General features: G+C 38.1%; 85 protein-coding genes and 1 tRNA gene (2 of these 86 only partly in view). 27 read left to right on the forward strand and 59 right to left on the reverse strand.

The annotated features are described in order from the left end of the window. The 13 genes from HND50_06995 to HND50_07055 form a co-directional block, all read left to right on the forward strand. On the forward strand, positions 1 to 545 hold the 3' portion of the coding sequence (locus tag HND50_06995; protein ID NOG44959.1) for a glycosyltransferase. The gene continues 499 nt to the left of window position 1, outside the view; 545 of the gene's 1,044 nt are visible here — the last part of the coding sequence; its start codon lies beyond the left edge, outside the window; the stop codon is at positions 543 to 545. 99 nt (positions 546 to 644) lie between these two features. Further along, the gene (locus tag HND50_07000; GenBank protein ID NOG44960.1) at positions 645 to 3,149 is read left to right on the forward strand and encodes a hypothetical protein; all 2,505 of its coding nucleotides are present in this window, start codon (positions 645 to 647) and stop codon (positions 3,147 to 3,149) included. A 14-nt stretch (positions 3,150 to 3,163) separates the two neighbouring features. Beyond that, on the forward strand, positions 3,164 to 4,474 hold the full coding sequence (locus tag HND50_07005) for a glycosyltransferase (GenBank protein NOG44961.1): 1,311 nt from the start codon (positions 3,164 to 3,166) through the stop codon (positions 4,472 to 4,474). A gap of 20 nt (positions 4,475 to 4,494) precedes the next feature. Next, positions 4,495 to 5,466: a hypothetical protein gene (locus tag HND50_07010; protein NOG44962.1), complete on the forward strand. Its 972-nt coding sequence runs from the start codon at positions 4,495 to 4,497 to the stop codon at positions 5,464 to 5,466. Continuing rightward, the gene (locus HND50_07015) at positions 5,466 to 7,328 is read left to right on the forward strand and encodes a hypothetical protein (GenBank protein ID NOG44963.1); all 1,863 of its coding nucleotides are present in this window, start codon (positions 5,466 to 5,468) and stop codon (positions 7,326 to 7,328) included. The genes HND50_07010 and HND50_07015 overlap by 1 nt, the downstream gene beginning before the upstream one ends. A gap of 70 nt (positions 7,329 to 7,398) precedes the next feature. After that, a complete protein-coding gene (locus tag HND50_07020; protein NOG44964.1) occupies positions 7,399 to 8,784 on the forward strand; it encodes a hypothetical protein in 1,386 nt (461 codons plus the stop codon). A 2-nt stretch (positions 8,785 to 8,786) separates the two neighbouring features. Continuing rightward, positions 8,787 to 10,049: a diaminopimelate decarboxylase gene (locus tag HND50_07025; GenBank protein NOG44965.1), complete on the forward strand. Its 1,263-nt coding sequence runs from the start codon at positions 8,787 to 8,789 to the stop codon at positions 10,047 to 10,049. A gap of 17 nt (positions 10,050 to 10,066) precedes the next feature. After that, the gene (locus HND50_07030) at positions 10,067 to 10,600 is read left to right on the forward strand and encodes a phosphopantothenoylcysteine decarboxylase (GenBank protein ID NOG44966.1); all 534 of its coding nucleotides are present in this window, start codon (positions 10,067 to 10,069) and stop codon (positions 10,598 to 10,600) included. Positions 10,601 to 10,741: 141 nt separating this feature from the next. After that, complete coding sequence (locus HND50_07035; GenBank protein NOG44967.1) at positions 10,742 to 12,295, forward strand: 2,3-bisphosphoglycerate-independent phosphoglycerate mutase; 1,554 nt, start codon at positions 10,742 to 10,744, stop codon at positions 12,293 to 12,295. A 314-nt stretch (positions 12,296 to 12,609) separates the two neighbouring features. Then, positions 12,610 to 13,188, forward strand: coding sequence for a pyruvate ferredoxin oxidoreductase (locus tag HND50_07040; protein ID NOG44968.1), 579 nt, complete (start codon positions 12,610 to 12,612; stop codon positions 13,186 to 13,188). Beyond that, positions 13,185 to 14,870, forward strand: coding sequence for an FAD-dependent oxidoreductase (locus tag HND50_07045; GenBank protein NOG44969.1), 1,686 nt, complete (start codon positions 13,185 to 13,187; stop codon positions 14,868 to 14,870). The genes HND50_07040 and HND50_07045 overlap by 4 nt, the downstream gene beginning before the upstream one ends. Then, entirely contained in the window at positions 14,855 to 16,084 is a 1,230-nt protein-coding gene (gene porA / locus HND50_07050) for a pyruvate ferredoxin oxidoreductase (protein ID NOG44970.1), read from the forward strand. Before HND50_07045 ends, porA begins: the two co-directional genes overlap by 16 nt. After that, positions 16,074 to 16,970, forward strand: coding sequence for a 3-methyl-2-oxobutanoate dehydrogenase subunit beta (locus HND50_07055; GenBank protein NOG44971.1), 897 nt, complete (start codon positions 16,074 to 16,076; stop codon positions 16,968 to 16,970). The genes porA and HND50_07055 overlap by 11 nt, the downstream gene beginning before the upstream one ends. A 72-nt stretch (positions 16,971 to 17,042) precedes the next feature. On the opposite strand, the gene HND50_07060 is transcribed toward HND50_07055, so the two are convergent. The 8 genes from HND50_07060 to HND50_07095 all read right to left on the reverse strand — a co-directional run bounded on the left by HND50_07060 (position 17,043) and on the right by HND50_07095 (position 28,689). Next, positions 17,043 to 17,714 carry a hemerythrin domain-containing protein gene (locus HND50_07060; protein ID NOG44972.1) on the reverse strand — a complete coding sequence of 224 codons (672 nt, stop codon included), beginning with the start codon at positions 17,712 to 17,714 and terminating at the stop codon, positions 17,043 to 17,045. Positions 17,715 to 17,840: 126 nt separating this feature from the next. Continuing rightward, on the reverse strand, positions 17,841 to 19,469 hold the full coding sequence (locus tag HND50_07065; GenBank protein ID NOG44973.1) for an antiporter: 1,629 nt from the start codon (positions 19,467 to 19,469) through the stop codon (positions 17,841 to 17,843). Positions 19,470 to 19,560: 91 nt separating this feature from the next. Then, positions 19,561 to 21,060 (reverse strand): NarK/NasA family nitrate transporter, encoded by a 1,500-nt coding sequence (locus HND50_07070; protein NOG44974.1) that lies wholly within the window; start codon positions 21,058 to 21,060, stop codon positions 19,561 to 19,563. A gap of 109 nt (positions 21,061 to 21,169) precedes the next feature. Beyond that, on the reverse strand, positions 21,170 to 21,898 hold the full coding sequence (gene narI, locus HND50_07075; GenBank protein NOG44975.1) for a respiratory nitrate reductase subunit gamma: 729 nt from the start codon (positions 21,896 to 21,898) through the stop codon (positions 21,170 to 21,172). A 24-nt stretch (positions 21,899 to 21,922) separates the two neighbouring features. Then, positions 21,923 to 22,588 (reverse strand): hypothetical protein, encoded by a 666-nt coding sequence (locus tag HND50_07080; protein NOG44976.1) that lies wholly within the window; start codon positions 22,586 to 22,588, stop codon positions 21,923 to 21,925. 7 nt (positions 22,589 to 22,595) lie between these two features. After that, positions 22,596 to 24,152 (reverse strand): nitrate reductase subunit beta, encoded by a 1,557-nt coding sequence (gene narH, locus HND50_07085; GenBank protein NOG44977.1) that lies wholly within the window; start codon positions 24,150 to 24,152, stop codon positions 22,596 to 22,598. Between the two features lie 46 nt (positions 24,153 to 24,198). Continuing rightward, on the reverse strand, positions 24,199 to 27,819 hold the full coding sequence (locus tag HND50_07090) for a nitrate reductase subunit alpha (protein ID NOG44978.1): 3,621 nt from the start codon (positions 27,817 to 27,819) through the stop codon (positions 24,199 to 24,201). Positions 27,820 to 27,846: 27 nt separating this feature from the next. Beyond that, positions 27,847 to 28,689: a cytochrome c gene (locus HND50_07095; GenBank protein NOG44979.1), complete on the reverse strand. Its 843-nt coding sequence runs from the start codon at positions 28,687 to 28,689 to the stop codon at positions 27,847 to 27,849. 340 nt (positions 28,690 to 29,029) lie between these two features. On the opposite strand from HND50_07095, the gene HND50_07100 reads away from it, so the two are divergent. From HND50_07100 to HND50_07110, 3 genes are read left to right on the forward strand one after another with little or no spacing between them, the layout of a single operon-like run. Then, positions 29,030 to 29,725 carry a CPBP family intramembrane metalloprotease gene (locus tag HND50_07100; GenBank protein NOG44980.1) on the forward strand — a complete coding sequence of 232 codons (696 nt, stop codon included), beginning with the start codon at positions 29,030 to 29,032 and terminating at the stop codon, positions 29,723 to 29,725. Between the two features lie 20 nt (positions 29,726 to 29,745). Further along, entirely contained in the window at positions 29,746 to 30,171 is a 426-nt protein-coding gene (locus tag HND50_07105; protein ID NOG44981.1) for a DUF2752 domain-containing protein, read from the forward strand. A gap of 9 nt (positions 30,172 to 30,180) precedes the next feature. Further along, positions 30,181 to 30,639, forward strand: a complete 459-nt coding sequence (locus HND50_07110; protein ID NOG44982.1) for an RDD family protein — start codon at positions 30,181 to 30,183, stop codon at positions 30,637 to 30,639. Positions 30,640 to 30,698: 59 nt separating this feature from the next. Here the strand turns inward: HND50_07110 and rmuC are convergent, their stop codons facing one another. The 15 genes from rmuC to HND50_07185 form a co-directional block, all read right to left on the reverse strand. Further along, complete coding sequence (gene rmuC / locus HND50_07115) at positions 30,699 to 31,892, reverse strand: DNA recombination protein RmuC (protein ID NOG44983.1); 1,194 nt, start codon at positions 31,890 to 31,892, stop codon at positions 30,699 to 30,701. Between the two features lie 113 nt (positions 31,893 to 32,005). Beyond that, on the reverse strand, positions 32,006 to 32,326 hold the full coding sequence (locus HND50_07120; protein ID NOG44984.1) for a hypothetical protein: 321 nt from the start codon (positions 32,324 to 32,326) through the stop codon (positions 32,006 to 32,008). A gap of 61 nt (positions 32,327 to 32,387) precedes the next feature. Next, positions 32,388 to 33,515 (reverse strand): sodium ion-translocating decarboxylase subunit beta, encoded by a 1,128-nt coding sequence (locus HND50_07125; protein ID NOG44985.1) that lies wholly within the window; start codon positions 33,513 to 33,515, stop codon positions 32,388 to 32,390. A gap of 12 nt (positions 33,516 to 33,527) precedes the next feature. Then, complete coding sequence (locus tag HND50_07130) at positions 33,528 to 35,375, reverse strand: biotin attachment protein (protein NOG44986.1); 1,848 nt, start codon at positions 35,373 to 35,375, stop codon at positions 33,528 to 33,530. Continuing rightward, positions 35,372 to 35,584, reverse strand: coding sequence for a hypothetical protein (locus HND50_07135; GenBank protein NOG44987.1), 213 nt, complete (start codon positions 35,582 to 35,584; stop codon positions 35,372 to 35,374). Before HND50_07135 ends, HND50_07130 begins: the two co-directional genes overlap by 4 nt. A 260-nt stretch (positions 35,585 to 35,844) precedes the next feature. Further along, complete coding sequence (locus tag HND50_07140; protein NOG44988.1) at positions 35,845 to 37,020, reverse strand: response regulator; 1,176 nt, start codon at positions 37,018 to 37,020, stop codon at positions 35,845 to 35,847. A 138-nt stretch (positions 37,021 to 37,158) separates the two neighbouring features. Then, entirely contained in the window at positions 37,159 to 37,968 is an 810-nt protein-coding gene (locus tag HND50_07145; protein ID NOG44989.1) for a response regulator, read from the reverse strand. 24 nt (positions 37,969 to 37,992) lie between these two features. Beyond that, positions 37,993 to 39,543, reverse strand: coding sequence for a HAMP domain-containing protein (locus tag HND50_07150; protein NOG44990.1), 1,551 nt, complete (start codon positions 39,541 to 39,543; stop codon positions 37,993 to 37,995). Between the two features lie 312 nt (positions 39,544 to 39,855). After that, positions 39,856 to 40,953 carry a hypothetical protein gene (locus HND50_07155; protein NOG44991.1) on the reverse strand — a complete coding sequence of 366 codons (1,098 nt, stop codon included), beginning with the start codon at positions 40,951 to 40,953 and terminating at the stop codon, positions 39,856 to 39,858. After that, the gene (gene hybB / locus HND50_07160; protein NOG44992.1) at positions 40,950 to 42,194 is read right to left on the reverse strand and encodes a Ni/Fe-hydrogenase cytochrome b subunit; all 1,245 of its coding nucleotides are present in this window, start codon (positions 42,192 to 42,194) and stop codon (positions 40,950 to 40,952) included. The genes HND50_07155 and hybB overlap by 4 nt, the downstream gene beginning before the upstream one ends. 1 nt (position 42,195) lies before the next feature. Next, complete coding sequence (locus tag HND50_07165) at positions 42,196 to 43,095, reverse strand: 4Fe-4S dicluster domain-containing protein (GenBank protein ID NOG44993.1); 900 nt, start codon at positions 43,093 to 43,095, stop codon at positions 42,196 to 42,198. Further along, entirely contained in the window at positions 43,096 to 43,443 is a 348-nt protein-coding gene (locus HND50_07170) for a hypothetical protein (GenBank protein ID NOG44994.1), read from the reverse strand. A 193-nt stretch (positions 43,444 to 43,636) separates the two neighbouring features. After that, a complete protein-coding gene (locus tag HND50_07175; protein NOG44995.1) occupies positions 43,637 to 45,007 on the reverse strand; it encodes a sigma 54-interacting transcriptional regulator in 1,371 nt (456 codons plus the stop codon). Between the two features lie 160 nt (positions 45,008 to 45,167). Beyond that, on the reverse strand, positions 45,168 to 46,403 hold the full coding sequence (locus HND50_07180; GenBank protein NOG44996.1) for an HD domain-containing protein: 1,236 nt from the start codon (positions 46,401 to 46,403) through the stop codon (positions 45,168 to 45,170). A gap of 141 nt (positions 46,404 to 46,544) precedes the next feature. Next, the gene (locus HND50_07185) at positions 46,545 to 49,385 is read right to left on the reverse strand and encodes a S9 family peptidase (protein ID NOG44997.1); all 2,841 of its coding nucleotides are present in this window, start codon (positions 49,383 to 49,385) and stop codon (positions 46,545 to 46,547) included. 314 nt (positions 49,386 to 49,699) lie between these two features. Between HND50_07185 and HND50_07190 the strand changes: the two genes are divergently transcribed. The 8 genes from HND50_07190 (at position 49,700) to HND50_07225 (ending at position 56,932) form a co-directional block, all read left to right on the forward strand. After that, a complete protein-coding gene (locus HND50_07190; protein NOG44998.1) occupies positions 49,700 to 50,272 on the forward strand; it encodes a methyltransferase domain-containing protein in 573 nt (190 codons plus the stop codon). 2 nt (positions 50,273 to 50,274) lie between these two features. Then, entirely contained in the window at positions 50,275 to 50,595 is a 321-nt protein-coding gene (locus HND50_07195) for a hypothetical protein (GenBank protein ID NOG44999.1), read from the forward strand. Positions 50,596 to 50,757: 162 nt separating this feature from the next. Continuing rightward, positions 50,758 to 52,032 carry a hypothetical protein gene (locus tag HND50_07200; protein NOG45000.1) on the forward strand — a complete coding sequence of 425 codons (1,275 nt, stop codon included), beginning with the start codon at positions 50,758 to 50,760 and terminating at the stop codon, positions 52,030 to 52,032. A gap of 5 nt (positions 52,033 to 52,037) precedes the next feature. Next, the gene (locus HND50_07205; GenBank protein NOG45001.1) at positions 52,038 to 52,298 is read left to right on the forward strand and encodes a TfoX/Sxy family protein; all 261 of its coding nucleotides are present in this window, start codon (positions 52,038 to 52,040) and stop codon (positions 52,296 to 52,298) included. A 312-nt stretch (positions 52,299 to 52,610) separates the two neighbouring features. After that, positions 52,611 to 53,528: an ATP-binding cassette domain-containing protein gene (locus HND50_07210; protein ID NOG45002.1), complete on the forward strand. Its 918-nt coding sequence runs from the start codon at positions 52,611 to 52,613 to the stop codon at positions 53,526 to 53,528. Positions 53,529 to 53,542: 14 nt separating this feature from the next. Further along, positions 53,543 to 54,262 (forward strand): ABC transporter permease subunit, encoded by a 720-nt coding sequence (locus tag HND50_07215; protein NOG45003.1) that lies wholly within the window; start codon positions 53,543 to 53,545, stop codon positions 54,260 to 54,262. A gap of 10 nt (positions 54,263 to 54,272) precedes the next feature. Beyond that, a complete protein-coding gene (locus HND50_07220) occupies positions 54,273 to 55,901 on the forward strand; it encodes a hypothetical protein (GenBank protein NOG45004.1) in 1,629 nt (542 codons plus the stop codon). Positions 55,902 to 56,059: 158 nt separating this feature from the next. Beyond that, the gene (locus tag HND50_07225) at positions 56,060 to 56,932 is read left to right on the forward strand and encodes a DUF4340 domain-containing protein (protein ID NOG45005.1); all 873 of its coding nucleotides are present in this window, start codon (positions 56,060 to 56,062) and stop codon (positions 56,930 to 56,932) included. Positions 56,933 to 57,034: 102 nt separating this feature from the next. Here HND50_07225 and HND50_07230 read toward each other — a convergent pair whose 3' ends face one another. From HND50_07230 to HND50_07240, 3 genes are all read right to left on the reverse strand, one after another. Then, a complete protein-coding gene (locus tag HND50_07230) occupies positions 57,035 to 57,568 on the reverse strand; it encodes a redoxin domain-containing protein (protein NOG45006.1) in 534 nt (177 codons plus the stop codon). Positions 57,569 to 57,589: 21 nt separating this feature from the next. After that, positions 57,590 to 58,183 (reverse strand): YiiX family permuted papain-like enzyme, encoded by a 594-nt coding sequence (locus tag HND50_07235; protein NOG45007.1) that lies wholly within the window; start codon positions 58,181 to 58,183, stop codon positions 57,590 to 57,592. Positions 58,184 to 58,251: 68 nt separating this feature from the next. After that, a tRNA-Leu gene (locus HND50_07240) sits at positions 58,252 to 58,335 on the reverse strand. Positions 58,336 to 58,559: 224 nt separating this feature from the next. On the opposite strand from HND50_07240, the gene HND50_07245 reads away from it, so the two are divergent. After that, positions 58,560 to 59,021, forward strand: a complete 462-nt coding sequence (locus HND50_07245) for an 8-oxo-dGTP diphosphatase (protein ID NOG45008.1) — start codon at positions 58,560 to 58,562, stop codon at positions 59,019 to 59,021. A 164-nt stretch (positions 59,022 to 59,185) separates the two neighbouring features. Here HND50_07245 and HND50_07250 read toward each other — a convergent pair whose 3' ends face one another. From HND50_07250 to HND50_07340, 19 genes are all read right to left on the reverse strand, one after another. Then, positions 59,186 to 60,172 (reverse strand): glycoside hydrolase family 5 protein, encoded by a 987-nt coding sequence (locus HND50_07250; GenBank protein ID NOG45009.1) that lies wholly within the window; start codon positions 60,170 to 60,172, stop codon positions 59,186 to 59,188. Positions 60,173 to 60,230: 58 nt separating this feature from the next. After that, positions 60,231 to 61,922 carry a T9SS type A sorting domain-containing protein gene (locus HND50_07255; protein NOG45010.1) on the reverse strand — a complete coding sequence of 564 codons (1,692 nt, stop codon included), beginning with the start codon at positions 61,920 to 61,922 and terminating at the stop codon, positions 60,231 to 60,233. A gap of 78 nt (positions 61,923 to 62,000) precedes the next feature. After that, a complete protein-coding gene (locus HND50_07260; protein ID NOG45011.1) occupies positions 62,001 to 63,638 on the reverse strand; it encodes a sodium/solute symporter in 1,638 nt (545 codons plus the stop codon). 59 nt (positions 63,639 to 63,697) lie between these two features. After that, positions 63,698 to 67,219 (reverse strand): T9SS type A sorting domain-containing protein, encoded by a 3,522-nt coding sequence (locus tag HND50_07265; protein NOG45012.1) that lies wholly within the window; start codon positions 67,217 to 67,219, stop codon positions 63,698 to 63,700. Beyond that, complete coding sequence (locus HND50_07270; protein NOG45013.1) at positions 67,219 to 69,453, reverse strand: beta-glucosidase; 2,235 nt, start codon at positions 69,451 to 69,453, stop codon at positions 67,219 to 67,221. The genes HND50_07265 and HND50_07270 overlap by 1 nt, the downstream gene beginning before the upstream one ends. 17 nt (positions 69,454 to 69,470) lie before the next feature. After that, positions 69,471 to 71,279 carry a family 16 glycosylhydrolase gene (locus tag HND50_07275; GenBank protein ID NOG45014.1) on the reverse strand — a complete coding sequence of 603 codons (1,809 nt, stop codon included), beginning with the start codon at positions 71,277 to 71,279 and terminating at the stop codon, positions 69,471 to 69,473. An 8-nt stretch (positions 71,280 to 71,287) separates the two neighbouring features. Then, the gene (locus tag HND50_07280; protein ID NOG45015.1) at positions 71,288 to 72,769 is read right to left on the reverse strand and encodes a hypothetical protein; all 1,482 of its coding nucleotides are present in this window, start codon (positions 72,767 to 72,769) and stop codon (positions 71,288 to 71,290) included. 14 nt (positions 72,770 to 72,783) lie between these two features. Further along, positions 72,784 to 73,839 carry a PorV/PorQ family protein gene (locus tag HND50_07285; GenBank protein ID NOG45016.1) on the reverse strand — a complete coding sequence of 352 codons (1,056 nt, stop codon included), beginning with the start codon at positions 73,837 to 73,839 and terminating at the stop codon, positions 72,784 to 72,786. Between the two features lie 19 nt (positions 73,840 to 73,858). Beyond that, complete coding sequence (locus HND50_07290; GenBank protein NOG45017.1) at positions 73,859 to 77,395, reverse strand: hypothetical protein; 3,537 nt, start codon at positions 77,393 to 77,395, stop codon at positions 73,859 to 73,861. 17 nt (positions 77,396 to 77,412) lie between these two features. Then, a complete protein-coding gene (locus HND50_07295; GenBank protein ID NOG45018.1) occupies positions 77,413 to 80,130 on the reverse strand; it encodes a TonB-dependent receptor in 2,718 nt (905 codons plus the stop codon). Between the two features lie 82 nt (positions 80,131 to 80,212). After that, positions 80,213 to 82,678, reverse strand: coding sequence for a T9SS type A sorting domain-containing protein (locus HND50_07300; protein ID NOG45019.1), 2,466 nt, complete (start codon positions 82,676 to 82,678; stop codon positions 80,213 to 80,215). A gap of 28 nt (positions 82,679 to 82,706) precedes the next feature. After that, positions 82,707 to 84,326: a sodium/solute symporter gene (locus tag HND50_07305; protein NOG45020.1), complete on the reverse strand. Its 1,620-nt coding sequence runs from the start codon at positions 84,324 to 84,326 to the stop codon at positions 82,707 to 82,709. Between the two features lie 193 nt (positions 84,327 to 84,519). Then, entirely contained in the window at positions 84,520 to 86,523 is a 2,004-nt protein-coding gene (locus tag HND50_07310) for a cellulase family glycosylhydrolase (GenBank protein NOG45021.1), read from the reverse strand. Positions 86,524 to 86,530: 7 nt separating this feature from the next. Then, positions 86,531 to 87,373 carry a glycoside hydrolase family 16 protein gene (locus HND50_07315; GenBank protein ID NOG45022.1) on the reverse strand — a complete coding sequence of 281 codons (843 nt, stop codon included), beginning with the start codon at positions 87,371 to 87,373 and terminating at the stop codon, positions 86,531 to 86,533. A 66-nt stretch (positions 87,374 to 87,439) separates the two neighbouring features. Continuing rightward, on the reverse strand, positions 87,440 to 88,312 hold the full coding sequence (locus HND50_07320) for an endonuclease/exonuclease/phosphatase family protein (protein ID NOG45023.1): 873 nt from the start codon (positions 88,310 to 88,312) through the stop codon (positions 87,440 to 87,442). Next, positions 88,313 to 89,770: a sigma-54-dependent Fis family transcriptional regulator gene (locus HND50_07325; GenBank protein ID NOG45024.1), complete on the reverse strand. Its 1,458-nt coding sequence runs from the start codon at positions 89,768 to 89,770 to the stop codon at positions 88,313 to 88,315. It abuts the gene before it with no gap. A gap of 8 nt (positions 89,771 to 89,778) precedes the next feature. After that, positions 89,779 to 91,263 (reverse strand): ATP-binding protein, encoded by a 1,485-nt coding sequence (locus tag HND50_07330; GenBank protein ID NOG45025.1) that lies wholly within the window; start codon positions 91,261 to 91,263, stop codon positions 89,779 to 89,781. Continuing rightward, positions 91,260 to 92,552, reverse strand: a complete 1,293-nt coding sequence (locus HND50_07335; protein ID NOG45026.1) for an extracellular solute-binding protein — start codon at positions 92,550 to 92,552, stop codon at positions 91,260 to 91,262. Before HND50_07335 ends, HND50_07330 begins: the two co-directional genes overlap by 4 nt. A gap of 207 nt (positions 92,553 to 92,759) precedes the next feature. Beyond that, positions 92,760 to 94,352 (reverse strand): peptidase C69, encoded by a 1,593-nt coding sequence (locus tag HND50_07340; GenBank protein ID NOG45027.1) that lies wholly within the window; start codon positions 94,350 to 94,352, stop codon positions 92,760 to 92,762. A gap of 188 nt (positions 94,353 to 94,540) precedes the next feature. Here HND50_07340 and HND50_07345 point away from each other — a divergent pair, with 188 nt between their 5' ends. Continuing rightward, the gene (locus HND50_07345) at positions 94,541 to 95,251 is read left to right on the forward strand and encodes a glycosyltransferase (protein NOG45028.1); all 711 of its coding nucleotides are present in this window, start codon (positions 94,541 to 94,543) and stop codon (positions 95,249 to 95,251) included. Here the strand turns inward: HND50_07345 and HND50_07350 are convergent. The 14 genes from HND50_07350 to HND50_07415 form a co-directional block, all read right to left on the reverse strand. Further along, entirely contained in the window at positions 95,246 to 96,178 is a 933-nt protein-coding gene (locus tag HND50_07350) for an FAD:protein FMN transferase (GenBank protein ID NOG45029.1), read from the reverse strand. The two genes, HND50_07345 and HND50_07350, sit on opposite strands and share 6 nt — an antisense overlap. Further along, positions 96,175 to 97,773 (reverse strand): TIGR03663 family protein, encoded by a 1,599-nt coding sequence (locus tag HND50_07355; GenBank protein NOG45030.1) that lies wholly within the window; start codon positions 97,771 to 97,773, stop codon positions 96,175 to 96,177. The genes HND50_07350 and HND50_07355 overlap by 4 nt, the downstream gene beginning before the upstream one ends. Before the next feature lie 77 nt (positions 97,774 to 97,850). Beyond that, complete coding sequence (locus HND50_07360; GenBank protein ID NOG45031.1) at positions 97,851 to 98,408, reverse strand: hypothetical protein; 558 nt, start codon at positions 98,406 to 98,408, stop codon at positions 97,851 to 97,853. Positions 98,409 to 98,530: 122 nt separating this feature from the next. Then, positions 98,531 to 99,124 (reverse strand): hypothetical protein, encoded by a 594-nt coding sequence (locus HND50_07365; GenBank protein NOG45032.1) that lies wholly within the window; start codon positions 99,122 to 99,124, stop codon positions 98,531 to 98,533. Further along, entirely contained in the window at positions 99,121 to 100,980 is a 1,860-nt protein-coding gene (locus HND50_07370) for a hypothetical protein (protein ID NOG45033.1), read from the reverse strand. The genes HND50_07365 and HND50_07370 overlap by 4 nt, the downstream gene beginning before the upstream one ends. A 62-nt stretch (positions 100,981 to 101,042) precedes the next feature. Further along, entirely contained in the window at positions 101,043 to 102,404 is a 1,362-nt protein-coding gene (locus HND50_07375; GenBank protein NOG45034.1) for a Gfo/Idh/MocA family oxidoreductase, read from the reverse strand. A 17-nt stretch (positions 102,405 to 102,421) separates the two neighbouring features. After that, on the reverse strand, positions 102,422 to 103,867 hold the full coding sequence (locus HND50_07380; protein NOG45035.1) for a DUF1080 domain-containing protein: 1,446 nt from the start codon (positions 103,865 to 103,867) through the stop codon (positions 102,422 to 102,424). A 20-nt stretch (positions 103,868 to 103,887) separates the two neighbouring features. Continuing rightward, a complete protein-coding gene (locus HND50_07385) occupies positions 103,888 to 107,208 on the reverse strand; it encodes a DUF1080 domain-containing protein (GenBank protein NOG45036.1) in 3,321 nt (1,106 codons plus the stop codon). Positions 107,209 to 107,226: 18 nt separating this feature from the next. After that, positions 107,227 to 108,477 (reverse strand): Gfo/Idh/MocA family oxidoreductase, encoded by a 1,251-nt coding sequence (locus HND50_07390; GenBank protein NOG45037.1) that lies wholly within the window; start codon positions 108,475 to 108,477, stop codon positions 107,227 to 107,229. A gap of 42 nt (positions 108,478 to 108,519) precedes the next feature. After that, complete coding sequence (locus HND50_07395) at positions 108,520 to 109,749, reverse strand: nucleoside permease (protein NOG45038.1); 1,230 nt, start codon at positions 109,747 to 109,749, stop codon at positions 108,520 to 108,522. 61 nt (positions 109,750 to 109,810) lie between these two features. After that, entirely contained in the window at positions 109,811 to 110,884 is a 1,074-nt protein-coding gene (locus HND50_07400; protein NOG45039.1) for a Gfo/Idh/MocA family oxidoreductase, read from the reverse strand. Between the two features lie 5 nt (positions 110,885 to 110,889). Next, on the reverse strand, positions 110,890 to 112,266 hold the full coding sequence (locus tag HND50_07405; protein NOG45040.1) for a Gfo/Idh/MocA family oxidoreductase: 1,377 nt from the start codon (positions 112,264 to 112,266) through the stop codon (positions 110,890 to 110,892). A 57-nt stretch (positions 112,267 to 112,323) separates the two neighbouring features. After that, positions 112,324 to 112,977: a DUF1080 domain-containing protein gene (locus tag HND50_07410; GenBank protein ID NOG45041.1), complete on the reverse strand. Its 654-nt coding sequence runs from the start codon at positions 112,975 to 112,977 to the stop codon at positions 112,324 to 112,326. Between the two features lie 934 nt (positions 112,978 to 113,911). After that, on the reverse strand, positions 113,912 to 114,919 hold the full coding sequence (locus HND50_07415) for a LacI family DNA-binding transcriptional regulator (protein NOG45042.1): 1,008 nt from the start codon (positions 114,917 to 114,919) through the stop codon (positions 113,912 to 113,914). 119 nt (positions 114,920 to 115,038) lie between these two features. Here HND50_07415 and HND50_07420 point away from each other — a divergent pair, with 119 nt between their 5' ends. After that, positions 115,039 to 115,343, forward strand: the beginning of a protein-coding gene (locus tag HND50_07420) for a Gfo/Idh/MocA family oxidoreductase (GenBank protein ID NOG45043.1). It continues 952 nt past the right edge of the window; 305 of the gene's 1,257 nt are visible here — the first part of the coding sequence; it begins with the start codon at positions 115,039 to 115,041; its stop codon lies off the right edge, out of view.

The raw sequence follows: 115,343 nt of genomic DNA on the forward strand, positions 1-115,343 counted from the left end.
CCTTTAATATGGGATTAAGCCGGAAACTATGGCAAAAAATCGGTGGTTTTGGATCGTTGCGCCATGGGCAGGATATTGAGTTTAGCCACCGAATTATTCAAAGCGGTGCTAAAGTTGTTTTTGTGGAAGATGCTCCCGTTTATCATAAAAGGCGTACAAATCTCCGCAGATTTTATAAGCAGGTATTCAATTGGGGCGTGGCGCGCATAAATCTTTATAAACTTGATAAGGGAATGCTGGAAGTTTTACATGCTGCCCCGGCCTTTGCGACCCTTTTTGTTTTTCTTTTTCTCATTTTACCATTTATTTTTAATGGGTTAATGTCATTATTTACATGGGGCATTATCCTTGGTTTCTTTGTTTTACTATTTTCTATGATTGATTCTGTCCGATTATACAAATCGCTAAAACCGGCGCTTTGGTTGCCTTTTGTTATGCCTGCCCAAATCTTTGGTTATGGCCTGGGTTTTATTTATAATTTTGTTCGTCGGGTAATTTTAAGCAAAGAGGAAAAAACCGGTTTTAAGAAAAACTACTATAAATAATCGTACAAAAATCCTCTGTTTTGTAAATAGATAAAAAACTGTACATTAAGCGCTACAATCCAATAATTATTGTAATAATTAAATCCAAGGAATTCCACCGTGGCAAAAAAATCAAAAAAGACAAAACAAATAGAATCCACAAAAAAAACGGTTGAAACTAAATCCATTAATCTTAGCGATAGAAAACAGGATTATATCTTCCTTGTAATATTAACCGCTATTCTTGTTTTTATTTTAAAACCGATGGTTATAGATGGCCTTTCACCTCAGGGTGTTGACGTATTGGCCTCTATCGGGACAAATCACAAAGTGTTAGACTGGACAAAAGAAAGTGGTGATAAAGCTCTTTGGAACCCGAATGTTTTTGCGGGAATGCCTCGCTACCAGAGAATTCCACCGGTGACATTTTCCATTGATACAATCCTTAATTGGCTTGGACGTTTTTTTAATAATATTTTTATTTACTACCTTTTTGGCGGGATAGGCGCGTACCTTTTTCTACGATACTTAAAAATGTCGCCTGTTATCAGTTTTGCAGGTGCCATAACCTTTGTATTAATGCCACACTACAAATCACTTTTTCTCGAAGGTCACAATACAAAATTAAGAGCCCTACTCTTGCTTCCCTGGATCAGTCTAACTTTTAAATATTTTCTGGATAAACGAAGCCTGCTTGGTGCAGTCTTTTTTGCACTCGCTTTTGGGACCCAAATACGCACCCAACATTATCAGATTGTTTTTTACACCGGCTTATTAGTTTTTGCAATTGGCATTTATCCAATTTTGCAGGATCTAATCAAAAAAAATTACACGCGTTTTACAAAATCCAGCTTTTTGATTATTGCTGCGGTTACATTAGCAATTATGACCGCCTCCCAACCTCTCTTTCTTGCAAAGGAATATTTGCCGTGGTCAAAAAGAGGTAAAACAACCATTAACCTGGCTGACCCGGCCAAAACAAAAAGCTTAGACAAATCTGATGGGGTATCCATTGAGTATGCCACACAATGGTCAACTGCACCAAGTGAATTACTTACATGGGCAATCCCGCGTTATTATGGCGGAATGAGCCGGGAAAAATATACCGGTGATGCAATCCCACAATTGAAAGGGCAGGAAATTCCCGGCTATTGGGGCGAAATGCCTTTTACACAAAGCTATGAGTATATGGGCGCAATTACACTCTTACTTGCAATGATCGGACTTTATTACAATCGTAAAAATAAGCTTTTGATTAGCCTGGCCATATTTGCCGGATTTTTAACATTGCTTTCATTTGGGCGTCATGCGGATTGGTTTTATTCCATTTTTTATAATTATATCCCTTTCTTTAATAAGTTCCGCGCCCCGATGATGAGTGTTACAGTTACCTTTTTTATCATGACTGTTTTTGCAGGATTTGGTTTAAATAGTTTAAAAAATATCAAAAGAAATTTAAGCTTTAAAGAACATAAACCATTGTTAATTATCCTTGGCTCCTTTTTGGGGATAGGAATTATAGTTTGGTTGGTTGGGCAGGGTTTTTCATTTACAAAATCAACCGGTGAGCCATACAATGCCCAAACTTTGGCTGCAATTAAAACTATCCGCCAGGAAATGTTTAATGGAGACATGCTGCGTTATATAGCTTTGATTTTAGCTTCAGCCGTTGCCATAATCGCCTATCTAAAACAAAAAATTCCTTTTACAGCCCTGGCAATTCTTTTGGTTTCAGTAGCAATAATTGATTTGGGAAATATTCAAACACGTGTTAATAAAAAATATATAAATGTTAAAAAGCTTGAAAAAAGCTATTTCGGAATAACGGAAACGGACCAAACAATACTCACAGACAAATCCGTCTACCGTGTTTATCCTCTGGGTGAGCAGTTTGGCAACAACCGCTGGGCGTACTATCATCAATCCATAAGCGGCTATACGCCAATCAAAATGTTTACAATTGAAGAGTTTGTTCAAAACAATCTGCAGGGAGGCCGTTTCGCCAATCGAAATATTATGCAGATTTTAAATGTAAAATACCTGGTTAGCCAATCAGATTTACGAGCGGCTGATTTACAGCTTGTAAATAAAAACCAGCGCCATGGACTTAATACTTATTTGTATATAGATCACCTCAAACGTGGTTTCTTTGTTGGAGAATACACAAAAATTGAAGATGAATTTGCCCGTTTAAAAGAATTGAACAAGCCAACATTTAAAGTGGACAGCGTGGCCATTTTAGAGGTGGATTTACCTGAGAAGATTAGCACGCCGGACAGTAGTGTTGTGTCCGTTTTATCCTCAACCCCAAATCTGACAGAATTTAAAGTCTTTACAGATAAACAGGCGCTATTTGTTATTTCTGAAATCTATTATCCTCCGGGTTGGAAAGTTTTACTGGATGGACAAGAAGTTGAAAATATTTACAAAACGGACCATGCTATTCAGTCTATCGTAGTACCGGCCGGAGAGCATACTGTTGAGCTTAAATTTGAACCTGAGTCGTACGAAAACAATGTATTATATGCAGCAGGCTCCTTAGGTTTATTATATCTGGTGATTGTTTCTTCGGCAATTTCTATGTTTTTAAAAAACAAAAATGAAAAAGTTGAGAAGGCCGGTTAAACAATAAAACATCAATGAAAAAAGTCCTGATTATCACTTATTACTGGCCACCAGCTGGCGGACCAGGTGTTCAGCGTGTATTAAAGTTTGCCAAATATCTGCCTCAATTTGGATGGCAGCCAATTATTTTAACCGTTACAAAAGGCGTTTACCCTGCGCTGGATAATTCCCTTCTTAAAGAAATTCCTGATGGTTTAAAAGTCTTCCATTCAACATGTCCCGAGCCAGATTCATTATATAAAATATTCTCAGGCTCGGGTAAAAATAATTCAACACCCGTAGGCGTTTTAGCTGGAAAAAATGTTAGTTGGAAAAAAAGACTCGCCCATAATATCAGGTTAAATTATTTTATCCCGGATGCTAAAAAATTTTGGCGCAGATTTGCTGTTAATGCCGGTAAAAATATTATCGGGCAAGAAAAACCCGACCTGATCTTTAGTTCATCTCCTCCACCGACAACACATTTAATAGCCAATGATTTGGCAGTAAAAAGTGGGCTTCCCTGGATTGCTGATTTTCGCGATCCCTGGACAAAAATTCATTACTATGGTGAAAACAGAAGCAAACGTGCCCAGAAAAAAGATATCGCTTTAGAACGCAAAGTTTTAGCCAATTGTAGCAAGGCCGTTTGTGTCAGTGATCATTTTGCCAAGCTGCTGGAATGCAATGATCCCACAAAAATTGAGATTGTGCAAAACGGATTTGATTCTCAGGATTTTTCAGCGCAACAGCAAAGGCCAGATAAATTTAAAATAACATATATTGGCGGACTAAACCCCAATCGATATTATAAATCGTTTTTTCAACATATTCACTCATTGCTGGAAAATAAAAAAATCCCTGCAAAGGAAATTGAACTTGGGTTTGCCGGGCAAATTGACAACACTATAAAAAATGAATTAATTACACTTTTTAGTAAATTTGATATCTTGAAATTTCATGGCTATTTGGAGCATCAACAAGCCATACAATTGATGCAAAAAAGCAGTCTGCTACTTCTGTTTATGGAAAACAAAGGCAACTACCAGGGCCATTTACCCGGGAAACTTTTTGAATATCTGGCCTCCGGTACGCAGGTTTTAGGTGTTGGACTTTCAGAAGGAGAAGCATCTAAAATTCTGGAGCAAACAAAATCAGGAAAAATTATTGATAACCAATCAGATCCATCAAAATTGGTTTTGCAGCATTATGCAGATTGGCTTGGCGGAAACAAACCAGAACCCAATCAAAAATTAATTAACAAATTTGAACGTAGACAACTAACAGAAAAACTTGCACATATTTTCGATAATATTATAACCGATAAAGAGGAACCTATTTCATGAGCTTGAAAAAGAAACTCTTCATGCTCGATAAATTTGTAACTGATTTAAAAAGCTTAAAAGAACGCTATAAAATTCCGGAAAATTTGAATAGCCGGCAGCTTGGATATTACTATTTCATTTTTGAAGAAAACCGGTTGGCTGTAGGAAAAGACCAGGCATTGATTAAAAAATTTGATAAGAACGGCATTCCTATTAATAAAACTTATATTGATGTGACTGACAAAGATTACGTCTATTTTCCAATTTCCATCGGTCAAATGGGGCTTTCCATTTTTCACACATATTTGAAAACTAAAAGTGCTGTCGACAAAAACCGTTTTCTAAAATTTGCTGATTGGTTTTATGACAATGCTGAAGTTGATGAAAAACTTGGTGCGCGCTGGATGACTGATGTTTCTTTGCCACAATATAAAAATCCCGGGCCGTGGCAATCAGCTTTTTCTCAAAGCCGTGGTATTTCCATTTTATTGCGCGGCTACCAATTGACGGATAACCAAAAGTTTGCTGATGTGGCCGAAAAAGCGCTAATCCCATTTACAATTCCTGTTTCGGATGGCGGCGTTACCTCTTTTACAAAATGGGGGCCATATTACGAAGAATACACATCAACCGAGCCAACAATGGTTTTAAACGGCAACATTTTTGCCCTTTGTGGTTTGCATGAATTTACACGTGTGTTACCGGAAAATAAGCTCGCACAAAAACTATTCGATGAGGGTCTGCAAACCCTGGAAAAGGTTTTACCGGAATACAACCTGGGATTTTGGTCACGCTATAATTTATGTGAAGCCGATTGGCATCCTGATATTGATCCCGCAACAATCGCTTATCAGCGTTTGCATGTAAACCAAATGAACATGCTTTTCCGGTTAACGGGCAATGAAATTTTTAATTCCTATGCTCAAATCTTTGCCAAACAAGACACTTATTTTAATGCACTAAAAATGTACATAATTAAGTTCAAAGCCCTAAAAAAAATCGGGAGATTGTAATGGCCGGGGTTTTACTTTTACAAAATAAGGCGCATCAAAAGCAGGAAGTTTTCAATGAAAAATGCGCACAGCTAAAAAACCAAGCCCTTAAAAAGTTTGGCCAGTCTTTTAAAAACATTGTTTTCAAACAACCGTCTCAAGATACATTTATTATCCTGTTTCAAAAAAATGAGCAGCAAAAATATTTTAGTGATGATAATGGAAACTGGCTTGCGTTTGAAGGTACCGTTTATGCTTTGCATGAAACTAAAAGTTACAATGCCAACGAACTTTGGGAGCTGTATAAAAACAATCCTGATAATTTTGCAAATATATTGGATGGCCATTTTGTTATAAAACTACATGATGCACAAAAAAAACAAACTGTCATTATAAATGATTTTATAAAGAATAAAACAAATTTTTGGCTGGAAACTGAAAACGAGTTTATGTTTACGCCTTTTTTGCTTTTGAGCGCGGTAATTAAAAAACCGGAACTCGACCACCAGGCTTTTAATGAATATTTGTGGCGCTATTACATTATGTCCGAACGCTCCATGCTGAAAGGTGTTAAACGCTTACAAGCAGCTTCCGTTTTCACAATTACCGATGGCAGTTTGCAGCAAAAACGGTATTGGGATTTCCCGAAAAAATTTACAAAACTATCTTACAAGGAGTCGCTGGCTAAACTATTGAAAAGCTTTAAAGATACTGCCCGGCTTATCAACACAGATGGGCGAAAACCTTTGATTGAATTTACTATGGGTCAGGATTCGCGTACAATTCTTTCTGCATTTCAAAACGAGGAAATACCTTTTACCACAACTATTTACGGCAAAGAAGATTTCCATGAAGTTGTTGGTGTAAAAAAAATGGCCGGTCGCCACGGCTTTAAAACACAACACGTACAGTTACTGGACAGTTTTCTAAACACTCCCTGGCAAGATGTAAAAAATTCAATTTTATTGGGCAGCGCGGAAGAGCCTGCTTACCTGATGGGCCGTATCCTGCACATGCGAAAACAATATCCCGGTTTTTCGGAAAGCCTTGCAATTAACGGCGTGCATGGGCGCTTTTACAAAGATGGTATTTGGAATGAAATGTATGTAATGAATTTTTTCATGGAACCAAAATCATTTAAAAGTGATGTTTTTATAAAGTATCGAGCACTAAACAAAAACTATCGTGATGACATTTTTACAGATGAATATAAGCGTGTAAAAAACAACTCTCACAAAGCTGTAAAAAAACTAATTTCTGATTCTATCTCCGGATTTGAAGAATCCCCTATGGCAATTCAGGCTGATAAGTTTGACCTTGAACATTATTGTATTTTTGGCACCGTAGGAAATAATTTATGTAACATGGTCATTGATCTTCATTCACCTCTTCTTTTCCGGCGTAACCTGGAATTTGCACTCACCCTTCCTGTAAAATGGCGCAACAAACTTTCAAAAATTCAGCGTGGAATTGTTCATGGCTTGTCCCCAAATCTTGCCAAAGAAAAAACTGATTTTGGTGGCATAAATATGATTCCAAAAAATGCTTTTACAATGATTCCTTTTTTATGGAAGTATTGGTTTTCACAATCCAAAAAATTTCGTGACAAGCTAAAAAGCCTTATGGGGATTTCAGTTAAAACACAGTTGCAAAAAGCCTGGGATTATCTTTCCATTTACCGTAATTTTCTTGCCGATGAGGAAGTTCAAAAACTACTGAACTATGAAGATATGATTTTAGCTGACATCATAAAAAAAGATGAATGGCAGGTTATGATGAAGGAATATCAAAATTCCGAGTATCACACACTTGACAGGCTGGAGTATTTATTAAAAATTGTTACTGTAGAATATTTTCTAAAAAATTGCAGGGAAATCAGCTAAATAATATGTAAGTTTGGTTTTAAATAAACCATTTAATTATGCTTTCATAAAGCACAAATCTAAAGACAAAATGATAAACGAATTAAAAAGACTCTTAACCGGCGGCGGCGATGAACGCATTACAATAACTGAAAAAGGTACAAATAAATATCACCTTAATCCTGTAGAATATTCTGATTTGTTAAACCGTGGCTCTTGCACCAGCGGTAGTTTAAACCAGGAAACCTTCAATCTAATTGAAAAAGTTAATCCCCAACAATATGAAGCAAATTTTGAACAGGAAGTAAACAATCATGCACAAGATTTAAAAGACCTTTTTAACCTTAATGGCGACCCTTGTTTTGAAGTGTTTTTTGCACCTTCCGGGAGCGATCTTGTCTATTATCCACTTCTTTTTAACCGCCTTTTATATCCGGATAAAGACCCTGTTAATATTTTAACTTGCCCGGAAGAATTAGGGTCGGGCTCTCAAGTTGCTGCACACGGGAGATATTATTCGCAATTTAACCAGTTTGGCAAGCAGCTCGAGATGGATTCGCTAATCAGTAAAAATATAAATCCTGATGTAAAATTACTTCCGGCACGAAACAAGCTTGGATACATCAGCGATAATCATTCCAATCTGGTTGATTTAATAAAAACAAATTCCCCACTGCCAAAAATTGTTAACCTGGTTTATGGCAGTAAATCGGGCATTGAAGAAAGTTTGCACACTATTGATGAGTTTATCCGGCCGGATATTATGTGGACGGTCGATCTGTGCCAGTTCCGAAATAAAAAAGTTTTAATCAATGATCTGTTATCCAAAGGTGTGATTCTATTAATTACCGGCTCAAAGTTTTATCAGTCACCGCCATTTTGCGGCGCTTTGCTTGTTCCAAAAGATTGGTGTAACAGACTGGCTGATTGTGATCCTGGCCCTGCAGATGATTTTACTAATATTTTTACAAAATATGATTTTCCTGAATGCTTGCCAAACATTCGCAACCGGTTCCACGATTTTAAAAATGTTGGTCTGCACTTACGCTGGAAATGTGCTTTGTACGAGATGAAAGAATTGGATAAAATTGGCGAAGAAGGGACTTATTCTACTATTTTGAATTGGAACAAAGAAATGATGAAGGCCATTGACAAAAGCGACTACCTTGAGCCAATGCCGGACATGGATTTAACAAACAAATCAATTATTTCATTTCGAGTAAAAAATGGTGAACACTATTTTGACAATACTGAATTGAAATCATTGTTTATTAATGTTGTAACTGCAAAACATGGCAAAATAAAGGGGCATGATAAAATATTTATTGGCCAGCCCGTAAAATATGATTCCGGTTCATTTATTCGCCTAGCGATAGGTTCTTACACGGTTAGGCAGTACATAAAAACTCAAAATAATGATTATAAAGACGATTTAGAGATTATCCGCATTATTGAAAACGAGGCAAAAAAAAGATAAAAATGAAGATCCGTTTATCCGCATCAGAGATAAGTTTAGTCCTGAAAAAAGCCATTCAAAGTGGTCAGTTTTCAAATGAAGACTCAGCTGTCATTTTTCAGGATCTTGGGTTTCTTGAAAATCGTATAAAACACCTCAAACAGCTTTTTCCAGAAAACACGCTTCATGCCATCGCAGCAAAAGCAAACCCGCTTCCGGCAATTTTGGAACATATCCGTCCTATAGATGTCGGTGTAGAGTGCGCCACTTTAAGCGAAGTTTACCTGGCACAAAAAAGCGGTTATGATCCTAAAAAAATTGTTTTTGATTCACCTGCCAAAACAATTGAAGAGATAAAGTATGCCTTAAAAGCGGGCATCCATATAAATGCAGATTCTTTTGAAGAACTCGAAAGAATCAACAATTTGCTTAAGTCCAATCCAACAAAAAGTATCATTGGTCTTCGGATTAATCCACAAGTTGGCAGTGGAAAGATCAGCATTACTAGTGTTGCCGGAACTTATTCAAAATTTGCAATTCCCATTACTGAGTTTGAAAATGAGTTGATAGAATCTTATCAAAAATATGATTGGTTATCCGGCATTCATATGCACATCGGATCGCAGGGTTGCTCATTGGATCAGTTACTTGAAGCGGCCGAAAAACTTTCATTGTTGTTGGGAAAAATTGGAGATTTTATAAAATGGGTAGATATTGGCGGTGGACTACCTGTTATTTATGAAGAAGGAAAAACAGCTCCATCGATGGAAACCTATGCAACCGAATTACAAAAACGTTTTCCTGAATTATTTGATGGCAGATATAAAATAATCACAGAATTTGGGCGCTATATTCATGCCAATGCCGGGTGGACAGCTTCAAAAGTAGAATATGTAAAAAAGTCTTCCGGAGTAAACACAGCGGTTATCCATGTTGGAGCAGACCAATTAATGCGCCGGGCGTACCAGCCTGAGTTTTGGTATCATGATATTTCTGTTGCGGATAAAAATGGGAATTTAAAACCGACTACAAGAACTGAAAACTATACAGTCGCCGGGCCGCTTTGTTTTGGTGGTGATATTATCGCCAGAGATATTGAACTGCCCGTTATTAATGAAGATGATTATATTATTATTCATGATACGGGAGCTTACACGCTTAGCATGTGGTGTCGGCATACAAGCAGGCAAATCCCAAAAGTTGTTGGTTATCAAAATGATGGCGGTAAATTCCAGACCTTAAAAAAAAGGGAATCGTTGGAAGATGTTTACAATTTTTGGAAGTAAATTAGAAGGAATAAAATATGAAAATATTGATTGCCGTAACCTCATCAATTTCAGCCTACAGGATTCCAAATCTTGTATCCCAATTAATAAAACAAGGTCATGAAATTATTACAATGATCTCAGAGCCTGCGAAAGCTTTTGCATCGCCCCAGGCACTTGCCGTAATGAGCCAGCACAAATGTTACGAAGACAGCGACGAATGGAGCAACAATGATGATGTTCTGCATATAAAATTGGCTAAATGGTGCGATGTTTGTCTCATTGCCCCACTCACGGCCAACACACTGGCAAAAACCGCCAATGGCATTTGCGATAATCTTATAACATCAACTATTCGTGCCCTTGGTGATACAAAACTTATTTTAGCACCGGCAATGAACACACGCATGTGGGATAACAAACTTACCAAACATCATCTGGATTTAATGGCAGAATATTATAATGTTGCGGTAATCGATCCTGTTGAAAAAATCTTAGCTGATGGTGATGAGGGCATTGGCGGGTTGGCTGAGGATGAGACAATTATAAAAGAAGTGGAAAGTAAGAAGTAGGAAGGAATATAGAACATAGTTCGTTTAGTGATGACCAGTAATTCATTATTCCATCACTCCAATAATTCATTATTTCTTCAAGTTACTATTAAAAAAAAATACAGTTTAAAAATATTAATTTTAGAAAATGGAGTTTTAAAGATGAGACCGGTTTGCATAATTGTGCGTGATGGTTGGGGACACAACACAAATTCAAAAGGAAATGCTGTTTTGGCGGCAGATACGCCCAATGTTGATTCATATAAAGAAAAATATCCCTGGACTTTGATCCACACTTCCGGTGAACCCGTTGGATTACCCGATGGATTTATGGGCTCAAGCGAAGTTGGACATTTAAACCTCGGTGCCGGACGAATTGTTGTACAGGAGCTAAAGCGTATTGATGAAGGTTTTAAAGATGCCTCCATTTTTAACTCTGATAAATGGCGGGACCTGATTTCAAACTGGAAAGAAAATAATTCAAATCTCCATTTAATGGGGCTGTTGCAAGATGAAGGTGTCCACGCGCACCAGGATCATCTTTTTAAAATTATGAAGCAAGCCCGTCTGGAAAATCCTGATGGTCGGATGATTATTCACCCCTTTTTGGATGGCCGGGATTCTGCACCTAAGAGTGCGCCGATGTATTTGGCTACTTTAAATAAGGTTATGCAGGAAACCGGAAACTGCACAATTGGAACGATGATGGGCCGCTATTATTCCATGGACCGCGCCAAAGATTGGGATACTACAGATAAAGCATATCATGCATTGATTTTAGCACAAGGCCGTGAAATGAATGATGCCATTTCTGCCGTTGAAGAATCCTATCAGAAAGACAAAACCCCGGATAACGTGGCCATGTTCGATGAATATATCCCAATCCATATTATGCAGGGTTATCAGGGAATTAAAGATGGTGATTCAGTCTTTCATTTCAACTACAGGCAGGACCGTGCAACCCAGCTAACAAAAGCTTTTGTGGATGACAACTACCCCGGAAAACGCACATCACGTTCTGTGGTGACTTATCTTGGTTTTACACGCTATTATGACGAGCTTGAGCAATACCTGATGGGTGCAATGGGTGGCGGTGGTGCCATGGATAATCTTTTAGGTGAGGTCATTTCGAACGCCGGATTGAAACAACTACGAATTTCCGAAACTCAAAAATTCCCACATGTAACCAGTTTTTTTAATGGCAAAAGTACAACACCATCAGCAAATGAAGACCAGGTAGAATTAAAAAGTGAAATTGATCCTGCTGCTTTTGCTAGTTTTCCACAGATGGAAGCTGCTGCAATTAATGAAGAATTATTGAAGCGCCTGCAGGACAATCCATACGCATTTATAGTTTTAAATTACCCCAATGCCGATATGGTTGGACATACCGGTGATTTTGATGCAGCAAAAAAAGCCGTAGAATTTGTTGACCAGAGCCTTGGCCCTGTTATTGAACGACTTTTGGAATTGGATGCCCATATTTTGTTAACTGCCGATCATGGCAACTCTGAACAGATGATCGATTATGAAACCGGTATGACTAAAACCAGCCACACCACTTTTGATGTTGAGATGATTTACATCGCCAATGATGCGCCCGGCAAAAAACTTATTGAAGGTGGCAAGCTTTCTGATTTAGCCCCAACAACCTTAAAACTGTTAGGTCTGGAAATACCAAAAGAAATGACGGCCAATGTGTTGATTGAAGGATAGTTTAGAAGATTTAATTTTCTCTGAATATTATAACGAGGCTGCTCATCAGGGCAGCCTTTTATTTTTCTATATAAATCCATTATTTGCATTCACCAAATAAAAAAACAGCTATTATCAAGTCGTAACCAAATCCTCAGGCTTATCATAAAAAACAACTGAAATTATTTCTAAAAAATCCCCGATAAAAACCTTTTAACTTTTTGTTATCCCTGTTTTAATTTAGTATATTTGTAGTGGATTTTCCTCACTGTATGATGGAAATATCCCTGATTAGTGAATGAATCGCTAATCACTACTTTAATACAGAGGTAATTATGATCGAAATTAGAATGCATGGACGCGGTGGACAGGGCGCCGTGATCGCATGCAAAATTTTAGCCAACGCCCTGTTTAGAGAAGGTAAATTTGCACAATCTTTTCCCGCTTTTGGTGTAGAACGCCGTGGTGCCCCGGTTATGGCTTTTACACGTATTGATAACAAACCCATTCATCTCCGCACAGAAATTTATGAACCCGATCACCTGATCATTTTAGATGCCAGTCTTTTACAAACAATTGATGTAACGATCGGTTTAAAACCGGCTGGAAAGATTTTGATTAATAGTGGGCTGGAACCTTCGTCCTTTAAACTGCCGCAAAAATTTGATGTGATGACCATTGATGCAAATTCGATTGCAGTAAAACACGGCCTGGGAACACGGTCAACACCAATTGTAAATACAGCTATTTTAGGCGCTTTCTCAAAATTTACTAAAATTATTGGCGTCGAAGCGATAGAAGTGGCCATTCATGAATCCGTCCCGATAAAAAAGAAAGCAAATGTGCTGGCCACACATGAAGCGTATGAAACATTAAAAATCGATCCTATCATTCATTTGATGGAGCACTCATGAAAAATGCATTAAATCCTAAAAATGGAAAACCGGTTTTTGCCATGTCGGTTACCGATATGAGCAAAAATAAGACCGGCAGCTGGCGTTATATGCGCCCCTATTATGAAAATAAAACAGCGCCTTGTATAAAGGGCTGTCCGGCCGGTGAGAAAATCCCCCTTTATTTTGAACTTGTAAAAAAAGAACAATTTGAAGAGGCCTGGCATGTTATCCTCGATGATAATCCTTTACCCGGTGTTTGTGGTCGTGTTTGTTACCATCCTTGTGAAGGAGTTTGTAACAGAAAAGAATATGACAGCCCGATTGCCATCAACAATATGGAGCGATTTGTTGCTGACCAAAACATGGATAAAGGATACCCCAAGCATTTTCATGCTGAAAAAACAGGATTAAAGGTTGCAATTATTGGTTCCGGTCCTGCAGGATTATCAGCAGCCTATCAGTTAGCCCGGCTTGGACATTCTGCAACTATTTACGAGGCTTTGCCAGAACCTGGCGGAATGCTTCAAATGGGTATTCCCAAATACCGTCTTCCCCGTGAAGTTTTGGAAAAAGAAATAAAAGATATCCAGTCGCTTGGTGTAAAAATTAAAACAAATTGCAAGATTGGCAAAGATATCGATTGGCAAAATCTACAGATGGAACACGACTCTGTATTAATCGCAACCGGTGCTACCAAAAGCCGGCCTCTAAATGTTCCCGGTGAAGACAAAGAAGGCATATCATCCGGGTTACATTTTTTAAAAGAGTTTAATATTGAAAATAAAAAGGAAGTAAAGAAGAAGCTGGTTGTCGTCGGTGGTGGTAATACTGCCATCGATTGTGCTCGCAGTGCTATCCGCCTTGGTGCAGATGTGACCATCGTTTACCGCCGTTCACGCCATGAAATGCCGGCTGTACCTGAGGAAATTGAAGAAGCCGAAGCCGAAGGCGTTAAGATAAATTATCTGACAAATCCTGTTGAATTTATTGGCGATGAAAAGGTTGAAAAGATTCGCTTAATAAAAATGGAATTAGGAGAACCGGATGAAGATGGACGCAGAAGACCTGTTGAAAAGGCTGGATCTGAATTTGAGATTGAAGCTGACCAAGTGATGCTGGCCATTGGTGAAACACCAGATCTGGATTTTTTACCTGATTCCATAAATGAGCAATGGGGTCGCGTCAATATTGATTCGTACCAAATGACAAATTACAAAGGTGTTTTTGCTTGCGGTGACTCAGCAAACGGGCCAATAGGTACAGTGGTAGATGCTATCGCCACGGGAAAGAATTCCGCTTTTACAATTGATGCTTTTTTGAATGATAGAAACTATCATTTTATAAACCAAACCAAGCTGGTTCCGTTTGAAAGTATAAATCTTGATTATTTTAAAAAGGAAAAAAGACCAGTTCAAAAACGGAGCGATCAGGCTGAGTTGGTGGATAACTTTTTTGAGGTAAACCTTGGTATTGACCAGGCAAATGCAATCAACGAAGCAGAACGTTGCTTTAGCTGTGGTTACTGTACTACCTGTGATACGTGTCTTGTATTTTGCCCGGATGTGGCCATTAAACATTCTGAAAACGGAAAAGCATACGATATAAATTATGATTTTTGCAAAGGCTGCGGCATCTGTGTGCATGAATGCCCGCGCGATGCCATGTCTTTTGATGAGGAGATAAAATGGAAAACGGAATAATAGCCAAAGGGCTTGAAAAATATTTTAATCCTGAAACCACCGCGGAAATAAGAGTTACAGAAGGAACACACGCAGCATCTTATGCTGTTGGCCTGGCACGGGTAAAAGTAATATCGGCATACCCGATTACTCCGCAAACTTCTATTGTGGAAAAACTATCGGAAATGTGTGCCTCCGGCGATATAGATGCTGAATTTATAAAAGTAGAATCGGAACATTCTGCCATGGCTTGTGTGATCGGTTCCCAGGCAACAGGCGCAAGATCTTTCACAGCAACTTCCAGCCAGGGTTTGGCCCTCATGCATGAAGAACTACATTGGGCAGCAGGAGCGCGCTTGCCTGTGGTGATGGTTAATGTAAATCGCGCTTTAGGAGCTCCATGGAATATTTGGGCCGATCAAGGTGACAGCCTTGCCCAACGCGATACGGGCTGGGTTCAACTTTATGCTGAAAGTAACCAGGAAGTTTTGGATATGGTTTTACAAGCTTATCGCCTTGCAGAACAAATTATGCTTCCGGTAATGGTTAACATGGATGCCTTTTTTCTTTCTCATACAACAGAACCTGTGGCTCTGCCAAAGCAGGAACTTGTAGATCAGTTTCTGCCTGAGTACAATCCTAAATTTAAGTTGGATATTAATGATCCTCATGCTTTTGGAGGATTGGCTAAGCCAGATGCCTATATGGAGTTACGCTATAATATTCAAAAATCCATGGAAGATGCCCTTCATCTTATCCCAACAATTGCTGATGAATTCGATACAATTATCAAAAGGCATCACGGAGGATTGGTTGAAGAGTACCTAACAGAAGATGCAGAATTTTTACTTGTAACTTCCGGCACAATAACCGGAACAAGCCGCATTGTAATTGACCAGTTCCGAGCAAAAGGTGTTAAAATTGGTTTACTAAAAATGCGCGTATTCAGACCATTTCCTGTAGATATTGTAAGGTCCATAGTTAAAAATGTCAGCAAGATTGGTGTACTCGACCGCAACATTTCTTTTGGTCATGGAGGCATATTTTTTAGTGAATTAAAATCTGCATTATATAACTCGGATAACCATCCACTTATGAACGGTTATGTTGCCGGGCTTGGTGGAAGGGATGTTACACCAAAAACAATTGAAAAAGTTATCACTCATTTAATCGCCAGCACACAAGGCGAAGACTTAGTTTGGATGGAGCTGAATTATGAGCCAGATGAAATTTGAAATACCCAACCTTGAGTTAATGAAATCGGGACATGTTGCCTGCCCGGGATGTGGCGGCAGTATGGCCATGCGCTATGCCTTAAAAGCACTAGGGCCAAAAACCATGATTGTAATTCCGGCATGCTGTTGGGCAATTATTGACGGACCAAGTCCATGTTCTGTAAATGGTGTTCCTGTTTTGCATGTTGCTTTTGAAACAGCCGCGATTTCCGCATCAGGAGTAAAAGCCGGTTTAAGAAGACAGGGAAAAGACGACGTTACTGTAATGGCCTGGGCCGGTGATGGTGGGACTTTTGATATTGGTATGCAGGCTCTTTCCGGAGCAGCAGAACGTAACGAAGATATTATTTATGTCTGCTATGATAATGAGGCATACATGAACACAGGAATCCAACGCAGTTCTGCAACACCATGGGGTGCATGGACGACAACGACTCCTACAGAAACACCAAAATCAAAACCGAAAAAAAATATTATTGATATTTTGCTGGCCCACCATATTCCTTATGTGGCTACTGCCTCAGTTGCTTATCCTGATGATTTTATCCGGAAAATGAAAAAGGCAAAATCAATTCGCGGAATGAAATTTATCCACGTTCTATCTCCTTGCCCACCAGGCTGGAAATCTGCACCTGAAGAATCAATCCAGATTTCAAGATTGGCTGTAAACAGTAAGGTTTTCCCATTGTATGAGGTTGAGGATGGTTTTCGCTACACTATGAGCCTTGATCATAAAAGTACTCCGGTTAAGGAGTATATAAAACACCAGGGACGCTTCAAACATTTAAGTGATGCACAAATAGATCAAATACAAAAAGATACCGATCTGAAGTGGGCAGTTTTAATGAAGAAAGTAGAAATGGGTGAACTTTTTTCAGATAATTGATTATTTTCAATATCACTCCCAAGCTAAGTTGGGAATGATATTTGAATTAGACAGTTGGTAAAGTTTGATGTTTTATTCAAATCTGGAAAGCTGTTTTTCCATTTCTGTAAACTCTTTTTCAGAAACCAGTTCAACTGCTGAAGAAAAAACAACACTGTCTTCACGAAAGATATGCAGCCGCAACATTTCAACAAGAGCCTTGCCTTGTTCTAGTGCCGCATCTAAAGTAATAGCCCGCGAAGCCGTATCCGGTAACCGTGCGGATAATCCTAGAAAATTAAATGTAACAGCAGCGAGTTGCATCAACTTTATATGGTCATCTTCCAACATGTCTACAGCTGTTTGAGGATTGAGGCCTTGCCCGTGCTCTCCTTTTTCCAAAAAGCGCGCTTGTAATGTTGGAAATAAAATCTTTTCTTCTTTAAGATTGTGCTGCACAACCTTCTCGTCCACAAATGAAAAAAAGTTTCTCAATCCTTCATCAATTTTAGGATCAGCAACCAGGCCTTTTTCTTTTAGCTGATTTAAAATAGAGTCAAATTCATCCAGCTGCTTTATACAGTTTTTGTGCTCGTCCATTAAAACTTGAAGAAATGGCGGCATTTTTTCATAAGGGATAGCATCCATATCCGGAGGTTCGTAAGCCTCAGGCGGGTTCATTGGTGAAAATTCGTCTTGTTCCGTTTGTTTCTCAACCATTCTTTTTAATGGATCTTGATTTTGCAAATCTTGTAAGTTTTCCATCATTTCCTTTTTAATATTTAAAAAACTTCTCTAATCTTAATAAAAAATGCCGCAGGATTAAAACCTACGACATTCATTATATCCTTAAAACTTTTATATTTTATTAATTATTTCTAACCTTGAATTTTATGGATTTTTGAACTCAGCTTTTGGCCCAAGATAATACCACCAGTTTAAGACAGCACATAAAGCATAAAAGACTGCAAAACCGTACATAGCCAACTCCGGTGTGGTAGCTTTCATTTGTTCACCTATAACTTTTGGAATTAAAAATGCACCATAAGCCGCAACAGCAGAAGTCCAGCCTAAAGCCGGGCCGGCCTGTTCGACATTAAACACCATTGATATTGTACGGAAGGTAGAGCCATTTCCAATACCTGTTGCCGTAAATAGAATTACTATCAATACAAAAAATGGCACAAAATAATCTTGCGGAGTTGCTGATTGGTAAGCTAAATGAGAGTAATAACCAACCCCAATTGATGCTAAAACCATAACAATTGCAACAAACTGAGTTACAATTGCCCCACCGGTTTTATCGGCAATTTTTCCACCAACTGGGCGAATTAACGCCCCGATAAAAGCACCAACCCAAACATACATAAAAGTAGCAGGGCCATCAGGATTTGGTGTATTATGGGTCATGACACCATCAACCATAACATGCTTAACACTAAAAATATACTCAATTGCCAAACCAACCGCGGCGGCAAATCCAATAAAAGAGCCAAACGTCATTGTATAGATAATGGTCATAACCCAGGTATGCTTATTATCAAATATTTTGTATTGGCGTTCTAAGTTCGATTTGATTTCTCCTGGAGAAAGTTTTTTCATTAACAACACTGTCAATGCAATAACAGAAGGAAGGGCAATCCATTTAACCCATGTTAGGGATTTGAATGTTAAAATAAAATATAATCCAATTGCCGCAGTCACAAATCCAATAATCAATAACCAGGAAATTCGCCCAAAGGAGATAATAGGGTTTTTTAAATCGGGCGTTACGGCATCTGTTTTAATATTGTTCATTTTAAACCAGCCCAAAAAAGCCAAAGGAATAAGGAAGACCATCCAGATCCATCCTGAATTAGAAAGCCACGTTTCAGATCCTGCTGCGATTCTTTTAAAGATTGTCCCACTTGAACTTGACAAAATCATCGAATCACCACTTAAAGCTCCAAGCATTGGAAATGTCATAACCAGAGGAATAAGAATTTGCATAGTTGTCACACCAAAATTCCCCAAGCCGGCATTCATTCCAAGTGCGTAACCCTGAGTCTTTTTTGGATAGAAAAAGCTGATATTGCTCATTGAAGATGCAAAATTACCTCCACCGAAGCCCGATAAAAAAGCCATTAGCATAAAAAACTCAAAAGATGTGCCGGGATCTTGTAAACCTATTGCCGTTCCGATAGATGGAATCATTAGCAATGCAGTCGTAAAGAAAATTGTATTCCTTCCGCCAGCAAGACGAATAAAAAATGTACTTGGGATCCTTAAAGTAGCCCCGGTAAGGCCGGCAATTGCTGGAAGCATAAATAATAACCCCATCGCTTCATCGGGTGATTTGCCAAACGTAAAACCTAGGCTCTTCATTTGAACAGTAATAATGCCCCACATCAACCAGACGGCAAAGCCCGCAAGAAGGCTGGGAATTGAAACCCATAAATTCCGGTTAGCTATTGACTTTCCTTCAGTCTCCCAAAACTGTTCATCTTCAGGATCCCATTTAGTCAGATTTATTTTTGACAATTCCTTCTCCTATTTTAGTAAACTTGATGTTTGATCTGGATATTTGCCCATTGTTTGGCAACAACGCATAACAATTCAAGCAGCCAGGGAATTATTTATGTGGGCTAAGGTCGATATGCTCCAGGGCCTCTGGCGCTTCTTCTTTGATCATGGCTTCTGTGGCCCGGTGCAGCCAAACCAGACAAATCGCTGAAAGCAATAGCATAAACATCCAACAGCTTGTCCACAAACCTGTTCCTTCAAGTAAATAACCGAAAATAATCGGGCAGAAAAAACCACCCAAGCCTCCAAGGACACCCACCATTCCACCCACAACACCAACTTCATCCGGAAAATGGTCAGGGATTAAACGGTAAACACCCGCTTTGCCAATACCCCAAATGCTGCCGATAAGTATTATCAAAATTGCGAATATCCAAACATTTGCCTGAAAATATATCCGCGTAACACCTTTGGCCAACAAAGCTTTTTTGGGTACCTGTTCACCTATTTTCACCATTGGCTCTTGCCAGACTTCTTTGGTTGGAAAAATTAAGAGCTGGTTATCGATTATTTTGTTTTTATTTGATTTTGAAATGACCGGGTAGCTTTTCTCATCAACTTTTATTAATTCATCCGAGACAAAAGTTACTTTACCACTCTTAGTATTCATAATTCCCCTTCCCGGAGAATAAATGTCCATACGTGGTATGGTCAACATCAGGCTAATAATCACGGAAGTGGCCAGTACCCAAAACATAACTTTTCGGGCACCCCAATGATCTGACATCCAACCGCCAAGCGCACGAATTACACCGGATGGAAAACTAAACAATGCTGCAAAAATACCGGCTGTAACAAGGGGTAGGTAATATACATTTACAAAATAAGGTACAAGCCATTGGGAGAAAGCGACAAAGCAACCAAACACCAGAAAATAGTATACACCAAAACGCCAGACCCGAATATCTTTTAATGGAGCTAATGTTCCTTTTAATGTTTTCTTGGAAACAGAAGGTTTCTTATTAGTTGTAAACAAAAAGAAAATAACACCCATCACCGCGAGTGAAATAGAGTAAATAATTGGAAGCGTACGCCAGCCATCTATATTTGCACCGTTGTTTGTTAAACTTTTCAGAACAGTAGGTGCAAGCAATGTTGTGATAGCAGCCCCGGCATTCCCTGCTCCAAAAATTCCCAATGCACGGCCTTGCCAGTTTTTTGGGTACCAAACAGAAGTATAGGCAATCCCTATTGCAAAGCTGACCCCGGTTAGACCAAACCCAAAACTTGCCAATGCGAAGTAAATGAAGCTATCGGCATAGGAGAGTAAAAACATTGGGATTGCGCAAAGAATTAACAAACCACTAAAAATCGGTCTGCCCCCAAATTTGTCCGTCAAAATACCTGCCGGGAGCCTGAAAACCGCACCGGTCAAAACTGGTATTCCCATCAACCAGCCAATTTCTATAGGGCCCCAATCGAAAACCTGGTTGTCCACTAAAAAAGTTACCAAAACACCATTCAACATCCATGCCGCAAAACAGATAGTAAATGCTAAAGTGTTAAAGAATAAGATTTTATGAGATTTGAACGACAGATGGTTATCCATTGATACAGCCTCAGTATTGTAGATTCTTCATAAAATGCTAGAAGTCAGAAGAGTATAACAGTTTGTGTTCCAATTGTTTCAAACTCTTCTTGTCCTCGAGTTTCGCAGATTAATTATTCTCAGGCCGCTTCATTGTCCATGGTGAATTTGGATTGCGTACCTGTTTACGGTGCCAATACCACATCACCCTTTGATACGGCCGCCAGATATAATGCAAAGGCACTACCAAAACATGCACCAATCTTGAGAAAGGTATAAATAAAACAATTAAGTATGCGCCAATAATGTGCAGTTTAACGAGTAGCGGAAGGGCAGCAACTGCGCTGATATCTGGCTGTAATAAAAATATTGAGTAGAGATAAGGTGTAAGAACGGCAGCAAACCACGATGAACCCCAGCGGGCAGTTAATGCAACCAGTAATCCTAAAATAACCTGGGCAAGCAATAATAATTCGATAGTAATATCCATCGCGGAAGTCACTTCTTTTAACCGTGGGTCCTTCAACCTTCTGATAAAAAGCATCATAAGGCCAAACAAAACAATTATTCCAAAAGTGAACGCTGTAATTTCAAGTATGAGCAACCTTAATGGATGGCTATTAAATGCCAACACGCTGTCTGGAATAAGGAACGCGGCCAAATGTCCAAAAAATAAAAATAATATGCCCCAATGGAATGGCACAGCACCCCAGAACAAACTGCTACTTTCTAAAAACTGTGAAGAAAGTGATGAGTAATTAAACTTGGTTACTTTATAGCGGTAAATAGTACCAACAAAAAACACAACGAGCGCTATATAGGGTAAACCTATATAAAAAAAGTTATCAAGTACGGACATTTTTAATACCTTTCCAGATATTTATTATTGTGGTTCAATCTTCATTTCACTGCCAACTGATTTAAGAAAATCACTTCTTGATTGCTGAAGCTCAATTTCCTTAAAATTAAAATCCTCGCGCATAACCTGGTAAACCGCTTTTAGTGGAAATTGATAAATCAGGGCATAATCATTAGAAGTTTCTATTATTGTTCTGTGATGCTTTCTGTAAATAACATTTCTTTTCTCAATCTTTTGTGGATTAAACTCAGTGATAATTTTCTTAACCGCCGGTGCAACAATCTTTTCAACCAAGTTTTCCCTAAATTCAGGCTTTTTCATTTTATGCAAGAGGCGTAAGATATTAGGAAGGTGATCTGCAAGTTCATTACCACAATCGACCCCCGCTTCTTTGTGTTCACTGTTTAGGTTTACTAAAACCTGGCCACGCTTATAATCATCACCAAACAACACATACCCTATATCCAAAGTGGTAGCGGCCTGAACATCAAACGAACGGGTAAACAATTCTTCAAGTTCAATCTGTGATGCCTGTAAAACAAAATCTGTAAATTTCCTGAGTTCATTCCCCGCAATAGGATAATGTTCATCAAGATAGGCCTGAGCTTTCCCGGCTACATCTGAAAATCCAGCAATGGGGTAATAAAACAAATCTGCTAATAGACTATATTGTTCATAGGAATTGTTCATTAATTTTTTATAATCCTCTCTCTGGTTTTTCTTTAAATCCAAAACCCAAAGAACCTTTTGTATCACCCGTAAACTCCATCATCTCAATGGCCTGTTCTCGATGTGCTGCCGGAATAACAAAGCGGTCATCAAATTTTGCAAGAGAGGTCAGGTAATAAATTTCATCCACTGAGTCCGCTGTAAGGCCAACATCTTTGAGAACACTATTTGCTTTTGTTTCATCAATATCACCAACAGTTTTGTAACGACGGTAGATTCGTACTGCCATAAGTTTTTTAAGTACATCTTTTATTTTATCCTCATCGCCAGCACTGAACATATTGGCCATATATTTTAATGGAAACCTGGCCTGGTCAATTGTGCCCCAAAGCTCTTCTGTGCTTGTGTCGTACAGCCATGTATCATTCCAAAACTTAGCAATAGGATCCATTTTTTTTGATTGTTCTTCGTTATCAGAATCGCTGAGCGAAGCCATAACTGGCAATAATGGCGGTACATAAAATAACATGGGCAGTGTGCCAAACTCAGGATGGAGTGGCAATGCCATTTTCCATTCTTTAACAAATTTATAGATAGGTGAGTATTGTGCGGCTTTGATTGTAGAATCGGCAACACCATTTTTCTTTGCAGCAGCAATTACTTCAGGATCAAAAGGATCGAGCAGCATTTCCCTTTGGCGGTCTATCAGGTTTTGGTCGTTATCACTTTCAGCGACCGTAGATTCAATTTTATCCGCATCATACAGCATAACACCCAAATAACGAATCCTGCCAACACAAGAATGCATACATGCAGGGGCATGGCCAGACTCAATCCGCGGATAACACAAAATACATTTTTCAGATTTTCCCGTACCCCAGTTGAAATATGATTTTTTATAAGGACAAGCTGTAACGCACATTCTCCATGCACGGCATACTTTCTGGTTTATGAGCACAACGCCATCCTCGCCACGCTTATAAATAGCGCCGGATGGGCAGGATGCGACACACGCCGGATTGAGGCAATGGTTACAAATTCTCGGCAAATAGAAAAAAGCCATCCGTTCTAACTGGAACATTGCTTCCTGTTCTGCCGGTGTAAGATTTTCCAAGTTCGGGTCATTACGTGCATAATCTGGCGTTCCACTCAGGTCATCGTCCCAGTTTGGCCCCATTTTTATATCGATGGGCTTACCTGTTATTAATGAAACCGGACGTGCAGTTGGCTGGTCATTCTGTGCCGGGGATTCAATGAGATCAAGATATTTATAGGTAAAGGGCTCATAGTAATCATCAATTACCGGCAAGTTTGGGTTATGAAAAATATTTAACAGGCCACGTAATTTTCCAGCGCCGCGCAGTTTAACTTTTTTCCCATTTTTTACCCAGCCACCTTTATAGATTTCCTGGTCCTCCCATTTGGTAGGGTATCCGGTTCCAGGTTTAGTTTCCACATTGTTCCACCACATATATTCTGCACCTTTACGGTCAGTCCAAATATTTTTACATGCAACAGAGCAGGTATGGCAACCAATACATTTATCAAGGTGAAAAACCATTGAAACTTGCGATCTTACATCCATAATTTTACCATTCTTTTATAAGTTTTTTGGTGAGTTAAGAATCATCTTAAAAAACCACTTTTGTCATTTTTTTAACTACAACATGAGTATCCCGGTTAACAGCAGTTGGACCCCAATAATTAAAGTGATAGGAAAACTGTCCATAACCGCCAGCTAACAGGTTTGGCTTTAAATGGATACGGGTAAAGCTGTTATGGCCACCGGCACGTTTCATTCCGCGCTCAGGAGATTTTGGAATACCTACTGTCCTTTCCGGTACGTGGTATACTATACAAACACCAACCGGTATACGGGTACTGACAACCGCACGTGTACAGTAAACACCATGATCGTTAAAAACTTCCACCCAATCATTATCTTTGATACCTAATTCTTCAGCATCCTTTTCACTTAACCAGCATGGTTCACATCCACGGGAAAGAGTAAGCATGCGCAGGTTTTCCATATATGTAGAATGGATATGCCACTTGCCATGAGGCGTTAAACAATTGAGAACTTTAGCATCCTTATCTTTTAATGTTTCGCGCAAGTCGCCATAAACTTCCCATTTTGGTGATGGTTTATATGTCGGTAAGTGTTCCCCATAGGCAAGGTACATTTCATGGTCCAGGTAAAAATGTTGACGGCCCGTTAGAGTGCGCCATGGCACCAGGCGGTCCACATTATAAGTAAATGCGGAGTAAGCCCTGCCGTTGTTCATTAAGCCAGACCAAAGCGGGGAAGTGTTATAACGGCGTGGTTGTGCCTGTAATTCTTCATATGTTATTTTTACATCCTTGCTGCCTTCCGCAAGATCGGTAAGTACAAGGCCTGTGCGCTTTTCAGCATTTTCATAGGCACGGTAATTTAAGATACCATTGGTAAGGGTAGACATATGTAACAAGACATTTGCCGCTTTATTTGCTTCCTTTAAAGATGGATATTTTTTACCGTCAATTTCTTCCACAACAAAATGTGGCGATTCGATCATCTCATCATAAGCATCTTCACACTGGTAACTGTTACCGTGGGCACCTAATCCATTTACCCTAACTTTTGGACCAAAAGAAATGAACTTGTCATAAAGTTTTGTATAATCACGTTCAACAATGGCGATTTTATGCATCGATTGACCAGGAACAGGTTCACATTCCCCATCATACCAGTCTTTCATATCCGGTTGGGAAACTTCATCGGCTGAATCGTGGCTAAGTGGTGCTGTGATTATATCTTTTTGTGGTTCGGCCAAATGCTTTTTCGCTGTTTCACTTGTTGCCTTGGCAATCTCTTTAAAAATATCCCAATCGCTTTTAGACTCCCAAACCGGTGCAATAGCTGCAGAAAGTGGGTGAATAAAAGAGTGTAAGTCTGTGCTGTTAAGATCTGCTTTTTCATACCAGGAAGCTGCGGGTAAAACTATATCCGAGTAAAGCGCAGACGAATCCATCCGGAAGTTTAAATCAACAACAAGGTCCATTTTACCTTCCGGGGCAATATCGTGCCACACAACTTCATCCGGTTTCTGGTCGGTCATATCTTTACCGATGGCGTTGGAATGTGTTCCCAGGTAATGTTTTAGCAAATATTCATGCCCTTTCATGCTGCCCATTATTGCATTACCGCGCCAAATATACCAAACCCGTGGATGGTTCTCTTCAGCATCCGGATCGCCGGCAGCATAACTAAGCTCTTTGGATTTTAATTTTTCGAGAACATATTTTTTAATTTCATCATCATTTTGCGCACCATTTTTAATAGCTTCTTTAGAAAGCTCTAAAGTATTTTTATTAAACTGAGGGTAGAATGGCATCCAGCCCATCCGAACTGATTTATAGATTAAATCAGCTGTGTGCCTTTTAGTTATATCATTTTCTGGCACAGTATTGTAGTTGGAGGCTTTTCCGTCATAACGATATTGGCATGTATTAATATAATGCCAAATTGGTGCCTGCTGAACACGTACGCCACCAACCCAATCTTTGGCCAAAGCAATTGTACCCCAGGAATCCATAGGAGCAAGCTTTTCCTGGCCTACATAATGATTAAGCCCTCCACCGTTTCTACCGACACAACCACATAACATAAGGGCCATAATCCCGGAACGGTAAATAAGGTTGTTATGGTACCAGTGGTTTATACCGGCACCGATTATGATCATGCATTTACCTTCGGTAGCGATTGCTGTTTTAGCCCATTCACGGGCAAAGCCTTCTACTGTCTTTGCATCAACACCTGTAAAAATTTCTTGCCAGGCCGGTGTATAGGTAGCATCTTTATCTGTATAATCTTTTGGATAATCACCATACAATCCACGGTTTACACCATATTGCCCCATTGTTAAATCATAAACTGTGGTCACAGCAATTTTTTTACCATCATCTGTTTCAAGATAGCGAAACGGAACGCCCCTGGTGTGTTTACTATTGAGCGCGAAATCTGTAAAATCAACCTGGCCAATACCGTCATTCTTGTCAAGAAATGAAAGGACAGGATCATATGCCTGGTTATTGGCGCCATCTTCATATTTCATATTCCAGTTACCCTGCTCTTTATCCCAGCGGTGCCCCATACTTCCTTTGGGCATAACAGGGTCGCCAGTCTTCTCATCAATATTCAGGAATTTCCAGGAACCATTATTGACATCTTTATATTTCGAAATACGTTTTGCGCGGACAAGCTGACCGGCCCTGTATTTGCCATCAACTTCCTGCAGCTCAACCAAATAAGGGCTATCAGTATATCTTTTTACATAATCAATAAAGTAAGGCGCTTTCTGTTCATGATGGAATTCTTTAAGGATCACATGGGTAACGGCCATCCAAAAGGCACCATCACTCCCGGCATGAAGTGGAACCCATTGATCCGCATACTTGGCTACCTGGTTAAAATCCGGTGCGAATACAACTGCTTTGGTTCCATTATGGCGTGCCTCTGCAAAAAAGTGCGTATCCGGTGTGCGGGTCATATTTAAATTTGCACCCATAACAGCGATAAATTTAGAATTGTACCAGTCGGCACTTTCACAAACATCTGTCTGCTCACCCCATATTTCCGGTGAAGCATTTGGCAGATCGCAATACCAATCATAAAAACTGAGGTTTACACCACCAAATAATTGCAGAAAACGGCTACCTGCCGCATAGCTTAACATCGACATCGCAGGTATTGGAGAGAATCCGATTACCCTATCCGGGCCATGTTTTTTGGCTGTGTATATATTAGCGGCAGCCATTATTTCCAAGACCTCGTCCCAGGTTGTTCTGCGGAAACCACCCTTTCCCCGGGCTTGCTGATATTCCCGTCTTTTTTCCGAATTATTTTGCAGGCTTTCCCAGGCCTTAACGGCATCGCCCGTTTTCTTTTTCTCTGCACGGAAAGCGTCAATCAGTGCCCCACGCACCAATGGATATTTTATCCTAAGTGGACTGTAAAGATACCATGAAAAAGAAATACCGCGCTGACATCCGCGTGGTTCGTAAGGAGGCAGGTTACCCTCCAAAAGAGGATAATCGACCTGTTGTGTTTCCCAGACTACAATACCTTCTTTTACATGAATTTGCCATGAACATCCACCTGTACAATTAACACCATGTGTACTGCGGTAGACTTTATCGTGCTGGAAACGGTTTCTATAAAACTCTTCCCATTGACGGGTTTCAGGAGATAGTACATCTTCAATCCAACTCATAGAGTATAATCCATTTTTAATACTTGATTAAATTGATTTAATTTGCCGTTCATAAATTTCATGATTAACGCTTTTTTTCTTTCTGCTTCCCCAAAGACCACCAAAAACAAATAATAAAAATACGGCTCCGCCAAGTCCCCAAAAAAGTAATCTAAAGCCATATCTCTTAACTTTTTGTGAATCTTTTACTTCATCTACTTGCTTTAGAAAAGCACCCAGGTTAGCAATTTCAGTTTTTGTTAAGGGATTATTTTTATAGGCCTGGCTCATAGCCGGAAAAGGAGGGTTTCCAAGAATAGCCTGGACTCCGGCTTCTTTTAAACGGGTATTTACATCTGTTAAATCAATGGCTAAAGAGGCACCCGCAGTCACATTGTCATTTTTTACATGATGACAAATGATACAGTTTGGGCCATTGTTTGTAAATCTGATATCCCCTTCGAAAAGTTTTTCGCCATTTCGACTGTCCCCAATAATTTCTTCTTCGGTAGTGTTTGAGATAGGACTAATTCCTTCTCCCGGCCCGCCGGGACTATTAGCCGCAATATATGAAATTATAGAGCGAACTTCAGCAACGCTAAAGGGATTATCGGGCATGGGAATTTTATTATATTCTTCAAACAAGGCTGTAGCAACCGGGTCGCCACTTTTAATGACACTCTGTGACGATTGTACAAACTTGATAATCCATTCTTCAGAACGTCTGTTATGCACATCTGCTAAGTCAGGGCCTATTAATTTTCCCTGGCCAATTGTGTGACATGCAACGCATACTCTTTTGAATAAAGACTCGCCAGTATCTTGTCCAAATAAAAAAGAAACCCCCAATAATACATATATAAGACTCTTAAATCTGAAATATTTTTCCATAATAGCGGCATTCTTGATTTATGATTTTTTTAGTTATTTTTATGGTTATGACGTAACAGAAGCTATAAATAAAACAACAAACACTAAAAGTCGTAAGATGGATTAGAACATATGTAATGAAAATAAAACAGTCAATTTTTTTTTGAGCTTACACAAAATAAGCAAGAAAATTGCTCTTCTTTCTTGATTTAAAAACAAATTTTTTCTATCCTAACAAGGTTGTTTTACTACCGCTAAAAAATCTTTATAGTCACTATTGTTACATATCTTTAGCCTTATTAATAATGGATCCAGAGAGGAACGCCCTATCGACCCACACTATTCAATTGTGAATCAGTCAATGAAATATCCATCTTTTAAAACTGCATTCTGGTTAATATTTATTTTGATTATTTCAATGCAAATAATTCAGGTTATTTATTCATTACAGGTTTATGGATGGAATGTGGATTCTTATCCACCCAAATACTATTTACATTTAGATCTTTTTTCAATCGGCTGGTATATTGCGTCCGTTATTTTAGTTGGTTTTAGTTTTTCATTGCAAAACTTATCAGCACATATTTTTTATAATTTCAACTTTGATTTCTTAAGAAAATATTTTATCCAAACCATTAAATATTTTGGAGGAGCTGCTTTAGCTGTTTTAACTCTTTCTTTTATTTTCCCTGAACCCGAGTTTTATATTGACGAAAACTCTGTTATAATGAATGTGTTAGCGGTTTTTGTTACTGTAATAATGGCTCCCGTTTGTGAAGAGTTAGTATTTAGAGGCTATCTTTATTCTGCGATGATCCCGGTATTTAAGAGAAAAAAAGAACGTCTTGTTGTAAATGCAATGTTATTTGCCAGCGCCCATGTTTTTTTTGTTAGCTTTGTTTTTGGAGAACCCGTTCCTTTTTACATTTTTATTCTTGGATATTTAATTGCAAAGCTTTATGAAGAATCAAGATCGGTTTTGCCGGGTATACTTTTGCACCTTTTAAACAACGGTCTTGTGGTTATAATTGATTTTATCAAAACTGATCTTAATTAGAGAAATACAAGAAAGGCCTTTTGGAAAACATTTCAAAAAAACTTCAATTACCCTTTTCGGCCCAAGCAAAGTATTTTAAATATCGTGGACCTGCGATAATTGGGTTAATAATACTTTTCCTTTTACCATCCGATGGGTTTGGATTGTCTGTGTGCTGGTTTAAAAACTTATCCGGCATACCTTGCCCTGCTTGTGGGATGACTCGTAGTATGACCTCTTTTCTACATTTCGAATTTTTAAAAAGCATTGTTTACCACCCAATGGGGTTCCTTACAGTTTTCTATTTTTTGTCAGTAATAATTACTAATAAAACAGATTATTTTAAAAACCTGGCTATAAAAAACTCAGTGAAAGTTCCTCAGCTATTTTCCTTTAAATTTGTAGCGGCCATCTTTATCTCAATTTGGATAATTCGTCTATTAATAAACTTTACTACTCAACCTTAGGAGGTGCTTATGGAAGAACAGATTCAAAAGAAACCGGAGTATGCAAATATACTCACCCGATTTGGAGCAATACTAATCGACGGTTTAATTATGATTCCGTTTTATATTCCGATTTTTGTAATCATGCCAATGCTGGAGGAAGGTGTTGAACCACCAATGTTTGCACTTATTGTATTTTTTGCAACGATTCTTGGCGCTATTGTTTTCGGAATCTGGAATACAATTGTACGCATGGGAAAAACCGGTCAATCTCTTGGCAGGAAATTTTTAAACATTGCCGTTCTTTCTGGAGATTTACAACCGATTGGCGTTGGAAGTGCGGCTTTGAGGGAAATTATTGGTCGCTGGATTTCAGGAATGGTTTGTTATATTGGCTATCTAAATGCTTTTTGGGACAAAGATAACCAAATGTGGCATGATAAAATGGCAAGCTGTTTCGTTTACTATGTAGAAGAAAACTACTCCTGACACAAAATTAGTATTTTACTCTATCAAGGTTGTTCGTATAAACTTACAGCCTTGATAGTTTATTCAAACGTGGTATCCGGTAAAAATGAGTTTGTTTCCGTCCGGATAGAGTCAATTTTTTGTAAGGGCTTTTCAAGTTGATTGCTGCGCACTGTATTTAATTCAAAAAACTCTTTTTGGGCCATTTCTATTTTGCGGCCCATACTATCCATCTTCTCTTTAAATTTATCCCATTGTTTATTGAAATCAGAAAGCAAATCCAGAATTTGAGCAGCCGTCTGTTCCAGATTAAAGTTTTCTACTGCCTGGCGGATTACTGCAAGAATTGCATAAAGCGTAACAGGTGAGCTGAGGATTACTTTATTTTTCAATGCATCATCCAACAGACCCTGGTCATGTTCATTTATAAAAGCATACACTTGCTCATTGGGGATAAACACAATCATATAATCCACAGTGTTGTTTGCAGGATTTATATAATCACGGGTAACTACGTCTTTTATCCTTTGCCGCACATCTTTTAAAAACTGGTTTTTAAATTGATTTCTTTCAAGGTCATTATTTGTTTCCAGGTAAGATAAGTAATTGCTAAGTGGAAACTTGACATCCATATTTACAATCAGATCATGTGGGAGTAGAAATGTAAAATCCGGACGTGAGCTGGAGTTTTCCAGGCTTTTTTGTTTACGATAATTTATCCCCTCAATCAATCCTGCCATCCGCAGCACATCCTCAGCCATACGTTCGCCCCATTGGCCCCTTCTTTGCGAATCACTCAGGGCATTATTCAGTTTATTGGTTGTATCCTGCAAATGGCGTGTTTGCTCAACGGAGTTTTTTAACTGTTCACTTAGCTGGCCATAACTTTCTTTTCGTTCATTTTCTATTTTACCAACAAGCTCCTGAACTTTGTTTAGCTCCGATTTCATTCCTGTCAGTGTTTGGTCAATCAATGCCTTTTTACCTTGCAGATTTTCTTCACTGCGGCGCGATTGATCCTGGAATTTTTGATTGGCAAGTTTTAAAAACTCATTGGTCGATTTGCTTAGCACGTCCATCGACAAAGCTGAAAACGATTCACGCAGTTGACTAATTATTTTTTCAAGTTCCTGAATTTTCTCCAGTTGTGATTGACGGGCTAATTCACCTGCAAATTCTTTTACCGATTTTTGCTGACGCGAGTAAATTAGTGCGGTTGTGATAACCCCAATAATTAGTCCGAAAATAAACAAGCCTATTTCTAATAAAGGCATCCGTTCCTCATAAATTTAAATGTGGTTTGAAGTTAACAGAAAAAGTAGATAATTGGAAGTAGGAAAAATAAATAAAAAACGCAGGCAAAAGCCTGCGTATATAATAAAAAAAATTATTCTTCGATATGCCTGATAGGATCAGGTAGTAATGGGGAAGGCCCCCAAATAACAACATCAAGGTTCTTTACAAAAGTACGGAACTCTGCTGTAATTTTTTGAAACTCCGGTTCCTGGGCCAAGGCTGCATAATGTGCCAGGCTTTTCCAAACAGAAGTTCTACGTACGTGAGGAGAACCCATCATATTGCGCTGAGCATGAAACTCTATAAAACCATCTGCTGACACCATCATATTAGTTGCTTTGCGTGCCAGCCTGGCATAAGCATTTTCATCTATTCCTGCCAGAAAATCATATGTAAAAGCGACTTCAATCATTTTTAACTCCTTTTGAAACTAAGAGAAATATTTGTTATTTAATTGCTCGTTATGGATGTAATTAAAAAAGTAAACTTAGGAAAACCCCCGCTGCAACTGCTGACCCAATCACACCTGCAACATTTGGCCCCATTGCCGCCATAAGCGGATTAACCCGTCCATCGGTTTCTTCTGAAACAAAAGTCTGCACAACTCTTGCTGCCATTGGTACTGCAGAAACACCTGCGGCTCCAATACAGGGATTTATTTTTCTACCTTTTTTCAAAAACAGATTAATAAATTTTGCAAAAACCACTCCACCCATTGTACTAACCGTAAATGCAACCGCACCCATTGCCAAAATCATAAGTGTCTGAGCTGTTAAAAAGCGTCCGGCATCCATAGTCGCCCCAACAGTAAGCCCTAAAAAGATTGTAACAATATCGATCATTGGGCCACCGGCTGTTTTTTTAAGACGTTCGGTTACACCACTTTCACGGATTAAATTACCAAACATCAACATACCAATTAACGGGGCGCTTGATGGAATTGCCAATGATGCAACAACTCCGGTGAATATTGGGAAAATCAATATAGCCGTTTTAGAAACCGGCCTGGCCTGTGGCATGTCAATCAATCTTTCTTTTTTGGTGGTTAACATGCGTATAATTGGCGGTTGAATAATTGGAACAAGCGACATATAACTATAGGCTGCCAATGCCACCGGGCCCAATAAATGAGGGGCAAGTTTGCTTGCCAGAAATATTGATGTAGGTCCATCAGCGCCACCAATAATACCAATAACGGCTGCTTCTTTTAGATTAAATCCAAACAAATAAAAAGCACCAATAGCAGCAACAAAAATCCCAACCTGTGCAGCAGCACCCAACAAAAAAGTTAGAGGCCTGCCCAATAAAGGCCGGAAATCGGTAAGCACACCAACACCTAAAAAGATTATTGGAGGAAGCAGTTCTGTTTTAATCCCCGCTTTATAAATAAGGGAAATAATTCCATTGTCATTTGAACCCATCTCTGCCAAAGGCAGGTTCGCAACCAGTATACCAAAACCAATAGGGATCAACAATAAAGGTTCATACTCTTTGGTAATAGCCAAAAATATCAGAATGCCCGCTATCGCAAACATTACCCAGTTTCCCCAAAGCATATGGGCAAAGCCGGATTGACTTAAAAGATTAATTAAAGCATCCATTTTATTAAACCTTTATGCAATTGTTAAAATCGGTTGAGTAGAATCAATTTCATCACCGATTTGAATAAAAACAGCTTCGACTGTTCCAGAAACCTGAGATTTAATATCATGCTTAGCTTTCATTGCCTCTATCTGTGCTACAACCTGCCCTTCCTGAACAGAGTCTCCCGCTTTGACGAGAATATCAACAACATCAACCGTTCCGGCAAAAGTTGAAAAAACAGGTTTGCCGTCTACAACAGGTTCTTCTTTTCGAGCTTTAACCACAGTTGGCTTATTATTCCCATTTTTGGTCATTGGTTCCAGCGTAACCATAAAAGTGCGTGATTTGCCATTTTCTTCAATAACACATTTTGTTTTAACCGGGCTGGTAGCAGGTACCGGAGCGGCTGGGGCAATTTGTGGTTGTGCTACAGGTTTAGCTTCTTCTTTCTTTTTCAAAGGAATATCAATTTTACCTTTTCCTGTCAGAAACCGGATACCTTCATTTACTTCAATTTTCTTGCCGGGGACCATTGCCGCCAGTACAAGAAAAGTGTTAACATCATTTACTTCAAGGTCTCTTTCTTTCAATGCATCCTGTGCCGGCTTAACATTATTTGCGGCTGCTTCGAGCGGATCACCTTCAAATACAGGTAGTTCAAGTTGCTTGGATGCTGCTTCAACAACCTTCGGATCCGGTGATAAAGGTGTTTTACCAAAATAGCCGAGTACCGCGCGGCCATAACCCGATTCAATTTTATTCCAGCGTCCATACATCACATTATTGAAAGCTTGTAACCAGTATTGCTGGCTTCCGGGGGTAACACTTGTCCAGGCACCACCTGCTTCAACAACAACAGGAAACTCGGCAAGCACATCGCTGTATTTGCTTAAAATTCCTGCTTTTACCATCATGTGAACATTTGGACCTATTGCGCCTCCAGGCATTGGAAAACCAAGAACACGTGCATCAGCTGTGGTTGTTGTTGGGTTAAAATTATAATCTTTTAAGCCTTCGTTTAAAATATCTTCTATCCCATGAATTTTTGACACATCTACATCAAGTGAGTATCCTGTTCCTTTTAAGGCATGGTCCAAAGAGCGGATATCTGGTTGAACAGTTCCGCTGGCCATTGGCCGGATTGATACATCAACTCCATCAACACCACCTGCTATACCTGCCATATAACAAGCAACAGCCATACTTGCGGTGTCGTGTGTATGTTGCCACAAGGGCATTTCGGGAGGCATAATTTTCTTAAGACCAACAACCGTATCATAAATAGTTTTGGGATCCGTTGTACCACTGGCATCTTTAAGGCAAATACTGTCTATTTGCATGCCACTTTCTAACAGCCGCTTACCAATATCAATATAAAAATCTGCCGTATGCACCTTTTCCGATTTAAATGGCAGTCCCATAATAGCAATACAAACCTGGTGATGCATCCCTGAATCGATTATGGGCTTACCCGTTTTAATCAGGTTTTCGACATCATTCATATAATCAAAATTTCGATCATAGGTCGTGCCATATTTATGCATTAACTTTGCTTGTAAATCAAGACCCGGCATTGATTGAGTCGTTAATGTTACGCCGGAAACCGACCGTGTTAAAATTTGAAGTTCAACATCTGGGCCGACGGCATCACGCATTGCCTGCATTGTTTCAAACGGATTTTCACCTAAATAAAAATAAGGTGCCTGGTATCTTGCTCCACCACCAAATTCAATATGTCTGATGCCTGCATCAACGGATGCTTTCATTGCAGGTAAATAATCATTTAGTCTTACTTTGCCTCCAAATGAACTTTGTAAGCCATCTCTGAAAGGCGTAAACATTACATTTATTTTTTTTCCTGATTGGGTATAGATCATTTTATTTCCTCAATCTTAGTGATTTTTGTTCCGGGATAAATTGCAGCGTGACTTGTTGTGATTGCTGCATAAATTGTTGTGTCTTCTTTTAATTGTCTGAAAGGAAAAAAGCGGGTTATTATTTGAATCGAAACAGCTAATCCACCAAGAATCAGAAAAACTGTTATTATGGCTGAAATGCAAATGGATAAAATATCCGGAGAGCCCATTATGTATCCTTATATTTATAATCTGAATATTTCAATCATGCAATTTACAAACTAATATTGGGTGTGGCAACTGTTAATCAGTTTTCTTGATGATCTATAAGTAAAACATTTATTCCCGTTTTTTAGCATGGCTTGTTATAAATAAATTCCGATCCCAAATTTTGATCTGGCATCGGAACCTAAATCTGAATTATAAAAAATATAAATTGCTTAACCGGCTAAATGTACATTTAACAACCTGTAAATGAAATTAAAATCATTTATTCATGATGTACAAAAAAGTCATTAACTATCGCATTCAAATCCTTCTCCTTTAAAGCTTCTAATTCACCAAGATACAAATGTCCATCCGCAGGAACATTTTCTTCATCTGCCGTTGATGTGACAGATTTCTTTACATAATCATGTAAACGTGAGATATCCTCATTAAAAAACTCAACCGCCGTTTGGCCAATTTTTAAATCCTTTAACTCATCATCCAGGTTGCTGGCTTCAATAGTACAAATTGAGTTTTTCTCATAAGCGGAAAAATCTAATAGATCCAAATCATCCAATAAAATTTTATTAATTCCTGACACTTTTCCACTAATGGGCGAATTAAATGGAATTGAATGTGTCTTTTGTTTAACAGTAAACAGCAGTTGTCCTTGTCGTACTTCCATTCCTGGATTCGGGAAATCTATACTATCAATTTTTCCTATTATTTTTTTAGCAAAATCGTCTATTCCAATATCAACTTTTCCATTGGCATTTACCGTGGCCCAGCAATGGCCTTTGGAAATAAATACGCCACCGGGAATTGAAAAAGCGACTGTATTTTTAGATTCATCTTCTAAAGAATGTGTTATTGTTACTTTGGTTTTAAGCTGCTTGGCCAAACGTTCTTCTCTTTTAATATTAAACTTTTTAACCAGTGCCAGCAATTCATCTTCAGTAAATGGTTTTTCTACATAATCCATCGCGCCATACTTCATCGTCTCCACTGCTGAATCTACAGATGCATACCCGGTAATAATAATTACATCAATATCCGGTCTTAAATGTTTTACACTTTTGCAAACATCCTCTCCACTCATTGCCGGCATTTTTAAATCCGTAAAAACAAAATCATAGTGATTTTTTTGGATTAATCCCAAGGCTTCCTGACCAGTTTCAACTGTGTCCACAGAATATCCTCCAAGTACCAGAATTTTTCTAAAACTGCTAAGAATTATTTCCTCATCATCCACCGCTAAAATTTTTGCAATTGGATTATCAACATCTACGCGCTTCAAAGTTTTGGCTTCATGGCTAAAATCCAGGTTAAGGTTAACAGCCAAAATTTCTTCTCTTTCTTTGCGTAAACGCTTTTCTTTCTTTTTGCGTATTATTGATCGGATAACAAGATCCGAAATAATAAACAAAACTACTGCTACGATTAAAAGTAATATTCCCATAATGCCCTCCTATTTTAGGCATGTTATTTCGTCAATTGGCATTCTTATTTTGATCCTGAATCGACCATACTCCAGTACTAAAAAAACAGTTAAAATCCAAGACCAAAACATTTCAATTATTTAACACTTTTTTATCCATTAAATCCGATCTGAACTGCATGGAACCAGGTGTTTGGATTCAAACTCCAAATTGCTTGGTACGATGATATATAACCAACCTCTAAAATATGGATCTTTCTCAACCAGCGTGAAGTCACCAATAACATGTTCATTTCGTTTAATAATTCTTCCGCTTAACGGTGAAAGTACACTATGCACTAATTCATTATCCGAGGTAATCTGGCAACAATTATTGCCCTGGATTATCTCCCCATCGAAATCAAGCATTTCAATATTTTTAATATTCTCTATTGTTCTTAAAAAAAGATCGGTTATACCAATTTTAAAAGAGCCATCATTTTCTTTAAAAGCCCATGTTGAATATCCTAAGCGCAAATACCTGGGTGGGCATGGGATATAAGAAACCATTGCGTTTTTCTTATTTGAATCGAAAAAATATGAAGCAACCTGTTTTTGGATTTTGGCATAATTTAAACCACGCTTTAAACTGCTTATCAACTCATCAAAAGTAAAAGGTTTTGGTAGAAAGTCGATGGCGCCGTTATATAATGATTTCACCGCATTCTCAACTGTAGAAAACCCGGTTGTAATAATAACAGGAATTCTAATTTCTTGTTGCCGTAGTTTTTCCAGTAATTCAAATCCATCCATCTCAGGCATCATTATGTCACATACAATCAAGTCGTAAACGTTTGATTGAATCATTTTGAATCCGGAAAGTGCATCCTCTGCAACATCCACATGCCATCCTTCAGCTGAACAAAGCTTGACTATGGAATCCAGTATTACTCTTTCATCATCGATGGCAATAATCCGCTTAGTTTTCATTTTTTCCTTGTAACTAAAATTTTTTTATGATTTTGCTATTGGCAAACGGACAGTGAAAGTTGTTCCCTTGTCAATTTCACTCTCAACCGTAATCCGTCCATTATGATTATCTATTATGCCCCAAATTACCGCCAGCCCAAGACCAGTACCTTTTTGTCCCTTTGTTGTGAAAAACGGATCAAAAATCTTGGCCAGGTTTTCTTGCGGAATGCCACAACCATTATCTTCTACCCGTATCTCGATATATTCTTTCTGGCCTTCGTTTTCAATGGATTGCCAGTATTGCCATTCGCACCCTTTTACAGCACAACCTTGCACAAGCCCTTTTCCGGGAACTTCAAAGAAGTAAACGGGACCGCCACATTTGGGGCATTTTTCCTTTTTGTCCAGTAAGGATGCATTACACTTAGGACAGGAAAACTCAACCGCTGAATTAGTTTTTATTTTTAATCCGTAATGATTGCGGTTTTTTCCATAAATAGGATCAATATTGATATAACCCTCCTTTTCGTTAACCCGAGCCTGCAATCTTATCGAGGGCATACTTTTAATTTTTACAGTATGGTCTAGCAGATTATGACCTTTGGGGCATAATGCATTTTTAATTTGAGTGATCCCGTATGGAGGTAAACTGATCAGTTTTGCGCTTATTGAAATAAGTCCGTCATTTTTACTAATGGCATGGTTGGCATTTACAATCAGGTTTATTAGAACCTGCTGCATTTGGTTTGCATCGATATAAACATCCGGCAGGTTTTCATCATATTTTTTAATCAGTTTTATATGGTTCAGGCTTAACTGGTTTTCCACCACCGTAATTGCACGGTCTACAATATTAGTAATTTGAATATTGTTTTTCTTTGGCACCGATTGCCGTGCAAAATCTAAAAGACCTTTTACGATTTCTCTGCTGCGTTTGGTTTCACGAACTATAACTTCCAGATCATCATGAAAATCAGAATTGTTTGCAGTTCGTTTTAACAAAAAACTGGAGTATGTTAAAATTCCCGTCAAAGGATTATTAATCTCATGAGCAACACCGGCTGCCAACCTTCCAAGCGAGGCCATTTTATCTGATTGAAATAATTGCAGTCGTGCTTCTGCCAGTTTCTTAGTCATATTATTAAAAGAACGGGCCAAAATTCCAAGCTCATCTGCGCTATTGTTTACCACTATAAAATTCAGGTTTCCGGAGCCTACATTTTTTGTAGCTTCTACTAATTCTCGCACCGGTTTATCAACCCAGGTGCGTACAAAAAATGAGACGACAATACTTATACAAAGGATTGCTATGCAGGCAAACAAGAGCATCTTTAGTTTTGCGATCTCAATTTTCTGATCAGTGGATGATAAACTTTCGGTAATATCGATAACACCTAAAACAGCCTGATCGGGTTCATGGGCATGGCAAGGGGCTTCATAGCACGATGGCTCATTGTAAATAGGATTAATCGTTCCCATTACCCGGCAGGAATCCGTTGTAAAAATCCTGGTCCGGTCTGCAATGGAAAGTTTCTTGAGTGGCTCGTCTGATGCGTGGCAGGTAAAACAGGCTTCCGCTTTCTTATCAACCATTAACCCGATATGGTTCTGATTTGAAGAATAAATCACCTCGCCTTCTTTATTAAAAACGCGCACTTCAAGAATACTTGGCTGGTTTCCAACTGTATTAATAATTTTATGCAGATGATCGCGATTGTTTAGCAGCATATCGAAACGTGTACTGCTTTTCACAGTCTCGCTCAACTGGCTGTTATTATGCTCAATCTCAGCTAACAATATTTCGCTTTGCGATTGGATTGTTACAAAAGCAAAAACACCGATGATTATTGTGATTGCTACTCCAACAGCAAAGATTAGTTTTAAGCCAATTTTTACAAACATGTCTCACTCTCTAATTCTTTTCCCGGGTTTCCGGTTTGGGTAAAAGTAATCATCATGACACTCATTACATGATGGTTTTTCCTCATAGCGGGAGTCTAAATGGCAATCTATGCAATCGTTATCAATATGGTCCTCGTCAAGTACCAAACCTGTTACTTTGTGATTAAAGCTTCCATCTTCCCAGTTTTTATGACAAGAAATACAGTCTTTATTTAAATTTGAGAAGGAGTTGTTTTTATGGCAGTTAATGCAACTTAATTCTTTGTGAAAAGCATTTAGACCCCAACCATGGCGAGCATGATCAAAGGGCTTTTTTTCTTTTGTATCATGGCACTTTTCACAATCATCATCTACTTCAGCCTCATGACAATTGATACAATTATCGTGTTCATCATTTTCTACCGATACAGAATCTTTTGTTTTATCATGGCAACGACTGCATGTTTCCCCCGCATGACAATCAACACATTTAAAACCAAATTTTTCTGTGTGATCATCATGGAAAAATGTTACGACCGGGTAATCTTCTTCATCTGTCTGGTATACTATTTTTTGGGGAACCACTAACTTTTCATGGCTTTTCCCAATAAACTCGGATTTGCTTTCACTGATATTTCCACGCTTTTCATGGCAAATTGTGCATTTTGTTGTATGCCCCCATTCACGATGACAATTAAGACATTGCCGGTGATATGCTCCTTTTAAACCGGGTTTACTTATGTCTGATTTTTTTTCTGGTTCATGGCAACTAACACATGATAGAATTTTTCCAGGCGGATTAAAGTGATGGCAAGATTCACACCCACCGGCCATTGCAGCCATTTCTGCATGAAGCTTATGTGTAAAAACAGACGGTTCGTATAAATCCATTAAGGTATCAATTACGAACAGTTCTGAAGCTTCATCAGCAGAATGATCCAGTGTAATTCCATCCCTTCGGAAATCCGGGAAAAGTTTTAAACAAGGATTTTTATGGGTTGGTTCTGAACAGCTGTGGCACTCCCTGCAATTGATATCTGCGAGCGAATGATGTTTGTCCGATCCAGATTGCGACCAGGAGAATGAAACCAATACTATAAAGAGCCAAATAAATAGTCTCATTTAATTACCCCCTTCAGTGCAAAACGTGTTTTCTTTGTAATTTTCTGAACAGGCTGGCTAACAACAGGAAAGATCATAACAATGAGCCTGTATAAGAGAATTTCAAGCGAAATAAAACCCAGGGTTACGGATATTTCACCAATACTTGGCCAGTAGGATTCTTTCGCATAAAGGGGTGTATAGGCTACAATAAAATTATTAAAGCGATTGATAAAAACACCAAATATCACCAGGTTTGAGGCAACAAATATCCAGAATGGCGACTTAAGGACTTTATCCCACAAGAAAAGACGCAAAGGAAGAATTATGCCAATGAGCACTTCAATAACCCACATGACACTTGCAACATTTAATTCATTCAAATAAACATAAGTCTCACGAATTGCCATATCGCCTAACTTAAAAGCGAGATAAATAAACAACATCGGACCAACAAATCTGCCAAGTTTAGCCAGCACATTTATTTCAGGTTTTAAGCCAAATGATCTTGATGAAATAAGTGATTCCATTATCACCATAGGAAACCCAACAGAAAATGCTGAAATCAAATACATTAATGGAGCAATGGGCGACTGCCAAAGCGGATGGATTTTGTCTCCTGCAATCATCATCAACGTACCAATCGATGATTGATGTAAACAGGAAAGGACAACACCGAGGATTAGGAAAAAGAAAATCGCTTTATCCATAATCCTGTCCAGCAAACGGAGGAGAGAATCTGTGGCTTTATTAAATATTTTTAAAAAACCTTTTAAGTGAACTTTCCCAATAAAACGTTCCGTAATAATAGGTAAAAATTCAATATACAAAACCGAAATATAAGCCATCACACAAATACCAACTTCAAACAAGACAGAGTTTCCATTCCACATATACAAAGGATGATATATAAAATAATATCTTCCTAAATCGAAAAAGACACCAAGCCCGACAAATGTATAACCAAGCATGGCAGTAAGCAGCGCCGGGCGAACTATATCATGAAATTCTTCTTTATGGAAAATATGAACCAACGCTGCTGTGGTGAACCCGCCGGCCGCAAGTGCCACACCAGCTGCCACATCAATTCCTATCCAAATTCCCCACGGGTATTGATTATTAAGGTTGGTTATTGAACCAATCCCAAAGATGAACCTGAGAGCTGCAAATACTAATCCGTTTATCATTAACAAAGTAAGAACGACTACACCTGGTGTAAAAAAACGGGTTTTAATCTGTGTGGCTTTTAAAAAGGCTTCCATACTAATCTCCCGCTCCATCATTGTTTTTATCTTTTCCCAACCACATTATGCCACCCAGCAAAGCAAACAGAGATACAGGCGGAATGAAATATTTGAAGATCCCATGTTGGAGGGCTTCTGATGCACCCGGTGCCGGTTTACTGGAGCGCACAGGTAATTCCAGATCTTTAAACTCCCTTGATGCCAAATACATCCAGGATGTACCTCCTGCTTCATTTTCTCCATAAACATGGTTGATATATTTTTCCGGATGGTCTGCAATACGCTTATGAGCCAGTTTTATCAGTTCATATCTTTTCCCATAAGTCAATGCTTCCACCGGACAAATATCAACACATGCAGGAAGCAGGCCTTCCTTTGTCCGATCAAAACAAAAATCGCATTTCATAATCCGCGGTTGAACTGCTTTTTCATATTCAAATGCAGGTATTTGAAATGGGCAAGCTACCATACAGTATCGACAACCGATACACTTATCACTATCCCAGACAACCGATCCATTTTCTTGTTTTGAAAAGGCCCCCACAATACAGGCCGATACACAAGCCGGGTGATCGCAATGCATACATTGTACTTTTACATTAATTGGGAACTCCTCTTCTTTCGGGTTATCAAACTCGTTCACGACGGTTAATGCATCTACTTCAGGTCTTCTATTTTGCTCAAAAACGGATCGGTCATCGTAATCTGCCTCATCCCCCGATTGAATATCATGTGCATTTTTACAAGCAAATTCACAACGCCTGCAACCAATACATGTTGTTGTATCAATCAAAACACCCATCCGGTCATCCGAAATTATATTTTTTGGGGCGGCAATTGCCTCATTAGTTTTTAAGCCACCGGCAGCAGCTCCGATTAACCCTACCGACTTTAAAAAGTCACGTCGCGATTGTGTCATCTATTCGTTCTCCTTTTCAGGTTCCCCAGGCATTGAAAAAAGTGCCTTAATATCTTTTCCTTGTAAAACTGCATTCATGATTGGATTTATATCACCACAAATAAAAGGCGTAACTTTAATACTCTTATTGCGGATATTTTCCAGAATTGCTTTTGTAATCCCACCGCAAATAAACAAGTCAACATTTAATATTTTTAGTAGATCAATCCTCTGAAACAGTGTCAGACTTTCAACATTTATTATATCCCTTTCCGGGTTATTGCCTTCGTTTTTGATAACCAAAAGATTAGCGGCTGTATCAAACAAAGGTGCGACTCGGTTTTGCCAAACCGGGATAGCAATTATCATAGCATATCCTCCTGCTTGTGCATTAGGCAAAAGAAATGCCAAAATATTATTCTGCCAAATAAATGGTTATAAGTCTTTAAGAATCAATAACTTTGATTTGTAAATAAGAGTAGGGAGACAGAGTAGCATGGTGAGTACAAAGCTACTGTACAGGGTAGCAAGGTAGCGCGAAAGCTACCCTATGGTTTGGGCTTTATTTGCTAAATCGCCCATCTTTGGAAGGAAGGCATATATCCAGTTTTTTAATTTTTCGAAAAAGTGTTGTTTTATGCATGCCTAATTCTTTGGCGGTGGCTAAACGGTTCCAGCAGTTTTTTTCCAGACAATCCAAAATAGTTTTCCGTTCAACATCTTTTACAGTTGGATTGATGACATCAACGATATGAGTTTGATTAAATTGTTGTGTTAATTCATCAGGCAATTGATCACATTCAATAATATTTTTCCGGCACAATACCATGGTTCTTTCAATGATATTTTCCAGCTCGCGAACATTGCCCGGAAAATGATATTTCATCAAAATTTTCAAAACATTTTCAGAAACCATTTCAATATTCTTGCCCATAATATTATTGTATTTGCCAATAAAATGTTTCACAAGATGAGGTATATCTTCACGTCTATCTCTCAGAGGCGGGATAACTATTCTTATTATATTTATCCGGTAATACAAATCGCTGCGGAATAAACCTTGTTCTACCAATTGTGATAAGTTTTTATTAGTCGCAGCAATTACCCGTACATTTGCCCGAACAGGTTTATTGGATCCTAATGGTTCGTAAACATGATCTTGTAAAACACGCAATAACCGCACTTGAAATGCAGGGGAGACATCACCAATTTCGTCTAGTAAAATTGTACTTTCTTCGGCCTGGGCAAAGCGACCTTCTTTGTCATTTTTTGCATCGGTAAAAGCACCGGCTTTATACCCAAATAGTTCCGACTCTAATAATGTATCAGGCAATGCGCCACAATTTACAGCAACCATCGCTTTGTTTTTTCGGCTACTGAGATTATGAATTACGCTGGCAAAAAGATCTTTCCCTGTGCCGCTTTCTCCTTCAATCAGCACAGTACTGTCACTCTCAGCAATCTGAGGCAAAATATCAAAGATTCGATTCATCTCTTTATTTTTACTAACTATATCCGCGTAAGAATAACTGCCCTCAAGTTTCTTACGCAGATCAATTACAGCACTTTGATCCCTAAAGGTTTCAACACCACCAATAATCTTGCCTTGTTTGTCTTTTAATAATGCAGTTGATATACTTATAGGAATCTGTATTCCATCGGAATTGACGATGAATATTTTTTTAGAAACAATTGCTTTGCCGGTTTTCATTGTAGAGCTAAGCAAACAGTTTTTCTCACAGACATTTGTGCGGAAAACATCATAACAAAATTCATTTATTGCTTTTTCCCTTGCTACACCTGTTATCTTCTCAGCCGCTTTATTAAAAGACGTAATTCGCATATCGCCGGTGGTAGTAAAAACACCGTCTGTTATATTATCCAGAATAATTTTTGTAAAATCTTTTGAGGTTTGGGGTTCCTTGCCACTCATCGTTAATTTCCTGCAATTGTTCGTTGTTATTCGCACCTTTAATTTACAAAAAAAAAGGAGCATAAGCACTAAATGAGTGCTTATATATGTAACTGAAAAATTGCAAAATTAGATTTGGCAGGGTGAGAAAAATGTGGTTGGATCAAACAAAAAAACAGAATCAGTTTTCGTCAGGATAGCGTTGTTGTATGGATCGCATTACATCAACATTTTCAAAAAATACTTCAATAAGGTCCGGATCAAATTGGCTTCCGGATCCTTCACGTAAAGCTTCAAATACTTGTTCTTCTGTCCAGGCATCCTTATAAACGCGCTTAGAAGAAAGTGCATCAAAAACATCAGCGATAGCAACTATGCGGCCAAATAATGGAATTTCTTCTTCTTTTTTACCAAGAACATTCCCATCCTTATCTTTGTGGCCCGCAAGTCCTTCACCAGAATCAATATCAATATAGCCAGGATATCCTTTTCCATCCCAACGCTCATGGTGGTTTAAAGCCACTTCTTCAGCTATTTCATCAAACTCGGAACGAGCGCCACCAAAAAGCTGAGCGCCAAGAATTGTGTGTGTCTTCATTACGTCATATTCTTCTTCTGTAAACCTTCCGGGTTTTTTGAGGATATTATCTGATATGGCTACTTTTCCTACATCGTGCAACATGGCAGCCATTCTTAATGAATCTTTCTGAGAAGAAATCTGTTCTTTCGAAATTCCTTTTTTATGAGCGTAAGCCTCATATATTTCCAGAGAATAAGCAGCAACGCGATTTACATGAGGGCCTGTTTCTTTAGGATCACGCAATTCTGCCATACTTATCATACGCATGATTGTAGTACGGGTGAGTTGTGCTTTTTCAATGGCATTAGCGGCATAATTTGCAAAGTGGATAATAAGCGGCTCATCTTCATCCATAAATGCAATAATTTTATCTGCATCGTCCTGGGCATTAATTAACTGTAAGACACCAATAATTTGTTTTCGGGTATTTTTTAAAGGAACGGTTAAAATAGATGTTGTGTGGTAACCAACTTTTTTATCAAAATCACTATTGAATGCAAACGGCAAAGATGGAGAAATTTTATAAGCATCGGGGATATTTGAAGTTTTACCGGTGTTTGCAACAAAGCCCGCAATTGAATTATTATTAATCGGCATTGAAAAAGTTGTATAGATTAACTTTTTATTAGGTCCCAGCTTTGATCGCAAAGTATCATTCTGCGCATAGCTGAATTTTAACATTTCCCCTTCTTTAATATAAATCGATCCGGCATCGGCATGTACAAGGCTTCTTGCCTCGCTCAATATTTTTTCCAGGAGAACATCAAGATCACTGATTTGGCTAACTTCCAGCCCAAGTTGGATTAACCTGGACAGTTTTTCTTTTCTGTCGAGCATGTATTGTTCCTAAAAGTTGGGGACTGTAGTAAAAGTATAGTGTTTTTATCGGGTCTTTTATTTCAGGATTCTATTAATCGAACAGTAAGTGTAAATTATTTAGCTACTTCTTACAAATAATTATAAATAAAAAGAAGAAAACTATTCTATAAACCCCTCAGTACCACTGATTTTTCCTTTCTTTAGCGCTGGTACGCCTTCTTTAATCCAAACCGGAGCGGGCGCACCTTTGAGAAAATGATCAAAATATTGCTGCAGGCGAATGGCCCAATCTTTTTTATTTACAAATTTTGTAGGCCAATGCGGCTCATTATTATAGGTGATCATCCAGCTTGGTTTGCCGAGACGGCGTAGTGCCGAAAACAGCTCAATACCCTGATACCATGGAACATGGCCATCGTGATCATTGTGCATTATCAGTAAAGGTGTTTCAACCTGATCCATTCGGAATAATGGTGAGTTATCGATATAGCGCATCGGGTATTCCCACAGTGTTCCCCCAATCCTGCTTTGAGTTTTTTCATATTGGAACATACGGCTTTTACCTGTTCCCCAACGGATTCCACCATATGCACTGGTCATGTTTGCAACGGGCGCACCGGCTTCAGCTGCTTTAAACATATTTGTGCGTGTCACCAGGTAGGCAATCTGATAGCCGCCCCAACTGTGGCCCTGAACGCCAATATTTTCTTTGTCCACAAAACCCATTTCCAGAATATGATTTACGCCGGGCAAAACAGCATTATAAGCGCTTTCGCCAGGATAGCCTTCTTTATATGGGATATCAGGAATAAAAATCACATAACCTCGGCTGGCATAAAAGCTAAAATTAATTATAGATCGGTGCGGCTCTGGCATCCAATGTCTAAAAAGATTATCTGAATTTTTTTCATAAAAATAAACCAGCATTGGGTATTTAACTGATGAATCAAAATTGGCTGGTTTAATTAAATTTCCTTGCAGCTTTTTGCCATCCAGCGAATTCCACTCAACTTGTTCTGCAGAGCCCCATAAATAATCCTTTTGTTGTGGATTTATATCGGTTATTTTTCGGGGATTTGAAAAACTCAAATCAGAAACCCAGTAATCCGGAAACTCCCTGAAATCTTCACGTGAAAAAGTAACCTTATTACTATCTTTTGCTTTGCGCAGATGAGAAAATCTTTTGGGCATATATATTTTTCGGTCCGGATTGGATTTATTTTTTCTATTGATCGAATAATAACCCGCTTCTTTAGTCTCATCTTGAAAAGCAGACAGGAGCATTTCATCAGGAAGGAATTCTTCTTCAGGGTCAAGTTTAATATATCTGAAGCGTAGTTTGTTTTCACGGCCAAACTCTCTTGTAACATTTACCGGTTTTTCCACTTTCCCGGGTGTTACATTCCACAGATCATATTTATCATAAAAAATAAAGGATTTATCATTTTCCGTCCAGCCTGCAAAACCATATGAGTCTGCTTTGTATGGCCAATCATGTTTTTCGTTATAAACGGGTGTATTTAGGTTTTTGCATAGATTATTTCTTTGAAGTGTTTTTGTATTAAGTGTGTTCCAGGTAAGTTGGTCTCTGTCCCACCAAAAAAGAAATTTTCCCTGCGGCGAGATTTTTACTTTGTATTGAATTTTCTCGAGAACTTTTTTGGCTTTGCCGCTATGCACATCTACAACAAATGCGTCATAATAATCCGGATAATCCCAGGAAATATTTTGGCGATATGGCAAATGGGTTAAACCTAAAGCAAAGCCACCATCACCTTTCCGGCTGATTTGAACTTCGGGAATTTCCAGCGTGGCCAACTGGATCATTTTATTTTGAGTCAGTTTATAAATGGCTTTGTACGAACGTTTCTTTTCGTCTTTCAATTTCTTCAGTTGCATAGGCTGCACGTACGGGTCTTTCCAGTGCCAGACATCCAACCCGGGCATTTCATCCAGGGAATCATCTTCTTTTTCAGGCTCGGGTCGCGGCGCAATTCCAAAAATGATTCGCTTGCCATTATCAGAAAATTTCAATTTTGCATGCTCACTTACCCACCAACCTTTTGCTAATCCTCTGTTCTTTTCATCAACAATTTTGCGTGCGGTTTTTTGTTTTTCTTTCCAGTAATACAAAGCATAAGATTGTTGTTTGGTTTTAAATGAGTCCACATTGGAAACGAAAGTCAGCTGTTTTCCTTGCTCATCCCAGGTTAGGTTTTTGTAAACTCCCGGCTTCTGTAACAATTGAGAAACTTTGAGATTATTCAAATTTACGACACTCAATCCATCGGCCAAACTGTCTTTATTCGCCGTGGCAAATGCCAGGTAGCTGCCTGTTTTAGAGAAAGCATATTCAGTGATATTTTCAAAAATGTGTTCTGTTTGATTGTTATAATCAAGCAAAACAAGATTTGTCCCTTCTGCTTTTTTCTTTTCATCTTTATTTTTTGGCTTTTCCGTTTCACCATCCTTCTTATTTTCATTCTTGGTGGAATCAGAAGCCGCTTCAGATGAGTCAGCACTTTCATCTTTAAACTTTGCCAGCCAGGCCAGCCAGCGGCCATTATCCTTTGACATTTTGTAAGATTTTACCGGTTCTTTAACGGTCACTTTGCCGGATGATAAATCAATAAAAGCCAGCGAATCCTGCGGATATTTTTTATCTGTTTTTTTAATTTTATCTTTCTTCGCTTTTTTCACACTATCCAGTTTTGCACGGATTCTGAAAGCAACAAAAGTAGTACTCTTATTAAAACGTGCCGAATCTGCACGCTGTACAACTAATTTTTCATTTGTTTCCAGATTGATAAACTGAGCCTGACCGTCACCATTATCCGGTTTTATAACAGATAAAAACCATTCTCCATTATCAGAAATGGCATTTTGTTTAGGCCTGTTCCAAAAATCATACACATCATGATCCAAAGATTTTTGTTGTTGGGCTGAAATAAGATTTACTAAAAGTGTAATAAATAGAAAAGAGATAATATATCGCGTCATAGTTTTGTCCGGTTTGCTTAAAGAGGAAAAGTTTAAAGATACGATAATGGAGTGAAAAGTTCTACAAAATCAAAATGAACATAAGTTGTGTAAACTGACGGAAACCAAACGTACTGAGATTTGTTTTTGATGATAAACAACTTCTAAAGTATATTGTGGGCATATATATGATGATAGAATATCGATAGCACCAAATTATCCGTAATAAACGAAATAAACCAGACTATATATCCGCACTAAACGCAATACGTTTAGCAGGATGTTGTGCTGCATGCAGGGAGACTGCTACAATTGACAAATTTCGGATAATATAAATGGCAGATTACGATAAATATTACAAGACTGAGGATTTATTTGGAGAACCATATCCCGAGTTGATAGATTTTTTCACAAAACTTGAATCAAAAGTCAAACTGATTGATTTAGGCTGTGGACAGGGTAGAGATTCGATTTCTTTGGCCAGACTTGGATACAACGTAACAGGGATTGATAATTCCAAAGTTGGTATTGACCAAATGATTTCAATTTCAGAACATGAAGGATTAAAATTAACTGGATTAGTTGGAGATATTTATGCGTTTGATAATTACCAGGATTTTGATATTGTGTTGCTTGATTCAATGTTACATTTTGAGAAACAAGACTTAAAACGAGAGACTGACTTGATTGATAAAATTGCTCAAAGAATAAATAAAAACGGACTGATTTGCGTCTGCATTCAAGATACAGGAAATAAAGTAAGAATTCTTAAAGACACGATTGATAATTCGGGCATTGTCTTTGAGATATTAAATGATTCTTCGCTGATTTACAAATACGAGAATAAAGAATCTGGACACAAATCTGAGACAAAATATTGTATGTATATTGTAAAAAAGAAATCATGACAATGGAAAGAATTGTAATTGTAGGATACAAACCTTTTGAGGGTAAAAACAAGGAGCTAAAAGACCTAATGAAAAATCATTGGTCGATTCTATTTAACGAAGGATTAGTCTCAAATAGAAAATCTATTATAATGGAGGCTAAAGATGGTACAATAGTAGAAGTATTCGGTTGGAAGTCAAAAGAAGCAATTGAATTAGCACATACAAATGAAGCAGTACAAAAAATGTGGGCAGATTATTCTGAGGTATGTGAGTACATTCCAATTGGAGATATTATGGAATCAGGTGAATTGTTTTCTGAGTTTACACCATTTGATTTATAAAAACATGCACGACAGCACAACACGCGGTAAAAAACATTGCGCAGAAAGTGCTAAATTTGAGCCATATAACATTTAATCAACGGCTTAGCGGGTTGATATATTTGCGCTTCGAATTGCGCAACGATTTCTTACCGCCACCGTTGAGGCATTACAGAATAGACAATGAGTAGAATATCACACATAATATTAATGAGTGTTTTTCTTCTTTTTAATTCCTGCCAATCACAAGAAAAGGGAATGGCAAAGAGCGAAAGAATTGAAATATTTGAACAAGTCTGGAATAATGTTAATGAACATTTCTACGACCCAAATTTCAATGGTGTTGATTGGGAGAAAAAGCATCTTGAATACAAAACCAAAATTGAAAATTGCGATAATACTGACACTCTTTTCTTATTACTAAATAAAATGCTCTTTGAACTTAATAGTTCTCATTGTGGTGTGGGTTTATTAACTGAATTAGATCAAGCAGTTTCACCATACATATTTAGCAATGGCGAAATAGGAATTGATATCCGAATTATTGAAAATCAGATTGTAGTTACAAGGGTATTAAGAAACTCACCAGCAGACATTGCAAATATTAAAAAAGGTTACATTATTGAAAAGATTGACGATTTAACAATAAAAGACTTTGAAAATCTTACAAAATACAAACCACCATTTAACGAAAGAAACAAGAAATTTCATCTAACAAGTGAAGTGTTGCGGCATATCTATGGAAAAGCAAATACTAACGTAAAAATTGACTTCATAGATGAAGATAATCAATCCTATTCCAAAATATTAACTCGAACTGAAAGACAAAATGGAGTATTATTAGGTGATAGATTACCACCAGCCTATTTAAAATCCGAAAGTTATTTCCTATCTGAGAATATTGCTTATTTATCATTTAATGCTTTTAATCCTGCCGATTTAGAACACGTGCTAACTAATTTAGAGAAAGTGGACACTGCAAAAGGATTAATCATTGATTTAAGGGGAAATGACGGTGGTTCAATTGATGGAATGAAATTGTTGCTTGGTAGATTTGTTTCAGAAACGAGAAAATACGGAACGTATATCAATCGAAATGAAAGAACTGAAGATTTTATTGAACCTGTTGGCAGTAAATATCAAGGAAAAGTTGTTCTACTAGTTGATGAAATGAGTATTTCGGGTGCAGAAAATATGGCAGGAATCTTTCAGCAGTTTAACATCGGGAAAGTAATTGGAAATCAAACACCTGGGCAAATGTTGTGGGGAAACGGATATTTAATAGATGATAGTATTGCCTTAGTAATTCCAATTTATCAGCTTGAATATCCAAATGAATTTAATCCGGAAAACAATGGAATAACACCTGATATTGAAATAGAACTTTTACAAGAAGATTTGTTAAAAAGCAAAGATACTCAACTCTTAAAAGCAATAGAATATTTAAATAAAGATTAATTGATATGAGCTCACTTAGAGAATTGCCAAATATTGGAAAAACTCTTGCAGACAAATTGAATTTAATTGGAATTAATAATGAGCAAGAGTTAAAACAATTAGGAAGTGAAAATACAATAATCAAGATTGCAACCATTGAAAACAGTGGTGCTTGCATTAATATGCTTTATGCACTTGAAGGAGCAATACAAGGAATAAGATGGCACGGACTTGACAAAGACAGAAAACAAGAATTGAAAGAGTTTTATAGAATGTTGAACAAGTAAAACACCGTGCAACAAATTATAGGAATAATAGCCGAATTAGTAGAAAATATAAATATTTAGTACGCACAAAATTTAGCTGTAAACTAAAAGTTTCAAATTCCGAAATCGGCTACTATTCTTATACAAACCATTATATAACTTTTTGTAGAATAACCCCAATTAAACTTAGTCAATCGTTAATAGGCCTTTAAAAAGTATTTCACTGACAAACGCCCTTTCAAAAAAAAATAAAAAAAATGAAACAAAGACTTTATTTTTTGGTTATACGAACTTATTTTTAGGGCTATACAAAATTTTAAGGAATTAAATTACATGATTATTGTTGATCGTTTGGAAAAATCCTATAACGGTTTTCAAGCCGTCGATGGGATTTCATTTGAAGTAGAAAGCGGACAGATTCTCGGCTTTCTCGGACCCAACGGAGCAGGCAAAACCACGACAATGAAAATCCTGACCTGTTTCATGCCTCCGACAAAAGGAACGGTTACTGTGGACGGTCTTTCCGTTACAGAACATTCCAAAGAAATTAGAAAGAAGATTGGCTATTTCCCCGAGCATACACCAATCTATGCAGATATGAACGTGGTCGATTATCTGCAGTTTGTGTGCGAAGTACGTGGGATTGAAAAGTCGCAACAAATGGCCGCCATTAAAAGGGTAATTGAAATAACCAGTCTTGGCGATATGCTGCAAAAAGATATCGGCGAACTTTCCAAAGGTTACAGGCAGCGTGTCGGGCTTGCCCAGGCTATGGTTCACAATCCGGATATTCTAATCCTTGATGAGCCAACCACAGGGCTTGATCCAAACCAAATTGTGGAAATCCGCTCGCTGATCAAAGAGATCGGTAAAGAAAAAACCGTTATCTTCTCAACACATATTTTGCAGGAAGTAACAGCCACCTGCGACAATGTTATGATTATCAATAAAGGTAGTATTGTTGCCAAAGGTACTCCCGATGAATTGATGGCCAATTCGCAGGGCAAAGGCGTTTTAAACATTGAGTTAAATGAAGGTGCCTCAGATGTTGTTGAAAAAATATCAGCACTAAATGGCGTTACCAAAGCCAAAGCCGGCAAAGAAGCCAACTCATTTGTAATCGAATCCGATAAAAACACAGACATCCGCGAAACTGTTTTTAAAGCAGCTGTTAAAAATAAATGGGTGCTTCTGGGAATGAATTATCATCAAACCTCACTTGAAGACGTTTTCCGTCAGCTAACAGATTAAATGGAGAAATTAAAGTGAACACAATTTTTGCACTGATGCGCAAGGAGCTGAAAAGTTATTTTAACTCTCCAATCGCATTCATCGTTATTGCTGTTTTTATAATCCTGTCCACCTGGATATTTTTCTATTATGGCGATTATGCCTTCTTCGATAGAGGCGTTTCAGATGTCCGCGGATTATTTCAATACAGCTCAATAATTTTACTGTTTTTTGCACCGGCCCTTTCCATGCGTTTAATTGCCGAAGAAAAATACAACGGCACCTTGGAATTGCTGGTTACCATGCCAATCGAAGATCATGAAATTATAATCGGGAAATATCTTTCCACACTGGTTGTTTATGCGGTTATGTTACTTGGGCTTGCAGTTACACCTATCACAGTGATGTCAATTGGTGAGCCGGAAATAGGTGTTATTTTGACAAGCTACCTTGGCTTCTTTCTGCTTGGGGCAACCTATTTTGCGATTGGAATTGCGGCTTCGGCTTTTACAAAAAACCAGGTTGTTGCTTTTATCGTAACTTTCCTGCTTTTAGGCATTTTATACCTGATTGGCGGGGCGGTAAGCAGCGGGCCTTTGGCTGCCATTATAAATACAATCAGCATTCATGGACATTTCGAAAATTTCTTTAAAGGGATTATCGATATCCGTGACATAGTATATTTTATCTCGATAATAGCGTTGTCGCTGTATGTTGCCAGTACAGCCTTGACATCACGAAAATTTTTGAAGTAAGGAGTTAAACGTGCTAAAACAATCATCTTGGTTATCAGTTGGCATTGTAGCGGCCATCATTATTTTCCTGAATATGATCGCCTCAAATATCTCCGGTCGTTTTGATTTAACCGAAAACGATGTTTATACAATGTCTGATGTGACAAAAAATATTCTTGAAGATATTGATGAACCTGTCACTGTAAAAATCTATTATTCTGAAAAATTTCCGCGCCAGCTATTAACAGTAAAACAATATGTATTTGATTTACTGCAAGAATATAAGTCTTATGCCGGTTCCGGATTGGAGTATGAATTTAGCGAAATTGGCGAGGGCTCGGACGATATAAAACAGGAAGCCCAGGGTTATGGTGTTTCACCTGTGCAAGCCAATATCCGCGAAAACGATCAGCTAAAAGTTCAGAATATTTATCTGGGCGTGGCCTTTCTCTATGGCGATAAAAAAGAAGCTTTGCCTTTTATCCAGCAGATTGAACAATTGGAATACCAGTTTACCGGCGCTATAAAAAGATTAACACAGGGTGGTAAAACAAAAATCGGTTATATCACCGGGTTTGATGAAATCTCAATTGATCCGCCAAATCCGTATGCAGCATTGCAAGGTGGCAATCAGCAAAAACCCGTATCAATCAAAAATCTTTTAACTCAGGTTAATTCACAATTTGAACTGACAAAAATTGATTTAAACACCACAGAAAAAATCCCGGCTGAAATTCAGGAAGCGATTATTCTTGAACCCAAGAAAGAATATTCTGCAAAGGCAAAATATATCCTGGATCAGTTTTTAATGCGCGGCGGTAAACTTGGCGTTTTTGTAAACCGCCATCGGGTGGATTTCCAAAATGCTATTTTACCAATTATGCCAATCCGTTTTGGTTTGGATGATTTCTTTACAAAATATGGCTTTAAAATTAATGACAATTTAATCGTCGATAAGCAATCCGCACAGGTTCAAATGATGCAGCAACTTGGCCCAATTCAGCTTCCGGTTGCCGTGGATTATCCTTTTGCAGCACGAGTTACAAATTTTAATGAAGACAACCCAATTGTGTCGCGTCTCAATGAAACAGTTTTCTTTTTCAGCTCATCGATTGATTCGATTCCAACACCAAATGTAAAATTTACTCCGTTGATTCAAAGTTCAGAAGAATCCGGTTTTGCAATGAAAGATCCGCAACGGGGCATGTACAATATTAATCCGCAACAGCCTTTTGCTTACAACCAAAGTAAGCTTAATCTTGCGGCAATTGTAGAAGGAAAATTTCAATCCAACTTTGCAACACGGCCAGATACAATAGCCTATCCCGATGCACATTTATCTGAAGCCACAATGGATGGAAAAATATTGGTTTTCTCGGATGCTGACTTTGTAAAGGATGAATATTCCGGTCCACAAAATGCAACCTTGTTTATGAATGTACTGGATTGGCTTGTTGATGAGAACGGACTGATTTCCATTCGTAATAAAAAAATTGAAAACCGTCCGCTTGATAAAGAAATCTTAGCGGAAAATGCAGTTGGTACGCGCGATTTTATCAAGATTATAAATGTCTACCTGGTTCCTGTTTTGGTAATTTTGTTTGGACTGGTTAAATGGTATATCCGCCGCAGGACAAAACAACTGGCCAGTGTGGCTTAGGTTTTATGAATTTGGTGTCATCCTGATCGAAACGAAGTGTAGAGAAGAATCCCCTTAAAGAAATTGGGATTCTTCTCTTCGTTACACTCCGCTCAGAATGACAGCTTTACGATCTTTGATAATTTAACTGTGGTCGTTTCATTCTTAGGAAAAAAATTATGAATAATAATATTAAACTAATTATCGCACTTGTTGTTATAGCTGTGATTTATTTTTTAACAACCCGCGATTCAAGCTCATCAGATTTTGATAAAAATTTTACAAATATTGATACCGAGAATATTTCAAAAATTGAAATTACCAAAGACTCTACCATAACTTTGGTGAAAGAAAATAACCAATGGATGGTTGATAATTATAATGCTAACCAGGATTTTGTTAACAGCGCCCTGGATGAAGCAAAGAACATTAAACTTGCACGTAAAGTAAGTTCCAATCCGGAAAAGCATTCCAAATATGAAGTTGATAAAGGGACAAAAATTGTCCTGCACGGAGATGAAGAAACCTCGTTCATTTTGGGCAAAACAGCTTCCAGTTTCCAGAATGTTTTTATCCGCAAAACAGACGAGGATGATGTTTTCACGACTGCAAAAAACTTTAAGTCTAAGTTTGAAAAAAGTATTGCCGATTGGAAAGACAAATCCATTTTATCTATTTCCAAAGATGCTATTGCCTCAATCGTCATAAATGAAAACCTTTTTTTAACAAATCTTGATTCAGTGGTTCAGGTAAAAGGTATAAAAGGCAGCGAACCTTTGGCCGATGGAAATTCAAGTGCCACCTCTATGTTTTCCAAATTTTCATCGTTAAAAACTGTTGCTTTTCCAAAAGTGGATGTTACCAATCAAAAAATTTTATTTAATGTTAAAATCAATCAGCGTGCCGGTGAAGTGAACGAACTTTCTTTTTACGAAAAAGCTGGGGAGGATAGTAAATATTATTTAACTGTAAAAGATAACCCAACTTTGTTTGAAGTTAACTCATCTTCATTTGATGTGTTTACAAAAAACTATGATGAGCTTATAAAATGAGCCGATTAGAAAAAGCTTTCCACAATATAAAAGAGTGCATTTATTCGCTCTTTTTAGCTTTGAACACCACATTACAGTAATTCTTTGCAGAACTAAATAATTTTATTTTAAAGAGAAATCTTTAATCACATCAAAAGGAAGATGATCACCTTCATCTTTACCATAATATGCTTCTTTGATGATTCCTTTCTTATCTACAAGAATATCTGCTGGCATGGTTATTAAACTACCCTTAAATGGAAATGGAATATAGCCTTTAAACATCCCTTTTAATAATGTTGGAAAACGAAAAATCATCCCTTTTAGCATCCCAGCAAAAGATTGCTCAATTCCATATACTTTGTAATATTTCTTATCATGATCAGCCACAATGGGAAAGGGAGCGTGGTGGCCTTTTGCATGTTTTGTTAAATTATCAATCGGAGAATTAAAAATGGCAACAATTGTAAAATCATCTCCAAACTCTTCGAATCTTTTTACAAGCTGATTAACGCGTAAATTGCAAAACGGGCAGGTTGCAAATCTTAAAAAAGAAAGCATAAACGGTTTTCCGGACAGGCTGCTCAAATCAAAGTTTGAACCACTGATGGCTGGTAATTTAATATTTTTGATTTTGTCACCCTGCTTAAACTTCATTTAACAACTCCATTATTGATGTTAATTTGAAAACACTGTAAAAAGTTTATCAGCGTTAAACATAGCTGCAGGTGAAATTACTATTTCATTTACCGGCAAATCATCACCATATCGTTCTTTTAGTTTGTTTTTTACAATTGGATTAGTCAAATCAAATTCACTCAGTTTTTGCAAAGCCCCAATTTCTATTCCTGCTCCCCGTTTATAAATTTTCCAGACTAATTCTGAACAATAAATTTTGGCATCAGTCCATTCAAAATAGAGGTCATAGTTTTTACCCAAGTATTTGTTTCCAACCGCTTTCATTTTTTTCATGACATCACCTGTTAATGGATCAAAATTTTTCAAACGTTTCACCACATAATGTCCATTTTCGCCACGGGCAATCCATTCATCCAATGGAGTCAGTTTGACTGGCTGAACAGCTTCATAGACAAAATATTTTTCGTTAACCAGGTAAATTATGCCCATGTGGCTGTATTTAGATTTTGTTGCAAGTTGAATGGCCTGGCTTTGTGATGAAAGTGAGGTTTGAAAAATAATATCACCATTTTGAAATTTTTCCTGGTTTGTGCAAAAAGTTAGTAAAGAAATTAGAATTATGAATATTTTCATTGATATCCTTTATTAAGCCTGTGATCATTTTGAGCAAAAAAAAAGGAACTTAACAAAGTTCCTTTTTGTACCGGAGGTCGGACTCGAACCGACACGGGATTGCTCCCACTGGATTTTGAATCCAGCGCGTCTACCAATTCCACCACTCCGGCGTTCTCTTTGCGAGAGCATGGAATTTAGGACTCTGGTTTTTAAAAGTCAATCTGAATATGAGGTTTAAAAACCAAAGTTTTTTCAGATTAGACAACCTAAATGAAATTGCTGAAATGATTATATAAGATTGTGCATAGCTAATTAATTCTATTTCAATTCGTTTCTATCTTAAGGGAAAAATTATTAAAATTATTTCACCACAAAAAAATGGAAGATCTGTACAATGAAATTGGCAACACTCTGTTATGTAAAAACAGAATCACATACTTTGATGGTTCATCGAGTTAAAAAAGAAAATGATATGCACGAGGGTAAATGGAATGGCCTTGGCGGAAAAATTGATCCGGGCGAATCGCCGGAAGAATGTGTTATCCGAGAAGTGAAAGAAGAATCCGGTTTAATAATTAAGAATCCAAGCTTAAAAGGATTTATTACTTTTCCTGCCTTCGACGGATTGGATGACTGGTATGTTTTCATATTCACGGCAAACCAATTTGAAGGCACACTAATTTCAGATTCACCCGAAGGACATCTGGAATGGATTGAAAACAAAAAACTTATTGATTTAAATTTGTGGGATGGAGATAAAATCTTTTTTAAATGGATGGAAGAGAATCGGATTTTTTCAGCAAAATTTATTTACAACAATGGTCACTTAATTTCTCATAATGTTGTTTTTTATTAATAATTGAGCCCGTGTATAATTAGAACCAACACTACAAATGCCAATATGAATAAACAAAATATTGCGACGCATCTTTTTAACCAAGAGATAGCAAAGATAATTAGGCCACTTATTTTTACGGTATTTCTAGTTAGCGGGTAATAGTTTGCCAGAATTAAGTTTTATCATGGTATTAGCGCTTTTAACAATGGTTGCCACTCTTCTGCATCGGGATCATATATCCCAAATCCGGCAGCGAATTCCCAGTATGCCCAGCTAAAACTATCTTGCTCTGCTCGTTGTGCTACATATTCTGTCCACTTGAAGCGAGAGGTGTAATCTGCTTTGTAATACGCGCCAAACTCGCCTAAAAAAACAGGTAGGTTTCTTTGCTCGGCCCAAAGTTTTACAGAAAGAAAATCGGTTGATATTTCTACCTTTTCATTTTGAAACCCATTCCAGGTAGTCCCTAACCAGGCTTCACTGTTGTCAACCCATTCCGCTCCTTGGTGTGTAAACTCAAACGGTGTATAATAATGAAAAGTAAAGATTGCATTCTTTTCTTCTGAAGGGATGATAAGTTTATTAATAGCACTTATCCCACCCCATTCAGCTGGGCCAATTATCACTGTGTGAGTAGAGTCGATCTCGCGGATTACATCAATTGCTTCGGCTAGATATATATTCCATAATTGGGCAGTAAGCTGATCATTGGGTTCATTCAGAATTTCGTAAAAAACCGTTGTCGGTCTATTGATATATTTTTTGGTAATTTGTTTCCAAATTGAAATAAATTTTTCTTTTTCATGATCTGGATTTGCGAAAATTTCTTCATAATGGTGGATGTTAATTATAATTGCCAGATCATTTTCTTCAGCCTGATCAAGGATCCAATCTATTCGTGAGAAAAAATCGGCTTCTATTGTAAAAGGGGAGTCAAGTTGGGTATGAGCAGACCATCGAATAGGAAGTCTGACAGCAGTAAAACCGGCAGCTTTTATTTCTTTGAAATACAATTCTTTGAGGATAATTCCCCATTCGCCTTCATTTGGAGCCTCCAACGCATTGCCAAAGTTGATTGTTTTGGAAAGAAGTTTATTCTGCTCAAAAGGGTCCGGTATTTCCTGATTATTTGTTTTACTCACCGACACACTTTGTTCTGAACAGGACATTACTAACAAAAAACAAATCTGAAGAAAATGAAATGGAGTTATTTTCATGGAGTATCGTCTATTTAATCAAAATCATTTCTTTCGTATGCCTGGTGTCCCCGGCAGACATATCATAAAAATAAATACCGCTGGCAAGATTTTTACCGTCAAATTTTGCTGAATATTTTCCAACTGTATGCCATTTATCGACAAGTGTTTTAATTTTTTGTCCAAGCCTGTTATAAATATTTATCTTTACGTGACCAGCTTTTGGTATTTGATATTCAATTATTGTGGCAGGATTAAAAGGATTGGGATAGTTTTGTTTAAGAATGTAGTTTTTTGGCAAACCATTGTTTGAACTTTGCATAACAGATGTTAACAATGGAATATTATCATCCATCCAATCAATACGATCTGATATCCAGCTTTTTAGCATATTTATTTCGTCTTCATATGAGTTAATTTCTGAGCTGCGCGGATCACTTGGATGCCAACCACCACCTAAATCTGTTTCTCCCGGGCCGGGCCAGATTTCAAAATTACGGTCACGCGCCTCGTCAGTTTTGTCTGCATAAAAATCAATAATATCATTGATCGAATTTTTACTTAACAGAGTTTGCCTAAGTTGGCTCCAGCGCTCGTTTAATTGCTTACTAAAAGCAGGATCATTAAAAAGTACTTTCCACCAAAATGGTGGCTGGAAACTATCCCTGCGTTGAAAGGAGGAGTTTTCGGTAAAATAGATTATTTGCCAGCCCTCAATTAGCCAGGAGTTATAATAACCTGCATTTCCAAAACTAAAATTATAATCCCAAACTGGTCCTGTATGCAATAATCCGCCATTACTGTCTTTTTCCTTGTAAAAATATGCGCTTAACCGGTACCCGTCTACATTGCGGCTTAGCTCGTTTAGAATTAGATAATCAATAAATGAAGAAACATTTATAAATTGAGAATAACTGTTTAGCGGATCAGTAAAATCACCACTGTCAATTAGATTTTCAAAATCGAGCACAAAATTTTTAATATAATCTTTTTGCTCATCTGCAATGTCTTCAGGTTTTGGGTATACATATTGATATTTTAATCTTAAAGATGAGCCACTAAAAGGAGGGTGCGGTGAGACAAAACCATCATTCCAGGATTCTTTATCTATTCTTAAAATGTAACCACCGGTTAGCTCATCACCGGTAGTTTCATCCGGATTTAACTTAGCAATATTGACCCTGTTTTTATCCCGTTTTATTTTCTCCATAAGAACATAAATCCCTTTATATTCTTCATTTATCACTAATTCACAATAGCGGGTCCGTGAACTGAACCAGCCCATTTCGCGAGATAATTCATAAATCAGAACATTTCGCATAAGTGAACGGTCAAAATATGGAGCGTGTAAAATCCAATCGTTTTCTGCAGGTAAATCAATCAAAGAAACATTCAGGTTTTCACCTTCATCATCTTGTGTCTCAAGACCATAAGATTTTTTATCCCACCCTGAAGAACTTTGTCCCCGAATTTCAATGCTAATTTTACCAGAATAATTATTGGCGCTATCTGCAACACTGTTTCGTACATCCGGACCATTATAAATAATATCCATATCTGCAACGATACGGATATTATCAGACCTTATGTCTTTGCCATCAGTATCAATTAAAACTATCGGTAAATCTGATGAGCTTAATTCAACCTGTCCAAATAGCGGAAGTATTAATACAAGTAAAACGGTAATGCTTTTAATAATAAACCTGCTAAAAAATAATTCCATTTTTCTACAACATAATTAAACACCTCAAAAAAAATTGCGTTCCCAGTGTTAATTATTGTTCCATGTTTTTAACATCTGCTACCAGAATATAGCGTACAAAATAGCTAAAACAATTAAAATTCCATATGATGCAATATTAAAAACAGAATCTGTTTTAAACATTTTTGAAGGCAGTGAAATTGCTTTAGAATCATCATCTCCTTCTGATGTGCTCATACTAACACCGGCAATTATTGCCATAGTTATTAACATTGTATAAAACATTTGATCTAAGAATGGTAGATCCAGTACCGGAATTTTTAATAACCATGCAATCGGAATAGAAAGAATAACGCCAACAATTGCGCCGGTATTGTTTGATTTTTTCCAGAAAAGCCCCATTAAAAATACAGCCAAAATACCAGGACTCACTAAACCTGTATATTCTTGAATATATTGAAACATCTGATCTATATTGCCCATAACCGGAGCTAATAAAACCGCTATAATTAAGGCCACTCCAGCTGTTATCCGGCCAACTGTTACAATTTGTTTTTCTGTTGCATTTTTATTGATATAAGGCTTAAAAATATCCATTGTAAAAATTGTGGATGTTGAGTTTAGCATCGACGCCACCGATGAAACAATCGCTGCAGTTAATGCTGCCAGCACCAAACCTTTTAAACCAACCGGAATAAAAACACTAATTAACCAGGGATAAGATTTATCATAATTGATACCACCACCAACTTTGTTAAAAGCTTCCTGAACTCCTTCTATTACTGCTGTACCCTCAGGCTGTGCATATAGTACATATGCTACAATCCCGGGAATAACCACAATCAATGGAATAATGAGTTTTAGGAATGCGGCAAAGGCAATCCCACGTTGTGCTTCCTGAAGGGATTTTGCTGCCAATGTACGCTGAATAATATATTGGTTGAAACCCCAATAATAGAGATTGGCTACCCACATGCCGCCAACCAAAACAGCAATACCCGGCAATCTGGAAAATTCCGGATTATCCTTGGTGAGAATCATTTGAAATTTATCCCCTGCAACATTATACACATGAGATAACCCGTTCATAATACCACCCGCTGGAGTAACAGAATCCAGGGCAATAACAGTTGTTATCAAACCGCCGATAATCAATAAAGCAACCTGAACAACATCCGTCCATGCAACTGCAGAAAGGCCACCATATAAAGAATAGGCCGCCGCAATAAAGGCCAATCCGAGAATGGCATAAATAATCAAACCACCATCACCATTACCAATAATTGTATCTATTGCTTTTCCACCCAAAAACAAAACCGAGGTTAGATTTACAAAAACAAACAACGCCACCCAAAATACTGCAAGGATTGTTTTTAAATTCGTACTGAAGCGTACTTCAACAAATTCGGGAATTGTATAAATCTGTTTTTCAATAAAAATTGGAAGAAAATATTTACCAACAATTATCAAAGTAAGGGCGGCCATCCATTCATAAGTAGCAATTGCCAAACCAGCTGCAAACCCGGAACCGGACATTCCAATAAACTGTTCAGCTGAAATATTTGCTGCAATTAAAGAGGCGCCAATCGCCCACCAGGGAAGTGTTTTACCAGCCAGAAAATAATCTTTGGCATCTTTCTGATGACCTTTTTTATCTCGCGATACCCATAATCCTAATCCAACTATAAAAATGATATACCCAAAAAACACACCGTAATCTAATGCTGAAAACTCCATTTCGCCTCCTATACTTTGCTTGCTCAGCTTTCACTTAACAAATATACAAATTTAAAATTTTATGGTAAAAACAACATTTTTTTTGTTTCTACAAAAGCCCCACTTTTAATCTTATAAAAATATAAACCTGCCCCAATTTCTTTGGCATTAAAATTTATTTTATAATGCCCTGCTTCCTGAAAACTGTTTACCAGTGTTTTAACTTTTTGTCCCAAAGCATTATAAATTTCTAACTTCACATGAATCAGTCTATTATTATTTTCTTTAACATGGTAGCTGATAACCGTTTCCGGGTTAAAAGGATTTGGATAATTTTGTTCTAAACTAAATTTACTGTTAAAAATCTTTTGTTCATCCAAGGAAGTATAAACCGTATTTTGCGCTCCCGGTGATCCATGTCCCGCTGATGCCCACCAGTTTTTTGCAAGAGAATTGTCAAATGCAGGATTTTTTAATTCCAACGTTGCACCACTTCCATTTGCTTGTTCGGGCCAGGGCAGTTTTTCATCATAAACGAGTGAATCAACTATTTTATTTTGACCATCATACAGTCGTACGAGTTCACCGTTGCTACTCAAACCAAAATTCATAGGACTAGCATGCGCTATCCCAGGAAACAGAGAACTAAAAGCACTGTCATTTTCAGCAAGTACTAAAAAGGACTTTGGTGCAATTACTGTCTGATCTGCAAATTTATATTCATGGGAATCATCACTATCTTTAAATACCCAACCAGATATATCATAATTCTGATCACTACTGTTGTAAAACTCAACCCAATCACCACTATCAAAATTATTTACAGAGTTATAATTAATCTCGTTAATCACAACCCCATGGTTGGATTCATCAACTGTGAAATCAGCCACTAAATCTATATTTGAACCCAGTTTTATAGTGATAAGCCGGGCTTCAGATGTTATGCTACCGGTCCAGCCATTAAAACTAAAGCCCGGTTTTGCGATAGCTTCGATTTGAATGGAAACATCTTTAAAGTAATGCCCTTGCCATGGAAATTGATCTACAATTAAACGATTGATTTTAATTTGCCCGCCCGTGGAGCTATTTAGCTTTATTAAAGTGGAGCCTTGCAAACCAAATTGCTGTAAGACAAAACTTCGAAAATATGCTTCACGCGAATCAGCGAAAGCATTTATGTAATTTAGGTGATTGTTTCTGTTTCCCTGATTGAGGGACCAGCGGCCTAAATGGCGTACGATCTCATTTGAAATAATAGTATCAACAGAGTCAATTACGGTTTTGACCTGATCTTTCCTAAAAGTAGAATTTAAAAGATCGGCAATCCTGTTAATAAATTTGGTTTTTATACTATCATTTTCCAGAAACTTGCGAAGTAGAAATGTTGACCAGGGTGGGTTTGGCCAATCGGGTCCGTTTTCTTCTAATGCTAAACTAAGCGTGTTGTTTTTATATGCTTGAGAATTAAATCTGCTAAAGCCGAAATCTGTATCATATAAAATCCAACGCCATTTTCCGCCTTCTGTTTTTGGGCGCCAATATTTAATATTGTTTCCAGGCCAGTCCGTATTATCAAAATAAATCTGTGCAACCATATAATCGATATATTCATTCAAATCGACTTGCTGCTTTATAAATTTATATGAGGCCGCAGTTGACAAATCGTTTGTATTAAGAAAATCCAATAGTTCATTATAGTGCTGGCTATCACCATGGATTGCAATACCATCATTTTCAAGCATATCAATATTGTTTGCATCAACAGGGTGGTGTGATGCTATAAAATGTTCATTTATTTTTTCCCGAATATGATGGATGCCCCAGTATTCGCCGTTTATAAAAACAACCGCCGGCCTAAATCCCAACTTATCAATATCAAGATCGTTTAAAAGGGTTTGCATAAGCCCATCACGCATCATACTGCCATCCCAGTCATTACCCGCGTTGCGCAAAACGAATGACTCGAAACGATCAATATTTATATCAGGAAATAAATCATAATCCAATGATTTGCTGCCGTATTCCCCCCTGAAAAAAACAGATAAAGACTTTTGTGCGTGGCCCCTGCTCCAACCTCCAAAAATCTTTATACCACAACCGCTTTCGAACGCTGTACTTTTATCAGACTCAAAAAATTCAATCTTTGCCGGCCTTTCCCAATCTTGCCAAAAATTTGCACCAAAATGAGGAAAACTAGGGGATGCATTTGGACCATCAGCATAAATACCTGTTTGAGAATCCCACAAATTATCCGGATCTGTTATCAAAGATATAACCGGCAAATCGGTTGGTTCATCCACGAAAAAGGTTTGGTCATTAACAGGACCGGGTAACACACCATCCTGATACCCTATTGCACGCACAACAGTTGAGTTTGTAATATTTATTGGGCTTTCATAAAATGTGGAAAAACTATCAGGATCCGATCCATCTAAAGTATAATAAATCCGAGATGAACCTCCGCCAATAGAAAGATCAACAGTTACTGCGGTTTCGTAAAAGCCTGCTTGTGGAGTTATTTTAACTGTGTCACCAAAACCAAGAAAACCCGGGAATGAATTTTCTTCACCCGGGCTGCTTTCAGAAAAGAAAAGCCAATCAATTCCGCCATCTGGTTTGCGACCATAAGAATAATCTCTTGGAATTATTATAGGTCCAATGCTGTCTTGAATTTCCAAACCCGGGCTCACCAGAAAAAGTGGTTCGCCCCCGGAAGAAAGTTTAAAATTTGTATGCAATTGAACATTCGGGAAAGTAAGCAAAGGGTTTGTTCCTCGTGATGAATCCTGTCCGCTGTTATAGCCAATACTTAGAAAAGGGATAAGCGTTAAATCGGAAGAGTTAATACCAAAATTATGCACTTCTATGGCCAATACGTTTTCACCATTTTCAAGAATTGATAAATCAGAAATATCGAAAACTGCCGGATCTCCGCCAGTATATAAAACTGCTTCTATGTATTCATCAGAATGTTGGTCATAATCAGGGGGAATCCCAACTGTCCCAATATTTGAACGCGCAACCTCAACACCATTTATATAGGCCACAAAAGAGTCATCATAATCCATATGCAGTATAAGTTTTTCGACCTGGGTGGTATTTTTAATGCTAAATTTTTGCCTGCTAGCCACAGTAATCACAGGATCAATTACAGTATTATCATCCCCATCACCATAACCAACTCCCGTCACCCCGCGTTGCCATGATGAATCATCAAAACCCGGCATTCTCCAATCTGCATCCGGCTCACTTTCTAAAGGCAGATAGTTGCAACTATCACCCCAATCTATAACGGTTTCCCATTCATAAACACTATTCAGCCTGTTTTTTCCAGAAGCAAAAATCAACAAATGGTTTTCCGGCTGCAAAGTAATCTCGGGGAAAAACCATTTTTGAAGATTTTGAGGATTATCTGAAAGAGTGTACCCAGCCAGGTTAACAGGATTTGATGATTTGTTATAAAGCTCAATCCAATCAGGGGTATCTCCATCTTCATCAAACAAAGTTGAGCTATTAGAAATCATGAGCTCATTGATTAAAAACTCCTGTGCTTCAGCTGTAATAACAAATAAGATAAATACTGCTACAAATAATTTGACCATTAGTTACTTATATTAAACTCTTTTTGTAAACCACCCACCATTAGTTTAAATGCACCCGGCTCTGTTACCTTTTTATTGTCCCTGTTAGTAAATGCAAAATCTTTGGCATTTAATTTAAATTGGACAGTTTTTACCTCTCCGGGTTTCAGGCTTATTTTTGAAAAACGTTTTAATTGTTTTGCTGGCTGAGAAACCGAACTGAACAAGTCACTTCCATAAAGTAGAACTGCTTCTTTACCTGCTAAACTTCCACTGTTTTTTACTACCACAGAGATTGAAATTTCTTCATCCATTTTAATTGAAGCTCTGTCTATCTTTAAATCGCTATATTCAAACTTTGTATAACTAAGACCGTAGCCAAACGGGAACTCATTAGCATAACCATTTCCTTCGAAATTTTCTATTGGCTTATGGTCATATGTTGTAAATCCATTAGGCCCAATTGGATATGTAAAGGGAAGTTTCCCACTTGGGTTAGTATCTCCAAATATTACATCTGCAATTGCCTGTCCACCCTCCATTCCCGGAAGATATGCCATTATAATCCCGGAAGCATTTTTAACGATTTTATTTATTACACGTGGGCGACCTTCTACCAGTACAAGTATAACAGGTTTGCCACTTTTATAAAATGCATTGGCTAAATCAAGTTGTGATTGCGAAATAGTGAGATCCATGATGTTTCCGGGTGTCTCACAATATGTTGGTTCTCCCAGGCATAATACAACCACGTCGCTGTTTTTTGCCTGCTCTAAAGCCTTATCAATATTGATTAAAGTATCAAAATCTGCACCCTGAACAAATTTTGTTTGTGACTTACCGATTTTATTTTCTATTGCTTCTAGGATTGTAAGCTTTTCCTGCGGATAAAGATCTTCTCTGTCACCTTGCCATGTTATTGTCCAACCACCATTCATTACCGAGAGCTTATTCGCAGTTGGTCCGGCAACTAGAACTTTGGACTTTTTGTTTAGTGGCAAAATGTTTTTATTATTTTTTAGTAGGGTGATTGCTTCACGGGCAGCATCTAAATTTGCCTTTTGAGATTTTGCGGAAGCGAACTTACTTGTAAGTTTTTTATCAGGATATGGATTTTTAAACAATCCTGTTTTTATCTTAACCCACAATATGCGCCTAACCGCATCATCAATTCGAGAAACAGGGACTTTGCCCTCCTTTACCAATTTTACTAAAATTTCATAAAACGAATAATCATAGGGAATCATACTCATATCTACACCGGCCATTACAGCCATACGTACTGCTTCTTCCGGTGAATCAGCAACTTTATCGCGAGTATACAGGCGTTTGATATCTTCCCAATCGCTTACTGCAAAGCCTTTGAAGCCTAGTTCATTTTTCAAAATCTCTGTAAGGATGTAGTGATCACTGTGTGTCGGAATACCATTAATTTCACCAGAGTTTATCATTACCGTATGAACCCCGGCATCCACTGCTTTTTTGAATGGCGGTAAAAATATATCGCGCAGCATTCGTTCCGGAATCCATGCAGGTGTACGATCCTTTCCACTAACAGGATTGCTATAACCCATATAATGTTTCATACACGCGGCTACAAATTCACCTTTTGTATTGTTATCATCACCTTCAAGCCCTTTTATATAAGCTTCACCCATTTGCGAAACCACATATGGATCTTCGCCAAAAGTTTCCCAAAAACGCGACCAAACAGGATTTCGCCCAACTCCTAAAACCGGGTTGAAATTCCAGGGAATACCGGAAGCGCGAACTTCCAATGCAGTAATAATCCCGCTGGTTTTTACAAGTTCGGTATTGAATGTTGCTGCCATTGCAATGGATTGCGGAAACAATGTAGCATCTTTTGTGTAAGTTGCGCCATGGATTGCATCAATACCATAAATTACCGGAACAGCTGTGCGCGTTTCTTTAAGGGCAACATCTTGTATAGTGGTGATCATTTCAATCCAATTTTGCAAAGTATTTGCCTGCCCACCTGTATTTAATATAGAACCAACATGATACTTTGTTAAGGCCTCCTTCAACTTCACAGGATCGATTTCATTAATAAATGAACCATCCTGGCGAGGTTTTGAAACAACCTCCAGAGTTATCTGGGTCATTTGGCCGACCTTTTCTTCCAAAGTCATTTTCTTTAAAAGATCATTTATTTGTACATCTATATTTTGGCCGACAACTTGAATAAAGCTAAATAAATAAAATATGAACACTGTTTTCAGCACTATCCGTTTCATTTAGAACTCCTCATTTCTCATTTTAGTAACAGCATTTTCTTATAATCTGTAAAGAGACCGTTGCTGCTGTGTGATTTTAATCTATAGAAATAAACGCCACTAGACATGTTATGACTGTTGAACTTTAATTCATGGCGACCACTGTTTTTTTTTGTATTTAATAAACGCTGAATTTTCCTGCCTCCGGAATCAAAAATATCCAATTCCACAAATGATGGACTTTCTAGAAAGAAAACTATTTTTGTTTCAGGATTAAAAGGATTAGGAAAGTTTTGTTTTAAGTGGGTTTTACTGGGAATTACCGGCTTGTCTTTTTCAAGCCCGGTTGCTAATTGCTCTACAACAATACTATTAATAATGGGATGACTAACCCAGTTATCAAAATATAAATTTAACATTCCATCAGAAACAGATATATTACTGATTTCAATTTCTTTTGCAGTTTTTGATCCGAAATCCCGCACTACATCAAGGTTTCCTATAGCCAATGTATCTTCCACATATATATCAAAACTGCGCTTTCCCTGTTCAGAATATTTCATATCGGCAAAACCCAACGTTAAACTATAAATACCATTTGGAACGCGGATCTTATATTGAACAACTTCTTCAAGCAATGCCTGGTATAACGAATCATTTTCCGTATCATTAACTGCATCATGATAATATTTCCGATGATGTCCATCCATATGGCCATATTCAACATCATAATTCCATACCTGATCTGCCAGAAAACCTTTATAAGGATCATCTGACCCGGCATTAATTTTTAATGGAAATTCAAGTGGTGGGTTATTAATCACATTTATAAAATCATACGTTTGAGTATTCGGCGTTTCAAACTGATCACGGATTCCAAAAAATATTAGGTTATAGTTCTGGTCCGGGTCCAATTCATCAAAAAATAACTTAACCGTTCTTTCATCTTTTTGTAGTTCTATTCTTTGGATTGTTTTGGCTGGTGTTATAGAATATTTGCCTATTTCAACAGCATCGAGTGCGTTTACTTTCTCCGTAAACTGTGCTGTAATAGATGACCCGCTGACCCTTGCCCACAAAAATTTTGGTGCAGCTTTATCCTGGTATCCAAGATTAGTATCATCCGTTAAACAAAGAATCATCATACCATCTTTGTAAACAACATTATCTGTTGTGAAAAGCACCTTGTTTCCGGGAAAAGTATGCGTTCCCATACCCCATCTGTCACTGTCATAGCTGTCAAACTCATCTCTCCATGACAACGTAAAATTGTTATCAGTCCCATAATCACCGGTTCCGGGCTTATATTCATAATATGCTGCCCAATCATAATATGCGAAAAACGGAAGGAGTTCTACATTCCATTCACCAACCCAACTTTCCCATTCAGCCGCCCAGATATTCATCATCATTTTTTGGTTATGTATCAGGGTTGAGATATGCTCACCGGTTTGGCGATAAATTTCCTCTCCATCAACAAACCATGCCACATAGTCCGGGGTCCATTCGAAAGCATAGGTATAAAAACTATCCGTTGGAGAAAAATTTAAATGTTCATGACTGTTATGAATTCTTTGCCCGGGAGTAATTGTAGTTGTTTGAACATCGTTTCCGTAACGGCCAAGTAATTCAAAATCAATTTCATTCCATTCATCACAACATTCTGTAAAATCGTTGTATGTAAAAAAATTTGATAAAACGCCAGTTCCCCAGGCTGCTTTATATCGGGTCTCAAAACGGCCATAGGTAAAACTTTCATGCGTTCGTAATTCTGCACCACGGTACATCTGGGCATTGATAGGTGAAAACAAAAAAAAAGAAAGTAATATTAGTACCAAATTTTTCATAACGAGGCCTACATTTTTTTACCGTAATCAAGCTTGTTATGGGTTGTCAGCTGAGGGAATTGCGGAACAATAACAGGGAAAGGCATGTTGCGCTGAATAACAAACATATCTACCGATGTCAGTTCAATCTTTTCAAAAACATCTGTATTAATTTTAACATCATCCTGATATTTTTTTCTCAAATCTGCTATGTATGGATCTAAATTGTTTTTTACAAAAGAATGCCCGGAAGCTTTGTTTGATTTTGCCCCTTCAACAATTTTTTTCCTTTGATAAAGAGACAAAATGTTATCACGCCACATATTTTCATCACGCTTAACCAGTGGATGTTTATCGTATCCTTTTTCATACGCATCTTCAGTTATAAACTGATCGCGGATAAGATCGGCGACTGCCAAACGAAATTGGGCACCAAATTCTTTCTTTGGCATTTTACGGTTTCGAAACACCAGTGGATGGGATTTCAATTCTTCTTCAAATTGACGCACAGTCCAAACTTCTCCATCAAGTGTTAAAAGCGGTTGATCAAGAATTTTTTCCATACGACCCTGAATATCATCCAGGTACATCTCACCGTTATCTTTATTCCAGAAGCGCTTATTAAATGCCTCCCTTTTATCTTCTTTAGATTTGAAATAGTCCGGCCCGATAAGGTTGACAAGTTCTTCAAACACTGCCGGATTAAACTCAATTTTTTTGCCAGACATCAGATTTTTCAACCATAAAGAATAGCTATCCCTTGCCCTAATTTGTGTAACTATTTCTTTTACATCTATTTCTGTTTGACGGGCTTTATCTCCCATTACCAGGCTACGTGTCCAGCCATTTACGCGCATAAGCACATAGGAATTATTTTCAATTTTTAATGGCCCCAAAACCTGGTTATCAGAAACGTTTTCTAAATATAAAGCTTTAAAAAGTTCATCATCTATGGGTGTATTAAAAGAAAATTCCTGCTCTTTATTTTCCTGTTGTGTAGCAGCCTCAAATTCTTCTTGCAGGTCATCGAAGGAAGTTTTGCCCTGGCTTAGATCATTTTTAATTTTGTATGCAAGCTCTTCGTTTAAAGGAAGAATTGATACTTTATAAGTACGCTCAGCATTTTGATATGCTTTTTGCAGCTCCAGAGAATCCAATATTACTTTTTTTGTAGCCGTTTCATTAAAGTGAAGCTGGCGCATTGCTTGCTCCCGCCGGCCATCTAGATATAATTTTATTTCGGGATTGGTTAATATCTTCTCTGTTTCTTCTACTTCGGCAGCAACCAGTTTTTCAGCAATCAGGGAGTTTAGCACAATCTTGCGATGAATGTAGTTATCATTTTTGCACCATGAAGGCCGAACCGTATATTCTGATCTGCGGATAAACTCATTTACCGAAATTGTTTTATCCCCCACTTTTGCAAGAATGGTCTCTTGAACCTCATTCTCTTTAGTTGAGCAAGCAACTAAGATCAAGACCAAAAAGACGGACAATAATTTCGTAAACATTTTTGTTTTTCTCATTAAAACAGAAAGCCAATTGAATAACTGTTAACTTTCCCTAAAATCCCCATATCACGGAATGCGTAATCTACTTTGAGTGATATATTACCCATTACAAGTTTTTCAAAACCTGCGCCAAAAGTATGACCAAATTCTGCCTGGTCTTCATTCAAAAACAAACCTTTGTATCCGGCTCTTAGAAAAAACTTTCCTATGGTCGGTTCAAAATACTCGTATTCTCCACCTACATTTACAGATTCTGCATTATTATTCGGATGGAGTGCATCGGTTGCAATTGTTAATCGTTGCGATTCTGTACGGAAAGCATTAACAGCTACGCCAAGGCGAAATATTAATGGTAATTCCCATTCATTTGGATCATATTTTCCGGGCACATTTCCATAATCACCATCCTGATCCGGCAATGGATCGATGGATTGTAAAAGATCAATTCCATCAAATTTCATACGCGTACCATAATTAGAGATACTCATTGCTATGCGCATTCCATCAACGCGATCTCCAGTTGGAGAAAAGAAAGCTGTATTTATAGAAACGCCTAAATCTACTGCAAGCGCGCTGGCATCTAAATGCCAAATGTTCGATTGGATATATTTAGCTGCAACACCAAAACCAAACCAGTCTGTTAATGCTCGGCCATAAGCCAGGCTCAGTGCAAAATCACCCGACGAAAATCTTTCACCTGTACCATATGGGTTTTCAACTGTATTAACATCCATTTCGCCATAATCTGTAAAGGTCAAACCTAATGCAACTGTACCTATTTCCGGAAGTACAATCCCTGCCGCAGCAAAAGATGTGCTGATATCAACAATCCAGGGTTGAATTACAAATTGTGCTTCGCTTTGCTCCATAAAAGCCAGGCCTGCCGGATTCCAGTAAATAGAAGAAATATCCCGCGCCATGGAAACATAAGCATCACCCATTGATGCACCGGCACTTCCATAACCAATTTCTAAAAACGATGCGGTTGTTGTCCCAACTCTAAAGGGCCTGTTTTGGGCCTGAAGTAAAAAGGGCAAAATTAAAAGAATCAGAAAGTATTTAAATTTCATAATAAACCTTCAATTAAAATTATTTTATAATGGCAAATTTGCCCAGTTTTGTGTCACCGGTTAGTTTTGCTTTAATATGATAAATGTAAATTCCAGCGGCAACTTCCAGACCCTCATCGGTTAATAAGTCCCAATGAACTATTCCGTTGTCAACTCCGTTTTCAACATCAATTTTATCAACTAACAAACCACTCACTGTAAAAATCTTTATGGTACATTCAGCAGGTATATTAAAAAACATTAACCGCCGTCTTTGATTTAGAAAAGAGTTTGCAACCGCTTCTTCCATGGAATTTGTCATAACATATGGATTGGGAACAACCCGTATTTTATCCATTGAGCTGGAAATAATATCCAGATTCTGATCTCCTTCCGGCATAATGCTAAACGTGATCGAATCATCTTTCCAGAACGGACGGCGATGAGTTACACGGTATACATCATTTGCTTTTGGCAGTTGAGTAGAATCAAGTGCGGATTTAAAATCAAACGCGAAGGCAACACCGGAAGAAACACTTAAGTTGTTTTCTTTTGTTAATGGAGCAACAAGCACGCGATCTTCTAAAATATCAAATTCTTTATTCCCATTTTGGTCGTGTACAACGATATCCAACTTTTCGTATTGACCGCTTGAATCTAAAAATGATTTGTTTAATACATAAAAATTGAAATGCTGATTAAATAAAAGATCGCCCTTTAAAACTTTAACGCCTTTTTCATCAACCACATTTCGTCTTTTGCTTACTCCTACATAAGCCGAATCATCATTGGTAAAAACAAGATCATAATCCCATGGGAAATAGTTTTTATCAGAAGCAGCCGGACTTATGATGATTGGTGATGAACCTGTTAACCACCCAGAATTAGAATAATCATATTCAGCAAATTCAATTCCAGGATTGATAGTTAGACGGAGACCATCAAATACATCTGTTGAAAAACCATTTTCGCTAAATAGTGTTGTGTACCGAATTGTATCGTTGTTGGCATCTCCCCTAATAATATCTTCAACATATTTTATATTACTAAAAGCGAAGTTCTCCGGTGTTTCACTATATACTAGCTTATTTCCCATAGTTACATCGTAGACATAAAAACTGTTTGGCGTATAAATTAGATAATTACCGTCATATATTAGTTCATCGCCGTCTTTTGGAATATCAAGTGTATCAATACCAAACTTAACTTTATAAGTATGGTCATACTTAAGAGCGTTGTTTGATAAGATTTCAGGTTCAACAACACCAATACTTATTTGATTAGACTCGGTCTCATTGATGGAAGGTGGCTCATAACCTGTAGCTGCCGGACGTGGTATAACCACTGCAATATTAGGCCCGATTGAACGGATACTTTCCTGTTCATCCAAATCCACAATAATTGTATTTTCAGAAGGCGCAATTCCAGGACCGATATCAGGTGCACCAAAATCGTATGCAACCAGTGCGTAATAATATGTCCGTCCATTGCTAACTGTACTATCTATAAAGTGATGAACAATACCCGTATCAAAACCCAGGTTATAACTTGCTCCATTAACAAGTCCAAAATCTGTAAAACCGATAATTCCATCTTTTAAATCACATTGAAAAATTGGTTTCTTTATAAAAGGAGTCCCAAATCCATCCGTAATTACTTCAGAATCAGAGAAACGTTTATCTGAGGCGCGGTAAAGTTTATAGCCTTCAAAATCATTAATATTACCTACAAACGCATCGCGTGTTTTTGTATCTGCAATATCGTTCCATGTAAGAATTACTCTTCCATCTCCCGGTGTTGCTGTAAGGGTTGGCATAAGTGGTGGTTTGGCAAAACGATAATCCGACTCGTAAATTACTTGTACAATTCTCTTCTGTTCGAACAATGCCGGCGCCGAATGCTCATCAGACTGAAGCCCGTTAAGATCATCGAATGCATGTAATTCAGACATTGAGATACGTTCTTCGCGGCCCTGGAAAAGTGGAAAAGGTCCTGAAGCAAAAGTCTCAATCAGGTTTGAAATATTACCAAGAAATTCTAAGGTCGAATCCTGGCCAATTAATTCCCACATGGATTCATCACCGCGGAACCATCTAAAATCGAAAGAATGGCTTGGAACAGGAAATAACCGGAAAGATGTCAAACCAACCATATCTGATTCGGTCACATCTGTGGTTGCAAAGTTTGGCTCGCTACCAAATTCAGGATCATAATCCGGACGGTGGTTACCTTCCGTCATGTTTGCATCCGGACCGTCATAGTTTAATTCAAACGGACCAATACCATCTGTTCCCACATCATCATTGGGGGTATCGCCACTTTCGGCCACCCATTCTCCACTTGCCGCATCATAAAAAGCATATGCATTATTATTATTAGCATCAACACCATCCTGCCAGTCCTGGTCTTCATCTGCATCCCAGTGATCTTGCAGATCTTCCAACTCAAGGTTATACGCTTCTAAAAATTTATCGATATCAGCAATGCCATCGGTTGGTCCAACAATTGAAGTTGCAAGATTATCACGTTGCTCATCAATAAGCCCATCTTCATCGTTGTCTCTGTTGTCATAAGGAATTCCTGGACTTTCAAGATAGGCAAAACCCATTGTCCCTGTAGCTACACCAGCGCGTCCAACTCCGTCATTATCCCAGGAATAAGCCATATCAAGCTGACGATCAAAAAAGCCAACTTCATCATCTGACTCACCGCCAATACCGTTATCAACCCAATATCCAAAAGCTACTTTAGGCAAATCATAATCGGAAATATTAGCAATACTATATTCCCAAAAAATTGCATCCCTTGCCTGCGGATTATTCCATTGAAAGCCTCTTTGAGATACACGAATTCCAATGCCGCCCCATGGTTTCCCTGGCTGCAATGTATTATCATCTTCAATAAAAACACCGTCTCTGGGATAATATTTTACCTGATCCTCAAAGCCAAGGTATTCCTGATCCTGGGCATCATTGGCCACAAAGTAAGTTTCCAGATCGGCATATATAACGCCTTTTCCAAAACGGCCATTCCACTCGCCGGGCCATTTTGTAGAGCTTCCTGTAGAAGGCCAACCCGATGTAGGCCAACTGCCTTCAATATTGCTCATGGCAGGATATTCATTTGCTTCATTAAAATACCCAAATACGGGGTAAAGCCCCCATTCAACAGCACCTGTTGGATCTGTATCCATTTCTTCACGGTAGCTGGTTTGCAAAAAATGCAAGGTATCTAAATCAGTTCTAATTTTTATTTGAGTAGAGTCCGTTTCAGGCGTTCCGTCTGGACGGATAAATACCTGTGCTCCGACTAATAATCCGATACCATCCAACATACGTTGCCCATCATTATTATTTGGCCAGCGTGACCATAGTGGTGGGCCAACATTTGCCACCCATTTACTAAGCTCGGTAGTATTCTGAAAATAGAGAAACACTCTATTACCAGTCATGTATCCTTCTCGTTCGGCTGCTTTGTCTCCTGCCGGATCATCCGGACCTTCATACACTTTGCCTTGAGCAAAAAGAAAGGAATTAAAGACGAACAAAAGCATTACTAAATTGAAAAACAATTTCATTTTTTTCCCCTGGAAATTTAAAATATTACACCCAAGCCCAGTTTTACATAACGTGGGGCATCATATTGCGCCGGATTTCTAAACTGATCAAAATAATCATTAAAATCTTCACGGTGTGCATCTCGGGAGGCCGCATCGGGTATAATTGTATTTGCACGACCGGTTGTGCTATAAACACTATTTTCATTAAGCTCATCTAACAAATTAAAAATACTTAGATTAAGTTGTAATGTTATGTTGTTGTCTAAATTCCATTTATAATAACTATTTAGATCGACACTTAAACGTGCAGGACGGTAATCATTATTTGGAGGAAGATTAATATCAACTAATGGATTTAGGCTTATCGGTGCCCAAGTATAAGGTGAGCCGGAATTATAGTATCCCGTTATTGTTGTTCCCCAACTTCCTGTATAATATCCAACCGTTCCATTAAGAGTATGGCGTTGGTCCCAGCTCATCACAATCAAGCGGTTTACCGGATCGATATTGCTACCGGCACGGCTATAATTTTGTGATGGATTATCCGAATTACCTCTTGTAAACATAAGAGTGTAATTTAAAAATGCCGATAAATTATTCTTTTTGTAATCCAACTTAATTTCTAACCCTTTTGAATTACCATAATCTTTATTTGTGTATAGCCCATATTCAACCTGATTGTATGTTGTAATAACTTTAGTACTTAGCAAATCATAAATATCCTGATAGTATAAAGCTACTTCCAAACCAAACCCATCAAACAGCTCTTGCCACAATCCCATTTCGTATTTTATAGTTTTCTGCGCCTTCAGCTGGGCATTGCCCATTGTTGTTTGATAATCATTTGGTGAAAGAAAAAAGGAGTTATTCTGAAACAAGGCAAACATTGGAGGCATTTGAAAAAAGTGGCCGTAGCTAAAACGAAGAACTGCTTTTTTTCCTAACTGATAGGCCAATCCAAAACGCGGACTTATCTGAATTTTTTCGTCAGCATCAACATATTCTGTTGGTGATAGTTGTGGATTATTATCCGGGTTTCTTCGGTCTGTAGGATAAACAGTTTTTGGATTAAAGTAATCAACCCGCAAACCAAAATTGATCACCATTTCTTCTACTTCCATTTTATCCTGTATGTATGCCCCAAACTCAAAAGGTTTTACTTTATAAATATCACCATAAATTGTTTCATTGCCTGGGAGATAAGGCGCATAATTTGGAAACTCAACACCCTTTTCGGTAATTAGAATCTCATTCGCCCCTTCTAATCCAAAATCAACCAGGCTGTCGCGAACTGAACTTGCTTGATTATTTATATCATGCTGGATAAATAACAAGCCGACCTTTAAACTATGATTTTTATTTGCCTGCCAGGTAAAGTCAAGTTTTGCATTTAAATTTTTTGAATTCCTAATACTGTGCCCTTTTTGCTGCCCACCTGAAACAAATCCTGTATACTCAGAACTCTGGCTATATCCTTGGTGCACATAATTTTTGTTTAAGGGATTTTCATATAAGTACCAGGATCCTGTGTTATCAATACTCGAAAGATTGAGTTGATAAAAGGCCTCGTTACCAAGACTGTGGCTCCATTGCAAAGAAAGCATGTTTGTTTCACGATATGCGGTGGGTACTCCATTTGGATTATATTTATATCCATGATTGTAACCGTTCCACTCATCATCGTTTCGTGTAAACAGCAATGATGTTTTAATGGCGTTTGAAAAGTTATAAGTTAATTTACCCAGAAGTGAAAAGTTTATGGCGTCGTTCATGGGCTCATACTTATTATCACCGGTATGTTCGGTATACCAAAGCTCCTCTTCAGCACTGCTGTAATTACTATAATCGTCTACATTATACCTGCGTATTCCATTAAGGTGGTTCTTCCGGTCCTGATAGCGAACGTTTGTGAAAAAGAAAAGTTTTCCTGGTAAGACCGGGCCGCTAAGTGATGCTGTGAAGTCCTTATTTCGAGCATAGTCTACTTCATCTAATCCAATAAACTTGTTTGTATTTCCGGTAATGTATGTTCCGGAATTTATATTAATCGTTCCCTTTAACTCGTCTCCACCACTTTTAGTAACCGCGTTTACAACCCCACTCATTGCGCGACCATATTCAGCATTAAATGTGCCCGTAATTACTTCAAGGTCTTCTATTGATTGGGTTTCCAGCTCAACAGTTCTTCCTTCACCAGAAAAAGACTCATCCACTTGCAAGCCGTCTACCATGTAGGTTACTTCGTTACTTCTTCCACCGCGAAAATGCCCGTTTACAACCCCGGCCTGCATTGCAACTACAGCACCAACATTTTCAACCGGTAATAGATCCATTTGCTCAGATGAAACTGTTCTCATAGAGCTTGTCTGATCTTTTTTTGTGGCTATTTTTTCTGCCTGAACAACAATTACTTCACCTTCAATTACAGCTAATTCAAGGTTTGCCTCCACAAATGCTGTGCGGTTTACTGAGACCCGAAGCTTCTCAACTTTGAAGCTTTTATAACCAATCATTTCGATTGAAATGGTATATGTGCCGGGTGGAACATTAATGATAAAAAAGGAACCATCGAGCGCAACTGAAGCACCCATTGCAGTTCCTTCAACAAGAACATTAGCGCCCACTAAGGCTTCATCGGTAACCGCATCAAAAACGTTTCCTGCAATTTTTCCGGTAGTTTGAGCAAATAGGTTTTGTGCACAAAGTATTGCAGCAACAAATAGAAACTCTTTTAATTTTGTAAAGATATTCATAGAAAATCCTTCAAAGGAACAAAAGCATTAAAATTTTAAAATAAAATATCCCGCCCTAATCAGAGCGGGATAATAGACATGTTTACTTAACTATTAGCATTTTCTTTGTTTGAACAAAATCACCAGATTCTATTTTATAGAAATAAACACCACTGGCAAAATTAGTAGCATCAAACTTTATAAAATGAGTTCCGGCAGTATGACGTGCATCCAGTAAAACCTCTACCTGCTGTCCAAGTAAATTGAATACAGTTAACTTAACATTGCCGGCTGTGGCAACATGGTATTCAATTGTTGTAGTTGGGTTAAATGGATTTGGATAGTTTTGCTTCAATGCAAATGAGCCGGCAACTTTGCCAATTTCATCTTCAACAGCAGTAACTACTGCATTCGTATCACCAATCCAAGTGTAAGTCCATTGTTCAACTGTTTGCCATTGAAGGTCACTTGCGTTTGGAGAAATACCAAGGTTTCCTTCCCAGCTTCCATCATTATCATGGAAATAAAGTTCCAATGGAATACGCATTCCGCGCATTGGTGTAAAAATCCCATCGCCATCAGCATAAAGTGAGTCAAAAGGAATTTTTGCTTCAACTACATAATCAGCTCCGCCAAATTGCTCAAAATAATAATTATCATGTGCAGGTGTATAAAGTTGAACACCATTTGGATTATCGCGGTTAAGTCCAGCTTCATTGCTGTAGATTATGAAATCAGGCTCATCGCCACGAAGTACACCGGTATGAATTGATGTTTGATTATACAATCCAAAAAACATCTGGAATGCATCCTGATCCCACCAGTTTCCATCACCATAATTATGAACATCATCAACAACATCAGCAAAGAAATAAAGGTTTGCATCATCAAAAGCAAGATAGATTGTACCTGTAAGGTCATTGGCATCTGTAACTGATTGGAATGCATAATCTGTTTCCGGAGTAATTACGAAAGGTACGATACCTGAATTTTCCCATTCAGTTATATCGCCATCAGCTACAAAACCTGCAGGTGGCATTTCAGCAAATGTAGGTACGCCTTCTGCCATATTTGTTGTTGCCGATGTAGATACACCAGGCTCACTAACATTGGCCGAAGCATCTGTACATGTAACAGCATAGTAATAATCTACACTTTTATCTTTTAATGGATACCGCAAATAGTGTACTGTACTTTGTATATCTTCGTCAACTGAGCTAGCTATTAATTCCACCCCTTCAGCATTTAAGTCTGTTATCGGGTTTTCACTAGCATATACGGTGTAAATTTCACCGGATTCGCCAGGTACGTCTTCCCAAATAACCAGGTTAAAATGGTTAGCTGCATCCGGGGCTGCATTTACATTTGCAGGTGGATCCGATGCTACAGTGTCTGCAACTCCGAGATTTAATAATGTAATTTCGTCAAATCCATAAGCTGCAGGTAAGCCGTCACCTGTCCATTTTGTTGCTCCAACAACAACTGTTATGTAATGGGTTCCGGCAGGCATCGTTTGCTGTGTAGAAAAGGTTCCCCATTCTCTGCCTGGATTTTGGATCTGGTCACCGCCAAAATCAGTAATAAGGTTATTTGCAGCATCTTTAGCTTCAAGTTTCAATAACGCGTAACCATCTGTAAAATCGTCTGCAGAAACATCCTTGATTAATGCACTCATTATATATGTAGCGCCCGCTGTTGCAGGAATAGAATCATGCCATGAAACTGCCCAGGCATTATCATTCACACCAATTTCCATAAAGTTATCACCTTGTGCTGCACCTTCTGTTCTCAGCTCACGATAACCACCACCTTCTGCAAAATCCCAGCCGTCTAATCCCATTTCAAAACCAGGATTACTTCCGGCTAGTGCATTTTTAGATCCTTTTAAGGTTAGGTGATCGAGTATAATTGCACCCATACCAACGTCACCATTTCCATCACCGCTTATAGAGAATTCAAAAGCAAAGCCCTTAATCTTGTCTTTGTCTAGCTTATCGTTACCAACTACACCACTCCAACCTGTTCTGTTAAACGCTTCACCACCCCATTCGTCTAATTCTGGAATTGCGCGTCCATCTACAAGTGGCATTTTAATTTCATTCCAACCCGGCGCGTTATCTAAAATATAATGGAACGAATAATAGAACTCTGTAGCACTAGCATCAGATGTTGTGTCAGGTACATCGCTCACATCATAGAGCTCAAAACGTAAATGAATACGTCCTGTTAAGTCCTGCGGCGTAATATTGTTGTACCAAAAACTGACACTATCATAAGCTGACCAATCCATTACTTCTGCTCCAGGTGCTACATACTCAATTTTTGAATAGCCGCCCCATGGTTCAATATTATGGGCACTATACTCATTTAACTGAGCTCCTGAACCGAATTGTACTTCGGTTTCTTCAAGTGAATAATTTACAAAACCCTTTGTTGAATCAGCTGCTACTGAGATTTCATGTCCCCAGTAAGAAGTATCAAGTGCTGTATCAAAAGATTGAATTACTTGCTGTGCCATTAAAAAACCAGGCACGATAAACAAAAACAACAGTAAAAAAGTCTTTCTCATAAAGACCTCCTCATTTAGTGAATAAATACTATATAAATGATTGCCATAAGCCAATCACAACAATTATCAAAAATAAAGATATGAATCCGTTAAGCCGTAACCATTTGCTTCTAGAAAAACTTATTGGATTTGCTCCTTCGCCAGAAAGCCCCTTTATTGAAAATATATATGGCGACACACTCGTTGGTATTTTGTTTTCAACAAAACTTCTTGCATATAGAACCACGGATGAAATAATAAAGAGAAAAACTGCAAAATGTAGAAAATTTATATTCACGAATATTTTGATAAATGCATTTTCTATGCCAACTATATCATTATATAATTCAAACACAAAACGTAACAGTCCAATTATGCCACCAATTAAAAGCGCTGCTTTGGCTCCTTCGCCATTTACACGGATGCTAAAAACGCCAAATATAAAAACCGCTGTTATAGGTGGACTGATGTAAGCCTGAACACTTTGCATATATATATAGATGTGGGCATCGAACATTTGGGTTAATGGTACCCATAAAATCCCGGCGATTACCACTAAAATAGCTGATAGGCGCCCAACGAGAACAAGTTTTCGTTCACTTGATTCGGGAAAAAAGTATTTGTAAAAATCCATTGTAAATATAGTAGCGCTGCTGTTAAATACAGCAGAAAGAGATGACATCAATGCAGCCAATAAACCTGCCAGAATCATTCCCCGCATTCCTGACGGTAAGGTGAGTTCACTAACAAGCGTTACAAAAGCATTATCACCATTTGCCATAGGAAAAAGTGCTACCGCAATCATTCCCGGAATAACCATTAAAAAGACAGGCGTTGTTTTTAAAAATCCTGCTAAAAGTGTTGCTCCCTGCGCATGTGTAATATTTTTTGCGGCCAAAACCCGCTGTACAATATATTGATCCATACACCAATACCAGATACCTAAAATTGGGGCACCAAACAGGATTCCGGTCCATGGGAAATCCGGATCTGACATTGGGCGGTACATTGAAAAATACTCGGAAGGTAGCTTGTCTTGTAATCCCTGAATGCCGCCAACTTCCTGCAAACCAAAAACGGTAAGAATGATTGCTCCGGCAAGCATAAACACTGTTTGAATCACGCCGGTATAAATTACAGATCTGAGTCCACCTACTATAGTATAAATGCCAGTAAAGACAACCATAACTATGGCTGAAGTATAAAAATCCCAGCCCAATAATTCTTGAAGAAGCAGACCTCCTGCATAAAGCATTACAGATATTTTAGATGTGATGTAAACGACAATTGAGATAGATGCCAGGTAGAAACGACTGGCTTTATTAAAACGTTTTTCAAGAAACTCCGGTACGGTAAAAACACCCGTGCGGATAAAAATAGGAGCAAAAACCCACCCAAGAATAATTAAAGCAAATACTGCCATCCATTCAAAATGTCCAACTACCAAACCGCTTGCAGCACCAGAGCCAGCTAACCCTACAAAGTGTTCACTGGAAATATTTGTTGCAAATAAGGATGCTCCTATAGCAAACCAGCCCATATTCCTTCCGGCCAGGAAATAGCTACTCACACAATCATCATCTTTGCGGGCAAAATAAAAGCCGGCAAACATAATCAAAGCAAAATAAAACAGAATTATTGTAAAATCTAAATCAGAAAAGCTGTTCACTGGTATTCTTCTATATAGTGATTAGAGGCATCATAAATTCGTTCATATTTTATGCCAAAAACATATTTTGTTTAGTCTGTTCTTAAAGGGGAGATTTTTGTGAGGAGAGAACAAAATCTTATTAAATTAATAAAAATATCATTATCATTTTAATAAGATTTAGGTCCTGCAACCAGTAAACTTAGTTATTAGGTTATGGTAAAAGAATCATTTTTTTATGCTGAGATTTCCCATTATATAAAAGCTGAGAATAATATATACCCGCAGCCAAACCCGTAGATTGAAATTGCTCTTCATGAGAACCTTCTGGAAGGTTTTTTCTTACAATTCTTTTTACAAGTCTGCCAAGGGAGTCATATATGTTTAGCTTAATATCCCCGCCCTTTTTTAAATGGTATCTAATTGTCGTACTTGGATTAAATGGATTCGGACCATTTTGAAATAGTTTAAAATCTCCCGGATAACTACCACTGCTACTTAAATTCTGACCGATAAATTCAATAAAATTGATATTGAACACGCCTTTAAGAATTTCCAGTTTGACAGAATGTGATCCTGCGGTTAAGTAAAAATTTCCTGCCGGAATCGTTTCCCAATCCTGCCAGCCACCCGTGGAAGTAACAGAAATATTTGATCCCGCAAGCTCATCTATACTCAGCCTGAACTGACCGTTTGAAGAATTACTTGCTACACGTAAATTTAATTTAAATGAATCTGCCATCTCAGTGTGAATGGTATATTTAAGCCATTCGCCATCTTCTGTCCAGCCCACATTATACCCGTTGCTACTCTCCGAGTCCTGACATGGTTCAATATCCACTCCATCATTACGGTAACCCCAACCATCATTCCAGGCAGTATAATTCCCAGTCGACACCTGGTATGTTCCAACGACCTTATCAAGGTAAGCATATTCGTTACGACCCATATCAAAATCGGTCGCAAATATTTTACCCGGTACGCTGTTTTCTTTAAAGGGTTTTGTCTCGTTACTTGTAATCTGCCGAGTCATGGCATCAACTACGTCTTTATTAAAAGTGCAATTTTCAAGTTTTAAATCCTCTGCCAGCTGCATTAGTGCGTTAAAACTAAATTGCTCCGATGGCCTTGTTGCTCTTCCCTCCCAATAATCCAGTAAGATTTGATAGTCGGCATTTTTAGGTATTGAAAGCGGGCCTGAAATCGATTCAACTTTTTTTAGCGGCCACCATGCCCAGCCAATATTATTTTGTTCAAATAGGCGAATCGCATCTGTAAACCAGGTATTTGAGTTTTCACCAGACTCCCCACACCAAATTGGAATATTATATTCTTCGCGCATATTTAGCATCCACTGGATTGATCCCTGGTCGTTATTACTCCAATATTTATGGAAACTGTAGACCATGTTATCATCCCATGGCGGGGTTAATCCAGTAAAATCATTAGCAAACCAATTTCCTTCAATAAAAATAATATGATTTTTATCTGCCGTCCGAATAAAATTTGTAATATTCCTGTATAACTGTTTGAGCATATCATTATTAGACATTGGCCAGTTTGTCTCATTCAGTAAATCATATCCTGCAATCCAAGGTTCGTTTGCATAACGCGTAGCAAGTCTTTGCCATAAGGCGATTGTTTTTGCCCTGTTGTCGGCACTTTCCCACAAAGAAGGTTTTGTATCGTCATAATCAGAAATAGCAGCATCTTTACCTTGCCCGCCAGGCGCGGCGTGTAAATCCAAAATCAGATACATTTTATTTTCAGCACACCAATTTAGCAGGCTGTCCGTTAGAACAAAACCTGTATCTAGCCAAGTATGTAATCCGGGTGTTGGCTCCTCTTCAATCGGTAAAGTAAAAAGGTTATAATGAAGCGGTACTCTAACAGAATTAAAACCCCATGCGGCCAGGGAATCAATGTCAATTTTTCGCGTATGATTTGCCAACCAGGCGTCATAAAAAGTTTGGGTTTTTTCAGTTCCAATCAGTTCCTCAATGTGAGCACGAATTTTATGTTGCGGCCCGGCAAAAGAAGAAGTCTGAAGCATATAACCCTCCTGAACCATCCATCCACCCAAACCCATAGCACGTAGAATAATTTCATTACCTTGTTCATCAACAATTTTTTTACCATCGGTTTTAAGAAATCCTTCAGCTGATAAGTTATTAATAACCACAAATATTGATACTAAAACTGTTATTGCAACTTTCATTGTTAAACTACTCCTGCCATTGGTAAACTCGTACATAATCTATATACATGCGCTGTGGAAAATTCGTCGTTTCATCAGGGTATCCAGGCCAATTACCTCCAACAGCCACGTTTAAAATCAAGAAAAACTCTCGGTTAAATGGCGCCGGATAGTCCCCATTTACTGTAAACCATTGAGTTTGCGTTTGGTATAACTCACCGTCAACGTACCAGCGCATATCGTTTTCTTCCCACTCAAGTGTAAACACATGAAAATCTTCATAAAAATCATTGCCGGATGAACTAGAATAAAATGTCCCTGATTGAATATTATTTGGTGGTAAATCACCATAGTGCAAAGTACCATGTACTGTTTTGGTGTCATGTCCTACTAATTCCATTATATCAATCTCGCCACTTCGGGGCCAATCACCATAAGAAGAATGTGTTGGCATCATCCAAATTGCAGGCCATAATCCCTTCCCACTCGGCATACGTGCACGTACTTCAAACTTGCCATAAAGCCAACCTCCCTTAAACTGGGTTGTCATGCGCGATGAAGTATATTCCCTACCTTCACGGTTTTCTTTACGTGCTTCTATAACCAGCAAATCATTTGCTAATAATGTATTCTCGTATGGGCCCGAATAATACTGTGCTTCATTATTATACCAATCTGGACCTGTTTCAAAATTCCATTTTTGCAAATCTATGGCCGTTGAATCGAACTCATCATTCCAAACCAGCTGCCACCCTGGACCATCCTCATCCTCGTCATCAGAATTTGCCGTGTTTTCTGAACAAGAGACTTGTTGAATTAATAATACAAAAAGAAGAAGAAAACGAAATAAATTGAATATGTAGATTTTCACGCCCGGTCCTCAAATAATATTATTTTAATTTTGAGGATAATATCGCAATTCTTGTGCCATTTAGATTTAGTTGTAATTCAATGTAAGCTCGACAAGAATCGGATAATGATCGGAAGGAAGTTTTCCATCAAAGGTATCGGAAATTGTAGCATGTTTTTTTATTGTGATTTTATCGCCACAGAAAATAAAATCAATTGGTTCCGATGGATCGGCATTCAAATCAAAACCTGTAAACGTGCTATTAGGACCATAGTGCCCTGATTTTGAAATCAGCCGTGTATCAAATAAAATTTCTGAATCTGGAATATCCTTTGAGGTGAGGTGTTTGTATGGTTCATCCAGTGGATCGCAATTAAAATCACCGGTTAAAATAATATAATTGTTTTTTGCTATTTCAGTAATTTTGCGTTTTAATAATTTCGCACTTTCATACCTTGCCGTATCACCTCTATGATCAAAGTGTGTGTTAAAATAAAAAAATCTCTTCGAAGTTTTTGAATCTTCAAACTCTGCCCAGGTTACTGTTCTTTTCAAAGCAGCGTCCCAACTCTGGCTAGGCTTATCAGGTGTTTCCGACAACCAGAATGTTGAGTTTCTTAACATTTTAAAACGCCTCGAATCATATAAAATAGCTGTGTATTCACCTTGTTGCTTACCATCATCACGAGCAGCACCAAACCAGGTATAATGATCCAGTGAACTATCAAGATAGGCCAACTGAAAACCCAAAGCTTCCTGTAATCCAACAATTCCAGGTTGATGATATTTGATCACATCAGCTACAAAAGTCTTTCGATATTGCCAGGAATTTTGACCGTCATCAACCAAACCATAACGAATATTAAAAGTCATGACTTTAACAGGACGATCAACACCAGGTTGACACCCCGCTAAAAAAACTAAAAAGATCAGAAAGATATAAAGTCGCTTAATAATCATTTATTTAAGTCCAAGTTCTTTACACATTCGGTAATAATTTGGTGGTGCCAGGCCAAGTTCTTTTGCAGCTTCAGCATCGGATGATTTTTGGTTTCGTACAAATTGAAAATAATCTCTTTTTAATTTTTTTTCCATTTCACGCCAGGGTAAAATATGGCCCGGCTCCCAATTAATTGTAGATTTTTCTGTATCAAAACGAGAAAATTCCCGCTTAAAACCAAGTGCATTTTCCACATCATCAGTTGTAATCGTTCCATGAGTAACAAAAAGCAAGCGTTGAAGAACATTTTGCAACTGGCGTACATTTCCGGGCCAGGGAAATTTCTGTAACAAATCCAATACACCATCCTCCATTTTAGGCAATTCCATGGAAAGTTCTTCAATATATTTATTGATAAAAAAGTCAACCAAAAGCGGGATGTCTTCAGGGCGTTTTTTCAAAGGTGGAATATTAATATTTACTACATTTAAGCGGTAGAACAAATCTTCCCGGAAAGTTTTGTTTGCAATAGCCTCCTGCAAATCTACATTGGTTGCCGCAATAATCCGCGCATTTATTTTAATTTTTTCAGTACGTCCAATTTTATCAATTTCACCTTCCTGTAAAACACGTAATAGTTTTACTTGCGCAGAAAGTGGTAATTCGCCAATCTCATCCAAAAAAATTGAACTGTTATTAGCCACTTCAAACAATCCTTTTTTATCCTGGTATGCACCGGTAAAAGAGCCTCGTTCAAATCCAAATAATTCGCTTTCAATCAGTTCGTGCGGCAAACTTCCGCTGTTAACAGTTATCAGCTTTTCATATTTACGTTTACTTTTATAATGGATGTGCTTGGCCACCAATTCTTTACCCGTTCCTGATGCGCCATATATTAGTACGGTTGCATCCTGCAATGCAGCACGTTCTATTTGTTCGCGAACGGTTTGAATTGCTTTAGAATTACCCAGGATTTGTTTTCCTGAAAGAATTTCATCTACTTTCTTTTTAAGCTTGCCATCAGCATTACGCTGCTTTATTTCCAGTTTACGCTTTTGATATGCATTAATTATACTAAGGATAAAATCGGTTGGCTGATAAATATAATTCTCGATATCACCGGGGTATTTTGTGCAATACCACATTGCGCCAGCTTCCAGCAGGGCATTTGCAAAATCAAAATCACTAATATTAACTGTCATTTTAGTGACCACGATAATCTGCAGGGTATCATCAATTTGCTTTATAGCACGTATTAGTGACTCGCCCGTAATGCCCCCTACAATCTGAAAATCCATAATAATCACATCATAATTATTGCTGTTTTTTTTAAGGGCTTTCAGTGCTGATTCACCATCGGCTACTACTTTGCTGATTTTTATTTTATCCTGAAAAGGTGTCAGTGTGTTCTTTACGCGCCGAACATCATACTCTTCATCTTCAATCAGCAGTATGTTTATGTTGTTTTTTAAAATCAAAAATACTCCTATAGTGGCGCTATTAGTTTAAAGCAGCTTCCACTTTTTTCATTATTTTCCACATCCAGTTTCCAGCCACAGCGTTTGGCTACCTCATACGCAAGGTAGCAGCCGTATCCGGAGTTTATATCAACTTTTGTTGATACATTTTCTTTAAAAATAGTCTTCCTGCCTTCCTCATCTTCAAACAATAACTCTTCGGTTACACCTACTCCATTATCGCTTATGGATATTTGTATTCTGTTATTCTCTTCATCAAGTTTCGTAGAGATTATCACATGGATTTGGTTATCGCCGGAATGATCGATACTATTTTGGATTAAAGGTTCCAGGATTTCCCAGACAACATACTCATTAATATTTACAACAGGAAGCTGATCCTGCAGGTTTTGTTCAAAAGAAATGCGGTCAACATTTTTAGAAAGCCGCAAAAATATATTCTTAATAAGGAAGCTGATTACATCATTAATATTAGTTTGAAAAATTGGATTGCGAATTGTTTGTAATGGCGGATCATACCATTTCATGTCATAAATAACACGCGAAATAAAGTTTGCATACTTTGCTACATCATTTTTCACTCGTTCAATATTATCACTGTTCAAATAGCGCAGGTCTTCTTTAATAAAGCCCATAACTTTTTCTGCTTTATGGTGAGTATGGTATATCCGTTTTGTAAAAAGTGATTCTTTTTGATAATCAATCTGCTCACGTAAATGCGACTCTCGTTCTTCAAAGAGCTGTTGTTGTGTTTCATCACGCTCTTTTACTGTATATGACGAGATATAAAACATTGCCAGTAAACCGAAGAGAATTAATGCTGAAAAGATAAGTGCTGTTTGATCATAATTTGAAACTACTTGACGGTTGATAAATGAAAAATCAGGTGATATTTTTAAATATACTGTTCCGGCAAATTCTCCATTGGGAACAAGCGGCACGAAAACATGGTAGGTATGTTCCCCTTCTTCCATTGTATGGATTTGCTCTGTTTCTTTAACTTGTTGCCGAATTCCCTGATATGCTTTTATCATCTCATTCTGTGAACCGGGTTCTCGCTTAGGCTTCTTTTCGTCAAAGAGAAAATCATAAAAAACATCACCATCCCTGATTACATAAACAGAATCATCTTCTGAAACAAAGACCAAAATTTGATCTATATTTTCCTGCAAAAGCTGCTGGCTAAAAATGATGTTAAATGCCTGAATCATGTCCCTTCGTTTTTCACTGGAATTGCTTTCAATACTTCTGTTTGTTTCCAAAAGTAACTCAAGCGAGGTTGTTGTTAAATTAGCAATTCTTTCAGCAGAGTCACGTTTATACCAATCCTGGGTTTCACCTTGTAGTTCGGTTAAAGAAATTTTATGAATAAATGAAATAATGATCTGAAAAAAAATGAGAACAATAAATAACACCAATAAGTGCTTCCACTCAAAGTGATAACGCTTAACTTTATTTAATAGTGAAACTGTTCGGGTATCATCTAAATTCATTTAATAAAAACCTGGCGTGAATTAATTTTATCCGTTGCCAGACTTAATGCCTGGTCAACAGAAATTTCTTTTTGCAGGGCTTTGTGCAGATAATGTGCCATAATATCGGATACTTGTGTATAATTTTCGCGGAATGGCCTGTGTTTTCCATTTTTTAGAAGTTCAAAATAAAGCTTTAAAATTCTATCTTTTGAAAACTCTGATTGGGCATAGGCACTTTTCAAGGCCGGAAAAAAACCGCTTTCAGAATACAAAATGTTCTGGCTTTTTTTTGATACTATATATTTCAAAAACTGAAGAGCCTCTTTCTTGTTCTTTGAGAACTTTGAAATCATCAGGTTCCACCCACCATATACAGCGTTTTTCTGTTCACCCTCCCAATGAGGTAAACCCGTTACCCGGAAATTTTTTAACTTGTCCCGATATTTTGCTGTTTCAGGTTCATCTTTAAAAAAACCGGGCCATCCTCTAATAAAAACAGCATCATGCTTCAGGGCGTAAAGTCTGCTTTTGTTTTCATTAAAACCCAAAATCTCTTTTGGTGCATATTTATATTTATGGATCAAATCAACCATCAACTGCAGGCTTTTGCGCGCCCCATTATTGTTTAAATTTATTTTTTCACTTCCAAAAACTTCAATTCCTGAATTCAAAGGCAACGATTCGTGAAAACTGCAAATCATACCTTCAAAACTATCGCCAGCAAACAAAAAAAACGGGTGTGATGTATTTTTAAACCGCTCTCCTATTTTAATAAAATCTGTCCAGGTAATTGACTTTTGAAGCAAAGAATCAGCAAACCCGATTTTATCAATCAAGTCTTTTCTGTAAAACATCAGACCTATGTCCGTATATAATGGGAGAGCAACCAAACGCTCTTCATAGATACATGATTCTAAAGTGTGCTCCCAGAACTCTGTGAGATAATCGTCATCAAAATATGTGTCCAGGGGAAAAGCCCATTTTGCAAATCGAGGAGCCCAAATCAGATCAACCGCAAAGATATCCAAGTGTTCATTTTTGCTGCGCAGTGATCGGGCAAGAATCTCTTTACGTTCGTTGGTGCTAAATTTAGAAAACGGCAGGTTTATCGGAACGACTTTTATTCTACCCTGATATTCTTTATTAAATGCTTCTATTATTTTTTCATGAGCCGAAGAAATTCTGTCAACAAAATGAATCTCGACCGGTCCATTTTCTTCATTCGCGGATAGAATCAAAGAGTCTTTGAATATCAACACTATAATTATAAACAAACTAATGGTCAGGGTTAAAACAGAAGTTTTCAAATTTGGTAACCAGATAAAATATGAAACAAAATTGTTAGATTGACAGAATATATCAGCCCTTAATATTTTTGACAAATATTTGTCGTTTATATTCTACCCTTTATTCTAATGCACTGCACCTTTCGATAGTTCATTTTTCATTGCAGCAAAAAAAAGGCAGATCACAAAATGCAACCTGCCTTTAAAAAGGGTTTATATTAAAATCGTTTAGAATTTCTCATCATACTTGGTCCAAAGTTTATCACCAAGTTTCCAGGCTTCTTCCGAGGCTTTGATTCCCCACTTGTTTGTATAATCGGTAAGAAACTTAATGGCCGCTTTTTTGTCTTTTTTCAAAAGAGTAAGTGCCTTTTTCTCAATTTCCTTTTGGTCCTTAAATAATTCTGCCTGCATCGGGTCAAAAACATCACGCACATCATACCGCATATCGCCCCAACGCTGTGCAGCAAGTGTTCCCAATCGGTTAAAAGCCCACCAACCGGAATCATGCGTATACCCGTTTATTCTCCCCGGTGTTTTAAAATACTTATTAACGGATGTAACATTGGCATATAGTGGTGTATAAACGGATGTCGCCACATTATCCCAGGCCAGCCATACAACGCCGCCCACTTCATCGGGCAACCAATCGCGTGATTGTGTTATAGTTGCATACATGGTATACCAGCGGGCAATTGTGCGTTCACCCAGCTCATCCCAACCGCCATTTACATTGAATAGCGGGTTCATATCATACGGCATAAACGGATTAGCCAGAGGTGAAATCTCAACTTTGCCACTGTCATTTGCCCAGGTAATATTTTTGATAAAATTATAAGGTGTGCCCTCAAAATAATCCGAGAACATCTCTACCATTTTTTCTTTTGTTATCGGTTTATCCGGTTTAACAGAAAACGGATAATTTTCATCATTTGGATGTAAATTTAAAGAAGGAGCTGCCATGGAAAGTATACGCCATTCTCTGCGACGTGTGGCAAATGTTGTTCTGTTTTCCGGAGCATAGGCATACACAAACTCAAATTCACCTTTAGCAGGATCCCACCAACCGCTGTCTTGTGCAACCTGAAAAACATTTTCAGACGCCATAAAATAATCCGGATTATCTAAATCAATTTTTCGGATTCGGCTTCCATTGGCTCCAACAGAAATATGATCATCCGGTACGCGTTGAGCTACCCAGATTGAGCCAAGATTACCTTTTCCCGGGCCCATAATTTCCAAATGCCATACTTCCTTTTTGTCGGCGATTGTCAGCATTTCACCAGAGTCATTCCAGCCGTACTTTTTAGTAAGTTCCCCGGCAAGTTTTATTGCTTCGCGGGCTGTAGTACAACGTTCCAGCATTAGCTGACACAAACGTTGGCAATCAATTAAGCCCCTTTCCGATTCCAGAGACTCGCGTCCGCCAAAGGTCGTTTCACCGATAGCTAACTGATGTTCATTCATGCAGGGATAGGCTGTATTTATAAATCCGTATGTATGATCTACCTGTGGGATTGAACCGATTGGATCGTGCTTATATGTTGGCATCGCCAGAGAATCGAAAGGGACACGTTTATACATTGTTGCCTTGGCGTTTTTTGGATGATCCTTTGCAGGAGTCATGTCCAACCAGGAACGTGTTCGGTGACTATCATCCGTATGTGAGGTCATTACTGAGCCATCATCAGTTGCCAGCCTGCCAACGGTAATTGTTGTACATCCCTCGGGTACACCGGCTTTCCAATCAGGCCGATCTTGAGAGAAAACATTTACAGTTAAAAACAAAAAAAATGTACTAATTATAAAAATAGTTTTCATAGTGCCTCCGGTTAATCTAAAAAAAATGTTCAGTGTTTTAGCAGCCAATAATATAATCGAATTAAGACTAAAAAGGAATTACAAGTTGACTTTGATTTTCAGGCCAACACATTCCCTTCTGTTTAAATAATCCATAAAAGTATCTCAATTTGTATTAAATTTAATCATGTAGTAATAGAGGCGTTATCTTGCTTTCAATAATTATCCCCGTTTTGGACGAGGCGGGCAAAATACATCGTGATATTGAAAACATTCTAAATTTCCAAAAACAAACATCCTGCCAATTAGAAACAATAATTGTTGATGATGGAAGCGGTGATAATCTTGCTGATGTACTTGGCTCTTATCTAAATAAAAGTGCGATTAACTTAAAACTGGTAAAGTTGAAAACCAATGTTGGGAAAGGCCATGCTGTAAAAATTGGTGTTAATCAAAGCAAAGGCCAATACATTTGTATTATGGATAGTGGCAACACTGTTCCGTTAAAATACATTACCAAAGGCATCAAAATAATTGAAAATGAAAAGCTGGATTTTGCCTGGGGTTCCAGGAATTTAGATGAAAGTAAAATACTAATCGATAAAGTTTGGTATCGGCGTTTTACTTCCTTTCTGTTCAGAAATTTAGTCACACATCTTTTTGAGTTTAAAAATTTAACAGATACGCAATGCGGCTTTAAAGTCTTCAAAGGCAGTGTGGCAAAGGAAATTTGGAAAGAGTGTAAAATCGATGGTTTTTTATTTGATATTGAGGTGCTTTTATTAGCAAAAGAAAAGAAATTTACCAGCAGGGAGTTTCCCATAGAATGGACATGTGACCGGGATTCCCGGTTATCCCTTTTCAGAAACTTTTTCGGTTTTCTAAAACAAATACAATCGCTAAAAAAGCGGTTTTTATAAGTCCTTTTGCTTAAAATACTCCCCAATATATTTTGGATTGGTTTGCTCTTTTTCCAGTATTATGGCTGAAACGTTTTTGTTTTCCTCACAATATTTATTTATTTCATTGCCGGGCATAATCATAAATGCCGTTGATAATGCATCGGAGGCTGCCGCAGTTTCTGCAAAAACCCAGGCTGCTAATCTTTCCTGTACCGGTTCCATTGTGCCCGGATTTATTATATGGTTTTCTTTAGAAATTCCGGATCCGCTCAAAGCCATGTTTGTTAACCCTGCTTTATATAAAACTGATTTGTTTTCCGGATGTGTAAAAGAAATTTCCCGGCATTCATTTTTTGAACTTGATCCAAAAGCCAAAGCACTGCTCGATCCACCATGGATAAATCCCGATTCGATTCCCCAATCCAAAAGAAGTTCATGAACTCTGTCGATGGCATATCCTTTTCCAAAACCGCCCAGATCAAGATTAGCATTTTCTGAGAGCAAAGTTACCCGAAAGTTTTCAATATCAATTTGTAACTCAACTTTTTTTAATAAGGCAGGATCAGTTTTTTGTACGGTCGATTTATTCTTCCACAGATCAATATTGCTTCCAATTGAAATATCAAAGGCACCGTTTGTTTCTACTTTTATTTCAAAGCATTTTACCAGACACTCCAAAGCATCCGGGCCAATAATGATCTCTTCATTTTTTGACATTGCATTAATTCTGGCAATATCACTGTTTTCAATAAAACGGCTAAGCTCCAATTCCAGACGATCAATTTCTTCAAAAGCTGCTTGCGCGGCTTGTTCAGCATAAATAGAATCTTTATGGGAAATCATAATTTCATAAACCGTAGCCATAGCAAAATGTGAGAAGGAATGGACATTATCCTGATTCAGAGAAGGTTGAATATTAATTGATTTGTCGTCCTGATCTTTCAATTTATTTTTCCATTTATATCGCGAATTGGTTCTTGTTGCATAGAATCCCAAAGACTTTTTTTAATATAGGCATTCATTTTCAGTCCGGGCCGAATTGAGATTTCGTTAGAAAAAAGTGGAATAAATAAATCACGTTTTCCGGGTGGCGGATATTCATAAAGCTTTTTAATATAGTCGCTTTCCAAATCGATATTAATTATGGCTATATCTGCTGATTCTGATAAAAAATCAACTTTATCCCGCCAGGCAATTCTTTTGAAGTTCCTGAGATACCAAGGTAATGGCCAATAATCATTTGCCGGTGATATTACTTCAATATAGTGATCATACCGATTTTCTAAATTGGCGGCCATGCTTTCAAACTGAGTTTCTATTTCCAAAACTGCTAATTGCGGCTGAGAAAAAGTGTAAGGATTATTTGGCGAATCAAAATCTAAATGGTTGATAAGATACGAATAGTAGAAAAGATGAAGCGCGAATGCGAGGCTCAATACATAAAAAAAATATCGCTTTTTGTTGTCAATAATTAATTCACTTATTGTAGTAAAACCATAGCCGGCCATAATAATAAAACCGAACCATGCTGTTAAAATGTTCCAAGGCGTTTTATATGGAATGACTGAATAAAAAGCAAAAGTAGAAACCGAAAATAATGCTATAAAAGAAATAAAAAGGCTTCGGGTTTTGTCCTGAAATAGTAAAATGCCTCCGGCAATGGCTAAAACTAAAATTATGCTCTCGCCAATCAATCCTTTCCCAAATGGGTTTAAAAGCCAACTCAAATATTCGTAAACCGGATAGATATGCTGTTGTGTCGTTGATGCTTTGTTAAAATAAAAAGCAAAGCTGGTGAAGAAATCTTTCACCCCCTGCATGTGCTGAAAGAAAGAACTGAATGTTGCGGTGATTGTAAAAACATAAAGAAGAATGGCAACCAGACAAAATTCTTTTTTTAACTTTTTTAAATTTTCAAAAATCCTATGACGGAATAGTTTGTTTAGGGATAAAACAGCTGTTGAAAATAACATTGCTGCAAAAACAATTATCCAGGTTTCTTTTGTTGCCATCCACAAACCAAGAGAAACACCAAACAGGGATGAGCTAAAATAGGTTGGCTTTTTTAGTAAGTTATAAACAGTAATTATTACAGCATATGTAAAAAAAACAAATAACATTTCATGGATAAAATATCGGCTGTAAAAAACAAAAGCCGGCGATAGTACTAAAAAAATGGATGAATAAATAAGCCACTTATTACTTATTGATTTCCTGATAAAAAACAAAATACCAAACAGACCCATTCCAAAAAGAAGCGGTAAAAGCCTTAAAACAAATTCATTAAGATTTTGCAAAGTTTTGATTTGTAAAATGTAGGTTAGCGGCAGTGAGAAAAAATATAAAACAGGTCCATGATATTCTTGCGGATCATATTTAAAAATACCGGTTTCTATCAGTTCGGCTAATTTAAAAGCATTAATTGCTTCATCGCCATGCATTGGTCTCTGGGATAATCCGACAATTCGAAGAACAAAAGCCATAACCAAAATTAATGCAAAAAATATGTAAGTGGATTTATTATTCTTCAGAGATAGCATCTGAATCCTGAATATAACAAACCCCTTTAGCCATTACAGATAAAGGGGTATAATTTTTAAAAAGGTTTTAAATTTATCTACAAATTTTTACCATAAACAGCCACTTCGATATAATGATTTAAATCATTATTTGTGTTGCCGTTGCTAAAGCAACGTACATAGCGACCTTCAACACCTTTTGTATCGATTAGTTTTCCTTCTGCCGTTTCCACATAATGCAGGTCTTTTCCAACACCTAACCCGGAAGAATTGTCGTGATCATTATTAAAAACAGTCTTCACATCTTTTACAAAATCCGGATCATCGGAAACCTGAATAACTACATCAAAATATACACGGGGTTGTTTATGAAAGTGCCAGAGAAGCACCGCGTAAATAACCGATTTTTTTTCGAGGTCAATAGTTACGTGTTGGACAAATGGCCCCAGTTCAACAAAGCTGCCTTCGCTGCCTTCTTTGTCATCATCATTTATCAGGTCAATTTCACCAATGATTGGTTCTTCATCAGTGCTGGCAATTTTCTTTCCCAAAGCGAGATTTTTTGTTCCTTTTGGAGCTAAAAAGGGAGGTCTCGGTTTGCCCAGTGGTTTTTCAAGATTAGGAACCTGCATATTTTCAGGTGTGCCAATAAACATAGCTTTTGGTAATTTTAAATCAAGTGATTCCAATCCACCATCTGCTTTCTTTTCCTGGGCAAAAGTGGTTCCCAAAAACATAATTAGCAGGGTGAATACAAAATAATTTTTAAATCTGAATATCATTTTTCCTCCATGGGTACATCATTAACTTTATATTTTTTGATTATAAAAAGACTTAAAATAATAAACAACAAAAGAACACTATATTTATGAATGTCGAGCAAAATATGTTGCGACTCCATTCCAAACAAAGGATACATACCAAATATAATAGAAAGTATCGCTGGTAATGAAAAAACTAAAAATAGCCAAAAACACAATCTAAAAATAAAATTTTTTGATTTAATTGCGGTTGTTTCAAACTTCATTTTTTCGGCCCACAAAATGATAGTCAATGTTAAAGCAAAAACAAAAAACGGGGCGATTGTTAAATGCAAAATTAATACAATCCCGGATAAACTAAAACCCAGCATCACCGGAATAAATGAAGTTAGCACTAACAAAATAAAAAATAAAATGGTAAGGTTTAGTAAAACATTCCGGCTGAGATTAAAATCAAAACGTGCTTTATTTTCTCCGGTTGGTTTAATTAAAGATTTAACAGAAGCACTTTTTTGAAGCATGGATTTCAATAAATAACTAAACTTAATATTCTTTAACAGGAGAACAAAAACCACAATAACTGTAGCACTTAATAACAATCTGTATATCACTTCTGCTTCTCCCCTTTTTCTGGCAGGCTTTCAATGGAAACGGTTTCTAAAACTTTGCGAAAACCTTTAAGTCCGTAAATAAAAAGTACCGAAATTAAAATAACACAGCAGATAATGATGAAATATTTTAACAGGGGGCGAAAGAAAAATGAATAAGACAGCAGCAAAGTTGAAAATGTGTTCGTATCGGTCATGTCAATCATTTCAATGGAAGATTTTTTCATTTCCGATAAGGGAGAATCTAGATTTATTTCAGCAAAGAAAACCGGAGAATCTGAATCATGGCAATCAGCGCATCCATTAATACCCAAAGCTTGTGCCGCCGGACGGACATCATGGGCAATTGGCCAGGAATATGCATTTGCAGCAGAATGCTTTTTCCGATAGAGAACCCCTTGATCATTTTTGTAAATGATTTTTCCGGCGCTAACATAAGCTGCCCGTTGATCCTGTATCGCAAAAGTTTGAAGTGAATCTAACACACTTATTAGAAGGGAGTCATTTAATTCAGGCCAGGATCCATGTCCCAATGAATCCAGGAGACCAATAATTTTTCGGGCAACCGGAAGAAACACATTTTGCGGAATGGGTGTTAAAGAATCGCCATGCATAAATGCCCAAAATGATGGCCAGATAAGATTATGCGTCGTCAGCTTGCCATTTGCTTGTTTTAGAAAAACAGGTGTAAATATATGTGGCAAAGTCTCATCATTTTTATTGACTTTATGCAGACCCAATCCATGCGCTATGGATGTTTTTGCATTTAAAACTTTTTCTTTAGGCCAGGCTCCTGAATGACAAGCCGTACAGGAAAGATTTTCAAAATGCACTGGCGGGATTCCAATATGCTCCGGTTTCATTGCGCCCAATCGGCCGTTGATTGGTTCGCTTCCTTCGCCACCGGATATTCCCAAATGACACCCTTCACAACTCAAAGAATAATTATCACTCATTGAGTTAATATCCGTTTCATATCCACGGACCATCTTGTGGTCAAGACCATGACGATGACAGTCCACACAAGTCATTCCGGCCTTTATATGAACATCTTCATCAAAATGCCAGCGTTCGGTTTTAGAGCCATCCATTATTTTTGTTGAATGACAAAAATAGCATTTTTCAGGTTGGATTTTTCTGGTGATATCAAAGAACACTTCACTTTTTTCATTAAAGCGATTCTCCTGATATTTTACTTGTGGAGCTGTTGTCTGGAACTGGTTGGGATCAATTCCGGCATAAAGATCAAAATTATCGGGCAGGTTATGCGCGCTGCCATTTACAGATGCAAATCCACTTGATGCCGTTGCCGCCCAGCGAAAATTTTGTTTGGAAACATTTTTGGCGTACTCAGCCTGGTCATTTGATTTTTCAGCATCATGGCAGCTTAAACAATTTATTTCCAAATTACCCGAAACCTGCCAGCGCCAGTAATTATCCAGCGATTGTATTTGCTCGTTATCACCCACTGAACCACCGGGCATTTGCCGTCCAAAACGTGTAATAAACTGAAGATTATCCATTCCGATTTCTTTGGGATGAAAAACGCCCGGCCAACTGCGATAGGAAAGTGGGATTTGTGTCGCAGAATGTGCATCAACAAAAATCCATGGTTGTCCCGGCCTGCCCAATTCCGCTGTAGAATCACCCGCACTAAAATGCCAGCCTGATCGAATCTTGCTATAATCATGGCAGGCACCACAGGTTTTTTCTGTTGAGAAAGGTAGCAATGGATTTTCATCCAGGCGGATTACAGAACTATCCTGATCCATCAATTTAATTAAGTGAACAGGCTTTGCCCTGCTGCCGTCACTTACATCACCGATTTTGGGTTCCTCAGCCGGCAAAAAAACCGGCAAGAAACACAGCAAAAATATTAAAGTTAATCGTTTCTTTGAAGTCATTTTAACCAATAATTAGTCTACAGAGTAAATTCATTTTTCTTAAAAAATACTTTGCGGCCGGTCCGAACGGCCTCGTTCACTTTTAAAACGGTTACCGCTGTTTCGTAGCCAATATCCACCGGGCAATTCAATTCCTCTTCTCCTCTAATAGCATTAAAAAAGTTTTCCAGATGCGGCTTGTGATAAGGATCGTTAAAAACAACAGGCAGCTCGTGTTTTGGCGGTGCAATGGTCTCCCTGACATCCAAAACAACACCGGGCTGCAATGCCGGCTGAGCTTCCACCGGCGCTTTCAAAATACCCTGTTCAACCCATTTATCCCACAATGGCGCCGACTGCTCACGGTAAACCCCGCCACGGCTGGCAGATTCTGATATTTGCAAAGTGCCCTGATCGCCCATAAAATTTTCGTAATAACCCTGACTGCTGTTTGTTGTGATTGTCTGGTAAAAAGCCCGAATAATGCCGTTATCGGTTTTGTATTCAAATGTTGCCAGAACCGTATCATACCATTCATGTGTTTTCTTATCATAATAATCTGTTCCGCCGCTGGCCATAACAGATATTGGCTGTGCATCCAGGAACCAGTTATAAATATCAAGTTGATGTGAGCCTAAATCGACAATTGGGCCGCCGCCAAGTCCTTTGTACCAGCGCCAGTTTCGGAACTGCTGCATGGACTTAAATCCATACTTTTTTAATAAGTGCCCCGGGATAGCATATTTTTCAGGCCAGCCTAAATCCGGTTGAACGGACCGGTTCCATTGGCCGTTGACAGTCGTAATCTGCCCAAGGATTTTTGCCTGTTTAAGCAGGGCATTATAACTGTGGATATACCGTGGATTGCTGCGTCTTTGATGGCCAATCTGCACCAGCTTTTTTGAACGGTGTGCCGCCCTGACAATACGTTTTGCACCTTCTAAAGTGTTTGACATTTCTTTTTCGCAATAAACATGAAGACCGGCTTCCAGGCAGGCTTCAGCGTGTGGTGCATGCCAGAAGTCCGGCGTGGCAATTATCACGGCATCCAGCTCTTTTTCTTTGGCAAGCATTTCACGATAATCTTCATATTTATTCAGCTGATGGCCATATTTTTTCAACAATCTGTAAGCGCGTTTCTGATTGTAATCTGTCCAAATATCGCATACTGCTTTAAAACGAATATTTGGGATTTTTAAACAGGCATTCATCAGCACCTGTCCCTGTGCACCGGTGCCAAGCAAGGCTATGTTCAAGGCATCAGAATTATTGGCCCTTGCTTTGGTCATCATCATTGGTGACAGAAGAAACCCTGTTCCCGCCGCTGCACTTGTTTTAATAAATGTGCGCCGGTCTATTGAAGGAACCGAGCTTGTTTTTTTGTTCTCATTATTTTCCATTATTGTACCTAAAATTCTTATAATTCTTTGATTTTTATGTTTCGATAATAAATGGGATGGCCATGATATTGTAATCCAATGTGCCCCTCACGCGACATTTCTTTATAAGCCGTGTTAAATTTATTCGGTGTGCCATCGGGATTTTTATGTGCTTCGCTCCATAGATCCAAATCCATATCAATTATTTGCTGGCCATTTAGAACCACGTTTATTTTGTTTGCTTTGCATGTTATCGTGTAGCGGTTCCATTCACCGGGTTTATTTACCATATTTTTTGATGGTTCCAGGCAATCAAAAATTGCACCGCAGTCATGCTTGTTTATTTTTTCTTTTCCGTGTGAATCAAGAATCTGGACTTCGATGGCAGAATGCAGCCATTTCTCAATACTGCCGGTCCGCACAAAAACGCCGCTATTTGTTTCATCTTCAAGTTTAAAATCCAGATTTAAAACAAAATCACCAAAACGCTCTTTTGTCCAAATATCGCCACCACCATTAGCGGATAAAACGCCATCAGCTACAACCCAGCTTTTTTCTTTAAAAGTCCAGCCAGTCAAATCATCCATTAAAGAACGCCATTGTGCATCTTTTAGTCCCGCTACAAATTTATTAAAGAAAGCCACGCTCTTTCTAATATCCGGAACTGATGCTTCCCAATTGTACTCAAACTCAACCGAAAAGACGCCTTTAAAACCCTGCCTGTGCATCTCTGTCAAAACTGTTTCAAGTTCGCCAATTCCTGATCCCCAAATCACATCATGCGCTTCTTTATCCCCAAACGAATTTAAATCGCCAAAATGAAAACTGATAACCCGTCCCTTGAGTTTTTTCAATGCGTCAACAGGTTTAATCCCGGAACGCATCCAGTGGCCAATATCTGCACAGGCTCCGATATATTTACTTCTTCCCTTTGACATTTCCACCACTCTATCAGGATTCCAATAATGGGTCGGCTCAGGATGATTATGGATAGCCACGTTAATCTTGTATTCCTGGCATAAGCGGTCAATCAAATCAAACGCTTCTTCTGGCGGCTCTGATACAATTGTTTTTATGCCCATTTCTTTGGCAAAATCAAAAACAGAGCGGCACTCTTTTTCATCATTTGGTAGATTAACAACGCCATAATTTACAAGTTTCAAACCAAGCGATTTTAATCTAGCCTTTGCCATTTTACGGTTTTCAACTGACATGGTGTGATGAAATTTTGCCTCAGGAAATTCATCGGAAAATTTTTGTCCGGGGAAAGCCTCCACCCAGGAAATTCCCAATGAAGCTGTTTTATCAAGCGCTTCCATAAACGTATATTTATGGAAAGTCCATAGCTGCATGCTAAGCTGCCAACCTTCGTAAACATCAGTTGCCGGATGCGTCTCAACATCCAATTCTTGCTGGGAAAAAAGCGGGGAAAATTGAGCGATCAATAAAACAAACAAAACGACATATTTCAAAGAAGCTTTCATGATATTAACCTATTAAAAATTTATCTAACTTCAGTTATTTTAATATTTCTGTATTCAACTTTTGATCCGTGATTTTGCACCCCGATAAAACCTTTTCGCCGTTTTATGCCAGGATGTGACGATTCTTCGCCCATGAAATCGATTAAATTTGAATCAATAATTTCTTCGCCATTGAGCTTAACTTTAATAGATGGCCCGATACAGCTGATTTCCATTTTTTGCCAGGTACCGGATTCTTTTGTAACTCTTTTCTTTGGCGCCTGAAGTCCATAAAGACTGCCTGTATATTGCCACTTTTTTAACGTGGAATATTTTGGGGCATAATCATCCAAAACCTGGACTTCAATTCCGGTATATGCAGGATCACTCAGATGCGGGGCCCGTAAAAAAACACCACTATTCCCACCGGCCGATATTTTATATTCCAGCTCTAAAACAAAATTATCATATTCTTTATCGGTAGAAAGCCAGCCGCCGCCTTTCCCTGTAGTAAATAAAATTCCGTTTTCAGCATTCCAGCTATCCGGTTTATTGTTAATTACCTGCCAACCGGACAAATCTTTTCCATTAAAAAGCGAGCCTTCATAGGGTGGATCTTCGGCTGTTAATTCTTTGATAAAAATGTTTTTAAAAAACAAGGGCGCATTATGTGATTGCAGTTCTATCTGGCCAATGGGATAAATGGCTTTGTCCCTTTCCCAATAATTTTCCATGGTCACATTATCCACAACAAGCACACCATTTAAATACACCGTAACTTTTTCACCACGCATTATTATGCGGAAAGTGTTCCACTCGCCAATAGGGTTGTCTGCTTTAACCAAAGGTTTTCGTGGGTTTTTCTGATTGTTGTAAAGGCCGCCCGATCCTTCCGGCCATTGTGCCGTATCCCAGATTTGTACCTGTGGCGCACCTCGCAAATAAATCCCACTATCACCATGTTTTTCGATTTTCCAATCAACAAACATTTCAAAATCCTGGTAATCTTTTGCAGTGCAGAGGCTGTGTCCCTTTCCATCAAAGTATAGGATATTGTCTTCAACCTTCCAATGTTTCTCCATTGCAGAATCTGCTGCCTGCTGAGCTTTTACTAATTCCAATTCTGACATTGCCGCCCGTTTTGCAGGGTTCTCCACCAATCCTTTCCAGCCGGATAAATCCTTTCCATTAAAAAGAGCTACAAATCCCGGTGGTGGTTTTACTGCATTGTTTTGGGTTTGATAATCGCTCTCTATCATTTCATTTAGTTGTGAAATATTGGTGCCTTTGATAAGGGCAAGGGCAACATCCGGTTTGCTTAGATTGGAAGAAGCTTTAGCATCAGCAATATTCATAGTTGTTAAAAATGCATCGTAACCAATATCAGGATCATTTAAAAAACCAGCTAAATATTGCATTGAAGATTTTGTTTCCAGATTTGCTAATCCGGCAAACACCAAACGTTTTTCTTCCGGTCTAAAAGATGCTTCCATAATTCGTTTATATTGTTCCAGGGCAAAAGGTGCGCTTAGTTTATTTCTGTTTAGAATCCCTGTGGCGGCCCGGATAGCCAAAATGCGTTGAGTTTCATCTTTGTGTTTTTTGGCAACCTCAATCAGAATATCGAGAGCATCCTGATTTTGCCATTGGTATAAAGTCCGCAGGGCGATGTTTTGCAAATCCGGATTGGCGCTTTTGGTTTCTTGCTGAAGAATGTTTAAAAAGCTTTTGTGACCGATTCCTGAAAACACCTTCATCAGTTTTTGTTTGTTTTCTGTGGAATTGTTTTTATATGTTTCAAGCAGGTATTGTCTGTTTTTGGCCTTGTTTTTTGAACGGGCATTTATACTTACAATAGTCGGTGCCAAATCTTTTTCTGCTAAAGTGCCGTCCGGCTTAATAAGTTCGTTGGTCAATATTTTCAGTTCATTATCCGTTCCCGAATTTGCCAGAGCTTTTAATACTGCTTTTTGAAGTTTTGTGTCTTTTCTTTCAAGCTGACCTAAAAATAAAAGGTTCAGATCAGTGACATTTTTAGCCGCCAAAGTTTCAATAAACACTTTTTTTACCGGATTGCTAAATGTATCAAATGAAGGTAAAACATTTTTAATCCGGGGTACGTCCATCTGCAAAAGTTTATTTGAAAGAACTTCCAAATCCGTTTTAGATAGATCAGCTGATAAATATTTTGAAGATTTAAAAACAGTATCTTCCTTAAAAGAGATTAAGGCAATAAATGCAGCCGACCTGACTTCCTGAGAATCTGAATTTAATTGCTCATTTAAATAAGGAACAGCTTCATCTTTTTCCAAATCTGCAAATAATTCAATTATTTCAATTTGTCTTTCAGAAGATTTATTTTGGGCAAAAGCTATCCATTTTTGTACATATTGCGGCTCTTTAAAATCCCGGGCCGTTTGCAGAACAGTTCTGCGAAATTTTAAATCCTCTTTTTCAGCAAACTCAATTACAAATTCAAATGCTGAAGCCTTGTCAATTTTTGTTAACAATTTCAATGCATTAATCTGGTGATTCGGTAAAAACACTTCATCAGCGTTTTTTAAAATTTCTTTGAGAATTGAAATGCTTTTTTGTTTTTCACCTGTCTCAAAAAGTTGTGCAGCAAAATTGACATAGTACTCTACATAAGCTGGTTTTTTACTTGCAGCAGTTTTAACAGTTTTTGCTGGCAGGTAAGCAAAATTGGAAAGTGCAAAAAGTGTGGCCGCTTTTACCTGATTATTCTCATTGTCCGCCCATTGCAAAAGTTCTTCTGCAACAAAAGGCTGATCCATTTGGCTTAAAGCATTTATAAGAGCAGTTTTTTGTGCATCCGGGGCATCTTCAATATTGTCTAAAATTTCCTGGGCAGATTCGGAGCTGTTAATAGTTGTCAGGACACGTAGGGCAGCATTAAAAGATTTACCTTCTTTCAGCAATTGACTCAGTATTTCTATGGATTCATTTTTCGCACATGGTTGCAACTGATCAATAAGAAAGGTTTTGTGATTTGTGGAATTTTTGTTTTTAATGGCTTGATGGATTGCTGCTAAAAAAAGCAGACGATCCTGCTCATCACCAGAATCAGCCACATAAAAGGCCAACCCATTTAAGGCATATTTGGCCAGTTGTACACGATCCGGATTTTCTCCTTTTAAAAAAGTTGCAATTTCGGTGATCCCTTTTTCACCATGATCAAGGATGGCATCAAACAGTAATTTTTGTTGTGTCGGATTTTGGGTTGGAAATTGGGCAATTAAATTCTCAATTGGAACTAATTGATCCGGGTTTTTTGATACGCTGGAACAAGCATTGAAATAAATGATGCTTATTAAAAAAAGTACACTGTATTTAATTTTCATTTTAGAGCTCATTTTAAATTATAAAATCCACGGGGATCGAGCAGGTTGGTTTATTAATCTGTTGGCTGCTTCATCATTAATAAAAACTTGTTTTTCCGGATCGTAATAAAGTTTTCGGCCAAGGCGTAATGCAATCTTTCCAAGATTTACCAAGCTGGCTGACCGATGCCCATTTGTGGCATTTAAGGCAAACGGTTTGCGTTTTTTTACCGCATAATGAAAATCTGTGATTTGCTCCTGTGGCTCGGGAAGAGATGCCAGTTTTTTCTCCAAGTCCGGAATATCCGATTTAAACCCACGAAACAATTTTCCATCCGGTCCCTCTAAAAATGGAATTTTATCTTTTTTTGTATCACCATTCAAAGTAATCTGACAACCGTCTTTGTATTTCATCCAGATGTGGCGCCATGTTCCCACAGCATCATAATGGGCCTGTTCCGCATCAACCTCAATTTCTACAGGTCCGGTATCATCTTTGCCTAAAAGATATTGCACAGGATCAAGATAATGCTGGCCCATATCTCCCAAACCGCCGCCATCATAATCCCAGTAGCCACGAAAAGAACTGTGAACCCGGTGTTTACTGTATGGTTTATAAGGCGCAGGACCTAACCAAGCATTGTAATCCAATTCTTCCGGAATCCATTGTGCGCTCAAATCTTTTTTGCCCTGCCAGTAAAATTTCCAGGCAAAACCGGTATTAATGTTGATATTTACTTTTAAGGGCCAACCAAGAAGACCGCTTTCAACAAGTTTTTTGATAGGTTTAACCGGTGTACCAAATCCATAAAAATTGCTTTGAAAACGAAACCAGGTATTGATCCTGAAAATGGTGCCATTTTGTTCAACAGCTTCTATTACTTTTTGGCCTTCGCCGATTGTTCGGGTCATTGGTTTTTCACACCAGACATCCTTGCCCGCTTTTGCTGCCATGATGGACATAATACCATGCCAATGAGGTGGAGTGGCAATATGCACAATATCAATATCATCTCTTGCCAGGACTTCCCTAAAATCATGGTAACCATCAACATTGGCCCCTGCATCTTTTTGCGTTCGCTTTAAATGATTTTTGTCTACATCACAAACAGCCAATAATTTACCCGGCGCTGTTAAGGCATGCCAACGGCCCATACCTCCAACACCGATTACAGCCTTTGTAAGCTGATCACTTGGTGCTGTGAAACCTGTTCCACCTAAAACAAAACGAGGAACAATAGAAAACAATCCTGCAGAGACAGAGGTTTTAATAAACTGACGACGTTTCACTAAACCGGTTCCTGATTATTGAGTTTGGACAGTTGTATACAATTAATTTGGATCTTTTAATTTATCCTTAAAAGTGAATATGAAAATGATAAGAACGCCAACAGCAAACACTGCAGGTATCCACCAGAACTGATACCACAGATCTAAACTGAGTGCCTCATTCTTCCCTAAAAAACTATTATAGACTTTTCCCGCAACCTGTGCACCAATAAGCATACCAATCCCGTAAGTAACTAAAACAATCAAACCTTGTGCCTGACCTCTAATGTCACTGGTTGACTTCTTATCAACATAGATTTGGCCTGTAACAAAGAAAAAGTCATAACAAATTCCATGTAAAGCAATTCCTAAAATAATCATATAAGTAACTTGATCAGGTGCACCCAAGGCAAATAACGCATATCTTAATGCCCATGACAACATACCAATACTCAGCATCCACTTTACACCTAAACGAGCAAAGAAGAATGGCATTAGGAGCATAAAGATAATTTCCGACATTTGACCGATTGTTTGTGTTGCTGCGATATTTTGAAAACCCGTTACAGACAGAAAAACCTGAGTGAAATTATAGTAGGCTGCCAAAGGAATACTAATTAAAAAAGAGCTGATAAGAAAAATATAAAATGGGCGGCTACCTAATTTTTTAAGAGCGTCAAGGCCAATGATACTTCGAATTGAAATTTTTTGGCCAGCTCCGGACGGTGGTGTATGTGGCAATGTGAAACTGAATAAACCAAGAAGTAAGCTCGCGGCTGCTGTCAAGTATAGCGGTAACGCTGTTTCTTCTGGACGTATATAATCAGTAACAAACTGACTAAGTATAAAACTCACAGTTAAACCTGCTACAATCCAACCAATTGTTCCAAAAACACGAATAACGGGAAATTGTTTTTCCTGGTCATCGATATTATGAAACGAAATACTATTGACCAAGCTAATAGTTGGCATATAGCAGAGGTTATATGCAAGAAGCATTAAAATAAAAACTGTTGGTGAACTCGTCATTTGTGGAGTCAAAAACATAATAACTCCACCAACAATATGCAGTATGCCGAGTACTTTCTCGGTTGAAAAAAACCGGTCCGCAATTAGCCCAACAAAAAATGGAGCAATTATTGCAGCTATCGGATTCACTGTAAATGGCCAATGGGTTAAATCTTCCATGCCATGTGCAGTCATATAAACTGCAATTGTTGTATACCAAGCTCCCCAGATAAAAAATTGCAGAAACATCATCAGACTTAGTTGCGAATATATTTTGTTGTTCAAAATTTGCCTCCCCCATCAGGTTTTATAAAAACCACCTTCAATTTAAGTGTAGAATTAATATTTATAGCATTACTATTTTACTTTTACGAATGGATTCATCCGCTGCAAGAACAATTCTTATACTGTTTACAGCATCATCCAGGTGTTCTGTAAGATCAAGATCATCGTTAATCGCTTTCAAAAAATATTCCTGTTCGCGATTGCATAATTCCTGGTGATCCGGTTCATCACTCGTATCAATCAGTGTATCTTTTTTTATAAAAGCCTTCTCTTCATTGAGAGCACTTTCATGCAGCAAAAGGCTATTTGTTTTTGTATGCGCATCAATCTCGTCAGAATCTGTTTTTTTAGTAGTATTAGGATCCATAATACTTACACTGCCTTTTGGACCAATAACATCTTTTACAAAAAAAGCTGTCTCACTCATCATTGGTCCCCAACCAGCCTCATACCAGCCGACAGAGTTGTCTTCAAAAACCACCTGTAACTGACCATAGTTATACATATCCGGATTAATTTCATCACTAAGCCGGGCACCAATTGCCTGAACCTGTTTTGGTAAGCTGCGGGTCATCTGGCACATAATATCCACATAATGCACGCCGCAATCTACTATGGGCGACATGGATTTCATCATTTCCAGATGTGTCAGCCAGCGGACTTCTGAACTTTGCTGGTTGAGGTTCATTCTCATAACCAGAGGTTTTCCAAGAGTCTGTGCCACATCAATAAATTTTTTCCATGCTGGATGATGACGCAAAATATATCCTATCACAACTTTTTTATTTTTAGCTTGTGCTTTAGATACAATTTCTTTTGCCTGCTCAACTGTTTCAGCAATTGGTTTTTCCAGAAAAACATGTGCGCCATAATCCAGGCACTGCATTGTGTAAGAATAGTGTGTATCCGGATAAGAGCAGATTGCCACTGCATCCGGTTTTGTTTTAAGCAAAGCCTCATCAAGTGTGTTAAATTCCGCAACACAACCCAACTCCTTTGCCAAAGGCGATCGTCTTTTAGAACTGGGTGCAACAAGGCCCGCTAATTCAAATCCATTTAGTTGTTTATATGCACGGGCATGAGAAGCACCCATGTTTCCTGCTCCAACAACTATGACTTTAATTTCATTGCTCATAAAATTTACAGGCTCCAACCTTTACGGTATTCTTTGTGAAGATATTGATTGGCTTCATCAAGATTGGTAAAGCGCATGTTTTCCGCATCCCAATCCAAAATAGTATTCTTATCCTTTACACGAAGCGCCACATTGCCAAGCAGCATTGTCTCAGTCAGTTTACTTGCATAGTCAAAATTGCTGGTAGTTTTGCCGTTTCCTTTGCATGCCGCTATCCATTCTTCATGAATGCCTGGTGAGCGTGGAATTGTTTTTTCAGGACGTTTATATTCTTTCATTTTTGTTTCGGGTATCAAGCGCGGATTACCGCCATAAACACTGTGCATTAGTTTACCTTTTTCACCGTAATAAAGAACTCCGCCACCCCATTCTCCCATACGACGGCCAGGTTCCAGTTCTTCCGGTCTTAGTGGCATTAATCCACCATCATACCAGGTAAACTTAATAGGAGGTTTTGATCCTCTTTCCGGGAATTTATAAGTGATCATTGATGAAACCGGATATGACTGGTCATTAAACTTTGTAGATGAGGCCTGGATAGTTTCAGGAGATTCCAATCCTAATGCCCAGTAAGGATGATCCATAATATGAGCGCCCATATCACCCAAAGCGCCTACTCCAAAATCCCACCAACCACGCCATGCAAAAGGCGCATATGCCGGATGATATGTTCTCCATGGGGCCGGACCAAGCCATAAATTCCAATCAAAAGTCGGTGGAACAGAAGGAACTGTGTCCGGTTTGTCAATACCTTGTGGCCAAATTGGGCGGTTCGTCCAGGCATGTACTTCATGGACATCGCCAATGGCACCATCCCAAATCCATTCATTTATTAAGCGAGCTTCTTCAGTTGCATGGCCCTGGTTTCCCATTTGGGTAATCAAACCTTTTTCCCTGGCAGTTTCCGCAAGTTTACGCGCTTCGAACACAGTATGCGTTAATGGTTTTTGTACAAAAACATGTTTTCCATGATTTAACGCCGCCATGGCTGCAACAGCATGTGTATGATCAGGAGTACTAACAGTTACAGCATCAATCTCGTTATGTTTTTCCAGCATCACCCGGAAGTCTTTATATCTTTTTGCTTTAGAAAACACTTCTGTATCAATGCCTTGTTTAACATACCCGGCTTCTGTACTCTTATATTGTGTGTCATCTACATCACAAATAGCCACGACATTTTCTCCAAGCATTGCAGCCATATCTGATCTTCCTTTGCCGCCAACTCCGATGCAGGCAATATTTAGTTTATCACTTGGGGGAATAAATCCCGGGCCACCTAATACATGACGCGGTACGATTGTCACAGCGCCCACAGCTAATGCCGACGTTGATAAAAAATCACGGCGACTTATTGTTTTTGACTTTTCATTCTTCTTCATACAGCCCCTCTTTTTTAAGTTAATTTTTAATCCCGGTAGGAGTAAATCCCTGAGAAATTATTTTTCAACTATCCAAATATTCCGGTATTGTACCAAATCGCTGTGATCTTGTAAAAAAATTGGTCCCGGCTTCGACATATCTTTATCCAGCCCGCCGTCTGTAGCGACCGGTATTTCAAGACCATCATGGATGATAACACCATTATGCCTGACAGTCATCCGTGGATTTGCAATTTTGTCATTTTGATCATTGTATTTCGCGGCACTAAATTCAATATCATAGGTTTGCCATTGAGTTGGAGGCGCACACATATTTACATTTGGGATAGCCACTTGATATATCCCACCACATTCATTGTCTTTGCCTTCAAGACCGTAACTATCCAAAACCTGAACCTCATATCTGCCCTGAACATAGACACCGCTATTTCCGCGCTTTTGGCCTTTTAAATTTGGAGTAAATGGCGAGCGAAACTCTATATGCAAATCAAAATCTGTAAACATTTGCCGTGTCATTATCGAATTGCTTCCGGGTTTTACCTGCATGGCGCCATCTACAATTGACCAGGAAGCGGTTAAATCTTCTTTGGGGTGATTATAATTTTCCCATTTTGTGGGAGAAGGCTTTTCCGGTTCAAAGGCAATATCAAACAATTCTTTTGCTTCAACATCTTTCTGGGAAAAAGGACCTGCCTGTTTCCACTTCGTCATAAAGAAATTATTTTCCTCAAGAAATTGTGTTGTTGCAGGTTGATCAGCAGAATTAAAATCCTTTTCAAAAATATTTTCCAACGAATTATATTGTAAGTCCGTGATCCGTGCAAAAACTCCCCAACCACCGGAACCATTTACTACTTTAAACAAAAGCGTATTCCACCCTTTTTCCAGATTAATTTCCACTGTATCCTGATCTACAACCGCGCCACGTGCTGCATTATTTGCATGAACCAGTTTATCATTCAGCCAAACTTTAACAGCATCATCACTTCCTAATAAAAGTATTGCACTCTGGGATTCGCTAAAAATCTCCGACCTTAAATAAGCAACTGCATTTTGAGAGTTAAAAATTTTATTCAAGTTAATATAACCAACAGGGGCGGGAACATGTTGCCATTTATCTAAATTATTTCCACCAAAAAGAACAATCCCATTTTCAGGTTTTTGTTTTCCCAAAGTTGGGGAAAGACGCTCGGTTTTATTTAGATTAAATGTACCGTTTTGCTGCCCGGTAAAGGCACCACTAAAAACCTTCCCATGAATAGATCCGGTCCATTCAGTTTTATTACTTGAAATACCGTTAACTTTAATATCGCCATTGCTAATCTGGCCGTTTAAAACGACGATCGGATTTTCACGAGTATCAAATTTTTCCAAGATATTTACTACATAACCATCTGTTCCATAGGAAATTACCTGCGCTGCAATAGACTGCTCATTACCGTCAGGAAAAATTTGCTTTCCGACCCAATCGCCCATTAAACTATCGGGCTTATAAACATCTGTGGATTGTTGGTGAGTTTCGCAACTGTAAAGTGTAATCAACAGAGTAGAAATCAAACTAAACAATATAGTTTTCTGAGTATTTATTAATAATTGTTTCAATTTTTTCCTCTTAAAACTTTTAAGTTATAATAAATTGCTCTCCTTATTTAGGACACTCTGCGGTAGAGTCCCTGATAATGAGTTTTGTTTCCACAAAATTATTTACAACCTTTTCGGATTTTCCTTCAATAATATCAATTAGCAAACGCGTTGCCTGAGATGCAATTCTGGTAACCGGGTTATTAACCGTTGTAAGTGCCGGTGTTACATCCGCAGCCGGGGCAAGATTATCGTAACCAATCACACTTAAATCTTGCGGGACCTTAATGTCATGGTCAACGCAATAATTTAAAACGCCCAGTGCGGCCCGGTCGCTTGCAGTCATAATTAATGTTGGTTTTGGATTTTTTTGTAACAATTTTGCCGTTTGGTAATAACCATTTGTTTTAGAAAAAGTACCCTCAACAATATGGGCGGATAGATTATATTTTTTTAAATATTTTTTTAAAACTGCAGAACGCTTTTGTCCATCATAATATTTTAAATCACCGGTAATGTATCCAATTTGTCTATGATTTAATTCGGCTGCGTGTTTTAATGCTTCGGCCATACCATTTTCAGGGTCATTGGCAACGGTGTTGCAGTTTTCTTTATAATTATTTATCAATACAAAAGGAATGTTATTTTCTATAAGCTGCGCAAGCCGGGCATCATCAATGGATGTTACACCTAATAATAATCCATCCACTTCTTTTGTTTTTACCAGGCGAACGAAATCTTTAATCCGGTTTTCCTGTTCATCCAATATTATTGAAATAGAATAACCATTTTCATCCGCGGCTAAAACTGTTCCATCAAGTTGGGCAGGAAAATAAGCCCGTGAAAAAGGTGGAAATGATTTATAGGATTTAATTACAAATCCAAGTCGGGCTGTTTTGCTTTTTCCAAATAATGCGGCTTGTTTGTTGGGAAAATATTTTAGTTCTTCTGCAACAGATTGTACAATACGTTTTGTTTCATTTGATATCAAAGGCGAATCGCTCAATGCCCGAGAAACAGTCGACTCGGAAACACCGGCTTTTTGTGCGACATCTGAACGTTTTGCACTCATGTGCATTCAATTTTCTTTTGTTTTTATAGGGTAGGTCAATTATATTGCACGCGTGTTCATTATAGTGCGTTTAATGAAAAAAGTCAATACAGTTTTAAAATTTTATTTGGAGGAAAGCTATGCCTGAGACATTGAAACTGGGAATGATTGGCGCGGGTTTTGTTGCCAATTTCCATGCATTGGCATTAAAACAGGTTCGCAGTGTTGAACTTGTTGGAGTTGCTTCTGATGATCTACCTCGCTCTCAGAGGTTAGCAAAAAAAGCACAGAACTATGGCATTGGAAATTGTGTGGCCTATAAAACAATTACTGAAATGATTAACCATGTTGATGCCGTTGCTATATTTGCACCAAATTTTGCCCGTGTAGAAATAATGGAAGAAATTACAACTGCCGTTAAAAAAGGCGCGCAACTGAAAGGTGT

The sequence above is a fragment of the Calditrichota bacterium genome, from assembly GCA_013112635.1.
In the GTDB taxonomy this organism is placed as follows: domain Bacteria; phylum Calditrichota; class Calditrichia; order Calditrichales; family J004; genus JABFGF01.

What these genes read in the sequence shown, in the direction of transcription:
- HND50_07005 (NOG44961.1), top strand. Translation starts at nt 3,164, where the DNA reads ATGAAAAAAGTCCTGATTATCACTTATTACTGGCCACCAGCTGGCGGA.
- HND50_07010 (NOG44962.1), top strand. Translation starts at nt 4,495, where the DNA reads ATGCTCGATAAATTTGTAACTGATTTAAAAAGCTTAAAAGAACGCTAT.
- HND50_07015 (NOG44963.1), top strand. Translation starts at nt 5,466, where the DNA reads ATGGCCGGGGTTTTACTTTTACAAAATAAGGCGCATCAAAAGCAGGAA.
- HND50_07020 (NOG44964.1), top strand. Translation starts at nt 7,399, where the DNA reads ATGATAAACGAATTAAAAAGACTCTTAACCGGCGGCGGCGATGAACGC.
- HND50_07025 (NOG44965.1), top strand. Translation starts at nt 8,787, where the DNA reads ATGAAGATCCGTTTATCCGCATCAGAGATAAGTTTAGTCCTGAAAAAA.
- HND50_07030 (NOG44966.1), top strand. Translation starts at nt 10,067, where the DNA reads ATGAAAATATTGATTGCCGTAACCTCATCAATTTCAGCCTACAGGATT.
- HND50_07035 (NOG44967.1), top strand. Translation starts at nt 10,742, where the DNA reads ATGAGACCGGTTTGCATAATTGTGCGTGATGGTTGGGGACACAACACA.
- HND50_07040 (NOG44968.1), top strand. Translation starts at nt 12,610, where the DNA reads ATGATCGAAATTAGAATGCATGGACGCGGTGGACAGGGCGCCGTGATC.
- HND50_07045 (NOG44969.1), top strand. Translation starts at nt 13,185, where the DNA reads ATGAAAAATGCATTAAATCCTAAAAATGGAAAACCGGTTTTTGCCATG.
- porA (NOG44970.1), top strand. Translation starts at nt 14,855, where the DNA reads ATGGAAAACGGAATAATAGCCAAAGGGCTTGAAAAATATTTTAATCCT.
- HND50_07055 (NOG44971.1), top strand. Translation starts at nt 16,074, where the DNA reads ATGAAATTTGAAATACCCAACCTTGAGTTAATGAAATCGGGACATGTT.
- HND50_07060 (NOG44972.1), bottom strand. Translation starts at nt 17,714, where the DNA reads ATGGAAAACTTACAAGATTTGCAAAATCAAGATCCATTAAAAAGAATG.
- HND50_07070 (NOG44974.1), bottom strand. Translation starts at nt 21,060, where the DNA reads ATGGATAACCATCTGTCGTTCAAATCTCATAAAATCTTATTCTTTAAC.
- narI (NOG44975.1), bottom strand. Translation starts at nt 21,898, where the DNA reads ATGTCCGTACTTGATAACTTTTTTTATATAGGTTTACCCTATATAGCG.
- HND50_07080 (NOG44976.1), bottom strand. Translation starts at nt 22,588, where the DNA reads ATGAACAATTCCTATGAACAATATAGTCTATTAGCAGATTTGTTTTAT.
- narH (NOG44977.1), bottom strand. Translation starts at nt 24,152, where the DNA reads ATGGATGTAAGATCGCAAGTTTCAATGGTTTTTCACCTTGATAAATGT.
- HND50_07090 (NOG44978.1), bottom strand. Translation starts at nt 27,819, where the DNA reads ATGAGTTGGATTGAAGATGTACTATCTCCTGAAACCCGTCAATGGGAA.
- HND50_07095 (NOG44979.1), bottom strand. Translation starts at nt 28,689, where the DNA reads ATGGAAAAATATTTCAGATTTAAGAGTCTTATATATGTATTATTGGGG.
- HND50_07100 (NOG44980.1), top strand. Translation starts at nt 29,030, where the DNA reads ATGAAATATCCATCTTTTAAAACTGCATTCTGGTTAATATTTATTTTG.
- HND50_07110 (NOG44982.1), top strand. Translation starts at nt 30,181, where the DNA reads ATGGAAGAACAGATTCAAAAGAAACCGGAGTATGCAAATATACTCACC.
- rmuC (NOG44983.1), bottom strand. Translation starts at nt 31,892, where the DNA reads ATGCCTTTATTAGAAATAGGCTTGTTTATTTTCGGACTAATTATTGGG.
- HND50_07120 (NOG44984.1), bottom strand. Translation starts at nt 32,326, where the DNA reads ATGATTGAAGTCGCTTTTACATATGATTTTCTGGCAGGAATAGATGAA.
- HND50_07125 (NOG44985.1), bottom strand. Translation starts at nt 33,515, where the DNA reads ATGGATGCTTTAATTAATCTTTTAAGTCAATCCGGCTTTGCCCATATG.
- HND50_07130 (NOG44986.1), bottom strand. Translation starts at nt 35,375, where the DNA reads ATGATCTATACCCAATCAGGAAAAAAAATAAATGTAATGTTTACGCCT.
- HND50_07135 (NOG44987.1), bottom strand. Translation starts at nt 35,584, where the DNA reads ATGGGCTCTCCGGATATTTTATCCATTTGCATTTCAGCCATAATAACA.
- HND50_07140 (NOG44988.1), bottom strand. Translation starts at nt 37,020, where the DNA reads ATGGGAATATTACTTTTAATCGTAGCAGTAGTTTTGTTTATTATTTCG.
- HND50_07145 (NOG44989.1), bottom strand. Translation starts at nt 37,968, where the DNA reads ATGAAAACTAAGCGGATTATTGCCATCGATGATGAAAGAGTAATACTG.
- HND50_07150 (NOG44990.1), bottom strand. Translation starts at nt 39,543, where the DNA reads ATGGTTGATAAGAAAGCGGAAGCCTGTTTTACCTGCCACGCATCAGAC.
- HND50_07155 (NOG44991.1), bottom strand. Translation starts at nt 40,953, where the DNA reads ATGAGACTATTTATTTGGCTCTTTATAGTATTGGTTTCATTCTCCTGG.
- hybB (NOG44992.1), bottom strand. Translation starts at nt 42,194, where the DNA reads ATGGAAGCCTTTTTAAAAGCCACACAGATTAAAACCCGTTTTTTTACA.
- HND50_07165 (NOG44993.1), bottom strand. Translation starts at nt 43,095, where the DNA reads ATGACACAATCGCGACGTGACTTTTTAAAGTCGGTAGGGTTAATCGGA.
- HND50_07170 (NOG44994.1), bottom strand. Translation starts at nt 43,443, where the DNA reads ATGATAATTGCTATCCCGGTTTGGCAAAACCGAGTCGCACCTTTGTTT.
- HND50_07175 (NOG44995.1), bottom strand. Translation starts at nt 45,007, where the DNA reads ATGAGTGGCAAGGAACCCCAAACCTCAAAAGATTTTACAAAAATTATT.
- HND50_07180 (NOG44996.1), bottom strand. Translation starts at nt 46,403, where the DNA reads ATGCTCGACAGAAAAGAAAAACTGTCCAGGTTAATCCAACTTGGGCTG.
- HND50_07185 (NOG44997.1), bottom strand. Translation starts at nt 49,385, where the DNA reads ATGACGCGATATATTATCTCTTTTCTATTTATTACACTTTTAGTAAAT.
- HND50_07190 (NOG44998.1), top strand. Translation starts at nt 49,700, where the DNA reads ATGGCAGATTACGATAAATATTACAAGACTGAGGATTTATTTGGAGAA.
- HND50_07195 (NOG44999.1), top strand. Translation starts at nt 50,275, where the DNA reads ATGGAAAGAATTGTAATTGTAGGATACAAACCTTTTGAGGGTAAAAAC.
- HND50_07200 (NOG45000.1), top strand. Translation starts at nt 50,758, where the DNA reads ATGAGTAGAATATCACACATAATATTAATGAGTGTTTTTCTTCTTTTT.
- HND50_07205 (NOG45001.1), top strand. Translation starts at nt 52,038, where the DNA reads ATGAGCTCACTTAGAGAATTGCCAAATATTGGAAAAACTCTTGCAGAC.
- HND50_07210 (NOG45002.1), top strand. Translation starts at nt 52,611, where the DNA reads ATGATTATTGTTGATCGTTTGGAAAAATCCTATAACGGTTTTCAAGCC.
- HND50_07225 (NOG45005.1), top strand. Translation starts at nt 56,060, where the DNA reads ATGAATAATAATATTAAACTAATTATCGCACTTGTTGTTATAGCTGTG.
- HND50_07230 (NOG45006.1), bottom strand. Translation starts at nt 57,568, where the DNA reads ATGAAGTTTAAGCAGGGTGACAAAATCAAAAATATTAAATTACCAGCC.
- HND50_07235 (NOG45007.1), bottom strand. Translation starts at nt 58,183, where the DNA reads ATGAAAATATTCATAATTCTAATTTCTTTACTAACTTTTTGCACAAAC.
- HND50_07245 (NOG45008.1), top strand. Translation starts at nt 58,560, where the DNA reads ATGAAATTGGCAACACTCTGTTATGTAAAAACAGAATCACATACTTTG.
- HND50_07250 (NOG45009.1), bottom strand. Translation starts at nt 60,172, where the DNA reads ATGTCCTGTTCAGAACAAAGTGTGTCGGTGAGTAAAACAAATAATCAG.
- HND50_07255 (NOG45010.1), bottom strand. Translation starts at nt 61,922, where the DNA reads ATGGAATTATTTTTTAGCAGGTTTATTATTAAAAGCATTACCGTTTTA.
- HND50_07260 (NOG45011.1), bottom strand. Translation starts at nt 63,638, where the DNA reads ATGGAGTTTTCAGCATTAGATTACGGTGTGTTTTTTGGGTATATCATT.
- HND50_07265 (NOG45012.1), bottom strand. Translation starts at nt 67,219, where the DNA reads ATGGTCAAATTATTTGTAGCAGTATTTATCTTATTTGTTATTACAGCT.
- HND50_07270 (NOG45013.1), bottom strand. Translation starts at nt 69,453, where the DNA reads ATGAAACGGATAGTGCTGAAAACAGTGTTCATATTTTATTTATTTAGC.
- HND50_07275 (NOG45014.1), bottom strand. Translation starts at nt 71,279, where the DNA reads ATGAAAAATTTGGTACTAATATTACTTTCTTTTTTTTTGTTTTCACCT.
- HND50_07280 (NOG45015.1), bottom strand. Translation starts at nt 72,769, where the DNA reads ATGTTTACGAAATTATTGTCCGTCTTTTTGGTCTTGATCTTAGTTGCT.
- HND50_07285 (NOG45016.1), bottom strand. Translation starts at nt 73,839, where the DNA reads ATGAAATTTAAATACTTTCTGATTCTTTTAATTTTGCCCTTTTTACTT.
- HND50_07290 (NOG45017.1), bottom strand. Translation starts at nt 77,395, where the DNA reads ATGAAATTGTTTTTCAATTTAGTAATGCTTTTGTTCGTCTTTAATTCC.
- HND50_07295 (NOG45018.1), bottom strand. Translation starts at nt 80,130, where the DNA reads ATGAATATCTTTACAAAATTAAAAGAGTTTCTATTTGTTGCTGCAATA.
- HND50_07300 (NOG45019.1), bottom strand. Translation starts at nt 82,678, where the DNA reads ATGAGAAAGACTTTTTTACTGTTGTTTTTGTTTATCGTGCCTGGTTTT.
- HND50_07310 (NOG45021.1), bottom strand. Translation starts at nt 86,523, where the DNA reads ATGAAAGTTGCAATAACAGTTTTAGTATCAATATTTGTGGTTATTAAT.
- HND50_07320 (NOG45023.1), bottom strand. Translation starts at nt 88,312, where the DNA reads ATGATTATTAAGCGACTTTATATCTTTCTGATCTTTTTAGTTTTTTTA.
- HND50_07330 (NOG45025.1), bottom strand. Translation starts at nt 91,263, where the DNA reads ATGAATTTAGATGATACCCGAACAGTTTCACTATTAAATAAAGTTAAG.
- HND50_07340 (NOG45027.1), bottom strand. Translation starts at nt 94,352, where the DNA reads ATGAAAACTATTTTTATAATTAGTACATTTTTTTTGTTTTTAACTGTA.
- HND50_07355 (NOG45030.1), bottom strand. Translation starts at nt 97,773, where the DNA reads ATGCTATCTCTGAAGAATAATAAATCCACTTACATATTTTTTGCATTA.
- HND50_07360 (NOG45031.1), bottom strand. Translation starts at nt 98,408, where the DNA reads ATGTTTATTGGCACACCTGAAAATATGCAGGTTCCTAATCTTGAAAAA.
- HND50_07375 (NOG45034.1), bottom strand. Translation starts at nt 102,404, where the DNA reads ATGGAAAATAATGAGAACAAAAAAACAAGCTCGGTTCCTTCAATAGAC.
- HND50_07380 (NOG45035.1), bottom strand. Translation starts at nt 103,867, where the DNA reads ATGAAAGCTTCTTTGAAATATGTCGTTTTGTTTGTTTTATTGATCGCT.
- HND50_07385 (NOG45036.1), bottom strand. Translation starts at nt 107,208, where the DNA reads ATGAAAATTAAATACAGTGTACTTTTTTTAATAAGCATCATTTATTTC.
- HND50_07400 (NOG45039.1), bottom strand. Translation starts at nt 110,884, where the DNA reads ATGAGCAATGAAATTAAAGTCATAGTTGTTGGAGCAGGAAACATGGGT.
- HND50_07405 (NOG45040.1), bottom strand. Translation starts at nt 112,266, where the DNA reads ATGAAGAAGAATGAAAAGTCAAAAACAATAAGTCGCCGTGATTTTTTA.
- HND50_07410 (NOG45041.1), bottom strand. Translation starts at nt 112,977, where the DNA reads ATGACGAAGTGGAAACAGGCAGGTCCTTTTTCCCAGAAAGATGTTGAA.
- HND50_07415 (NOG45042.1), bottom strand. Translation starts at nt 114,919, where the DNA reads ATGAGTGCAAAACGTTCAGATGTCGCACAAAAAGCCGGTGTTTCCGAG.